96 protein-coding genes and 1 tRNA gene (1 of these 97 cut by a window edge) are annotated in these 112094 nt (G+C 69.9%); 81 read left to right on the top strand and 16 right to left on the bottom strand.

Annotated elements, in window-relative coordinates; genetic code table 11:
• Window positions 1-544 (bottom strand): antirestriction protein ArdA (locus BSP109_RS02350; protein ID WP_101599247.1); only part of this gene is annotated, 544 nt, incomplete at its 3' end.
• A gap of 215 nt (window positions 545-759) precedes the next feature.
• Between BSP109_RS02350 and BSP109_RS02345 the strand changes: the two genes are divergently transcribed.
• The 14 genes from BSP109_RS02345 to BSP109_RS02280 all read left to right on the top strand — a co-directional run bounded on the left by BSP109_RS02345 (window position 760) and on the right by BSP109_RS02280 (window position 17095).
• Entirely contained in the window at window positions 760-1353 is a 594-nt protein-coding gene (locus BSP109_RS02345) for a recombinase family protein (RefSeq protein ID WP_101599246.1), read from the top strand.
• Window positions 1350-2120, top strand: coding sequence for a hypothetical protein (locus tag BSP109_RS02340; RefSeq protein ID WP_101599245.1), 771 nt, complete (start codon window positions 1350-1352; stop codon window positions 2118-2120). The genes BSP109_RS02345 and BSP109_RS02340 overlap by 4 nt, the downstream gene beginning before the upstream one ends.
• Before the next feature lie 447 nt (window positions 2121-2567).
• Window positions 2568-4574: a threonine--tRNA ligase gene (gene thrS / locus BSP109_RS02335; protein WP_101599244.1), complete on the top strand. Its 2007-nt coding sequence runs from the start codon at window positions 2568-2570 to the stop codon at window positions 4572-4574.
• Window positions 4571-5179, top strand: a complete 609-nt coding sequence (locus BSP109_RS02330) for an HIT domain-containing protein (protein ID WP_087007202.1) — start codon at window positions 4571-4573, stop codon at window positions 5177-5179. Before thrS ends, BSP109_RS02330 begins: the two co-directional genes overlap by 4 nt.
• Entirely contained in the window at window positions 5172-7148 is a 1977-nt protein-coding gene (locus BSP109_RS17450; RefSeq protein ID WP_257944518.1) for a S9 family peptidase, read from the top strand. The genes BSP109_RS02330 and BSP109_RS17450 overlap by 8 nt, the downstream gene beginning before the upstream one ends.
• Complete coding sequence (gene pgsA, locus BSP109_RS02320) at window positions 7148-7768, top strand: phosphatidylinositol phosphate synthase (RefSeq protein WP_101599242.1); 621 nt, start codon at window positions 7148-7150, stop codon at window positions 7766-7768. The genes BSP109_RS17450 and pgsA overlap by 1 nt, the downstream gene beginning before the upstream one ends.
• A 52-nt stretch (window positions 7769-7820) precedes the next feature.
• Window positions 7821-8576: a YebC/PmpR family DNA-binding transcriptional regulator gene (locus BSP109_RS02315; protein WP_101599241.1), complete on the top strand. Its 756-nt coding sequence runs from the start codon at window positions 7821-7823 to the stop codon at window positions 8574-8576.
• 3 nt (window positions 8577-8579) lie between these two features.
• Entirely contained in the window at window positions 8580-9179 is a 600-nt protein-coding gene (gene ruvC / locus BSP109_RS02310) for a crossover junction endodeoxyribonuclease RuvC (RefSeq protein ID WP_087007210.1), read from the top strand.
• 85 nt (window positions 9180-9264) lie between these two features.
• A complete protein-coding gene (gene ruvA / locus BSP109_RS02305) occupies window positions 9265-9861 on the top strand; it encodes a Holliday junction branch migration protein RuvA (RefSeq protein ID WP_101599240.1) in 597 nt (198 codons plus the stop codon).
• Window positions 9858-10937: a Holliday junction branch migration DNA helicase RuvB gene (gene ruvB, locus BSP109_RS02300; protein WP_087007213.1), complete on the top strand. Its 1080-nt coding sequence runs from the start codon at window positions 9858-9860 to the stop codon at window positions 10935-10937. Before ruvA ends, ruvB begins: the two co-directional genes overlap by 4 nt.
• Before the next feature lie 77 nt (window positions 10938-11014).
• Entirely contained in the window at window positions 11015-11593 is a 579-nt protein-coding gene (yajC, locus tag BSP109_RS17445; RefSeq protein ID WP_257944517.1) for a preprotein translocase subunit YajC, read from the top strand.
• Window positions 11594-11626: 33 nt separating this feature from the next.
• Window positions 11627-13642 (top strand): protein translocase subunit SecD, encoded by a 2016-nt coding sequence (gene secD, locus BSP109_RS02290; protein WP_101599238.1) that lies wholly within the window; start codon window positions 11627-11629, stop codon window positions 13640-13642.
• A complete protein-coding gene (gene secF / locus BSP109_RS02285; protein ID WP_101599237.1) occupies window positions 13639-14673 on the top strand; it encodes a protein translocase subunit SecF in 1035 nt (344 codons plus the stop codon). Before secD ends, secF begins: the two co-directional genes overlap by 4 nt.
• Before the next feature lie 139 nt (window positions 14674-14812).
• Entirely contained in the window at window positions 14813-17095 is a 2283-nt protein-coding gene (locus tag BSP109_RS02280; protein WP_087007221.1) for a bifunctional (p)ppGpp synthetase/guanosine-3',5'-bis(diphosphate) 3'-pyrophosphohydrolase, read from the top strand.
• Here the strand turns inward: BSP109_RS02280 and BSP109_RS02275 are convergent.
• Both BSP109_RS02275 and BSP109_RS02270 read right to left on the bottom strand, forming a co-directional pair.
• Window positions 17077-17658, bottom strand: coding sequence for a hypothetical protein (locus BSP109_RS02275; protein WP_087007223.1), 582 nt, complete (start codon window positions 17656-17658; stop codon window positions 17077-17079). The two genes, BSP109_RS02280 and BSP109_RS02275, sit on opposite strands and share 19 nt — an antisense overlap.
• Window positions 17659-17827: 169 nt before the next feature.
• Window positions 17828-19213, bottom strand: a complete 1386-nt coding sequence (locus tag BSP109_RS02270) for a DUF349 domain-containing protein (protein WP_087007225.1) — start codon at window positions 19211-19213, stop codon at window positions 17828-17830.
• 133 nt (window positions 19214-19346) lie between these two features.
• Between BSP109_RS02270 and BSP109_RS02265 the strand changes: the two genes are divergently transcribed.
• Together BSP109_RS02265 and hisS are read left to right on the top strand one after the other, a co-directional pair.
• The gene (locus tag BSP109_RS02265; RefSeq protein WP_087007227.1) at window positions 19347-20018 is read left to right on the top strand and encodes an MBL fold metallo-hydrolase; all 672 of its coding nucleotides are present in this window, start codon (window positions 19347-19349) and stop codon (window positions 20016-20018) included.
• A gap of 79 nt (window positions 20019-20097) precedes the next feature.
• The gene (hisS, locus tag BSP109_RS02260; protein ID WP_087007228.1) at window positions 20098-21444 is read left to right on the top strand and encodes a histidine--tRNA ligase; all 1347 of its coding nucleotides are present in this window, start codon (window positions 20098-20100) and stop codon (window positions 21442-21444) included.
• Window positions 21445-21485: 41 nt separating this feature from the next.
• On the opposite strand, the gene BSP109_RS02255 is transcribed toward hisS, so the two are convergent.
• On the bottom strand, window positions 21486-21857 hold the full coding sequence (locus BSP109_RS02255; protein ID WP_087007230.1) for a helix-turn-helix transcriptional regulator: 372 nt from the start codon (window positions 21855-21857) through the stop codon (window positions 21486-21488).
• A gap of 89 nt (window positions 21858-21946) precedes the next feature.
• Here BSP109_RS02255 and aspS point away from each other — a divergent pair, with 89 nt between their 5' ends.
• The 47 genes from aspS to pyk all read left to right on the top strand — a co-directional run bounded on the left by aspS (window position 21947) and on the right by pyk (window position 74080).
• The gene (gene aspS, locus BSP109_RS02250) at window positions 21947-23725 is read left to right on the top strand and encodes an aspartate--tRNA ligase (protein ID WP_087007232.1); all 1779 of its coding nucleotides are present in this window, start codon (window positions 21947-21949) and stop codon (window positions 23723-23725) included.
• A 67-nt stretch (window positions 23726-23792) separates the two neighbouring features.
• Entirely contained in the window at window positions 23793-25109 is a 1317-nt protein-coding gene (locus tag BSP109_RS02245; RefSeq protein ID WP_256970308.1) for a replication-associated recombination protein A, read from the top strand.
• 208 nt (window positions 25110-25317) lie between these two features.
• Window positions 25318-25944, top strand: coding sequence for a 30S ribosomal protein S4 (gene rpsD / locus BSP109_RS02240; protein ID WP_087007236.1), 627 nt, complete (start codon window positions 25318-25320; stop codon window positions 25942-25944).
• A 142-nt stretch (window positions 25945-26086) separates the two neighbouring features.
• Window positions 26087-28741 (top strand): alanine--tRNA ligase, encoded by a 2655-nt coding sequence (gene alaS, locus BSP109_RS02235; RefSeq protein WP_087007239.1) that lies wholly within the window; start codon window positions 26087-26089, stop codon window positions 28739-28741.
• Window positions 28738-29202 carry a Holliday junction resolvase RuvX gene (ruvX, locus tag BSP109_RS02230; protein WP_087007241.1) on the top strand — a complete coding sequence of 155 codons (465 nt, stop codon included), beginning with the start codon at window positions 28738-28740 and terminating at the stop codon, window positions 29200-29202. Before alaS ends, ruvX begins: the two co-directional genes overlap by 4 nt.
• A gap of 12 nt (window positions 29203-29214) precedes the next feature.
• Window positions 29215-30357: an endolytic transglycosylase MltG gene (gene mltG, locus BSP109_RS02225; RefSeq protein ID WP_101599236.1), complete on the top strand. Its 1143-nt coding sequence runs from the start codon at window positions 29215-29217 to the stop codon at window positions 30355-30357.
• Window positions 30350-31219 carry a shikimate dehydrogenase gene (locus BSP109_RS02220; RefSeq protein WP_101599259.1) on the top strand — a complete coding sequence of 290 codons (870 nt, stop codon included), beginning with the start codon at window positions 30350-30352 and terminating at the stop codon, window positions 31217-31219. Before mltG ends, BSP109_RS02220 begins: the two co-directional genes overlap by 8 nt.
• Window positions 31219-31968: a prepilin peptidase gene (locus BSP109_RS02215; RefSeq protein ID WP_101599235.1), complete on the top strand. Its 750-nt coding sequence runs from the start codon at window positions 31219-31221 to the stop codon at window positions 31966-31968. Before BSP109_RS02220 ends, BSP109_RS02215 begins: the two co-directional genes overlap by 1 nt.
• 10 nt (window positions 31969-31978) lie before the next feature.
• A complete protein-coding gene (gene aroC / locus BSP109_RS02210; protein ID WP_087007249.1) occupies window positions 31979-33163 on the top strand; it encodes a chorismate synthase in 1185 nt (394 codons plus the stop codon).
• Window positions 33164-33176: 13 nt separating this feature from the next.
• Window positions 33177-33851 carry a shikimate kinase gene (locus BSP109_RS02205; RefSeq protein WP_101599234.1) on the top strand — a complete coding sequence of 225 codons (675 nt, stop codon included), beginning with the start codon at window positions 33177-33179 and terminating at the stop codon, window positions 33849-33851.
• On the top strand, window positions 33848-34966 hold the full coding sequence (aroB, locus tag BSP109_RS02200; RefSeq protein WP_087007254.1) for a 3-dehydroquinate synthase: 1119 nt from the start codon (window positions 33848-33850) through the stop codon (window positions 34964-34966). The genes BSP109_RS02205 and aroB overlap by 4 nt, the downstream gene beginning before the upstream one ends.
• Window positions 34967-35057: 91 nt before the next feature.
• The gene (efp, locus tag BSP109_RS02195; RefSeq protein ID WP_087007256.1) at window positions 35058-35621 is read left to right on the top strand and encodes an elongation factor P; all 564 of its coding nucleotides are present in this window, start codon (window positions 35058-35060) and stop codon (window positions 35619-35621) included.
• The gene (gene nusB / locus BSP109_RS02190; protein ID WP_087007258.1) at window positions 35618-36016 is read left to right on the top strand and encodes a transcription antitermination factor NusB; all 399 of its coding nucleotides are present in this window, start codon (window positions 35618-35620) and stop codon (window positions 36014-36016) included. The genes efp and nusB overlap by 4 nt, the downstream gene beginning before the upstream one ends.
• A gap of 54 nt (window positions 36017-36070) precedes the next feature.
• Entirely contained in the window at window positions 36071-36658 is a 588-nt protein-coding gene (gene pyrR, locus BSP109_RS02185; RefSeq protein ID WP_087007261.1) for a bifunctional pyr operon transcriptional regulator/uracil phosphoribosyltransferase PyrR, read from the top strand.
• Entirely contained in the window at window positions 36655-37650 is a 996-nt protein-coding gene (locus tag BSP109_RS02180) for an aspartate carbamoyltransferase catalytic subunit (RefSeq protein ID WP_101599233.1), read from the top strand. Before pyrR ends, BSP109_RS02180 begins: the two co-directional genes overlap by 4 nt.
• Before the next feature lie 26 nt (window positions 37651-37676).
• Complete coding sequence (locus BSP109_RS02175; protein ID WP_374700121.1) at window positions 37677-38960, top strand: dihydroorotase; 1284 nt, start codon at window positions 37677-37679, stop codon at window positions 38958-38960.
• A complete protein-coding gene (locus BSP109_RS02170; protein WP_101599231.1) occupies window positions 38948-39439 on the top strand; it encodes a hypothetical protein in 492 nt (163 codons plus the stop codon). The genes BSP109_RS02175 and BSP109_RS02170 overlap by 13 nt, the downstream gene beginning before the upstream one ends.
• 1 nt (window position 39440) lies before the next feature.
• Window positions 39441-40595 carry a glutamine-hydrolyzing carbamoyl-phosphate synthase small subunit gene (gene carA / locus BSP109_RS02165; protein WP_101599230.1) on the top strand — a complete coding sequence of 385 codons (1155 nt, stop codon included), beginning with the start codon at window positions 39441-39443 and terminating at the stop codon, window positions 40593-40595.
• 22 nt (window positions 40596-40617) lie between these two features.
• Entirely contained in the window at window positions 40618-43890 is a 3273-nt protein-coding gene (gene carB / locus BSP109_RS02160) for a carbamoyl-phosphate synthase large subunit (RefSeq protein ID WP_087007271.1), read from the top strand.
• The gene (pyrF, locus tag BSP109_RS02155) at window positions 43887-44735 is read left to right on the top strand and encodes an orotidine-5'-phosphate decarboxylase (RefSeq protein ID WP_101599229.1); all 849 of its coding nucleotides are present in this window, start codon (window positions 43887-43889) and stop codon (window positions 44733-44735) included. The genes carB and pyrF overlap by 4 nt, the downstream gene beginning before the upstream one ends.
• 57 nt (window positions 44736-44792) lie before the next feature.
• The gene (mihF, locus tag BSP109_RS02150; RefSeq protein WP_087007275.1) at window positions 44793-45107 is read left to right on the top strand and encodes an integration host factor, actinobacterial type; all 315 of its coding nucleotides are present in this window, start codon (window positions 44793-44795) and stop codon (window positions 45105-45107) included.
• Window positions 45104-45664, top strand: coding sequence for a guanylate kinase (gene gmk, locus BSP109_RS02145; RefSeq protein ID WP_087007277.1), 561 nt, complete (start codon window positions 45104-45106; stop codon window positions 45662-45664). The genes mihF and gmk overlap by 4 nt, the downstream gene beginning before the upstream one ends.
• A gap of 66 nt (window positions 45665-45730) precedes the next feature.
• Complete coding sequence (gene rpoZ, locus BSP109_RS02140; RefSeq protein WP_256970309.1) at window positions 45731-46108, top strand: DNA-directed RNA polymerase subunit omega; 378 nt, start codon at window positions 45731-45733, stop codon at window positions 46106-46108.
• Window positions 46105-47415, top strand: coding sequence for a phosphopantothenate--cysteine ligase family flavoprotein (locus BSP109_RS02135; RefSeq protein WP_101599228.1), 1311 nt, complete (start codon window positions 46105-46107; stop codon window positions 47413-47415). Before rpoZ ends, BSP109_RS02135 begins: the two co-directional genes overlap by 4 nt.
• Before the next feature lie 9 nt (window positions 47416-47424).
• A complete protein-coding gene (metK, locus tag BSP109_RS02130; protein ID WP_087007282.1) occupies window positions 47425-48627 on the top strand; it encodes a methionine adenosyltransferase in 1203 nt (400 codons plus the stop codon).
• On the top strand, window positions 48627-50690 hold the full coding sequence (locus tag BSP109_RS02125) for a primosomal protein N' (RefSeq protein ID WP_101599227.1): 2064 nt from the start codon (window positions 48627-48629) through the stop codon (window positions 50688-50690). The genes metK and BSP109_RS02125 overlap by 1 nt, the downstream gene beginning before the upstream one ends.
• 27 nt (window positions 50691-50717) lie before the next feature.
• Window positions 50718-51665, top strand: coding sequence for a methionyl-tRNA formyltransferase (locus BSP109_RS02120; RefSeq protein WP_087007286.1), 948 nt, complete (start codon window positions 50718-50720; stop codon window positions 51663-51665).
• Complete coding sequence (locus BSP109_RS02115) at window positions 51658-53187, top strand: RsmB/NOP family class I SAM-dependent RNA methyltransferase (protein ID WP_101599226.1); 1530 nt, start codon at window positions 51658-51660, stop codon at window positions 53185-53187. The genes BSP109_RS02120 and BSP109_RS02115 overlap by 8 nt, the downstream gene beginning before the upstream one ends.
• 9 nt (window positions 53188-53196) lie before the next feature.
• A complete protein-coding gene (gene rpe / locus BSP109_RS02110; protein ID WP_087007290.1) occupies window positions 53197-53862 on the top strand; it encodes a ribulose-phosphate 3-epimerase in 666 nt (221 codons plus the stop codon).
• A 3-nt stretch (window positions 53863-53865) separates the two neighbouring features.
• Entirely contained in the window at window positions 53866-54531 is a 666-nt protein-coding gene (locus BSP109_RS02105; protein WP_087007292.1) for a nicotinamide mononucleotide transporter family protein, read from the top strand.
• Window positions 54532-54563: 32 nt separating this feature from the next.
• Entirely contained in the window at window positions 54564-54827 is a 264-nt protein-coding gene (locus BSP109_RS02100; RefSeq protein WP_087007424.1) for a phosphoribosyl-ATP diphosphatase, read from the top strand.
• A gap of 57 nt (window positions 54828-54884) precedes the next feature.
• The gene (hisG, locus tag BSP109_RS02095) at window positions 54885-55733 is read left to right on the top strand and encodes an ATP phosphoribosyltransferase (protein WP_087007294.1); all 849 of its coding nucleotides are present in this window, start codon (window positions 54885-54887) and stop codon (window positions 55731-55733) included.
• 40 nt (window positions 55734-55773) lie between these two features.
• The gene (locus BSP109_RS02090) at window positions 55774-56187 is read left to right on the top strand and encodes a PH domain-containing protein (RefSeq protein ID WP_180959592.1); all 414 of its coding nucleotides are present in this window, start codon (window positions 55774-55776) and stop codon (window positions 56185-56187) included.
• Window positions 56184-57383: a CaiB/BaiF CoA-transferase family protein gene (locus BSP109_RS02085; protein ID WP_087007299.1), complete on the top strand. Its 1200-nt coding sequence runs from the start codon at window positions 56184-56186 to the stop codon at window positions 57381-57383. The genes BSP109_RS02090 and BSP109_RS02085 overlap by 4 nt, the downstream gene beginning before the upstream one ends.
• A 1-nt stretch (window position 57384) precedes the next feature.
• Window positions 57385-58887, top strand: coding sequence for a carboxyl transferase domain-containing protein (locus BSP109_RS02080; RefSeq protein ID WP_087007301.1), 1503 nt, complete (start codon window positions 57385-57387; stop codon window positions 58885-58887).
• Window positions 58884-59657: an imidazole glycerol phosphate synthase subunit HisF gene (hisF, locus tag BSP109_RS02075; RefSeq protein WP_087007302.1), complete on the top strand. Its 774-nt coding sequence runs from the start codon at window positions 58884-58886 to the stop codon at window positions 59655-59657. Before BSP109_RS02080 ends, hisF begins: the two co-directional genes overlap by 4 nt.
• 16 nt (window positions 59658-59673) lie before the next feature.
• Window positions 59674-60030 carry a phosphoribosyl-AMP cyclohydrolase gene (gene hisI / locus BSP109_RS02070; RefSeq protein ID WP_101599258.1) on the top strand — a complete coding sequence of 119 codons (357 nt, stop codon included), beginning with the start codon at window positions 59674-59676 and terminating at the stop codon, window positions 60028-60030.
• Entirely contained in the window at window positions 60027-61574 is a 1548-nt protein-coding gene (locus BSP109_RS02065) for an anthranilate synthase component I (RefSeq protein ID WP_087007304.1), read from the top strand. The genes hisI and BSP109_RS02065 overlap by 4 nt, the downstream gene beginning before the upstream one ends.
• Entirely contained in the window at window positions 61571-62062 is a 492-nt protein-coding gene (locus BSP109_RS02060; protein ID WP_087007306.1) for a Trp biosynthesis-associated membrane protein, read from the top strand. Before BSP109_RS02065 ends, BSP109_RS02060 begins: the two co-directional genes overlap by 4 nt.
• Before the next feature lie 122 nt (window positions 62063-62184).
• The gene (locus BSP109_RS02055) at window positions 62185-62445 is read left to right on the top strand and encodes an HGxxPAAW family protein (protein WP_101599224.1); all 261 of its coding nucleotides are present in this window, start codon (window positions 62185-62187) and stop codon (window positions 62443-62445) included.
• On the top strand, window positions 62442-63227 hold the full coding sequence (trpC, locus tag BSP109_RS02050; RefSeq protein ID WP_087007309.1) for an indole-3-glycerol phosphate synthase TrpC: 786 nt from the start codon (window positions 62442-62444) through the stop codon (window positions 63225-63227). Before BSP109_RS02055 ends, trpC begins: the two co-directional genes overlap by 4 nt.
• Window positions 63228-63273: 46 nt before the next feature.
• Entirely contained in the window at window positions 63274-64506 is a 1233-nt protein-coding gene (gene trpB / locus BSP109_RS02045; RefSeq protein ID WP_101599223.1) for a tryptophan synthase subunit beta, read from the top strand.
• Window positions 64503-65303, top strand: a complete 801-nt coding sequence (gene trpA, locus BSP109_RS02040) for a tryptophan synthase subunit alpha (RefSeq protein WP_101599222.1) — start codon at window positions 64503-64505, stop codon at window positions 65301-65303. Before trpB ends, trpA begins: the two co-directional genes overlap by 4 nt.
• Complete coding sequence (gene lgt, locus BSP109_RS02035; RefSeq protein ID WP_101599221.1) at window positions 65296-66369, top strand: prolipoprotein diacylglyceryl transferase; 1074 nt, start codon at window positions 65296-65298, stop codon at window positions 66367-66369. The genes trpA and lgt overlap by 8 nt, the downstream gene beginning before the upstream one ends.
• Window positions 66370-66474: 105 nt before the next feature.
• Complete coding sequence (gene gltB, locus BSP109_RS02030; protein ID WP_101599220.1) at window positions 66475-71103, top strand: glutamate synthase large subunit; 4629 nt, start codon at window positions 66475-66477, stop codon at window positions 71101-71103.
• A complete protein-coding gene (locus BSP109_RS02025) occupies window positions 71096-72550 on the top strand; it encodes a glutamate synthase subunit beta (protein WP_101599219.1) in 1455 nt (484 codons plus the stop codon). The genes gltB and BSP109_RS02025 overlap by 8 nt, the downstream gene beginning before the upstream one ends.
• A gap of 63 nt (window positions 72551-72613) precedes the next feature.
• Entirely contained in the window at window positions 72614-74080 is a 1467-nt protein-coding gene (gene pyk, locus BSP109_RS02020) for a pyruvate kinase (protein WP_101599218.1), read from the top strand.
• Between the two features lie 118 nt (window positions 74081-74198).
• On the opposite strand, the gene BSP109_RS02015 is transcribed toward pyk, so the two are convergent.
• Window positions 74199-74280, bottom strand: a tRNA-Leu gene (locus BSP109_RS02015).
• A 93-nt stretch (window positions 74281-74373) separates the two neighbouring features.
• Here BSP109_RS02015 and BSP109_RS02010 point away from each other — a divergent pair.
• Window positions 74374-75003, top strand: a complete 630-nt coding sequence (locus BSP109_RS02010) for an ANTAR domain-containing response regulator (protein WP_373270398.1) — start codon at window positions 74374-74376, stop codon at window positions 75001-75003.
• Between the two features lie 50 nt (window positions 75004-75053).
• Here the strand turns inward: BSP109_RS02010 and BSP109_RS02005 are convergent, their stop codons facing one another.
• Window positions 75054-75503, bottom strand: a complete 450-nt coding sequence (locus BSP109_RS02005; protein WP_087007319.1) for a PaaI family thioesterase — start codon at window positions 75501-75503, stop codon at window positions 75054-75056.
• Between the two features lie 92 nt (window positions 75504-75595).
• Between BSP109_RS02005 and polA the strand changes: the two genes are divergently transcribed.
• Complete coding sequence (gene polA / locus BSP109_RS02000) at window positions 75596-78247, top strand: DNA polymerase I (RefSeq protein ID WP_257944516.1); 2652 nt, start codon at window positions 75596-75598, stop codon at window positions 78245-78247.
• Between the two features lie 62 nt (window positions 78248-78309).
• Here the strand turns inward: polA and BSP109_RS01995 are convergent, their stop codons facing one another.
• On the bottom strand, window positions 78310-79146 hold the full coding sequence (locus tag BSP109_RS01995; RefSeq protein ID WP_087007321.1) for a class I SAM-dependent methyltransferase: 837 nt from the start codon (window positions 79144-79146) through the stop codon (window positions 78310-78312).
• 274 nt (window positions 79147-79420) lie between these two features.
• Between BSP109_RS01995 and rpsA the strand changes: the two genes are divergently transcribed.
• From rpsA to coaE, 3 genes are read left to right on the top strand one after another with little or no spacing between them, the layout of a single operon-like run.
• Window positions 79421-80902: a 30S ribosomal protein S1 gene (gene rpsA / locus BSP109_RS01990; RefSeq protein ID WP_101599217.1), complete on the top strand. Its 1482-nt coding sequence runs from the start codon at window positions 79421-79423 to the stop codon at window positions 80900-80902.
• Window positions 80903-80928: 26 nt separating this feature from the next.
• Entirely contained in the window at window positions 80929-82836 is a 1908-nt protein-coding gene (locus BSP109_RS01985; RefSeq protein ID WP_101599216.1) for a hypothetical protein, read from the top strand.
• 10 nt (window positions 82837-82846) lie between these two features.
• Window positions 82847-83803, top strand: a complete 957-nt coding sequence (coaE, locus tag BSP109_RS01980) for a dephospho-CoA kinase (RefSeq protein WP_101599215.1) — start codon at window positions 82847-82849, stop codon at window positions 83801-83803.
• Between the two features lie 58 nt (window positions 83804-83861).
• Here the strand turns inward: coaE and BSP109_RS01975 are convergent, their stop codons facing one another.
• Window positions 83862-84287 (bottom strand): OsmC family peroxiredoxin, encoded by a 426-nt coding sequence (locus BSP109_RS01975; protein ID WP_101599214.1) that lies wholly within the window; start codon window positions 84285-84287, stop codon window positions 83862-83864.
• Between the two features lie 136 nt (window positions 84288-84423).
• On the opposite strand from BSP109_RS01975, the gene uvrB reads away from it, so the two are divergent.
• Window positions 84424-86601: an excinuclease ABC subunit UvrB gene (uvrB, locus tag BSP109_RS01970; RefSeq protein WP_257944515.1), complete on the top strand. Its 2178-nt coding sequence runs from the start codon at window positions 84424-84426 to the stop codon at window positions 86599-86601.
• 162 nt (window positions 86602-86763) lie between these two features.
• Window positions 86764-87756, top strand: coding sequence for a TerC family protein (locus BSP109_RS01965; protein ID WP_101599212.1), 993 nt, complete (start codon window positions 86764-86766; stop codon window positions 87754-87756).
• An 84-nt stretch (window positions 87757-87840) separates the two neighbouring features.
• On the opposite strand, the gene BSP109_RS01960 is transcribed toward BSP109_RS01965, so the two are convergent.
• Window positions 87841-88128, bottom strand: a complete 288-nt coding sequence (locus BSP109_RS01960) for a YciI family protein (RefSeq protein WP_087007335.1) — start codon at window positions 88126-88128, stop codon at window positions 87841-87843.
• A 161-nt stretch (window positions 88129-88289) separates the two neighbouring features.
• On the opposite strand from BSP109_RS01960, the gene BSP109_RS01955 reads away from it, so the two are divergent.
• The 10 genes from BSP109_RS01955 (at window position 88290) to secG (ending at window position 101887) form a co-directional block, all read left to right on the top strand.
• Window positions 88290-90743 (top strand): DEAD/DEAH box helicase, encoded by a 2454-nt coding sequence (locus tag BSP109_RS01955; protein WP_374700120.1) that lies wholly within the window; start codon window positions 88290-88292, stop codon window positions 90741-90743.
• Between the two features lie 64 nt (window positions 90744-90807).
• On the top strand, window positions 90808-93693 hold the full coding sequence (gene uvrA, locus BSP109_RS01950) for an excinuclease ABC subunit UvrA (protein WP_219618492.1): 2886 nt from the start codon (window positions 90808-90810) through the stop codon (window positions 93691-93693).
• Window positions 93680-95560 (top strand): excinuclease ABC subunit UvrC, encoded by a 1881-nt coding sequence (gene uvrC / locus BSP109_RS01945; protein WP_219618491.1) that lies wholly within the window; start codon window positions 93680-93682, stop codon window positions 95558-95560. Before uvrA ends, uvrC begins: the two co-directional genes overlap by 14 nt.
• Complete coding sequence (rapZ, locus tag BSP109_RS01940; protein ID WP_101599209.1) at window positions 95550-96443, top strand: RNase adapter RapZ; 894 nt, start codon at window positions 95550-95552, stop codon at window positions 96441-96443. The genes uvrC and rapZ overlap by 11 nt, the downstream gene beginning before the upstream one ends.
• A gap of 6 nt (window positions 96444-96449) precedes the next feature.
• On the top strand, window positions 96450-97514 hold the full coding sequence (gene yvcK, locus BSP109_RS01935; RefSeq protein ID WP_087007343.1) for a uridine diphosphate-N-acetylglucosamine-binding protein YvcK: 1065 nt from the start codon (window positions 96450-96452) through the stop codon (window positions 97512-97514).
• Window positions 97515-97545: 31 nt separating this feature from the next.
• Window positions 97546-98529 (top strand): DNA-binding protein WhiA, encoded by a 984-nt coding sequence (whiA, locus tag BSP109_RS01930; RefSeq protein WP_087007345.1) that lies wholly within the window; start codon window positions 97546-97548, stop codon window positions 98527-98529.
• Window positions 98530-98543: 14 nt separating this feature from the next.
• A complete protein-coding gene (gene gap / locus BSP109_RS01925) occupies window positions 98544-99548 on the top strand; it encodes a type I glyceraldehyde-3-phosphate dehydrogenase (RefSeq protein ID WP_101599208.1) in 1005 nt (334 codons plus the stop codon).
• A 37-nt stretch (window positions 99549-99585) separates the two neighbouring features.
• Window positions 99586-100809, top strand: a complete 1224-nt coding sequence (gene pgk, locus BSP109_RS01920) for a phosphoglycerate kinase (protein ID WP_101599207.1) — start codon at window positions 99586-99588, stop codon at window positions 100807-100809.
• A 3-nt stretch (window positions 100810-100812) separates the two neighbouring features.
• Window positions 100813-101637 carry a triose-phosphate isomerase gene (gene tpiA, locus BSP109_RS01915; RefSeq protein WP_101599206.1) on the top strand — a complete coding sequence of 275 codons (825 nt, stop codon included), beginning with the start codon at window positions 100813-100815 and terminating at the stop codon, window positions 101635-101637.
• Window positions 101638-101644: 7 nt separating this feature from the next.
• Window positions 101645-101887, top strand: coding sequence for a preprotein translocase subunit SecG (gene secG, locus BSP109_RS01910; RefSeq protein ID WP_087007353.1), 243 nt, complete (start codon window positions 101645-101647; stop codon window positions 101885-101887).
• Window positions 101888-101971: 84 nt separating this feature from the next.
• Here secG and BSP109_RS01905 read toward each other — a convergent pair whose 3' ends face one another.
• Genes BSP109_RS01905 through tkt form a run of 3 tightly spaced genes read right to left on the bottom strand, consistent with a single transcriptional unit; the run spans window position 101972 to window position 107242 of the window.
• Window positions 101972-103987, bottom strand: a complete 2016-nt coding sequence (locus BSP109_RS01905) for a glucose-6-phosphate isomerase (RefSeq protein ID WP_101599205.1) — start codon at window positions 103985-103987, stop codon at window positions 101972-101974.
• 10 nt (window positions 103988-103997) lie between these two features.
• Window positions 103998-105152: a transaldolase gene (gene tal, locus BSP109_RS01900; RefSeq protein WP_101599204.1), complete on the bottom strand. Its 1155-nt coding sequence runs from the start codon at window positions 105150-105152 to the stop codon at window positions 103998-104000.
• Window positions 105152-107242 carry a transketolase gene (tkt, locus tag BSP109_RS01895; protein WP_101599203.1) on the bottom strand — a complete coding sequence of 697 codons (2091 nt, stop codon included), beginning with the start codon at window positions 107240-107242 and terminating at the stop codon, window positions 105152-105154. Before tkt ends, tal begins: the two co-directional genes overlap by 1 nt.
• A 169-nt stretch (window positions 107243-107411) precedes the next feature.
• Here tkt and BSP109_RS01890 point away from each other — a divergent pair, with 169 nt between their 5' ends.
• Complete coding sequence (locus BSP109_RS01890; protein WP_180959591.1) at window positions 107412-108404, top strand: heme o synthase; 993 nt, start codon at window positions 107412-107414, stop codon at window positions 108402-108404.
• A gap of 81 nt (window positions 108405-108485) precedes the next feature.
• On the opposite strand, the gene sfnG is transcribed toward BSP109_RS01890, so the two are convergent.
• The 4 genes from sfnG to BSP109_RS01870 all read right to left on the bottom strand — a co-directional run.
• Window positions 108486-109664 carry a dimethylsulfone monooxygenase SfnG gene (gene sfnG, locus BSP109_RS01885; protein ID WP_101599202.1) on the bottom strand — a complete coding sequence of 393 codons (1179 nt, stop codon included), beginning with the start codon at window positions 109662-109664 and terminating at the stop codon, window positions 108486-108488.
• 163 nt (window positions 109665-109827) lie between these two features.
• Window positions 109828-110778, bottom strand: coding sequence for a heme A synthase (locus BSP109_RS01880; RefSeq protein ID WP_101599201.1), 951 nt, complete (start codon window positions 110776-110778; stop codon window positions 109828-109830).
• Window positions 110779-110904: 126 nt separating this feature from the next.
• A complete protein-coding gene (locus BSP109_RS01875) occupies window positions 110905-111651 on the bottom strand; it encodes an ABC transporter permease (protein WP_257944514.1) in 747 nt (248 codons plus the stop codon).
• Window positions 111648-112094, bottom strand: partial view of an ABC transporter ATP-binding protein gene (locus BSP109_RS01870; protein WP_101599200.1) — the end only. Its footprint extends 480 nt past the window's final position; 447 of the gene's 927 nt are visible here — the last part of the coding sequence; the start codon falls outside the window, past its right edge; it ends in the stop codon at window positions 111648-111650. The genes BSP109_RS01875 and BSP109_RS01870 overlap by 4 nt, the downstream gene beginning before the upstream one ends.

Here is a 112094-nt window from a genome sequence, read left to right as displayed (position 1 = left end):
TACGGAAGACGAACACGCCCCCACTGGGGCTGTCGGCGGTGGTGTAGTCGTAGCCGAGGTCACGAGTCCACGAATCCCAGTTGAAGTAGCGCACTACCTCTTCAGGCACGTCGTGCAGTAGTCCGATGCCCTCGGCGAGTTCATGGGCGTAGAACGTGAAGGTCTCGTGCTCGCCGCAGTACCGCTCCTCGAAGTCGGGGATGCTGGGGAGGTCGGAGAAGCCCTCAGCGACGTAGGCGCCGGTCTCGACCCAGGCGCACAGCGCTGGCCGCAGGTGCTCGTCGACGGCGGCCAGGGCTTCAGCCCACTGGGCAGCGTCGTAGGGACTCATCTCGCCGCGGACTGGGATGTTCTCGTGGTCCATGACCCACATCTCCTCGCAGTCGGAGCGGAAGTGCGCAGCGCCTCCGTGCACGTCGGCCAGGGTGATCTCGTCCGCGCCCTCGGCGTCGAACCATTCGCCGACGAGCCGACCGTCGTTGTAGCAGTGCAGGCAGCCGATCCAGGCGCGGGGCGTCGTGTCGATGGTGGTCTCAGCGGTCATGGCAGCTCCTTCTCTCGTGTGACCGGTTCATCGCGGTCCTCGCGAGCGGCTCCGCCGATCGAATGCGTTCCGTTCAATAAACGGTCGTCTATTGAACGCTGGAGACGAGCCTGAGAATGACCCGAAGGACGTTGGCAGTCGTTCAAAAACCCGTTCAATAATGTGTAGTATCGAAGTGGGAAGTTGAACAGGTTTTCTGAACGAAAGGAGGAGGCGTGGCACTGGTCGGCCTCGTGCGCGTGAGTACGAAGAAGCAGGACGTGGCTCGGCAGCACGACGCGCTCGACCCGATCTGTGTCAAGGTCTTCGAGGAGAAGGTCTCCGGCAAGCTCGCGGTCGATCATCGGCCGGGACTCCGCGCGGCGCTCGACTACCTGCGCGACGACGACATGCTCACTGTGCAGGAGGTCGACCGTCTCGGCCGGAACCTGCTGGAGGGGCTCATCGTGCTCACCGAACTGTTCGAGCGCGGCACCGCTGTCAAGGTGTTGGAAGGCATCGCCGCCGGCGAACACACGGAGCGGTCACTGATCCTCGACTTGGCGCTCGCTCTGGCCGAAGACCGCCGCCGAGACATCGTTCGGAAGACTAGGAACGGCCTGGAGGCAGCGCGCAGGCGCGGGAACGTCGGCGGACGGCCCCGGGTGATCGACGAGGATCGTCGGACCGTGATCCTGGCACGGCGTGAGAAGGGCGAGTCCATCCGCGAGATCGCCAGGGCGACGGGCGTCTCGACGGGGACGGTGTGGAGCGTACTGAATGACGAGGCATCGAAGGGCCTCGGCGATGAAGAGGGGAAGCAAGCATGACGAAGAGGCGGAAGACGTCGACGGGGACCGGGAAGAACGTCCGGTTCTCCGTCCTGGAACAGCGCGGATGGAACGGCGACCTGCGCAGCCTCCACCTGCCCGCGCCGTCCGGATGGTTCGACATGGACGAGGTAGCGAGGATCGAGCGGACGGCCGCCTTCCAACACGACGCCGAGCGTGTGGCCGCTGGCAAGCGGCTGCTCCTGTCGCGCGCCGACCTGAAGGACCGCGGCTGGACTCCAGCCATGATCGCCTCGTTCATCGGCGAGCCGCACGTCGTTCTCAGCCTCAAGACGTCGGGCAAGAGCACGATGCACTTCTTCAGGGCAGAGATTGCCGAGGAGATCGAGGCCGGCGAGGAGTTCGCCGCCCGCATCGAGGATGCGAACCGTCGGTCCGAGGTAGGTAAGACCGTCGCGCAGCGTCGGGCCGCCGACGTTCTCGCCGCCGCACAGGCCAAAGCGGAGAGCCTCGAAGTTCGCCCGCCCGTCAATCGCGCCGAGCTAGAGAGACTCGCCGTCGCGCACCGCAACATGATCGCTGAAGAGCGCGGACGCGATTCGTCGACCTCCGGTGTCGACGACGAGACGCTCGATCGGTGGTGCGGGAACTATCTGCGACACGCGTGCTCGAACTACCACAGCATGCTGGCGCAGCTCGAGCGCGAGTTCGCCGGCGTTCCCGGCGTGCAGGAGATCTACGAAGCGGTCGTCCGCCCGAAGATCGACACGTGCGTCGACGAAGCAATGCGGGAGCTGGCGGCGTAGTAGATCCGAGCCTCCGAGCCTAGCGACCGCCCCTCCTGGGGCTACTAGGACAGCGTCTCGACAAACTCGTCGGACCGGTTTATCTGCTCTCTGGTGAGCCCGATCTCCGGGTCACAAACCCGTCACAAACAGCGGGCGACGCGGTGCGAAGAGACGCTACGAGACGTGACTCACGATGGACAGAACCGCATGAAACCGCGCGAGGCGATGTTGGATGGGAGAGCTTGACTGCCCTGACACGGAAGAGGTCACTGGTTCGATCCCAGTATCGCGCACAGACGAAGCCGGAGGACGCGGAAGCGACCTCCGGCTTCCTGCATTCACCGGCAGTCGATCAGGCGCTGCTCCTGCGCCACAGGTGGCGATCCACCGGTCCATCCGCGTTAGACTCGCACGTGGCGCGGGACCCGGTACGTCCCGCCACAGCACACATCGAAGGAGCAGACCGTGGCCCAGAGCATCACCCTCGAAGGACAGTCGCACGCGTTCGAGGAGGGGATGACGGCCGCGCAGCTGTTCGAGGGCCGCCGCGACGTCGTCGCAATCCGACTCAACGGAGCGCCCGCCGACCTCGATCGGGAGCTGGTCCCGGGCGATGACGTCGCCCCGATCACCCTCGAGGACCAGGACGGCCTCGACATCCTCCGGCACTCCGCGGGCCACGTCGTCGCGCAGGCGGTCCAGGAGCTGTTCCCCGGCGCCACACTGGGCATCGGGCCGTTCATCACCGACGGCTTCTACTTCGACTTCGGCAATGTGTCGCCCTTCACCCCGGACGATCTCAAGGCCATCGAGAAGCGGGCGAAGCAGATCATCAAGGAGGGGCAGACCTTCCACCGGGTGGTCGTGTCCGAGGAGGACGCGCTCGCACGGATGGCGTCCGAGCCGTTCAAGTCGGAGCTCATCACCACCCGCTTCACGACGGGAGGCGACGAGGAGTCGTCGGTGGAGGTCGCCGCCGGCGACCTCACCGTGTACGAGAACCGCAACCGTCGCGGGGAAGTCGTCTGGCAGGACCTCTGCCGGGGTCCGCACCTGCCCTCCACCAAGCAGATCGGACAGGGCTTCGCCGTCACCCGCGCCTCCGCCGCGTACTGGCGAGGCGACCAGGCCCGCGACTCGCTCCAGCGCGTCTACGGGACCGCCTGGGCGAGCAAGGACGACCTCCGCGCGCACCAGGAGCGCCTGGCGGAGGCGGAGCGCCGCGACCACCGCAGGCTGGGCGTGGAGCTCGACCTCTTCTCGTTCCCGGATGAGCTGGGCTCCGGACTCCCGGTGTTCCACCCCAAGGGCGGCGTCATCAAGCGGGAGATGGAGGACTACGTCCGCACCCGCCACATCGAAGCGGGCTTCGAGTACGTGGGCACCCCGCACATCTCGAAGGAGGAGCTGTTCCACACCTCCGGTCACCTGCCGTACTACGCGGACGGGATGTTCCCCCCGCTGGCGGTCGACGAGGTGCGCGACGCCGACGGCAAGATCGTCAAGCCGGGACACCCCTACCGCCTCAAGGCGATGAACTGCCCCATGCACAACCTGATCTTCAAGGCGCGGGGCAGGTCCTACCGTGAGCTGCCGCTGCGGCTGTTCGAGTTCGGCTCCGTCTACCGGAACGAGCCCTCCGGTGTCATCCACGGACTCACACGCGTGCGGGGCTTCGCGCAGGACGACTCCCACTCCTACGTCACGCAGGAGAGCGCCGCCGACGAGATCCGCCACCTGCTCCAGTTCATCCTCGAGCTGCTGCGCGACTTCGGGCTGGAGGACTTCTTCCTGGAGCTGTCGACTCGTGATGACGGGAAGAAGAAGGACAAGTTCATCGGTTCGGACGAGCAGTGGCAGACCGCGACGGCAGTGCTCGAGGAGGTCGGTCGGGAGACCGGCCTGGAGCTCGTCCCGGATCCGGGCGGCGCCGCGTACTACGGCCCGAAGATCTCCGTGCAGGCGCGCGACGCGATCGGCCGCACGTGGCAGATGTCGACCGTGCAGTACGACTTCAACCAGCCGGAGCGGTTCGACCTGGAGTACCAGGCATCGGACGGCACCCGGAAGCGCCCCGTCATGATCCACTCCGCGAAGTTCGGCTCGATCGAGCGCTTCATGGGCGTCCTCACGGAGCACTACGCGGGAGCGTTCCCGGCATGGCTCGCACCTGTGCAGGTGGTGGGAGTGCCCGTGGCAGACGCCTTCGTCCCCTACCTCGAGGAGATCCGGGGGCGGCTCGCGGCGCGCGGTGTGCGCGTCGAGATCGACGACTCGACGGATCGCATGCCGAAGAAGATCCGCACCGCGACCAAGCAGAAGGTGCCGTTCATCCTGATCGCCGGCGGTGAGGACCAGGAGGCGGGAGCCGTGTCCTTCCGCTTCCGCGACGGAACCCAGCGCAACGGGGTGCCGGTCGACGAGGCGATCGAGACGATCATGACCGCGATCGAGTCCAAGGCGCAGGTATGAGCGCCGGCGACGGAGCAGCGGTGCCCGGCGACGGCCGCGGGCACGGTCCCGGCGACGGTCCCGAACCGGAGGACGCCGCGGACTTCCCCCGGCAGACGGACGGCTTCGAGCGTCTCTGGACGCCCCACCGGATGGTGTACGTCGCGGGCCCCGAGAAGCCGAAGGACGACGGCGATGCCGACTGCCCGTTCTGCGCCGCGCCGGGTCGTGAGGACTCCGACGGACTGATCGCGGCGCGCGGCGAGCACGTCTTCGCCGTCCTCAACCTGTACCCGTACAACCCGGGGCACCTGCTCATCTGCCCCTACCGCCACGTCGCGGACTACACGGATCTGACGGCGGAGGAGACGCACGAGCTCGGCGCCTTCACGCAGGAGGCCATGCGGACGATCCGGCGCGTGTCCGGTCCGGCCGGCTTCAACCTCGGGATGAACCAGGGAGCCGTGGCGGGCGCGGGCATCGCGGCGCATCTGCATCAGCACGTGGTCCCGCGTTTCAGCGGGGATGCGAACTTCCTGCCGATCATCGCCCAGACGAAGGCTCTGCCGCAGGTGCACGACGAGGTCCGCAGGCTCGTGTCAGAGGCGTGGGGCGCGGATGCCTGACGCACGCGCACTCGTGAGCTCTCTGCACACGCTGGGCCGTCCCGTGCTCGAGGGGGAACAGGTCCGCTTCGAGGTGACGCGCCCGGATGCGGAGACCGACAGCTACACGACCCGCTTCCACGCGGCCGCCCTCGCGCCGGAGCACTCCGCTCCGCGCACGGTCCGGCGCGTGTCCTCCGCCTGGTCCGACCGCGCGTTCACGCGGGCCGGGCATGTCTCCGCCCACCTCAGCGCGCCGCGCGCCCACCCGGCGCAGCTGTGGGTGTCAGCGGCCGACGAGACGGGCCGCGCCGTGACCGATCTGCCGCTCGGTGCCACGGAGTTCGCGCTCACGCCCGACGGGGCGCAGGCGTACATCATCGCGCGCGACCCCGAGCCCGGGCGCTACGGGACCGATCCCGCCGTGAGCGCCGAGGCGGAGTCGCCCCGGCGGATCACGACGCTCACCTATCAGTCGAACGGCGTGGGATACGTCCTCGACCGGCCCGCGCGGCTCGTGCGCGTGCCGCTCAGCGGCGAGACCGCACCGGCACCTGCAGGTGAGATCCCGCTGCCCGACGTCCACGAGGTCCTCCGCCTCGACGGCGATGTGCGCGACGTGCGGGCGGAGCACGGCAGGGTGTCCGTCCTGGGCCCCGCCGAGGCCCCGGGCACCGTGGCCGACCTGCGGACGACCGTGTGGGTTGTCGAGGACGGGACACCGCGCGCAGTCCCCGTGGGCGATCTCAGCGTGCAGGCCCACGTCTGGATCGACGCGCACAGGATCGCGCTGCTCGCGTCCGATGTGGGCCCCGGCCACTCCGACTTCGTCGCGCAGGTGACGGGCCTCCACGTGCACGACACGCGCGATGGCTCCACGCTCCGCCTCACGCCGACCGACCAGGGGGAACTGGGCGGCGATCTGCGGATCGTGGGCAGTGAGGCGCTGTGCCTCATGACCGACGACGGCGCTGAGCGCCTCGTGGCGGTGGACCTCTCCGACGGGGTGGAGGCCGCGCAGCGGATCCGCGCGCTGACTCCGGAGACCTGGACGGTGACGGGATTCGACGCGACAGCCGACGGGACGGCGGTCGTCACCGCGGCCACCCCGCACAGCTGCGGCGAGGTCTTCCACCTCGACATGTCTGATCCGCAGTCTGCGCCGCTCCAGCTCACCGAGCTCGACTCGCGCGACTGGTACGCGGCCCATCCGGTCACGGCGGCGACGGCCGGGGGAGAGGTGCACGGGTGGTGCGCCATCCCGGCCGGACCGGGGCCCCACCCCGTGGTCCTCTCGATCCACGGCGGCCCGTTCGCGCAGTACACCGCCGCGGCCTTCGACGAGGTGCAGTCGCTGCTCGACGCGGGGGTCGCGGTCGTGTGGTCGAACCCGCGCGGCTCCGCCGGCCGCGGTCGCGCCTGGGGCGAAGCGGTGCGCGGCGACTTCGCATCGCCTGCAGCCGACGACGTGCTCGCCGTCCTCGACGCCGCACTGGCGGACCATCCCCGGCTCGACACCTCGCGCCTGGGGGTGCAGGGCGGGTCCTACGGCGGATATCTCACGGCGATGGTGATCGCACGCGACCACCGCTTCGCGGGTGCGATCGTCGAGAGGGGCTTCCTCGATCCGGTCGCTTTCGCCGGCACGAGCGACATCGGCGGGTTCTTCGGCCACGAGTACCTCGGCACGGACGCCGAGTCGGTGGCGGGGCAGTCGCCGCTCGCGCAGGTGGGGGACATCCGCACGCCGTGCCTGGTGGTCCACTCCGAGCAGGATCTGCGGTGCCCGCTCGAACAGGCCCAGCAGTTCTATGCGGGGCTGCTGCGCCACGGAGTGGAGGCGGAGATGCTCCTCTTCCCGGGAGAGGACCACGAGCTGTCCCGCAGCGGCCGACCGCTGCATCGCATCAGCCGCTTCGACGCGATCAACGAGTGGTGGCGCCGGCGCTTCGGCCTGCCGGCCGGCCACGGTCACGCGCAGGACGGCTGATGCTCAACTCGATCGCGCGCGCCGCCTTCACCCGGCTGTTCACCCCGCCGGCGCGCGGTCTGCTGCGCATCGGGCTGACACCGGACGCCGTCACCGTCATCGGGACGATCGGCGTGTGCGTCGGCGCACTCGTCGCGTATCCGCTCGGCCATCTCTTCTGGGGCACCGTCGTCATCACGGTGTTCGTGCTGGCCGACATGCTCGACGGGATCATGGCCAGGCTCTCCGGTGCCCAGTCGGCATGGGGCGCGTTCCTCGACTCGACGCTGGACCGCATCGCCGATTCCGCGGTGTTCGTCGGACTGGCCCTCTGGTTCTTCCTGGGCGCCGACGACCCGCTCACCGCGCTGCTGGCACTCGTGTGCCTGGTGACCGGGTCACTCGTGTCCTACGTCCGTGCACGGGGCGAGGCGCTGGGGGTGCGGGCCGCGGGCGGAATCGCGGAGCGCGCGGACCGGCTGCTCGTCACGCTGGTCGTGACGGGGATCGTGGGCCTGGGCGTGCCAGTCTTCGTGCTCACCCTTGCCTTGGGGGTCCTCAGCCTGCTGTGCATCGTCACGGTCGTGCAGCGGATGGCGGCAGTGCGGTCCCAGCTGGGGACGGCGCCGACTGTAGACTGACGTGTCACCAGACACGCAGCATGAGAGACGCATCAGATCCGGAGGAGAACACGTGGCAGGCCACTCCAAGTGGGCGACGACCAAGCACAAGAAGGCCGCGATCGACGCGAAGCGCGCCAAGCTCTTCGCCAAGATGATCAAGAACATCGAGGTGGCGGCACGCAACGGCGGCCCCGACCTCGAGGGCAATCCGACGCTGTTCGACGCGGTGCAGCGAGCGAAGAAGCTGTCTGTCCCCAACGACAACATCGATCGTGCGGTCAAGCGCGGCGGCGGCCTGGACGGCGGCGGCGTCGACTACGAGACGATCATGTACGAGGGCTACGGCGCGGGCGGCGTCGCGCTCCTCATCGAGTGCCTCACGGACAACCGCAACCGTGCGGCGTCCGACGTCCGGGTGGCGGTCACCCGTAACAACGGCTCGATGGGAGACCCCGGGTCCGTCGCCTACAACTTCAACCGCAAGGGCGTCGTCACAGTGCTGAAGGAGTCGGCGGACGAGGACGCGATCCTCGAGGCCACGCTCGATGCCGGAGCGGAAGAGGTCAAGGACGCGGGCGAGCAGTGGGAGATCATCTCCGAGGCCACCGACCTCGTCGCGGTCCGCACCGCGCTCCAGGACGCGGGCCTCGACTACGAGTCCGCGGAGGCCGCGTTCGTGCCGCATGTCGAGATGCCCGCGGACGCCGACGCTGCGCGCAAGGTGTTCGGCCTCATCGACGCGCTGGAGGACCTCGACGACGTGCAGAACGTGTACACGAACCTCGACGTGTCGGACGAGGTGCTCGCCGAACTCGACGAGGACTGATCCGTGCGCGTCCTGGGCGTCGACCCCGGGCTCACCCGGCTGGGGCTGGGCGTGGTCGAGTCGGGCCGACCCACCCGGCCGGAGCTCATCGCAGTGGGGGTGGTCCGCACACCGTCGGACGAGTCCGTCGACGTGCGGCTGGGCCGCATCGCGGAATCCTTCGACAGCTGGATCGATGAGCATCGTCCCGACGTCGTCGCGGTGGAGCGCGTCTTCGCGCGCTCCGACGTCTCCACGATCATCGGGACCGCGCAGGCCTCCGGGCTCACGATGGGTCTGGCCGCGCGGCGTGGGATCCCCGTCGCGATGCACACCCCGTCGGAGGTGAAGGCCGCTGTCACCGGCAGCGGACGCGCCGACAAGAAGCAGGTCACGCACATGGTGACCCGCATCCTCCGCCTGGACGCCCCGCCGAAGCCGGCGGACGCCGCGGACGCACTCGCACTCGCGATCACGCACCTGTGGCGCGGGGCGACCGCCGGAGCGTCGACGCCGGGGAAGAACAAGGACGTGCTGTCCCGCCGTGCCGCGGGCAGGCAGGGGTCCGGCCTCACGGCGGCCCAGGAGCAGTGGGCGCGGGCGCTGCGCGCGGCGGACTCGTGAACGCACTGCCGGGTCGCTAGACTGACAATCGCACACGTGTTCGATAGCAGTCCCGCATCGACTGCACCCCAGGAGGAGAGCGCCGTTGATCGCGTACCTGTCCGGCACCGCACGCTCCGCAGCAGCGGACTCAGTCATCATCGTGTCCGGAGGCGTCGGAAGACTCGTCACCGTCACGCCCGCCCATGCAGCGCGATTGCGCGACGGCATGGAGGTCGACCTCCACACGGAGCTCGTCGTCCGTGAGGACTCGCTCACCCTGTACGGCTTCGAGGCCGCAGACGAACGATCCGTGTTCCGCGTGCTCCTCACGGTCTCCGGAGTGGGCCCGAAGCTCGCGATGGCGGTGCTCGCCGTGCTCGGCGCCGACGGTCTGCGGTCTGCCGTCGCCTCCGAGGACCAGGCGGCGTTGACCACCGTTCCCGGGATCGGGAAGAAGGGCGCGGCGCGGATGCTCCTCGAACTCACCGGCAAGCTGCCCGCCGGCGGCATCGGACTGCCGGGAACCGCTGCGGCGCCGGCCGTCGCCCCGGGCGACCAGGTCGTGGACGCGCTCGTCGGACTGGGATGGAAGCAGACGCAGGCGGAGGAGGCGGTCTCACAGGCGCGTGAGGCGACGCCGGACGCCGCCGTCCCCGCACTGCTGCGCGATGCTCTGCGGACACTGGGCGGACGCCTGTGACGGACCACTCCTACGAAGTCGACTTCGACGACGACGGACCCACGGGCGCGGAGCAGGAACGGCTGACCCGCAGCGGAGCGGGCGACCCCGAACGCGCGGCGGAGGCCGCCCTGCGTCCGCGCGGACTGGACGACTTCGTCGGTCAGCCGCAGGTCCGCGAACAGCTCTCTCTCGTCCTCGATGCCGCTCTGGCGCGGGGCCGCGCCCCGGATCATGTGCTGCTGTCGGGCCCGCCCGGCCTCGGCAAGACGACGCTCGCGATGATCATCGCGCATGAGATCGACAAGCCGCTCCGGGTCACCTCGGGGCCGGCGATCCAGCATGCGGGCGACCTCGCGGCGATCCTCTCGTCCCTGGAGGAGGGGGAGGTGCTCTTCGTCGACGAGATCCACCGGATGTCGCGTGCGGCGGAGGAGATGCTCTACGTCGCGATGGAGGACTTCCGCGTCGACGTGATAGTCGGGAAGGGCCCGGGGGCCACCGCGATCCCGCTGGATCTGCCGTCCTTCACACTGGTCGGGGCGACGACCCGCTCGGGCCTCCTGCCCGCACCGCTGCGCGACCGCTTCGGCTTCACGGGCCACCTCGACTTCTACTCCACGGAGGACCTGCACCGGGTGCTGGTCCGGTCCGCGGGGAAGCTGGACATCGCCGCGGACTCCGCGGGCCTCCATGAGATCGCATCCCGTTCGCGCGGCACACCGCGCATCGCGAATCGCCTCCTGCGACGCGTGCGCGACTGGGCGCAGGTGCGGGGCGACGGCACGATCCACGAAGATGCCGCGCGCGCCGCGCTGCGCGTCTACGAGGTGGACGAACTGGGGCTCGATCGGCTCGACCGGTCCGTGCTCCAGGCCCTCTGCCATCGGTTCCGGGGAGGTCCCGTCGGCCTCAGCACCCTGGCCGTGTCCGTGGCAGAGGAGGCGGAGACCGTCGAAGAGGTCGCAGAGCCGTTCCTCGTCCGGGAGGGGCTCATCACCCGGACCCCGCGCGGGCGCATCGTGACGGATGCAGGCTGGCGCCACCTCGGCTACGAGCCGCCCGAAGCACCCGTGACGAGCAGTCGAGTGCCCTGATGTGAGAGACTCGTGCGGTCGCACTAGACTGGTATGCGGTCTTCTCGACACCTCTTACGAAAGGCGGCTCCCGCCCCATGGAAATGATCCTGATCCTCGGATTCGGCGCACTGCTCATCTTCTTCATGATGAACTCGCGCAAGAAGCAGCGCCAGCAGCAGGAGAAGCTGTCCTCCGGACTCGTCGCCGGCGCGCGGGTCATGACCACGTTCGGTGTGTTCGGCACGGTCGTCGACGTCCTGCCGGAGGAGAACAAGGTGATCATCGAGGCGGGCCCCGGCACTGTCCTCACCGTCCACCGCCAGGCCATCGGCCAGATCGACGAGCCCGTCGACGCGGGTCTGCACGGCGCCGGCGCGGCGGGCGCGGACTCCGACCGGGTCGATGCGGACCTCGGTGACACGCAGATCCCGGACGATCTCTCCTCCCTCACCCCCGCCGATGGCGACGCCGAGCGCGGCGCGGCGGCGGACCGCAGCGACGCAGAGGCCGATGCGGATGTCGACCGCCCGGATGTCGACTCTCAGGATGTCGACCGCCAGGCGGACGCGGACGGTGCGCGCGCAGATGCGGCCGACGACTCCTCACGCGAGACCCCCGACACCGATCATGCGGACGACGTCGACGACGTGGACTCCGACGGCGACCGCCGCTGATCCGCACACCCTCCCCCTCCCGAAAGCGATAACGTGGCCGCACCCTCGAACAAACCGCGCCCGGTCCTGTCCTTCGTCTGGCTGGGCGTCGTCACCGTGGCACTCATCGTGCTCATCGGCGCCGGCGCGATCTGGTCGAGCGCGACCTGGGCGCCCAAGCTCGCTCTCGACCTCGAGGGCGGCACGTCGATCATCCTGGAGCCCCAGGTCGACGAGGACACTGAGATCTCGCAGGAGCAGCTGGAGCAGGCCGTCGCCATCATCCGCCAGCGCGTCGACTCCACCGGCGTGTCGGAAGCGGAGATCACGACGCAGGGCGACCGCAACATCATCGTCAACCTCCCCGGCAATCCGGACGAGGAGACGCGCAACCTCGTGAGGTCGTCCGCGCAGCTCGCGTTCCGGCGCGTCGCGTTCGTCGGCGCACCCGAGGCCGTCGATCAGCAGCAGCAGGAGGAGCCCGCTCCGGAGGAGACGGAGGATCCCGCCGCTGACTTGAGCGATGAGGATCGTGAGCGACTCGAGGAGCTGCTGGGTGACGAGGGTGCTGCGGAGGGCAGTGCCGAGGACGTGCCCCAGGGCGGCGGCGCAGTCACTCCCGGAGCGCAGACGTCACCGCAGGCGGCGGCTGCCGCTGAGGAGGCCCCCGCTGAGGAGGCTCCGGCCGAAGGAGCCGCGACTGAGGAGGCTCCGGCCGACGGCGAAGCGGGCGGCACCGTTCCGCGCTTCGATCCGCAGGCCGACATGTCGTGGGCGGACGACGAGATCATGACGGAGTTCGCAGAGCTCGACTGCACGGACCCGGAGAATCGCACGGGCGGGACGACAGCCGACGCGGATGAGATGTTCGTGTCTTGCGCCCAGGACGGCAGCGCGAAGTACATCCTGGGACCCGTCGAACTGGACGGCTCCCACGTGGCCGACGCGGACTTCGGCTTCGAGACCTCCTCCACCGGCACCCAGACCAACCGCGTGGCGGTCACGCTCGAGTTCGACAGCGTCGGACGCGAGGTGTTCGGTCAGATCACCACTGCGATCACCGGCCAGCAGCAGCCGTACGACCAGTTCGCGATCGTGCTGGACGGCCTGGTCCTGTCCGCGCCGCAGTCGCAGACGCCTGTGACGGACGGCAACGCGCAGATCACCGGTGACTTCACCATGGAGGAGGGCGAGACACTCGCCAACCAGCTGAAGAACGGCGCACTGCCGATCAGCTTCCAGGTCCAGAGCGAGCAGCAGATCTCGCCGACCCTGGGCTCCGACTATCTGGCGAGCGGCATCCTGGCCGGACTGATCGGCCTGGGACTCGTCGTCGTGTACTCGCTCGTGCAGTACCGCGTGCTCGGCACGGTGACCGTCTCGAGCCTCGCGGTCGCGGGTGTGCTCACGTATCTGCTCCTGCTGCTGGTCACATGGCGGTACGGCTATCGCCTCTCCCTTGCGGGCGTGGCCGGCCTCATCGTCGGCATCGGCGCGGCGGCGGACTCGTTCATCGTGTACTTCGAGCGCATCAGGGACGAGCTGCGCAGCGGTCGCAAGCTGACGTCCGCGGTGGAGATCGGCTGGGACCGGGCGAAGCGGACGATCTTCGCGTCCAAGGCGGTGAACCTGCTCGCCGCGGTGATCCTCTACCTGCTCGCGGTCGGCAGCGTGCGCGGCTTCGCGTTCACCCTGGGCCTCACGGTGATCGTCGACCTGCTCGTGACCGTGCTGTTCACGCACCCGATGATGCAGCTCCTCGCACGGACCCGCTTCTTCGGCGACGGCCATCCGATGTCCGGCATGGATCCGCGCCAGCTGGGGGTCACCCAGGCCGCCTACCGCGGTGCGCTCAACATCGACCTCGATCGTGCGAAGCGCGAGGGGACGAAGAAGGGCTCCTTCAAGGAGGCCAAGCGCCGGCAGAAGGACGTCGACAGACGTGAGGAGAGGGCAGGCGCAGGTCTGAGCCTCGCGGAGAGGAAGGCCCGCGCGCAGCGAGACGCGGAGGAATCCGGCGACGCAGTGAGCGCGGTCGGAACCGACGAACAGACAGGAGACGCGCGATGAGGAAGTTCCTGTCGTGGGGCAACGACCTGCACAGCGGGCGCACGTCGATCCCCTTCGTGGGCAGGGCGAAGCTGTGGCTGACCATCGCCGCGGCCCTGGGACTCGTGTCCATCGCCATCCCGCTGATCTTCGGCTTCAACCTGGGCATCGCGTTCAAGGGCGGCTCGGAGTTCAAGGTCGACAACGTGTCCTCCTCGGAGACCCAGGTCGCCGAGCAGGCGGTCACGTCCGTCCTGGGCGATGTGGGAACGAATGTCGTCCCGACGTCGGACACGTCCGTGGACGTGACGACCGAGCAGCTGACCGACCCGCAGATGCAGGAGGTGCGCGACGCGCTCGTGAGCGCCTACTCCATCGATGCGGAGGACGTCACCTCGAACTTCGTCGGCCCGGAGTGGGGACAGGACGTCACGGACAAGATGATCCGTGCGCTCGTGATCTTCCTGGGTCTCGCGATGATCTTCATGGCGATCTACTTCCGGACGTGGAAGATGTCCCTGGCCGCGATCATCGGCCTCGTCGCCGTCATGGTGGTGACGGTCGGCATCTACTCCGCGACGGGCTTCGAGATCACGCCGGAGGCCATCATCGGCTTCCTCACGGTGCTGAGCTTCTCGCTCTATGACACGGTCGTGGTGTTCGACAAGATCAGGGAGAACACCAAGGACTTCGAGGACAACGTCCACATGAAGTTCTCCGAACTGGTGAACCTGGGCGTCAACCAGACCACCGTGCGCTCGATCAACACATCCGTCATCGCGGTGCTGCCGATCGCGGCGATCCTCTTCATCGGCGTGTTCCTCCTCGGTGCGGGCACGCTGACGGACATCTCTCTGTCCCTGTTCGTGGGCACGATCGTCGCCGCGCTGTCCACACTGTTCGTCGCCTCGCCCCTCTACGGACTGCTGCGCAGCCGTGAGCCCGCGGTGCGCGCGCAGGAGGCGGCGGTCGACGAGCGGCGCCGTGAGAAGAACCTGCCGGACCGCGCGCCCGTGCTGGGCGACGAGGTGCCCGTCAGCGCCGGACTCTGAGCGCCCGTCTCCGGGCAGGTCCCTCTCAGCAGCCGATGCTGACCGCCGATCGCTGAGCCTGTCTGACGGGTTCCGCGCGGATCTGCCCGTACCATGGGCTCACGGCGGGAACGGACCGCCGGACTGAAGGGAGGCCCGCGTGGCACACGTCGACGAGACCGCCGGTTCGAAGCGGCGCGGACTGGGTCGCCTCGCGTTCTGGACCGCTCGCGCCCAGCAGGACCCGGCGCGGCCCAAGGCGCTCGGCCCTCTCCTGCAGGCACTCGAGGTCAATCACCCGCGCAGTGACACGGGTCTCGTCCTGCGCGCGTATCGGGTGGCGGAGCGGGCGCACTCGGGCCAGTCCCGCAAGAGCGGCGATCCCTACATCACCCACCCCGTCGCGGTCGCGACGATCCTGGCGGAGATCGGGATGACGTCGACGACGCTGGCGGCAGCGCTGCTCCACGACACCGTGGAGGACACGGACTACTCGCTCGATCAGCTCCGGGAGGACTTCGGCGAAGAGATCGCCGTCATGGTCGACGGGGTGACCAAGCTCGACAAGATCGAATACGGCGAAGCCGCTCAGTCCGAGACGGTCCGGAAGATGATCGTCGCGATGAGCCGCGACATCCGCGTGCTCGTCATCAAGCTGTCCGACCGTCTGCACAATGCGCGGACCTGGAAGTACGTCCCGGCCTCCTCCAGTGGGAAGAAGGCCAAGGAGACGCTGGAGATCTTCGCCCCGCTCGCACACCGGCTGGGCATGAACACCATCAAGTGGGAGCTCGAGGACCTGTCCTTCCAGGTGCTCTACCCCAAGGTGTACGAGGAGATCGTCCGCCTCGTCGCAGAGCGCGCCCCCGAACGCGAGAAGTACCTCGGGATCGTCTCCAAGGAGCTCGGCGACGAACTCGTCGCGTCGAGCATCGACGGCTCGATCTCCGGACGTCCGAAGCACTACTACTCGATCTACCAGAAGATGGTGGTCCGCGGCCACGAGTTCGCGGACATCTACGACCTCGTGGGCGTGCGGGTCCTCGTGGAGACGGTGCGCGAGTGCTATGCGGTGCTCGGGATCGTCCACGCGCGCTGGTCGCCGGTGGCGGGCCGCTTCAAGGACTACATCGCGATGCCGAAGTTCAACATGTACCAGAGCCTGCACACGACCGTCATCGGACCGTACGGCCGCCCGGTCGAGATCCAAATCCGCACGCGCGAGATGCACCGGCGCGCGGAGTTCGGCGTGGCCGCCCACTGGAAGTACAAGGACCGGGGCGGCGCCAGGGTCGGCGGGCGCACGGCGACGGTGGGGGATACGGGCAGCGTCGACGACGTGGCCTGGCTGCGGCAGCTCCTCGACTGGCAGAAGGAGGTGTCCGACCCGGAGGAGTTCCTGGACGGTCTCCGCTACGAGGTGAACTCCCAGGAGGTCTACGCCTTCACACCGAAGGGCGACATCATGGCGCTGCCCGCAGGTTCCACGACGGTGGACTTCGCGTACGCGGTGCACACCGAGGTGGGCCACCGCACCATGGGGGCTCGTGTGAACGGCCGCCTCGTCGCGCTCGAATCGGAGCTGTCGAACGGCGACGTCGTCGAGGTCTTCACGTCGAAGGACGAGACCGCCGGTCCCAGTCGAGACTGGCTCTCCTTCGTGCAGTCGCCCCGTGCGCGCAGCAAGATCCGGCAGTGGTTCAGCAAGGAGCGCCGTGAGGAGGCGATCGAGAACGGTCGGCAGCAGCTGGCGCGAGCGATGCGTCGCCACCAGCTGTCCGCGGAACGGCTCATGTCCGCGGAAGGCCTCCTCAAGGTCGCGGAGGAGCTGCGGCTGGCAGACGTGTCCGCGGTCTACGCGGCGATCGGCAACGGCACGACGTCCGCAGCGCACGTCGTCGACCTGCTCGCGAAGGCCACGGGGGCGGAGGACGAGCAGCCCGTCGTACTCGGTCCCACGAACCGGACCGGGCGTTCGAGTGGACACCATTCGACGTCCGAGGGAGTGCGGGTCAAGGGGTCGGAGGGACTCCTCATCAAGCTCGCCCGCTGCTGCACACCGGTCCCCGGTGACTCGATCGTGGGATTCGTCACCCGCGGCGCCGGAGTCTCCGTCCACCGTGACGACTGCTCGAACCTCGAGCAGATGCGCACCCAGCCGGAGCGCTTCGTCGAGGTGGAGTGGACCGGTCGGACACGGGGCCTCTACCTCGTGAACATCCAGGTCGAGGCACTCGACCGATCCGGGCTGCTGTCCGACATCACCCGTGTGCTGTCCGAGCTCCACGTGAACATCCTGTCCGCCTCCGTCGCGACGTCGCGGGCGCGCGTGGCGCAGTCGCGCTTCGTCTTCGAGCTGGGCGACGGCACCCATCTGGACAACGTGCTGGCCGCGGTCCGGCGCATCGAGGGCGTCTTCGACGCCTACCGGGTGAGCGTCTGAGCGTCGGCGGCCCCTCGCCGGACTGCGGCGAAGGCGAGCGCACGAGTCCGCGCGATGAACGGCCGTCGCTCGATCGTCTCCAGCCACGCGAGGAATGCGTGGCGGTCCGCATCGGGCACACGGGCGAACGCCGCGCGGGCGGCGCGCAGCGGATCCGCGACCGTGGCCGTCGTGTCCCGGAGGAGGTCGAAGAGGGTCCGCTCCGGCGAGGTCACCCAGGTCCCTGACACATCCACCCGCTCGGACGGCGGCACGTCGCGTTCGTAGACGGTCCAGCCGACACCCGTCGCGCGCATGCGGCGCCGTGCGAGCGTCGTGTACTCATCGAGCGCGGGTGCCCGCCCCGTCGCGGATCCCCACCAGATCCAGTGCGCGGTCCTGTGGGAGAGCGCCAGGCTGGGCCGCGGGGGGTCTCCCAGGGCAGTCGTGCGCAGCAGGGGGTCGGCGACGGTCCCGCGGGGGATCCACACGTCGTGGGTGAGCCGTTGGAGCAGGCCGTCGTATTCGAGTGCGAGCAGCCCTGTGAGGGGGAGCGGCGCATCGAGACGGTGGAACCCGGTCATGGAGCCACTCTGGTGTCACGGGGCCGCTGCCGCAAGGGGATCGGCCGACCTGTGGATGACGGTCACCTCGCAGGTGCGTGGTGTGACCGTCAGTGGCACGGCCGCCCGTGGCGCGACCGGCAGCCGTCCGATCCCCACATACCGCCCAGGATCAGGGGGCAGAGCGGGATCAGGCGAGCTCGTCGGCGGTCTGCTGCAGCTGCGCGAACCAGGAGCGGCGGGCCTCCAGCGCTTCCTCGGCCTTCGCGATCTTCCGGGAGTCTCCGGTTCCGCGTGCCTTCTCCACGTCATCCTCGAGCTGTGCGATCGAATCCTCGAGCTGCGCCAGGACGCCGGACGTGCGAGCGCGCGTCTCCGGGTTCGTGCGCTCCCACTCGGACGCCTCGGCATCGGCGAGTGCCTTCTCCACCTCGCGGAGCCCGCCCTCGATCCGCGACAGGTCCGCACGGGGGACCCGTCCGGCGTCCTCCCAGCGGTCCTGGATGTCGCGCAGAGCGCTCTTCGTGGCGGCGATGTCCTTCACCGGCAGCAGGGCACGGGCCTCCTCGAGCAGTGCCTCCTTGACCGTGAGGTTGCCGCGGTACTCCTCATCGATGCGCGCGTTGTCGGCGGTGCGGGCGTCGAAGAAGACGTCCTGGGCGGCACGGAACCGCGCCCACAGGGCGTCGTCGTCGCGGCGGCCTGCACGCGGTGCCGCCTTCCACTCGTCCATGAGATCGCGGTACTTCGCAGCCGTTTCCCGCCAGTCCGTCGATCCGGAGAGCTCCTCAGCCCGGACGATCAGCTTCTCCTTGATCCGCTTGCCCTCGGAGGACCGCGCATCGAGCTGGGCGAAGTGCGCCTTCCGGCCGCGGTCGAAGGTGCTGCGCGCCGCGGAGAACCGTCCCCACAGCTCCTGGTCCTCAGCACGGGGGAGGCGCGGGTACCGGCTCTGGATGCTCTTCCACTCATCGAACAGCTCGCGCATCCGCGCCGCTGACTGCTTCCACTGCGTGCGCTCCGGATCCTGCGCGGCGACGGACTCCGCCTCTGCGACGATCTGCGTGCGCTTGGCGCGACCCTCGTCGAGTCGTTCGGCGCGCTCCGCACGCGCCTGCTCCTGCGCCGCATCGGTCTGCTCGATGAGTGCCGACAGCTGCGCCGTGAGCGCGGCCATGTCGCCCACGGCGGCCAGCTCCGGGACTTCGTCGAGGTGGGTGCGAGCCGAGGTGCGCACCTGCGCGGCGTCCGCGCCGGCGGCCAGACGCTGCTCGAGCAGATCAGCCTGGTCGACCGCATCGATGTAGCGGCCCGCGAAGTACTCGAGTGCCGCCTGGGGCTCCGCGTCCGGATACTGTCCCACCTCGCGTTCGCCGTCTGCGGTGAGGACGAACACCTTCAGCTCGTCGTCGACGCGGCCGTGGGCGGTCGCCGCGGCGACGGCCGCTGCCCGGTCGGCATCGCTGCGGATGGGGGCGGCGGCGGGTGCTGCTGCGGGACGTCGCGCGGGGCCTGGACCCGGGACCGGCCGGGGACCGGGGACGGGTGACGGCTGGTGCGGCGTGGGCTTGCTCATCGTGATCCTCGTGACTGACCTCCGGCCATGCGGCGGAGGGGTGCGGATGGGCCGCCGACACGGGTGCCGACGCTGACCGCACCAGCATATCCGCCGCACCGGCCGAAGACCGTGCCGGTCTAGACTCGTGTGCATGGAGATCACCGGAGTGCGCGCGCAGCTGCTCGACGTCAACTGCTATGCCGTGGCCGCGGGTGACGGCGCCGAGGGCTCGGCCTGCCTGCTCATCGACGCGGGGTACGACTGCGCCGACGACCTCGCAGACGTGCTGTCCGACCGCGGATGGCGGCCCGCAGCGATCCTGCTGACCCACGGTCACGCCGACCACGTGCTCGGCCTGCCGCACCTGCTGGAGCGCTTCGCAGTGCCCGTGCACCTGGGGCGTCCGGACCTTTACCGGCTGGACGATCCGGCCGGCGGCGTGTCAGCACAGTTCGCGCAGGCACTGGCACCGCTCGCCCAGGACTGGGTGAGGCCGGAGGTGCGTGCCGTGGACGACGGCGACGTGCTCGAGGCCGCGGGACTCACGATCACCGCGACGCTGGCGCCGGGGCACACCGAGGGCTCCATGCTGTACGCGATCGACGATCCGAGCCCGGCCGGTGACGGCCCCGCCTCCGTGCTCATGAGCGGCGATGTCCTCTTCGCCGGCAGCATCGGCCGCACGGATCTGCCCGGCGGCGACCCCGCGGCGATGCAGTCGTCCCTCGAGGCACTGCGCGACCGTCCCGACACACCGGTGCTGCCGGGCCACGGACCCGGGACCCGGCTGTCCCACGAACTCACGACGAACCCCTTTTTCTGAGGCGCTCGCAGCCTCTGACACACGCACTCTGACATCCGCAGGGGCGCTCGAGCGTCCCGCCCACCGACCAGGAGTACCCATGGCACGTGCCGCCAGACTGTCCGGCTTCCCCGAATGGCTGCCTTCCGACCGCATCGTCGAAGAGCGGGTCATCGACCTCCTCAAGCATGTCTTCGAGCTCAACGGGTTCGGCGCCATCCACACGCGGGCTATGGAGCCGATCAGCGCTCTTGCCAAGGAGGGCGAGATCGACAAGGAGGTGTTCGCGGTGTCGCGGCTCCACGGTGAGCAGCACGATGCGAAGAACCCCCTGGGACTCCACTTCGACCTCACCGTGCCGTTCGCACGCTACGTCGTCGAGCACGCGGGCCACCTGGCGTTCCCCTTCAAGCGCTACCAGATCCAGCCCGTGTGGCGCGGCGAGCGGCCGCAGGACGGCCGCTTCCGCGAGTTCATCCAGGCGGACATCGACGTGGTGGGGGAGGACTCCCTGCCCGACCACTTCGAGGTCGAGGTGCCCCTCGTCATGGCTGCCGCGTTCGACGCGCTGCGCGAGCTGGGCGTCCCGCCCGTGAGGATCCTCGCGAACGACCGCCGCCTGATCGAAGGGTTCGCACGAGGCGCGGGCCTGGACGACATCCCCGCCGTGCTGCGGAGCATCGACAAGCTCGACAAGATCGGCGAGGACGCCGTGGCCCGCCTGCTGGCCGAGCAGGCGGGAGCCGACACGCGGCAGCAGGAGCTCTGCCTGGCACTCGCACGGATCGAGAGTCCTGATGCGGGGTTCGCCGACGAGGTCGTCGCGCTCGGCGTGAGCCACCCCCTGCTGGATGAGGGGCTCGCGTCGCTGACCCGCATCCTCGAGGCCGCGCACCGTCGCGCCCCGGGGACCGTGTGGGCGCAGCTGAAGATCGCACGTGGGCTCGACTACTACACCGGCGCGGTGTACGAGACGCAGCTGGTCGGCCACGAGGACCTGGGGTCGGTGGCCTCCGGCGGTCGGTACGACGCGCTCGCGTCCAACGGCAAGCGGACCTACCCCGGGGTCGGGATGTCCGTGGGCGTCTCCCGCCTCATGTCCCGCCTGGTCGGAGCGGACCGCATGGTCGCCGCGAGCCGTCCCGTGCCCACCGCGGTGCTCGTGTCGGTCACGGATGAGGACCGGCGGGACGAGTCCGATCGGGTCGCCGAGGTCCTGCGGGCCCGCGGGATCCCCACGGACGTGGCACCGGCGGCGGCGAAGTTCGGCAAGCAGATCCGCTATGCGGATCGTCGGGGGATCCCGTTCGTCTGGTTCGTCGACGGCGAGACGGGGCACGAGGTGAAGGACATCCGCTCCGGCGAGCAGCAGACGGCCGACCCCGAGGTGTGGGCGCCCGCGGCGGAGGACCTGTGGCCGCGCGTCGAGCGGGTGTCAGCGGAGTGAGGTCGCAGCGGCGGTGACGCGACCTCAGAGGTGACAGGACCTCAGCGGCGCGTGCGGCGCTGGGGCCTGAGCTCCGCAGGGTCGGGCGCGAGCGAGCCGTCCGGTGCGATGTGCTCGAAGATCTCCTCGACCATCGCCACGACGTGGGGATCGTCGACCGTGTAGATGATGCGCCGGCCCTCTCTGCGGGAGCCCACCAGCCCTGCCAGGCGGAGCTTCGCCAGGTGCTGCGACACGGCCTGGACACTCACGTCCGCGAGGGTCGCGAGAGATGTCACATCGTGCTCAGCGTCCACGAGGATCCGCACGATGAGGAGCCGGGTCGACGAGGACAGCATGCGGAAAGTCTCCGCCGCGACTTCGACCTGCGCTGACGTGGGCAGCGAGTCCTCGTCCACCGCGTCCGTGTCCATGAGCGCCTCCTGGCTGTCCGTTCCGTGCTCTCCGCTGTGACTATCATGGACCTGCATCCCTCCCCAGACCTATCCGAGGAGTCCTCTTCGTGTTACGCACCCACTCGGCCGGAGCCCTCCGCGCCTCCGACGCCGGAACCACCGTCACTCTCGCAGGATGGGTGGACCGGCGTCGTGACCACGGCGGTGTGGCGTTCATCGACCTGCGCGACTCGACGGGCATCGTCCAGGTCGTCGTCCGCGAGCAGGTCGCGGACCAGCTCCGGAACGAGACCGTCGTGACGGTGAGCGGCACCGTGTCGGTCCGCCCCGCGGGCAACGAGAACACCGGCCTGCCGACAGGCGAGATCGAGGTCATCGACACGGACGTGACGATCCTGTCCCAGTCGGCTGCCCTGCCGTTCCAGGTCTCCGACCACGCGGAGGACGCCGGCCAGGTGGGGGAGGAGACGCGCCTGCGCCACCGGTACCTGGACCTGCGCCGCTCCGGCCCCGCGAAGACGATGCGACTGCGGTCGGACGTCAACAGGGCCGCGCGTGCGGTCCTCGACTCGCACTCGTTCGTCGAAGTCGAGACGCCGACCCTGACCCGCTCCACCCCCGAGGGCGCGCGCGACTTCCTGGTGCCGGCGCGCCTGCGCCCCGGCTCCTGGTACGCACTCCCGCAGTCACCGCAGCTCTTCAAGCAGCTGCTGCAGGTGGGCGGCATCGAGCGCTACTACCAGATCGCGCGCTGCTACCGCGACGAGGACTTCCGCGCGGATCGCCAGCCGGAGTTCACCCAGCTGGACATCGAGGCCTCGTTCGTCGAGCAGGACGACGTGATCCAGCTCGCGGAGGAGATCCTCAGCTCCCTGTGGAAGCTCATCGACGTCGACATCGCAGGGCCGATCCGCCGGATGACGTACCGCGAGGCGATGGCGCGCTACGGCTCCGACAAGCCCGATCTGCGCTTCGACATCGAGCTCGTCGAGCTGACGGAGTACTTCTCCGAGACGCCCTTCCGCGTGTTCCGCGCCCCCTACGTCGGCGCCGTCGTCTATCCCGGCGGCTCCACGCTGCCCCGTCGACAGCTCGACGGGTGGCAGGAGTGGGCGAAGCAGCGCGGTGCGAAGGGCCTCGCGTACGTCCTCGTGCAGCCCGACGGCGAGCTGACCGGACCGGTGGCCAAGAACCTGTCCGAGGAGGAGCGGGCCGGCCTCGCCGCGGCGGCGGGCGCTCAGCCGGGGGACGCGATCTTCTTCGCGGCCTCGGACGCGGCCTCGGCACGAGCGCTGCTGGGTGCAGCGCGCAAGGAGATCGCCGTGCGGGAGCACCTGTTCGACGAGGACGAGTGGTCCTTCGTCTGGATCGTCGACGCGCCGATGTTCGAACCCGCCGCGGATGCCGAGGCGGCCGGCGACGTGGCCGTCGGCAGCAGCGCCTGGACCGCCGTCCACCACGCCTTCACGTCTCCCAAGCCGGAGTTCCTTGAGACCTTCGATAAGGATCCCGGTGAAGCGCTGGCCTACGCATACGACATCGTGTGCAATGGCAACGAGATCGGCGGAGGGTCGATCCGCATCCACTCGCGCGACGTCCAGGAGCGCGTCTTCTCCGTCATGGGCATCAGCCCGGAGGACGCGTCGGAGAAGTTCGGCTTCCTCCTGGAGGCCTTCAAGTACGGGGCGCCGCCGCACGGAGGCATCGCGTTCGGATGGGACCGCATCGTCGCACTCCTGGCGGGTGCCGATTCGATCCGCGACGTCATCGCCTTCCCGAAGTCCGGCGGCGGCTACGACCCGCTCACGGATGCGCCCGCTCCGATCACCCCGCAGCAGCGCGCAGAGGCCGGCGTCGACCACGAGCCGGAGGACGAGGAGGACTGACCTGACTGCAGACCTCTTCAGCGACGCGCCTGACGCCGGGCGGGCACTGGACCCGCTCGCCGTCAGGATGCGTCCCCGCGCCCTCGACGAGGTGGTCGGCCAGGACCACCTCACGTTCCCCGGGTCGCCCCTGCGTCAACTGGTCGAGGCCGGCTCCGACGCGACCACCGGCCCGGCCTCGGTCATGCTGTGGGGTCCGCCCGGAGTCGGCAAGACGACACTGGCCCACGTCATCTCCCACGCGGAGGGGCGCAGCTTCGTCGAGCTGTCGGCCATCACCGCGGGCGTGCGGGACGTGCGCCAGGTCGTCGAGTCGGCGCGCCAGGAGCGGGAGCTCCACGGTCGGACGACCGTCCTCTTCCTCGATGAGATCCATCGGTTCACCAAGGCCCAGCAGGACGCTCTCCTGCCGGCGGTGGAGAACCGGCTCGTGGTGCTCGTCGCGGCGACGACGGAGAACCCCAGCTTCTCCGTCATCGCGCCGCTGCTGTCGCGCTCCCTCCTGCTGACGCTGCGGCCCCTCGACGACGCAGCGATCTCCGGGCTCCTGGAGCGGGCGATCGCCGACCCGCGCGGGCTGGCGGGCGAATTCTCGCTGACCGACGACGCGCGCGACATGATCGTGCGGGTCTCCGGTGCGGATGCGCGCCGCTCGCTCACGATCCTCGAGGCGGCGGCCGGGATCGCCCGCGCCCGCGCTGCGGCAGGGGAGGGGGAGCCGTCCGACGGCGGCCTCACGGTGACGGAGGACGACGTGTCGGAGGCCAGCGCGGAGGCCGTCATCCGCTACGACCGCGACGGTGATCAGCACTACGACGTGGTGTCGGCCTTCATCAAATCGATCAGGGGGTCCGATCCGGACGCCGCGCTGCACTACCTGGCGCGGATGATCGTGGCGGGGGAGGACCCGCGCTTCATCTGCCGCCGCGTGGTGATCTCCGCCTCGGAGGACATCGGCATGGCGGACCCGCACGCCCTCACAGTCGCGGTCTCCGCTCATCAGGCGGTGGAGCGGATCGGAATGCCGGAGGGCCGGATCCCGCTGGCCGAGGCAGTTGTCTACCTCGCGACCGCACCGAAGTCGAACGCGTCGTACAGGGCGCTCGACGCGGCGATCGCGGATGTGAAGCAGGGACGCGCCGGGCAGGTGCCGCTCCACCTGCGGGATGCGCACTATCCCGGAGCGAAGGCGCTGGGGCACGGCGAGGGATACCTCTACTCGCACGACTGGCCGTACGGCGTCTCGCCGCAGAGCTATCTTCCGGAGTCCCTCACGGGCAGCGTGTACTACCGCCCCACACCGAACGGCGCCGAAGCGCGCATGGCGGACCGGCTCGCGTCTCTCGAGGCGCTGCGTCGCGATGGCGGCAACCCGAAGGCGTGACTCTCAGGTGTGTTTCTGAGGCGTGACCTGCAGGCGTGAGCCGCGTGCTCCGCGCGTGCTAAGGTGGTGCGTTGCTGTGCCTCATCGAGAGGCGGTCGGGCGGAACCGGACTCGCGGATCCGCCCCTCTTTCCCGTACGGAGGGAAACAGCAGTCCGGCCCCCAGCGGGTCCACTGGCCCGGACGAACGTCACGAAGAAAGGCATTCCATGACTGCTCCCGCACGTCATCGTCGCCAGGTGCGCCTCTCGCGCGCACTCGGCATCCCGCTCACGCCGAAGGCTGAGAAGTACTTCGAGCGCCGCCCGTACCCCCCGGGCGAGCACGGCCGCGCACGCCGCCGCAACGACTCGGACTACTCGGTCCGCCTCAAGGAGAAGCAGCGTCTGCGCGCGCAGTACGGCATCCGCGAGGTCCAGATGCTGAACACGTACAAGGAGGCGAAGCGCCTCCCGGGTCTGACCGGTGAGAACCTCGTCGAGATGCTGGAGATGCGACTCGACGCACTCGTCCTGCGCTCCGGCTTCGCCCGGACGATCGCACAGGCTCGCCAGTTCGTCGTGCACCGCCACATCATGGTCGACGGACAGCTCGTGGACCGCCCGTCCTTCCGCGTGAAGGAGGGTCAGATGATCCACGTGAAGCCGCGTTCGGCTGAGACCGATCCGTTCCAGGTCGCCGCCGCAGGTGCGCACCGCGACGTGCTCCCCGCCGTCCCGGGCTACCTCAAGGTCGAGCTCGAGGCGCTGCAGTCGACGCTGCTGCGTCGCCCGAAGCGCGTCGAGGTCCCCGTGACCGCCGACGTCCAGCTGGTCGTCGAGCACTACTCGCGCTGATCGGTCCCCAGGGACCCTGAGCGCATGCGGGCCGCCGCACACCACACCGGTGTGCGGCGGCCCGTTCGTTCTCCCCCTCCACTATGCTGTGAGGCGGTTCGTCGACCAGCGGCGAGCGCTCGTACGAAAGGATGCCACCCGGATGAGGACTGCAGAGATCAGGAAGCGCTGGCTGACGTTCTTCGAGGAGAACGGCCACACCGTGGTCCCGTCCGCATCGGTCATCAGCAGCGATCCGTCGATCCTGTTCAACATCGCGGGTATGGTCCAGTTCATCCCGTACCTCACGGGCCGTGAGCCCGCTCCCTTCCCCCGGGCGACGAGCGTCCAGAAGTGCGTGCGCACCCAGGACATCGAAGAGGTCGGCAAGACGACCCGCCACGGCACGTTCTTCCAGATGAACGGCAACTTCTCCTTCGGCGACTACTTCAAGGCCGAGGCGATCCGCTTCGCGTGGCAGCTGCTGACGCACCCGGAGTCGGCCGGAGGACTCGGGTTCGATCCCGATCGCCTCTGGGCCACCGTCCACCGCGACGATGCGGAGACGGTCGACCTGTGGCTGGAGGAGACATCGGTCCCGCGCGAGCGCATCCAGTTCCGCGGCAGCGAGGACAACTTCTGGCACACCGGCCAGCCCGGCCCAGGCGGCTACTGCTCCGAGATCTACTACGACCGCGGCCCCGACTACGGATCCGAGGGGGGACCGGAGGCCGACGAGGACCGGTACATCGAGATCTGGAACCTCGTGTTCATGGAGTTCGAGCTGTCCGCCGTGCGGTCGAAGACCGACTTCGACATCAGGGGCGATCTGCCCGCCAAGAACATCGACACCGGCATGGGTCTGGAGCGCGTCGCGTTCCTCAAGCAGGGCGTCGAGAACATGTACGAGATCGACGAGGTGTTCCCCGTCATCAGTGCTGCGAGCCGCCTCTCAGGGCGGGAGTACGGTGCGCTCGAGGCCGACGACGTCCGCATGCGCGTCGTCGCCGACCACGTGCGCTCGGCGCTCGTCATCATCGGCGATGGCGTCCGGCCGGCCAATGAGGGCCGCGGCTACATCCTCCGCAGGCTCCTGCGCCGCGCTGTGCGCGCGATGCGTCTGCTCGGCGTGACGGAGCCCGTGCTGCCCCACCTGCTCCCGCTCTCGATGGAGGTCATGAAGGACTCCTACCCGGAGCTCGAGACGGACTTCGAGCGGATCTCGCGCGTCGCGTACGCGGAGGAGACCGCGTTCCTGCGGACCCTGGAGTCCGGCACCCAGCTGCTCGCCGGGGCGGTCGACCGGGTGGGCACAGGCGGCGACATCTCCGGGGACATCGCCTTCGCCCTCCACGACACGCACGGCTTCCCGATCGACCTGACTCTCGAGATGGCGGCCGAGCACGGCGTGTCCGTCGACGAAGCAGGCTTCCGCACCCTCATGCAGGAGCAGCGAGAGCGCGCCCGCGCGGACGCGAAGTCGAAGAAGGGCGGCGGTGCCGATCTGAGCGCGTACTCGCAGCTGCTGGACGAGGGCGCATCCGAATTCGTCGGCTACGACGCTCTCACGTCCGACGCGCGGATCCGCGGTCTCGTGTCCGAGGGGGGCGCCGTCGACCGCGCCGCCGCAGGCGACACCCTCGACCTGGTGCTCGACGTCACTCCCTTCTACGCGGAGGCGGGCGGACAGCGCGCTGACCGCGGGATCGTCCACGGCGACGGCTTCACCGCGCGCGTCCTGGACGTCCAGGCCCCCCTCAAGGGTCTCTCCGCACACCGGATCGAGGTCCTCGAGGGTGAGCTCACCCGCGGAGCCGACGTGTTCGCGGAGGTGGATCCGGACCACCGCTTCGCCGCGGCCCAGGCCCACTCCGCGACGCACCTCGTCCACTCCGCGCTGCGCACCGTGCTCGGACCGCACGCGGTCCAGGCGGGCTCGCTCAACCAGCCCGGCTACATGCGGTTCGACTACGCCTACCCCGACGCGCTCACCCCCGCCATGCGCGAGGAGATCGAGGACGCGGCGAACGTGGCCGTCCGCGATGACCTCGCGGTCAGCTACGAGTACCTTCCCCTCGAGGATGCGAAGCGCTCCGGCGCGCTCGCGCTGTTCGGGGAGAAGTACCCCTCCGTGGTGCGCGTCGTCGACATCGGCGGACCGTTCTCCCGGGAACTGTGCGGCGGCACCCACATCGGCCGCACCAGCCAGGTCGGACCGATCTCGCTGCTGTCGGAGGCATCGGTGGGCTCCGGCACCCGGCGCGTGGAGGCCTCGGTCGGTCTCGACGCGTTCCGCGGGCTCGCCCGCGAGCGGACCATCCTCCGATCGCTGTCGGAGATGCTGAAGGTGCCGGGAACGGATGTCCCCGGCCGTGTCGAGTCCCTGCTCGAGCGTCTCAAGGACGCCGAGCGCAGAATCGCGGAGATGGGTCGCGATCGCGTGCTCGCAGCCTCTGCGGAGGCGGTCGCGTCCGCGCGTGACGTGGCCGGTGTCCGTTACTCCGCGACGGACCTGGGCGACGTCGCGGACGCCGGCGACGTGCGCAGCTTCGTCACCGACGTGCGGAACCGGATCGAGGCGGACGCGGTGGTCGTCGCGGCGGCGGGCACGGTGGGCGGCAAGCCCAGCGTCGTCATCGCGGCGTCTGCGGGAGCCCAGGCGCGCGGACTGCGCGCCGGCGACCTCGTCAAGCGCGCGTGCGGCGAACTGGGCGGCGGTGGCGGCGGGAAGCCGGACCTCGCCCAGGGCGGCGGCCAGGACCCGACCCGCATCCCGCAGGCGCTCGATGCCGTCGCCGCGGCGATCACGGACGCATGACCGGCTTCCGGAGAGGCCGCAGGATCGCCCTGGACGTCGGCAGCGTGCGCGTGGGAGTCGCCTCGTGCGATCCCGACGGGATCCTCGCGACACCGCTCGAGGTCGTCCGGCGCGACGACGATGCGACTGCCGTGTCGCGGATCGCCGCGCTCGTCGCCGAGCAGTCCGCACTGGAGATCGTCGCCGGCCGTCCCCGCTCCCTCGACGGGAGCGACCGCGCCGCGGTCGGGGCGGCGGAGGATTTCCTCCGTGCGGTCGCCGCGGCCGTCGACGTCCCGATCCGACTGGTCGATGAGAGGTTCACCACTGTGCAGGCGCACGGTGTGCTGCAGTCTGCGGGGAGGAATTCCAGACAGCGTCGTGAGATCGTCGACGCAGTCGCGGCCGTCCTGATCCTGCAGGCCGCGCTCGATACCGAGAAGAGCGGCGGCAGCCCTGCGGGCACGCCCCTGGACGAGTAGGAGTACGCCCACATGCACGACGTGGACGACTTGGACATCGACGATCAGCTCACGCGGTCGGAGCTCAAGGCACGCAGGCGGAGACGGATGCTCAGGCGACGGCGGACGACGACCATCGTCGTCGCGGCGCTGCTGGTGCTCGGCATCGGCGGGATCGTCGCCGTGAGCGTCACCACCGGTGCGGTGCAGGAGGTGCTCGGCCGCTCCGACGACTACGAGGGCTCCGGCGGCGAACCCGTCGTCGTCGAGGTGCTGCCGGGCACCTCGACGACACAGATCGCCAACCAGCTCGTCGAGGAGGACGTCATCAAGTCCTCGCGCCCCTTCATCCGAGAGGCGGAGGAGCAGGAGGCGACCTTCCAGGCGCGGACCTATTCGCTGCGCTCGCAGATGAGCTCGGCCGCCGCGGTCGAAGCGATGGTGAACCCCGAATCGGCACCCCAGGTCGTGATCCCGGAGGGCCTCGCACTCGTGGACATCCAGGCCCGGATGGTCGAATCCGGGATGGCGGACGACGACGTGACGGCCGCGATCGAGGAGAAGACGCCGGCCGACTACGGCCTCGACGTCGACGCTCCGAGCCTGGAGGGCTACCTGTTCCCCGCGACCTACGACGTCCGACCGGGGGCGACGGCTGAGGAGGTGGTCCAGGAGATGGTAGATCGGACCGCGCACGAACTGGACGATGCGGGCATCGCCCTGGACGAGGCGCACGAGCTGCTCACCCTTGCGAGCCTCGTGGAGATCGAGTCGCCCGCAGACCCGGAGGTGCGCCGCCAGGTGGCGCGCGTCTTCCTCAATCGCACGGGCGACGATTCGGAGACGAACGGCCTCCTGCAATCGGATGCGACCATCGCCTACATCCACGGCGCGCGGGACGATCTCACGACGACGGCGGAGGAGCGCGAGGACGACAACCCGTACAACACGTACATGCACCCCGGTCTGCCGCCCGGACCGATCAACTCTCCCGGTCGTGAAGCGGTCGACGCCGCGATGGATCCGGCCGACGGGGACTGGCAGTTCTTCGTCGCGGTCGATCCGGACACGGGGGAGACCCGGTTCGCGGAGACCTATGACGAGCACCTCGAGAACGTCGAGGAATACCGGGAATGGCTGCGGAGCCGCAGCGATGGAGGGGCGTCCGATGGGTGAGTTCGCGGTCCTCGGATCGCCGATCGCCCACTCGCTCTCGCCCCAGCTGCACACCGCCGCCGCAGCCGCGATCGGCCTGACCGACTTCCGGTACGGCCGCATCGAGGTCCAGGAGGCGGGGCTGGAGGCCCTCCTCGACTCCCATCCCGCTCTCGCGGGGCTCTCCCTCACGATGCCCCTGAAGCGACGTCTCCTCGAGCTGGCGGGCGCACGCGGCTGGCAGGTGGACGCCGACGCGCTGGCGACGGGTGGCGGCAACACGCTCCTGCGCCCTCCGGAGGGTCCTGTCGATGTGCTCAACACCGACGTGGCCGGCATCGTCGAAGCGATCACGGAGGCGCTCGCAGAACGCGGCGCGGCGGCAGCGCCGTGGTCCGATGCGGCGGATGTCCTGGGCGCGGGGGCCACTGCAGGTTCCGCGCTCGTGGCCGCCGCTCGCCTCGGGATCGCCCACGTGCGCCTCTTCGTCCGCGACCGCACGCGGGCCGGTGACGCGCGCGGGGTCGCAGAATCGCTCGGGCTCACGGCGAGCGTCTGCGATCTGCCCGACTGGGTGCCGGGGGAGCGGGGCCTGACGCTGTCGACCCTGCCGGCGGGAGCGCTCGATGCCGATCGGCTGCCCTATCGTTCCAGCCTGGAGGGCCTCTTCTTCGACGTCGCCTACGCCGCGTCGGCGGCCCCCGTCCACCGCGCGCTCGCGGACCGCGGGGCGATCGTCGTGGACGGCGGTCGGATGCTGCTGCACCAGGCGGTCGAGCAGCACGTGCGGTTCGCCCGCCTCGCAGGTCTGGACGAGTCCCTCGCCGAGCAGGCGCGCCCGACGATCCGCGATGCGATGGACGCAGTGCTCCGGAGCCGCTGATGGCCGGTCTCGCGACGATCGCGGCCGCCGCGGTCGCAGCGGCGACGGTGGCCTGCCTCCTCGTCGCCAGGCTGCCGTGGTTCGTCGCGGACGAGGCGGGGATCCGTCTGCTGCGCCCCGGGGGCGGGCACCGCTGGTTCGACATCGTCCTCGTCGCTGCGGGGACGGCCCTGGCGATCATCGCCCCGGTCGCCGTGGGTCTCCTCACTCCCGTCGCCGAGGCCCCGGCCGGCTCTCAGCTGCTCCCCGCTCTCTGCCTGGGCGTCGCCGTGGGCGCCGCGGCGGGTGCGACACCGTTCCTCCTGTGGATCGATCTGCGCATCCGGAGGCTCCCGGACCGGATCGTGCTCCCGCTCATCGCGCTCACGGCGGCGTGTCTGATCGGCTCATGGGCTGCAGGGGCATCGGGGCCGGTGGTGGACGGCGGGCATCGTCCCCTCACCGCCGTCGTCCTCGGAGTGCTCAGCGGTCTCCTCGTGCTGCTCGTGTCCGTCATCGGCGGTCGCGGTCGCGGACTCGCGATCGGTCTGGGCGACGTGAAGCTCGCCGTGGTGCTGGGGTCGCTCACGGCCCTGGTGGGGACGGGTGCTGTGCTTGCGGCGTTCGTCGTCGCGCAGGTGTGCGCGCTGTGCGAGGCCCTCGTCAGGGTGGCTGTGCTGCGGCAGGGGATGGCGACGCGGATCGCCTACGGCCCACACCTGCTCCTCGGCATGTGGACCGGGCCATTGGTGTACGCCGCACTTCGGTAGACTCCGGAGAATGTTGCGTTGGCTTACTGCAGGCGAGTCCCATGGTGAGGAGCTCGTCGGAATCATCGAGGGCCTCCCCGCCCACATACCGATCACCCGGGACCAGGTGTCCGCGGCACTCGCGCGCAGGCGCCTGGGCTACGGCAGAGGTGCCCGCATGAAGTTCGAGGCGGACGAGATCCGGTTCCTCGGCGGCGTGCGCCACGGTCGCACGATGGGCGGTCCCGTCGCGATCGAGATCGGGAACACCGAATGGCCCAAGTGGGAACGGGTCATGAGTGCGGACCCCGTGGACCCCACAGAGCTCGAGGGGATGGCGCGTGCGGCGAAGCTCACGCGCCCCCGCCCGGGCCACGCGGACTTCGTCGGCATGCAGAAGTACGCATTCGACGAGTCCCGACCGGTCCTGGAGCGCGCCTCCGCCCGTGAGACGGCGACGCGGGTCGCGCTCGGCACCGTCGCCCAGGCGCTGCTGGCCGAGCTCGGCATCCGTCTGGTGTCCCACACCGTCGCGATCGGCCCGGTGGAGGGGGAGCGCGACGCTCCGACCCCCTCGGCCGATGACGTGGAGGCGCTCGACGCGGACCCGATGCGCTGCTTCGACCCCGAACTGTCCGCACGGATGGTGGCCGAGGTCGACGATGCGCGGCGCGCCGGCGACACGCTCGGCGGGGTCGTCGAGGTCGTCGCCGACGGGCTGCCGCCCGGCCTGGGCTCCTTCGTCCACGGCGATCGTCGTCTGGACTCCCGGCTCGCAGGGGCCCTCATGGGGATCCAGGCGATCAAGGGGGTGGAGCTGGGCGACGGTTTCGAGACCACGCGCCGTCGCGGGTCCGCGGCCCACGACGAGATGGTGCCGGCCCCCGGCGGCGTCCGCCGTCTGAGCGACCGGTCCGGCGGTGTCGAGGGCGGCATGTCGACGGGCGGACCGCTGCGCGTGCGCGCGGGGATGAAGCCCATCGCCACCGTCCCGCGCGCGCTGCAGACCGTCGACGTCGCCACCGGCGAAGCCTCGAGCGCGCACCATCAGCGCTCCGATGTGTGCGCCGTCCCGGCTGCGGGCGTGGTCGCCGAGGCGATGGTCGCCCTGGTGCTGGCGCAGGCGGTGCTGGAGAAGTTCGGCGGCGATTCCGTCGCGGAGGTGGATCGGAACATCCGCACCTACCGTGATGCGCTGCCGCTGAGCGCGGAATGAGGTGCGGTCAGTGATGGTGCCGGAGGAGGCTCCGCTTCCCCGCCCGGCCCCACCGCTCGACCCTGCTCCGGCCTCCGGCGCCCGGATCGTCCTGATCGGTCCCCCCGCGGCGGGGAAGTCGACCATCGGCCGGCTGCTGGGAGCCCGGCTCGGACTGCCGCTGTACGACACCGACGCCCAGATCGTCGCCGCCCACGGCGCGATCCCGGAGATCTTCGCGGCTCGGGGTGAGCCGCGGTTCCGGGAGATCGAGCGCGAGGTCGTCCGACGGACGCTGCGCCGGCTGCTCGGTGAGCCCGCGGTGGTCTCGCTGGGAGGCGGGGCGATCCTCAACAGCGGCACCCGCGCGCAGCTGCGGCACCCCGCGCTCAAGGTCATCGGGATCGAGATCGACGACGAGACCGCGGCACTGCGACTGGGCGGTTCGAGCCGTCCGCTGCTGGCGGGCGACGAGGATCCAGTGGCCCGGTGGCGGGCGATCGTCGACGAGCGCCGATCGCTCTACGACGAGATCGCGACCGCACAGGTGGCCGCCTCGCACGGACCTCCGTCGACGGTCGTCAACCGGATCGTCGATGTACTCACAGGATTGCAGCGGGCGGAGGAGTACGCCCGCTACCAGGACACCCCTCCGCACGAGGGAACCGAACCCGGCCCCGACGGGGCCCACAGGAGGACAGACGCATGACCGAACGCACCACCCTGGACATCACGGGGGAGACGTCCACCTCCATCGTGTTCGGCAGCGGACTCCTGGGAGAGCTCCCCGCACTGCTGGGCGGCCGCACGCACCGCGTGCTCGTCATCCATCCCCGCGCGCTGCGCACCACGGGAGAGGTCGTCCGCGACGAGCTCTCCGAGGCCGGGTTCGAAGCGGTCAGCGCGGAGATCCCCGATGCGGAGGAGGCGAAGCACCTGCAGGTGGCGGGCTTCTGCTGGCAGATCCTCGGACAGTCCGACTTCACGCGCACGGATGCGATCGTGAACGTGGGCGGCGGGGCGGTGACCGACGTCGGCGGCTTCGTCGCGGCCACCTGGCTGCGCGGCATCCAGTACATCAACATCCCGACGACCGTGCTCGGCATGATCGACGCGGCGGTGGGCGGCAAGACGGCGATCAACACCTCGGAGGGGAAGAACCTCGTCGGGGCCTTCCACTCGCCCTCAGCGGTCCTCATCGACACAGACACCCTGCAGACGCTTCCCGAGAACGAACTGTTCACGGGACTCGCGGAGGCGGTGAAGTGCGGCTTCATCGCGGACCCGGCGATCCTCGACCTCATCGAATCCCACCCGCGCGAGGAGCTCGCACGGCACGACTCCCCGGTCCTGCGCGAGGTGATCGAGCGGGCCGTGCGGGTGAAGGCGGCCGTCGTGTCCGAGGACTTCAAGGAGTCCGGACGCCGGGAGATCCTCAACTACGGCCACACCCTCGCCCACGCGATCGAGCGCAATGAGCGCTACCAGTGGCGCCACGGCGCCGCCGTGGGGGCGGGGATGGTGTTCGCCGCAGAGCTGTCCGCGATGCTGCGCAGCCTCGACTCCGCGGTCGTGGACCGTCATCGCAGCGTGCTCTCGAAGCTCGGCCTGCCTGTCGGGTACCGGGGCGACCGCTGGCCCCAGCTGCTCGAGACGATGCGCCGGGACAAGAAGGCCCGCGGGACGATCCTCCGCTTCGTCCTGCTCGACGACGTGGGCGCACCGGTCGTGACGGAGGTCCCCGACGACGCGATCCTCTTCTCCGCGTACCAGGAGATCGGCGAGCAGTCGCCGACCACCACACTGGGTCCCGTGTCGCTCTGACCGGTTCCCCGCACGGTGGGCCCCACCCGCCTTGCTACACTCGATCCGCGCACGCGCGCGGCCCACGCTCTCAACGCAAAGGACACGATCTGTGGCTACGACCAACGACCTGAAGAACGGCATGGTTCTCAACCTCGACGGACAGCTCTGGCAGGTCCAGGAGTTCCTCCATGTGAAGCCCGGCAAGGGCCCGGCGTTCGTGCGCACGAAGATCAAGAACGTGATGAGCGGCAAGACCATCGACAAGACGTTCAACGCGGGCACGAAGGTCGAGACCGCGAACGTCGACCGCCGCGACATGCAGTACCTGTACCACGACGGCACCGACTACGTCTTCATGGATTCGTCCGACTACGAGCAGGTCATGCTCTCGCCGCAGCTCGTGGGCGATGCGTCGAACTACATCCTCGAGAACCAGGAGCTCCAGGTCGCCTTCCACGACGGCACCCCGCTGTACGTCGAGCTCCCCGCGGCCGTCGAGATGACCATCACGCACACGGAGCCGGGTCTGCAGGGCGACCGCTCGTCCGGCGGCACCAAGCCCGCCACCGTGGAGACCGGGCTGGAGATCCAGGTCCCGCTGTTCCTCGACGAGGGCGTGAAGGTCCGCGTCGACACCCGCAACGGCGACTACCTGGGCCGCGTCAAGGAGTGAGCGCGCGCACCCGCGCCCGCCGTCGGGCGCTCGAACTGCTCTTCGAATCGGAGGCGCGCAGCATCGAGATCGGTGATCTCGTGCCGCTGCGCTCCAGCGATCCCGATTACCCCATGAAGGCGTACGCCGTGGAGATCGTCGAGGGCGTGGGCTCGCACCGCGACGAGATCGACGAGCTGATCCGCACCTTCGCGCGCGGCTGGACGCTCGAGCGGATGCCCGCGGTCGACCGTGCGATCCTCAGGCTCGCGTCGTGGGAGATCCTGCACAATGCGGACATCGACACACCCGTCGCGATCAGTGAGGCCCAGGCGCTCGCGCGGGACTTCTCCACCGAGGAATCGGCCGGCTACGTGTCCGGCGTCCTGTCCCGCATCGCCGGGCTAGACTCGTAGGGCGTCCACAGCGAATCCTTTAACGCCGTCCGGAGAGACGGGGAAGGAACACACATGAAGCAGCGAACCGTGCTCGATGGACCTGAGATCCATCGCGCGCTCACACGCATCGCGCACGAAGTGCTCGAAGCCAACAAGGGGCCGGAGGGCCTCGTGCTCCTGGGCATCCCGACACGGGGCGTGCCGCTGGCCGCACGCCTCGCAGAGGCGATCGCCCGTATCGAGCCGAGCGCGGACGCGTCCGCTCTCGCCGGGGCACTCGACATCACGATGCACCGCGATGATCTGCGATCGGGCCGCCTCCGGTCCGCAGAGCCCACACGCATCCCCGGCGGCACGATCGACGGACGGACGGTCGTCCTCGTCGACGACGTCCTGTTCTCCGGCCGCTCCGTCCGCGCTGCGCTCGACGCGGTCTCCGCGATCGGACGCCCGGAGGCGGTGCGGCTCGCCGTGCTCGTGGACCGCGGTCACCGGCGGCTGCCGATCCGCGCGGATCATGTCGGGAAGAACATCCCCAGTGCACTCGACGAACGGGTCGGCGTGCTCGTGCAGGAGATCGACGGTGCGGACGCCGTGACGATCACCGGCCCGGATCCGGACGGCGCAGCGGACGGATCCGCACAGGGGGAGTCACGATGAAGCACCTGCTCTCCACCGCCGACCTCTCGCGCACCGAGGCGATCGACCTGCTCGACACCGCTGAGGAGATGAGCCTCGTCTCCACCCAGGAGGTGAAGAAGCTGCCGGTGCTGCGCGGCCTCACGGTGGTCAACCTCTTCTTCGAGGATTCGACCCGGACCCGGATCTCCTTCGAGGCCGCTGCGAAGCGGCTGTCGGCCGACGTCATCACCTTCTCCGCGAAGGGCTCGTCCGTGTCCAAGGGCGAAAGCCTGCAGGACACGGCTCAGACGCTCTCCGCGATGGGCGCGGACGGCGTCGTCATCCGCCACAGCGGCTCCGGCGCCCCGCACAGGCTCGCCACCTCAGGATGGATCGACGCACCCGTCGTGAACGCGGGGGACGGGACGCACGAGCACCCCACGCAGGCGCTCCTGGACGCGTTCACGCTCCGCAGGGTGCTCGCCGGACTGCCGGCATCGGGCCCGGCGGACGGCGCCCGGGGACTGGGACTGGACGGTGCGGTCGTGGGCATCGTCGGAGACATCCTCCACTCGCGCGTCGCACGCTCCAACGTGCACCTGCTCACGACCCTGGGCGCGCGGGTCGTGCTCATCGCGCCTCCGACCCTGCTGCCCATCGGGGCGGACAGCTGGGACTGCGACATCGCCTACGACCTCGACGAGGCCATCGCAGAGCACTCCTTCGACGCGCTCATGATGCTGCGCGTGCAGCAGGAGCGCATGCAGCAGGCGTTCTTCCCCACCGCACGGGAGTACGCGCGCCGCTGGGGACTCACGGACCTCCGCGCCCGCGCGCTCCCGTCGCACTGCGCGATCATGCATCCGGGCCCCATGAACCGCGGGTTCGAGATCGGCGCGGCGGCCGCCGACTCCCCACGGGCGGTCGTGCTGGACCAGGTCGCGAACGGCGTGAGCGTGCGCATGAGCGTGCTCTACCGCCTCCTCACAGGACAGTCGGCCGCCACGGGCGGTCGGGAAGGACAGTCGTGAACTCCACACTCATCCGTGCAGCGCGGATGCCGGACGGCACCCGCGCCGACATCGCGATCGTCGACGGCGTCTTCGCCGACCCCGCCGATGCGGCGTCCCCCTCCACGGTGGTCGACGCCGACGGGCTGCTCGCGCTGCCCGGCCTCGTCGACATGCACACGCACCTGCGGGAGCCCGGGCGGGAGGACGCGGAGACCATCCTCACCGGTTCCCGCGCCGCGGCGGCGGGCGGCTACACCGCCGTGCATGCCATGGCCAACACCTCGCCCGTCGCAGACACGGCCGGGGTCGTCGAGCAGGTCCACCGGCTGGGCCGCGCCGCGGGCTTCACCCAGGTCGTCCCCGTCGGCGCGGTCACCGTCGGACTCGCAGGCTCGACGCTCGCCGAGCTCGGTGCCATGGCGGACTCCGAGGCCCGTGTGCGGATGTTCTCCGATGACGGGCACTGCGTCTGGGATCCCGTCGTCATGCGCCGGGCCCTGGAGTACGTGAAGGCGTTCGACGGGATCATCGCGCAGCACGCGCAGGAGCCGCGGCTCACGGAGGGCGCGCAGATGAACGAGGGGGCCGTCAGCGCGCAGCTCGGACTTCCTGGCTGGCCTGCGGTGGCGGAGGAATCCATCATCGCCCGCGACGTCCTGCTCGCGGAGCACGTGGGCTCGCGCCTGCACGTCTGCCACGTCTCGACCGCCGGCAGCGTCGAACTCATCCGCTGGGCGAAGGCCCGCGGCATCCGGGTCACGGCGGAGGTGACGCCGCACCACCTGCTCCTCACGGATGAGGAGGTGCGCAGCTACGACCCCGTCTTCAAGGTGAATCCTCCGCTGCGCACGGATGAGGACGTCCGCGCACTGCGCGCCGCACTGGCGGACGGCACGATCGACGTGGTCGGCACCGACCACGCACCGCACCCGGCAGAGCACAAGTGCGTGGAATGGACCGCCGCGGCCATGGGGATGGTGGGGATGGAGACCGCGCTGCCCGTCGTCGCCCACGCGATGGCGGACCATGACTTCTCCGCAGCCGACCTCGCCCGCGTCATGAGTGCCCGCCCGGCGCAGATCGCAGGTCTCGCGCACCACGGCTCGCTGGAGATCGGCACCGGAGCCAACCTGGTCCTCGTCGACCCCGACGCGGCGCACACCGTGGATCCGGACGCGCACGCGACGATGGGGCGGAACAACCCGTTCCGGGGGCGGACCCTGGGCACGCGCATCGTGGACACCTTCCTCTTCGGCCGGCGCGTCTACGCGTCCGGGGCCCTCGGCACACCTCTCGAGTTCGCGGAAGCAGGGCCATGGAACGACTGATCCCAGCGGCCGCACTCCTGCTCGTCGTCATCGTCGTCTTCCTCCTCATGCGACGGGGCTGGAAGCAGAGGACCGCCTCGCAGGCGGGCGTGCCCGTGCCCGCGCGTCCGCTCGAGGGGACCCCCGTCATCCACGGACCGGTCGACGGCATGTACGTCGCGACCACCGCGGCCGGGGACCCGTACGATCGCATCGCGGTCCACGGTCTGGGCCTGCGCACCGCCGCAGACGTCGTCGTGACCGATGCGGGCATCGTCATCGACCGTGCCGGGACCGGCGACTTCCTGATCCCCTGGGCCGACGTCACCGGCGTCCGCAGCTCGCAGGGGATGATCGGCAAGTTCGTCGAGCCGGACGGCCTCGTGGTCATCGGCTGGACGCTGGGCGGCATAGCCCTCGAATCCGGCTTCCGCACCCGGGCCGCCGCCACCCGCACGCCACTCATCACTTCCATCCGCCGCCAGATCGAGGAGGACTGACATGTCCCTGCTCTCACGTCCACCCGCGGTCCTCGTCCTCGAGGACGGCCGCACCTTCCGGGGCCGCGCATACGGCGCGTCGGGCCGAACCGTCGGCGAAGCGGTCTTCGCCACCGGCATGACCGGCTACCAGGAGACGCTCACCGACCCGTCCTACTACGGACAGATCGTCGTCCAGACCTCTCCCCACATCGGGAACACCGGAGTCAACGACGAGGACGACGAGTCGAACGGCTACTGGGTGAGCGGATACGTCGTCCGCGAGGCCTCCCGACGCGTGTCGAACTGGCGCGCGACGGAGAGCCTGGAGGACCGGCTGCGCCGCCGCGGCATCGTCGGCATCAGCGGTGTCGACACCCGTGCCCTCACACGCCACCTGCGCGATCGGGGAGCGATGCGCGCAGGTATCTTCTCCGGTGACGAGCTCCAGCTGGACGCAGCGGCGCAGCTGGTCGCGGTGCGTGACACGCCGCCCATGGCCGGATCGCGCCTCGTCGACCGGGTCACGACCGCCCAGGCGTACACCGTGCCGGCAGTGGGGGAGAAGCGGCTGACCGTCGTCGCCTACGACCTCGGCATCAAGTCGGCGACGCCCGAGCTGCTCGCAGCACGGGGCATCGAGGTGCGGGTCGTGCCCGCCTCCACCCCGTTCGAGGACGTCGAGGCGATGGATCCCGACGGCGTGTTCTTCTCCAACGGACCCGGCGACCCCGCAGCCTCCGATCACGAGGTCGACGTCATCCGCCAAGTGCTCGGCGCGGGGATCCCGTTCTTCGGCATCTGCTTCGGCAATCAGCTGCTGGGCCGAGCACTGGGCTTCGGGACGTTCAAGCTCGCCTTCGGCCACCGGGGTGCGAACCAGCCGGTGCTGGACGTCGCCACGGGGAAGGTCGAGATCACGTGCCAGAACCACGGGTTCGCGGTCGACGCTCCCATCGGCGATCCGGTCACCGCGCCGCAGGAGTCCTTCGGCCGCGTCCAGGTCAGTCACATCGCACTCAACGACCGTGTCGTCGAGGGCCTGCAATGCCTCGACATCCCGGCGTTCTCCGTCCAGTTCCACCCCGAATCCGCCGCCGGTCCCCATGATTCGCAGGGTCTGTTCGACCGCTTCGCGGACATGATGACCGGCCGCCGGACCGCTACCCGCGCCTGAGACGCACAAGGAGACCCGAGAAGTGCCCATCAGAGACGACCTCACATCAGTACTCGTCATCGGCTCAGGACCCATCGTCATCGGTCAGGCCTGCGAGTTCGACTACTCCGGGACGCAGGCCTGCCGCGTCCTCCGCGACGAGGGACTCCGCGTCATCCTCGTGAATTCCAACCCCGCGACGATCATGACCGATCCGGAGATCGCCGACGCCACCTACGTCGAGCCGATCGATCCCGACGTCATCGAGTCGATCATCGTGAAGGAGAGGCCCGACGCCCTCCTGCCGACCCTGGGCGGGCAGACCGCGCTCAACGCCGCGATCGCACTCCACGACTCGGGTGTCCTCGAGAAGTACGGCGTCGAGCTCATCGGCGCCGACGTCGAGGCGATCCAGCGCGGTGAGGACCGCCAGAAGTTCAAGGACGTCGTCGAATCCGTCGGCGGCGAGTCCGCGCGCTCGCTGATCTGCACGTCCATGGACGAGGTCATCGCGGGTGCGGAGGTCCTCGGCTATCCGCTCGTGGTCCGCCCGTCCTTCACGATGGGCGGACTGGGATCGGGCCTCGCCCACGACGAGGAGGACCTCCGGCGGATCGCGGGCGACGGACTGCACGACTCCATCACCAACGAGGTGCTGCTCGAGGAGAGCATCCTCGGCTGGAAGGAGTACGAGCTCGAGCTCATGCGCGACCGCAACGACAATGTGGTGGTCATCTGCTCGATCGAGAACGTCGACCCGGTCGGGGTGCACACCGGCGACTCGATCACCGTGGCCCCGTCGCTGACCCTCACGGACCGCGAGTACCAGCGGATGCGGGACATCGGCATCGCCGTCATCCGCGAGGTCGGAGTCGAGACCGGCGGCTGCAACATCCAGTACGCGGTCGACCCCGCCACAGGTCGGATCATCGTCATCGAGATGAATCCGCGCGTCTCCCGGTCGTCCGCCCTGGCCTCCAAGGCGACCGGCTTCCCGATCGCGAAGATCGCCGCGAAGCTCGCCGTGGGGTACACGCTGGACGAGATCCCCAACGACATCACCGAAGTGACTCCGGCCTCGTTCGAACCGGCACTCGACTACGTAGTCGTGAAGATCCCGCGCTTCGCGTTCGAGAAGTTCCCCGCAGCGGATCCCACCCTGACGACGACCATGAAGAGCGTCGGCGAGGTCATGGCACTGGGCCGCACCTTCGGACAGGCGCTGCTCAAGGCCATGCGGTCGCTCGAGCAGTCCGATGCGGAGTTCGACTTCTCGTCCCGCGTCGACCTGTCCGATGCGCAGGTGCGCGACGACCTCACGGCGAAGCTCGCCCACCCCACGGCGGACCGCATCCACTCCGTGCGCCTCGCCCTGGCCTCGGGGATGTCCATCGACGACGTGTTCGCGGCCAGCTGGATCGACCCGTGGTACCTCGACCAGATCCTCCAGCTCCAGGAGGTCGCCGACGAGGTCGCCGGCGCGGACGCGCTCACCCAGGAGCTCCTGGTGCTGGCCAAGGAGACCGGATTCTCCGATCACCAGATCGCCGTGCTGCGCTCCCTGGACGAGACGGTCGTCCGCGGCGTGCGCCACGCCCTGGCCGTGCGCCCGGTCTACAAGACGGTCGATACGTGCGCCGGTGAGTTCGAGGCCCGCACCCCGTACCACTACTCGACGTACGAGGAGGAGTCCGAGGTGCTGCCCCGCGAGCGCGAGGCGGTCATCATCCTGGGCTCCGGACCCAACCGGATCGGCCAGGGGATCGAGTTCGACTACTCGTGCGTCCACGCGACGATGGCCCTGGGCGAGGCCGGCTATGAGACGGTCATGGTCAACTGCAACCCGGAGACCGTCTCGACGGACTACGACACGGCCGACCGCCTGTACTTCGAGCCCCTCACGTTCGAGGACGTCATGGAGGTCTACGCCGCGGAATCCGCCGCGGGCCCCGTTGCAGGAGTGGTGTGCACCCTGGGCGGACAGACGCCGCTGGGACTGGCCGCCGATCTCAAGGCCGCGGGCGTGCCGGTGCTCGGCACGCAGCCCGAGGCCATCGATCTGGCCGAGGACCGCGGAGAGTTCGGACAGGTGCTCGCCGCTGCGGGCCTGCAGGCACCGCAGCACGGCACGGCCACGACGTACGCCGAGGCGGTGGAGATCGCGGACCGCATCGGATACCCCGTGCTGGTGCGCCCCTCCTACGTGCTCGGCGGCCGGGGCATGCAGATCGTCTACGACGCGGAGCAGCTCCTCGGCTACATGGAGACCGCGACGGAGGTGTCGACCGACAGGCCGGTGCTCGTCGACCGCTTCCTCGAGGACGCCATCGAGATCGACGTCGACGCGCTGTACGACGGCCATGAGGTCTTCATCGGCGGCATCATGGAGCACATCGAGGAGGCTGGGATCCACTCCGGCGACTCCGCGTGCGTCCTGCCTCCGCTGACCCTGGGCGAGGCGGTGCTCGAGCGCGTCCGCACGGCGACGGCCGGAATCGCCGAGGGCACCGGTGTGCGCGGCCTGCTGAACATCCAGTTCGCACTCGCGGCGGACGTGCTCTACGTGATCGAGGCGAACCCGCGCGCGTCGCGGACAGTGCCCTTCATCTCGAAGGGGACCGGCACGCAGCTCGCGAAGGCCGCAGCGCTCGTCGCGGTCGGCCGGACGATCGCCGACATGCGCGGAGGCCTGCTGCCGTCCGAGGGCGATGGCTCGCGCCTGCCCCTGGACCACCCCATCGCCGTCAAGGAGGCGGTCCTCCCGTTCCGCCGGTTCCGCACGGTCGACGGACGGTCGATCGATTCGATCCTCGGTCCGGAGATGCGCTCGACGGGAGAGGTCATGGGAGTCGACCGGGACTTCCCGCGCGCGTTCGCCAAGGCGATGCTCGGCGCATCCACCGCGCTGCCCACGTCGGGCACGGTGTTCGTGTCAGTCGCGGATCGGGACAAGCGCGCGCTGATCCTGCCGGTGAAGCTGCTCACGGACATGGGCTTCACGATCGTCGCGACGTCGGGCACCGCTGCGGTCCTGGCACGGTACGGCATCGCGGCGGAGACCGTCCGCAAGCACTTCGAGACCGCGGGCGACGAGAAGTCGGCGCTCGATCGGATCGTGGAGCGCGAGTTCGACCTCGTGGTCAACGTGCCGGGCGGGCGGCAGGAGCGTGCGGACGGCTACGAGATCCGCGCTGCGGCCACCGTGTCGAACACCCCGCTCCTCACGACGGCCGACGAGCTGTCCGCGGCGGTGTCCGCGATCGAATCGCTCCAGTCGGAGACGATGGACGTCCGCTCCCTGCAGGACTGGGCGTGACATCGGCTCCTGAGCGGCTGCGCGCCGCTCTCGCCGCGAGCCCGCTCTGCGTGGGGATCGACCCCCACGCGGGCGAGCTCGCGGCGTGGGGCCTCGAGGACACGGCCGCGGGTGCCCGCGTGTTCGCCGACCGGATCCTCACCGCGGTCGCCGACTCCCCGGCTCGGATCGTGAAGCCGCAGGTCGCCCTCTTCGAGCGGTTCGGCTCTGCGGGCATCGCAGTCCTCGAAGAGATCCTGGCCGCGGCGAGGAGCGCCGGACTGTTCTCCATCGCGGATGCGAAGCGCGGAGACATCGGCTCGACGATGTCCGGGTACGCCGCCGCGTGGGTGCGGCAGGCCTCGCCGCTGCGGGCGGACGCTGTGACCGTCTCGCCCTACCTGGGCTTCGGCTCGCTCACCCCGGTGCTCGACCTGCTCGAGGCCGAGGACGCGATCGCGTTCGTCCTGGCGCTGACGTCGAACCCGTCCGGTCCGGACGTCCAGCACGCCCGCGGCGCGGACGGAGAGTCCGTGGGCGGCGCGATCCTGCGGCACGCGGCGGAGGCATCGGCGACACGCCCGGGGCGCATCGGAGCCGTCGTCGGCGCGACGATCGGCTCTGCCGCGGCAGACCTCGGCATCGACCTCGGCTCCTTCCCGGGACCCATCCTCACCCCCGGGTACGGCGCGCAGGGGGCAGGGACCGCGGACCTGCTCGAGCTGTTCGGCCCGCACGCCCGCGGTCACCGCCTCCTGGTGAACGCGTCACGCGGCGTGAGCTCCGCCGGGCCGTCGCCCGAGGCCCTGACCGGGAGGATCGCAGAACTCACAGGTGAACTCCTGGGCGGCCTCGGCGTAGACTGAGCCGACGAGAGCTTCCAGGTGGGAGCTCACCGGACCCCCGGACGAGGAGACACTGCCGTGGCACTTCCGCAGCTGACCCCGCAGGAGAGGGAAGCCGCCCTCGACAAGGCGTTCGCAGCCAGACAGGCGCGCGCTGAAGTCAAGGCGGCCCTGAAGAACGGTGAGACGACGCTCGCCGCAGTGCTCGAGAGAGCCGCGGCAGACGAATCGCTCCGCAAGATGAAGGTCCACGACCTCCTGCGCTCCCTTCCGGGCGTGGGCGACCGTCGTGCCACAGCACTCATGGAGGAGTTCGGCATCGCAGCCTCACGTCGCATCAAGGGGCTGGGTGTGCACCAGCGCGCCGCTCTGCTGGACCGCTTCGCCGGATGAGCCGCCTCACCGTCCTCGCGGGTCCGACCGCCGTCGGCAAGGGCACAGTGAGTGCGCGCATCCGCGAGGCGTTCCCGGACGTCTGGTTCTCCGTGTCGGCGACGACGCGCGCTCCGCGCCCGGGGGAGGTGGACGGCGTGCACTACCGGTTCCTCAGCGACGAGCAGTTCGACCGGATGATCGCGGACGGAGAGCTGCTCGAGTATGCGGTCGTCCACGGGCGCAACCGCTACGGCACGCCGCGCGGTCCCGTCGACGAGCAGATCGCGGCCGGGGGATCGCCGCTCCTCGAGATCGACCTCCAGGGTGCTCGGCAGGTGCGCGAGGCGATGCCCGATGCGCTGTTCGTGTTCCTCGCTCCGCCCAGCTGGGACGAGCTGGTGCGCCGCCTCGTCGGTCGGGGCACGGAATCGGGTGAGGAGCAGGAGCGCAGGCTCGCGACCGCGAAGAGGGAACTCGCCGCCGAATCGGAGTTCGACGTCACCATCGTCAACCACGATGTGCACGCCGCAGCGGCGGAGCTAGTAGACTTGATGGGAGTCTCCCGACCCGCCTAGGGTCGGCACACCCATTCACCGCACGGCCCGATGGTCGTGCGCGCATCCGAACCAGAGGGAGAATCTGTGGCACACACACCCGAGGGAATCACGTTCCCGCCGATCGACGACCTGCTCGCCGTGACGGATTCGAAGTATGAGCTCGTCGTCCAGAGCTCGCGCCGTGCCCGCCAGATCAATTCGTACTACGCACAGCTGCAGGAGGGCCTGCTCGAGAACGTGGGGCCGCTCGTCACGCCTGAGGCGAACGAGAAGTCGCTGTCGATCGCGCTGCGCGAGATCCACGAGGGCAAGCTCATCATGCGTGAGCCCACGGAGGCCGACTTCGCTCCGGTGACGGACATCGAGTACCCGCACAACTTCGCCTACGACGAGGCATTCGGCGCAGACGCGTTCACCTCGCCGATCTCCGAGGAGCCCGCACCGGAGGCCGGCACCGAATGAGGATCGTCCTCGGTGTGACCGGGGGCATCGCGGCCTACAAGGCCGCACACGTGCTCCGGGGCCTGCGCGAGCGCGGCCACGCCGTGCGCGTCGTGCCGACGGAGGCCGCGCTGAGATTCGTGGGCGCTCCCACCTGGGAGGCGCTCAGCGGCGAACCCGTCTCCACGACCGTGTTCGAGGGCGTGGAGAACGTGGAGCACGTGCGCATCGGGCACGAGGCGGACCTGGTCGTCGTAGCACCGGCGACTGCGGACCTGCTGGCCCGCGCCCGTGCCGGCATGGCCGACGACCTCCTCACCGCCACCCTCCTCACAGCCACGTGCCCCGTGGTCGTCGCGCCCGCGATGCACACCGAGATGTGGTTCAACGCCGCGACGGTCGACAACGTCGCGACGCTGCGCGCCCGCGGCTGGACCGTCATCGAGCCGGCGTCCGGCCGCCTCACGGGTGCGGACACGGGCCCCGGTCGCCTGCCGGAGCCCGACGACATCATCCAGGCGGCGCTCGCGGCGACCGGTCGTTCGGCAGCACCCGACTCAGCCGACGCCTCCACGGTCACTCCAGTTGCTCCCGCCGATGACTCCCGGGCAGACGAGTCCCGGGCAGACGGCGCACTGTCCGGCGCCTCGGTCATCGTGAGCGCAGGCGGAACGCGCGAACCCCTGGACCCCGTGCGCTTCCTGGGCAACCGCTCCTCCGGGAAGCAGGGGGCGGCTCTGGCGGCCGCAGCCGCGACTGCGGGCGCCCGCGTCACCCTCATCGCCGCGAACGTCGACTCCGATGTGCTCGCCTCGCTCCCCGCCGGCGTCGACATCGAGCATGTGAGCACCACGGCCGAACTCGAGGCGGCGTGCACGGCCCACGCGTCGAGTGCCGATGTGATCGTCATGGCCGCGGCCGTGTCCGACTACCGGCCCGCCGCCGCAGCCCAGCACAAGATGAAGAAGACCGGCGACGACCTCACGATCGCGCTGGTCGAGAATCCCGACATCCTCCGCGGGCTCGTCGAGCTCCGCGATGCGGGACGCACACGCACGGGCCAGCTGCTCGTCGGCTTCGCGGCGGAGACCGGTTCGCATGACACCTCCGCGGAGTCGCTCGCCCAGGCGAAGCTGCTCCGGAAGGGCTGCGACCTCCTTGTCTTCAACGACGTCTCGGGCGACCGCGCGTTCGGCCACGACGACAACGCCGTGGTCGTCTACCGCGCAGGTGCCGACGGTGCGGAGGAAGTGGCACGCAGCGAGGGCTCCAAGGCCCACGTGTCGAACGATGTCATCGCCGCAGTCGCGGCCGAACGCAGTCGATAGGATCAACAGGTGACTTCTCCTCAACTCCGCCACTTCACGTCCGAATCCGTCACCGAGGGCCATCCCGACAAGATCTGCGACCAGATCAGCGATGCGGTCCTCGACGAGCTCCTCCGGCAGGACCCGACCTCGAAGGTCGCCGTGGAGACGCTCGTGACGACGGGACTCGTCCACGTCGCGGGGGAGGTGACCTCATCCGCGTACGCGGATGTGGCGAACATCGTGCGGGACACGATCACCGGCATCGGCTACGACTCCTCCGACAAGGGCTTCGACGGCCACAGCTGCGGGGTCTCCGTGTCGATCGGCGCGCAGTCGTCGGACATCAGCGCAGGGATCACCACCTCGTTCGAGCGCCGGTCGGGTGCGTCCGACGACACCGACCACGGCACGTCCCTGGGCGCCGGCGACCAGGGCCTCATGTTCGGATACGCGGATGACTCCACCGACGTGCTGATGCCGCTGCCCATCCACCTCGCGCACCGCCTCTCGGAGCAGCTCGCCCAGGTCCGCAAGCAGGGTGTGCTGCCCCATCTGCGCCCCGACGGCAAGACACAGGTCACGATCGGCTACGACGGCGAATCGGCGGTGTCCCTGGAAGCCGTGGTGGTCTCCACCCAGCACTCGCGCGACTACACGCACGCCCAGCTGAGTGCGGACATGCACGAAGCGGTTATCGAGCCCGTGCTCGCCGACTTCTCGCTCGACAGCTCCGGGACGGAGTACTTCATCAACCCGGCCGGCGACTTCGTGATCGGCGGCCCGATGGGGGACGCGGGGCTCACGGGACGCAAGATCATCGTCGACACGTACGGCGGGTTCGCCCGTCACGGCGGCGGCGCGTTCTCCGGCAAGGACCCGTCGAAGGTCGACCGCTCCGCTGCGTACGCGATGCGCTGGGTGGCGAAGAACGTCGTCGCCGCAGGCCTCGCGAAGCGCGCAGAGGTCCAGGTCGCCTACGCGATCGGCCGCAGCGAACCGGTGGGCCTCTACGTGGAGACCTTCGGCACGGAGCAGGCGGATCCGGTGAAGATCGCGTCCGCGATCCGCGAGGTGTTCCCGCTGCGCCCCGCAGAGATCATCCGTGAACTGGATCTCATCCGTCCCATCTACTCGCAGACTGCGACGTACGGGCACTTCGGCCGCACGGGCGACGCGTTCACGTGGGAGCGCACCGACAAGGCGGAGGCCCTCGCGGCGCTCGTCGGCTGATGGACTCCCAGCCGTCGCTCCTGGGCGACGGAGAGCTCGCGGCGAGCGGCACGGGCATCAGGCTGCGAGGCGGTCTGACTCCCGCTGCGGCGCAGCCCGTCGCCCGCGTCATGCTCGAGACCGCGGTCCCGCACCTCGCACGCACCTTCGACTACGGCGTGACCCAGACGCAGGACGCCGAGGCGGTCCCCGGTGTCCGTGTCCGCGTGCGGTTCTCGGGCCGTCTCGTCTCCGGATTCCTCCTGTCCCGTGCGGAGGACACGGACGTGGCGGGGGAGATCGCACCGCTCGAGCGCGTGGTCTCACCGCTGCCGGTCGCCGACGAGCGGCTCATGCCGCTGGTCCGCGAGGTGGCCGACCGCTGGGCGGGAACCGTCCCGGACGTCCTGCGGCTCGCGGTGCCGCCCCGCCATGCTGCGGGCGAGCGCTCGGCCCTCACAGCAGTGACCCGGCATCATGCGGAGGCTCCTCCCGTGCCGGGACCCGACGAGTTTCCCGCACCGTCCGGTGCGCCCGCGTCGTATGAGGCCTTCCTCGCGGCGCTCACGGAGTGGCTGAGCCCGGCAGACGACGGCGAGGACGGCCCTCGCGCCGCGTACGCACTGACGCCCGGGGGAGAACCGGGCACCGGGTGGATCAGCGCGGGCCTGCGGGCGGCGGCGATCACGATCGCGGCCGGCCGGTCGGTCCTCTGGCTGGTGCCGGACCACCGCGAGCTCAGCGCGCTCACCGCGCGGCTCGGCCCGCTGGCCCCGCACACCGTGCGGCTGTCGGCGGATCAGGGTCCGCAGGCTCGCTGGTCCGCGTGGGTCCGCGCCCACGGCGGTGCGGCCCGGTTGGTGATCGGCACGCGGGCCGCCGCGTTCGCACCGCTTGACGACCTGGGGCTCGTGCTCCTCATGGACGACGGCAGCGACCACTTCGCCGAGCAGCGGGCGCCCTACCCCCATGCCCGCGAGGTCTGCCTCGTCCGAGTCCGGCAGACGGGCGCGGCCCTTCTCCTGCTCGACCACGCGCGCACCGTGGAAGTGCAGCGGCTGGTCGAGACCGGCTGGGTCGGATCGATCGACATGGCCCGCGAGGACCGCAGGGCCACGGCCCCGCTCGTCCTGCTGCCCCACGCGAACGGCGCCTACGAGCGCATGCCCCCGGAGGCGTTCGAGGTGCTGCGCGGCGCACTCGGCCGCAGCCGGCGCGAGACCGCGCACGGTCCCGTGCTGGTCCAGGTGCCGCGCGCCGGATACCTCCCCGTCGTCGCATGCGCACGGTGCGGTGACCTCCTGGACTGCCCGCGCTGCGGTCGGAGGCTGTCCGCGGCGGGGGCCGCAGGACCCTTCGCGTGCGCGGGCTGCGGACTGCGTGAGGAGCGGTGCCCGTGCCAGCGGTGCGGTGCGACCCGTGTCCGCGCGGTCGTCCGCGGTCTCGAGCGCACCGTCGAGGAACTGCAGCGCGCATTCGCCGAGGTGCCTGTCATCCGCTCCGGCGGCGAGGACATCGTGGGGTCGGTCGGCCCGGAGCAGGCCATCGTCGTCGCGACGACGGGGGCGGAGCCCTATGCGGAGGGAGGCTACGCGGCGGCCGTGCTGCTCGATTCGCTCTGGCCGGGACCCGGCCTCGACGGAGTGGGGAAGGCGATCGCCCGCCGGCTGAGGGCCCTCGCACTGGTCCGCGCATCCGCTGACGGCGGCCGCGCTCTGGTGCTCGATGACACGGACGTCGTCGTCCGGGTGCTCCAGACCTTCGACCCGGTCCGCTTCGCGCACGGCGAGCTCACGGACCGGCGGGCCACGCGACTGCCGCCCGTCGTGCGCACTCTGCGTCTCAGCGGTGCGCGCCGCGACGTCCTGGACGTGCTCGGCCGCCTGACCGCCGAGCTCGGAGAGGGCTTCCTCACGCCGCTCTTCGGTAACGACGGCGAGGACGACGTGCACACGCGGCTCCTGGCCTTCGAACTGACCGACTCGACCGCGGTCTCCGCAGCGCTGCGGGCGATCGCCGCGCACCGGTCCGCGTCGGGAGCGGCAGTGGTCAGGCACGTGTTGGACCCGCTCAGCGCGCTCTGAGGCCGCCGCGGCCCTAGACTGTCGGGCGTGAGAATCGTCTTCGCCGGCACCCCGCCCGCCGCAGTCCCGTCCTTGGAGGCCCTGCACGCCGATCACGACATCGTGAGCGTGCTGACACGGCCGGACGCCCCCGTCGGGCGCAAACGCGTCCTGACGCCCAGCCCCGTCAAGCGCCGCGCCCTGGAGCTGGGACTGCCGGTCCTGGAGGCGGCCCGCCTGCGCGGAGACGTGCTGGGACAGCTCGAAGCGCTCGACGCGGACGCGGTCGCAGTCGTCGCGTTCGGTGCGATCGCGGGCCCCCGCGCCCTGGCGACGTCGCGGCTGGGATGGTTCAACCTGCACTTCTCGCTGCTGCCCGAGTACCGCGGTGCGGCCCCCGTGCAGCGCGCGCTCATGGACGGGCGAACGCACTCCGGGCTCACCGTCTTCCGGATCGATGAGGGGATGGACACCGGGCCCGTGCTGCTGCAGCGCACGCTCGACCTGCCTGCCGCCGATGCCGGCGCGGTGCTCGCCTCCTACGCTCGCGAGGGCGCCGGGCTGCTCGCCGAGGCGTTCTCGCTGCTGGCCTCGGGTGACTGCGCACTGACCGACCAGGTCGGCGAGCCGAGCCACGCGGCGAAGATCGACCCGGAGGAGGCGCGCCTCGACCTCACCCGCCCCGCCGCCGAGGTCCTGGCCCGGTTCCGGGGCGTGTCTCCGTCCCCGGGCGCCTGGGCGACCATCGGGGGCCAGCGGACGAAGCTCGCGGGGCTGTCCGAGGCCGGGCCCGACGACGCAGTGCCCGGGCCGGGTCGTATCGCGGCGGTCCACGACGGGGTGGTCCTGGGAACGGGGGACGGCGCCGTGCGGGTCGCCGGCATCCAGCCCTTCGGCAAGCCGATGATGGACGCCGCGGACTTCCTGCGCGGCCGGCCGGACGCGGCGTTCGACATCCTCGACGACGATGAGCAGAGCGGAGAGAACGATGAGTGAGCGCAGGGGCGGGAGGCAGGGCGGGCCCGACCGACACGGCAGCAGCGACCGGCAGGGCAGGAGCCCGCGGCAGGGCAGGAATCCGCAGCAGCGGGGATCCGGGGGAGGGCCTCGGGCGCGGGATGCCGTGCGGCAGTCCGCCCGGGACGTGGCCCTGAGCGTGCTGACGGAGGTCGATGAGGCGGACGCGTACGCGAACCTCCTGCTGCCCGCGCGCCTGCGGGACGCGGGGCTGGACGCGCGGGATGCGTCGCTGGCGACCGAACTGACCTACGGGACCCTGCGCGGCCTCGGCCTCTACGACGCGGTCGCGGAAGCGGCTGCGGACCGGCATCCGGCGGATCTGGACCCGCGCACCGCCTCGGCCGTGCGCATGGGCGTCCACCAGCTGCTGAACATGCGGGTGGCCGACCACGCGGCGGTCTCCGAGACCGTGGAGGCCCTGCGCAGGGCGGGCGGCGGACGCTCCAGCGGTCTGGTCAACGCCGTGCTGCGGAGGGTCTCCGCGCACGACGCGGACACCTGGATCGAGGAGCTCACCGCAGGCCGCGGAGCGGACGAGGCGCTCGCGCTGCGGACCTCGCACCCCGCGTGGATCGTGCGCGCCCTGCGGATGGCGCTGCGCGGCCACGGACGCGGGGGAGACGGGCTGGAGGCGGCACTGCGGGACGTGCTCGATGCGGACAACGCTCCGGCGAAGGTCAGCCTCGCCGCGCTGCCCGGGCTCGCGGACCGGGACGACCTCGCCGCTGCCGAGGACGCGCAGCTGACGCCAGCGGACCTCTCGCCGATCGGACTGGTGCTCGAGACCGGCGACCCGCGGGACGTCCCCGGCGTCGCGGACGCGCACGTGCGGGTCCAGGACCAGGGCTCGCAGCTCGTCGCGCTCGCGCTCACAGCGGCGGACACCGCTGCGAATCCGAGCTGGCTCGACCTCTGCGCGGGACCGGGCGGCAAGACCGCGGTGCTGGGTGCCGTCGCGGCAGGACGGAACGGCCGCGTGCATGCGGTCGATTCCTCCGAGCATCGGACGCGGCTCGTACGCGAGTCCACCGCCGGCAGCCCCGGCACCGTGGAGGCGGTCCACGCGGACGGCAGGACGGTCGGCCGCGACCAGGCGGGGATGTTCTCCGGCGTGCTGGTCGACGTGCCCTGCACGGGCCTCGGCGCCCTGCGCCGTCGCCCGGAGGCCCGGTGGCGCAGACGACCCGACGACGTGGCCGCCCTGGCACCCCTCCAGACGGAGCTGCTTCACTCCGCCATCGCGGCGGCGCGGCCGGGCGGGATCATCGCGTACTCGACCTGCTCACCGCACTGGGCGGAGACCGCCGGCATCGTCGACGACGTGCTCCCAGGCGGCGAGGTGGAGCTGCTCGATGCACCGGCGGTGCTGGCGGAGCTCACCGGTCGCCCTGCGGAGACCTTCGCATCGGCGGCGCGCGGCGACGGGCGCTTCGCCCAGCTGTGGCCCGATGTCCACGGCACGGATGCCATGTTCCTGGCCCTGCTGGTGCGGCGCTAAGGTGGGCGCGTGGGCATACACATCAATCCGAGCATCCTCTCCGCCGACTTCGCCGACCTGGCCGGTGAACTGAGCCGCATCAGCAGTGCGGACATGGCGCACGTCGACGTCATGGACAACCACTTCGTGCCGAACCTCACGTTCGGCCCCCCGGTCGTCGAGCGCATCCGGGCCGTGTCGCCGATACCGATCGACGCGCACCTCATGATCGAGGACCCGGACACCTGGGCCCCCGTGTACGCGGAGATCGGGTGCGAGTCCGTGACCTTCCACGCCGAGGCCGCCGCCGCACCCGTGCGACTGGCCCGCGAACTGCGCCGGCTGGGCGCGCGCGCCAGCATCGCCGTGCGGCCCGGGACCCCGATCGAGCCGCTCATCGACCTCCTCCCCGAATTCGACCAGGTGCTCGTCATGACCGTCGAGCCCGGATTCGGCGGTCAGAAGTTCCTCGACGTCTGCCTGCCGAAGATCCGCCGGATGCGGAAGGCGATCAGCGCAGCCGGGCTGGACATCAAGCTGCAGGTCGACGGCGGCGTGTCCGCCTCGACGGTCGAGCGGGTCGTCGAGGCGGGGGCGAACGTGCTCGTCGCAGGCTCCGCCGTCTACGGCGCGGACGACGCGGACGCGGCGATTCGCTCACTGCGGACCGCGGCCGAAGCGGCCCGGCGGGACTGACGCGTGGGCTTCCTCGACCTCCTCAACACGCCGGTCTTCACGCTCGCGGGCGTCCCGGTCCCGTGGTCGGACCTCATCGGCAACATCTGCGCGATCGCGACGGTGTTCCTCGCGCTGCGCCGGTCGATCCTGTCCTGGCCCGTCCAGATCGTCGGGTCGATCCTCCTGCTGAGCGCGAGCATCGGCGCGGGCCTGGGCGGCAACGCGTCCCGCCAGGTCGTCATCATCGCCGCTGCGATCTGGGGCTGGACCCGCTGGCGGCAGGCGAAGCAGGAGTCCGGCGAGATCAAGGTCCGCTGGGGCACGTGGAAGGAGCGCATCGCGCTGCTCGGATTCCTCGCCGTCGGCACGGCCGTCTTCGGGACGGTGCTCGCGTGGGGCGGCTGGTCGTGGAACCCGTACCCCGACGCCTACATCTTCGTGGGATCGCTTGCGGCGATGGCCGCACAGGGCCGCGCGATCGTGGAGTTCTGGTTCGTGTGGCTGCTCGTCGACCTGGTCGGCATCCCGCTCGCGATCATGGGCGGACTGGTCTTCTCCGGGGCCGTCTATTTCGTCTTCCTCATCATGGTCGTCGTGGGCATCATCGACTGGAGCAGGCGCTCGCGGCAGCGGATCGCCTCACCCACCGACTTCTCGCCCGACGTCTCACGTCCGGACCCCGTATGACCGCGGGAACGGGACTGGACTACCCTGAACCTGTGAAGGACTTCGAGACCCTGTTCGCGGAACTGACCCAGAAGGCACAGACACGTCCGGCCGGTTCGTCCACCGTGGCGGAACTGGACGCGGGCATCCATCAGATCGGGAAGAAGATCGTGGAGGAGGCGGCCGAGGTGTGGATGGCCGCCGAATACCAGAGCGATGACGAACTCGCAGAGGAGATCTCGCAGGCGATCTACCACCTGCAGGTCATGATGATCGCCCGTGGACTCGCGCCGAGCGACGTCTACCGACATCTCTGAGCGGTCGCTACGCACCCACCCATCGCCGGTCATCCCACTCCCAGGAGCCCCATACCCATGCTTCGCATCGCGGTGCCCAACAAGGGCACGCTCTCCGAATCCGCCACCACCATGCTGCGCGAGGCGGGCTACCAGCTGCGCACGAACTCGAAGACGCTGGTCAGCCGCGACGACACGAACGGCATCGAGTTCTTCTACCTGCGTCCCCGCGACATCGCCGTGTACATCGGTGAGGGGATCCTGGACCTCGGTGTGACGGGGCGCGACCTCCTCCTCGAGTCGGAGGCCGGGGCGCTCGAGATCCTGCCGCTGGGATTCGGCCGCTCGCGGTTCCACTACGCGAGTACTGCCGGGACGTTCACGGATGTCGCGGACCTCGCCGGTCGCCGCATCGCCACGAGCTACCCCGTCCTCGTGGGGAAGGACCTCGAGGCACGCGGGATCGACGCACGGACCGTCAGCCTGGACGGCGCCGTCGAGGTGTCGATCGAGCTGGGCGTGGCTGACGCCATCGCAGACGTCGTCGAGACGGGCACCACGCTGCGCCAGGCCGGCCTCGAGACGTTCGGGGAGCCCCTCATGCGCTCCGAGGGGGTCCTCGTCGCACCGCAGGACCGCCCGCACCTGTCGGAGGCCGCCGCGGTCGTCGTCCGCCGGCTGGAGAGCGTCATGGTGGCCCGCAGCTACGTGATGCTGGACTACGACGTGCCCGTGGAGAAGCTCTCGGACGCTGTGGCGGTGACCCCGGGCTTCGAGAGCCCGACCGTCTCACCCATGCGGGACCCCGAATGGGTCGCCGTGCGGGCGATGGTGTCCGCGGACTCCCAGCACACGGTGATGGACCAGCTGTACACGGCCGGAGCCCGCGCGATCCTGGTGACGAATATTGCAGCCTGCCGCGTCTGACCCCGACGAGGTCGTCTTCCGCCCGCGGATGCTCCGCGCGGTGGGCCTGATCCTCGCTCCTGCGATCGTCGCGTCCTTCACCGCGCTGTCGATCGCACTCACCGTCATGGAGTGGCCGGGCTGGCAGCCGGAGATCGACACCATCTGGATGGTGGGCCTCGGCGTCGTGTTCGGCCTCGTGCTGCTGCGCTTCGCCTCGATCTGCGCGAAGGCGGGCCCCGACGGACTCTTCGTCCGCAACATCGTCGCCTCGCAGCGCTACGAGTGGAGCCAGATCATCAGCGTCTCGTACTCCGAGGCCCTGGGCGACTCGTGGGCCACTCTCAGCCTCTCCGACGGCACCACGTCCGCGGTCATGGCGATCCAGGCGGCGGACGGGCCGCGCGCCCAGGAGGCGACAGACCGATTGCGTATCCTCGTAGACGAGCACACCCCACCCGGAGGCACCACGTGAACATCCCCCACACCCCCCGCAGCGCAGGCCCACTCGCGGGAAGCGTCGTCGTCGACCTGTCCCGCGCGCTGGCAGGCCCCCACGCCGGGCAGATGCTCGGCGACCTGGGCGCGCGCGTCATCAAGGTCGAGAACCCCGGATCCGGTGACGACTCCCGCAGCTGGGGTCCTCCCTTCGCAGGGCCCGACGACGACCCGCAGTCCACCTACTACCTCTCGTGCAACCGGAACAAGGAGTCGATCGCGCTCGACCTCAAGAGCGACGACGGTGCTCAGACCCTGCGCAGCCTCATCTCCCGCGCGGACGTGCTCATCGAGAACTTCCGCTCCGGCGTGCTCGACCGCCTGGGCTTCTCCACCGCCGCGATGACGGAGCTCAACCCCCGCCTCGTGGTCCTGTCGATCACCGGGTTCGGCCATGACGGACCCGAGGCGACCCGGGCGGGCTACGACCAGATCGCCCAGGGCGAGGGCGGCCTCATGTCGCTCACGGGATCCGGGCCGGACGACATGCAGAGGGTCGGCGTGCCGATCGCGGACCTGCTCGCAGGCATCCACGGCGCCTACGGCGTGCTCGCAGCACTGCTGGAGCGCGAGCGCACGGGCCGCGGGAAGGTCGTCCGCACCTCGCTCATCGCGGGGATGGTCGGCGTCCACGCGTTCCAGGGCACCCGCGCCACCATCGGCGGCATGGAGCCGCTGCCCGGCGGCAACCACCACGCCACACTCGCACCGTACGGACTCTTCGAGTGCCGGGACGGGGCAGTGCAGATCTCCGTGGGCAACGAGAAGATGTGGCTTCGCTTCTGCGAGGAGTTCGGCATCGACTCCGCGGATCCCCGCTTCGCGACCAACGGCGACCGCTTCGCGAACCGTGACGCGCTCATCGCCGCCATCGAGGACGCGTTCTCCGCGTACACGCCGGAACCGCTGCTGCAGAAGCTCTCCGACGCCGGCATCCCCGCAGGCGTCGTGCGGACGCTCCCGGAGGTCTACGCATGGGAGCAGGCGCTGTCGCAGGGCCTCAAGATCTCTGCGGCCCACCCGACGATCGGTGACATCGACCTGCCGGGACCGCCACTGCGGTTCTTCGACGCGGATGCGTCCGGCGAGACGGAGACGACGGTGACCGAGCACCTGGCTCCGCCGCGCCTCTCCGAGCAGGAGGCGACCATCCGCGAGTGGCTGGAGGGCTGAGATGGCGAAGCGACTGAGTGCACGCGAGCTCATCGAACGGGTCGTCGACGCCGGCAGCTTCTCATCCTGGGACACGACGCCCCTGGTCCCGGCCGGCGGCATCGGCGAATCCTATGAGGCGGAGCTCGCGGCCGCCCGGGAGAAGTCCGGGGTCGACGAGGCCGTCATCACCGGCGAGGGCCTCATCCACGGACGCCGCGTCGCGATCGTCGCGTGCGAGTTCCGGTTCCTCGCCGGGTCGATCGGCGTCGCGGCCGCCCACCGACTGGTCGAGGCGCTCGAGCGCGCGACGCTCGAGGGCCTTCCGGTGCTCGCCGGACCCTCGTCGGGGGGCACCCGGATGCAGGAGGGGACCGTCGCGTTCCTCTCCATGGTGAAGATCACCGCAGCCGTCGTCGCGCACAAGGCGGCCGGGCTGCCCTTCCTCGTCTACCTCCGCCACCCCACGACCGGCGGCGTCTTCGCCTCGTGGGGCTCGCTGGGGCACGTGACGGTGGCCGAACCGGATTCCCTCATCGGGTTCCTGGGGCCGCGGGTCTTCGAGCAGATCTACGACCGCGAATTCCCCGCCGGGGTGCAGTCGGGGGAGAACCTCCAGCGCCACGGCATCATCGACGCGGTGCTGGGGCCGGACCGCATCCACGACACGGTGGCACGGGTCCTCGACGTCCTCATGGGCGCCCGCGAGATCCCGGAGCGCGTCCCGGACCCCGATTCGCGCCCCTCGGACGTCGACGAGCGCTCGGCCTGGGACGTCATCACGGCCTCCCGCAGGCCGGAGCGCCCGGGTGTCCGGGACCTGCTGCGCCACGGCGCGACCCACGTGCTCCCCCTGCGCGGCACGGGTCAGGGGGAGAAGGACCCCGGTCTGCTGCTCGCGATCGCGAAGTTCGGCACCGCGCCCTGCATCGTGCTCGGACAGGACCGCTACCGCCAGGACTCCCGCGAGCCCATGGGTCCCGCAGCGCTCCGTGAGGCGCGCCGCGGGATGCGGCTGTCGGAGGAGCTCGGACTGCCGCTGGTCACGATCATCGACACACCGGGCGCCGCGCTGTCCAAGGAGGCGGAGGAAGGCGGGCTCGCGGGAGAGATCGCCCGCAGCCTCGCAGACCTGATCGCACTGAAGTCTCCCAGCGTCTCCGTCATCATGGGCGAGGGCTCCGGCGGAGGCGCGCTCGCGCTGATCCCCGCCGATCGGGTCCTGTCGGCCCAGAACGGGTGGCTCTCCCCGCTGCCGCCCGAAGGCGCGTCCGCGATCGTGCACCGCGACACGGACCACGCCCCGGAGATGGCGCAGGCGCAGCGCGTCCAGTCGGCACAGCTGATGGCCGGAGGAATCGTCGACCGCGTCATCGCGGAGCCCGTCGATGCGTCGGACGACCCGTCGAGCTTCATCGCAGAGCTGTCGGCGACTCTGGAGCACGAGATCATCGAGCTCATGCGCACTCCCGCATACCTGCGGGAGGGAGCGCGCGTGGCTCGCTACAGGAAGTTGGGTCTGTGAGCACAGCCGTCCGCGTCATCCCGTGCCTCGACGTCGACGCCGGGCGCGTCGTCAAGGGCGTGAACTTCGCCGATCTGCGCGATGCGGGCGATCCCGTCGAACTCGCCCACCGCTACGACGCGCAGGGCGCCGATGAGCTCACGTTCCTCGACGTCACCGCGACGACGGGGGACCGCTCGACGACCCACGACATGGTCACCCGTTGCGCTGAGCAGCTCTTCATCCCACTCACCGTGGGCGGTGGTGTGCGGTCCGTCGAGGACGTCGACCGACTTCTGCGCAGCGGTGCGGACAAAGTGGGGGTCAACAGCGCCGCCGTCGCGCGCCCGGACCTGATCGGCGAGATCGCCAAGCGGTTCGGCAGCCAGGTCCTCGTCCTGTCCGTGGACGCCCGGCGCGTGCCCGAGGGCCAGGCCCCGACCGCCTCGGGCTATGAGGTCACCACCCACGGCGGTCGACGCGGCACAGGTGTCTGCGCGGTCGCCTGGGCCGCGCGGGCCGCGGAGTCCGGTGCCGGCGAGATCCTTCTCAACAGCATCGACGCGGACGGGACGAAGGCGGGCTTCGACCTGCCCATGCTGCGCGATGTGCGGGCGGCCGTGAGCGTCCCGCTCATCGCCTCCGGCGGTGCCGGCGCCCCCGAGCACTTCCCGCCCGCCGTGGACGCCGGAGCGGACGCCGTGCTCGCCGCGAGCATCCTGCACTTCGGTGACACGACGATCGGAGCGATCAAGGAGGAGCTGGCCCGTGCCGGACACGAAGTGCGCTGAGAACGCAGCCGAGGACATCACCGCGGCCACCGCTGCGACCCCCGCTGCGACCCCCGCTGCGACCGATCTCGTCTTCGACGAGCGGGGACTGCTGCCCGTCGTGGTCCAGGAGGCCGCGACGAAGGACGTCCTCATGCTCGCCTGGGCGAACGCCGAGGCCGTCGACCGCACGCTCACCACCGGACGGGCGACGTACTGGTCGCGCTCCCGCGGTCAGCTGTGGGTGAAGGGCGAGACGTCCGGCAACACCCAGCGGGTGGTCTCCGTGGCGACGGACTGCGACGGGGACACCCTCCTCTACACGGTCGAGCAGACCGGACCCGCATGCCACACTGGCACACAGACCTGCTTCAGCGGACGGGAGCTGTCATGAGGCTCACACCGACCCGCGAGGAGTTCCGCGCTCGCGGCTCCCACCACCGGATCGTCCCCGTGCACACGACCGTGCTGGCGGACACGGAGACGCCGCTGACCCTCTACCGCCGACTCGCAGAGGGGCGGCCGGGCGGCTTCCTCCTCGAATCGGCGTCGCAGGACAGGTGGAGCAGGTACTCGTTCGTGGGGCGCGGTCCGATCGCGACGCTGACGGAGGTCGAGGGCGAGGCGGTCTGGCTGGGCACACCGCCCGCGGGGCTGCCGACGGGAGGAGATCCCCACGCCGCCCTGGCGGAGGCCCTGCGCGTGCTTGCGACGGGTCCGCACGACAGCGGTCTGCCGCCGATGGTGTCCTCGTTCGTCGGCTACCTGGGATGGGACTCCGTGCGACGGTTCGAGGACCTCGGTCCCGGTCCGCTGCCCGAGCACCCGGTGCCGGAGCTCAGCATGTCCATCCCCGGCGACGTCGCGATCCTGGACCACTTCACGTCCCGTCTCACGCTCGTGGCGAACGCCGTGAACGTCGACGGCCGTCCCGACGGGATCGACGCCGCGTACGACACGGCCGTCGCCCGCATCGAGGCGATGCTGGACGACCTGTCCGCTCCGCTCGTCCCGTCTCTCGCAGTCCACGACGCTCCGGAGCCGGAGGTGAAGGCGCGCACCCATCCGGACGACTACCTGGAGGCCGTCGCCGCGGCGAAGCGGGACATCGTCGACGGCGAGATCTTCCAGGTCGTGCTCGGCCAGCGCTTCGACGCGCAGATCGACGCCTCCGCCACGGACGTCTACCGCATGCTGCGGGCGTCGAACCCCAGCCCGTACATGTACCTCCTCGATGTGCCGGTGGCCGAGGGGGCGCCGCTCACGATCATCGGATCGTCCCCCGAGGCCCTCGTGACGGTCTCCGACGGGACCATCACGACGCATCCGATCGCGGGCACCCGACCGCGCGGCGCCACCCCGGACGAGGATCGTGCACTCGCCGCCGAACTGCTCGCGGACCAGAAGGAGCGCGCCGAGCACCTCATGCTCGTCGACCTCGCCCGCAACGACGTGTCGAAGGTCAGTGCCCCGGGCTCCGTGGACGTCGTCGAGTTCATGGAGATCGAGCTGTACAGCCACGTCATGCACATCGTGTCGACCGTGACCGGCCATCTGCGCGAGGGCGCGGACGGACTCGACGTCCTGCGGGCGACGTTCCCCGCGGGGACGCTCTCCGGTGCACCGAAGCCGCGTGCGCTGCAGATCATCGACCGACTGGAGCCGACGGCCCGCGGCGTCTACGGGGGAGTGGTCGGGTACCTGTCCTTCACCGGCGACCTCGACGTCGCGATCGCGATCCGCACGGGGATCCTGCGCGACGGGCTCCTCACCGTGTCCGCCGGTGCCGGGATCGTGGCCGATTCCGACCCGCAGGCGGAGCTCGACGAATGCCACAGGAAGGCCGCTGCGGTCCTGCGGGCGGCCGCCGCAGCCCACACGCTCCGTTCGCCGGTCGACGCGACCGCGGCGGGGGACGGAGCGGAGGGATCCGCGTGACGAAGGGCAGAGCGGTCATCATCCTCCTGATCCTCGCGGGCGCCGTGTGGATCCTCGCCACCCGTCCCTGGGGCATCGACCCCGCCGGCGGCGGCACGGGTCCGTCCGGGGTCGCGGAGGTCGGCGGGGAGGAGGGCGCGTCCCATCCGCTCCTCACGGCGAGCGCGGCCGTCCTGGCCGTCGCCGCCCTGCTGCTCGCAATGCTCGGTCGGATCGGACGCATCGTCGTGTGCGTCCTCATCGGCGCCGTGGGCGTGGGAGTGGTGCTCACGGCGGTCTCCTCGCAGGCTCCGCCCGCCACGCTCATCCCGACGATCGCAGCGGGCGTCGGAGTGCTGGTCGCCGCAGTGTGGTCCGCCGTCGCGAGCCTCGGCTGGCAGGTCTCCGGCCGCTACGACCGCCAGACGCACACCGCCGCTCCGCACGCGGATGAGGACGACCCCGCAGCAGCATGGGACGCCCTGTCGCGGGGCGAGGACCCGAGCTGAGGGTCGCGTCGCGACATGCGATAATGCACCCGTAGGATCCGCAGGATCCCGAAACCCCAGCGGTGGACCCACACCGCGAACCCAGAGCCGGGCGGGCCCGCCCCCGCCAGATGAGGAGTGACATGTCCCAGGCAGTCCGCACCGGAGCCCCCGACCTCGACCGCGACGCGATCGACTACGAGAAGATCAAGGACCCCGGCCACGGCAACACGCCGGCGGCCTGGACCGGTGTGTTCCTCATGCTGCTCGGAGGCGTCATCCTCGCGGTCGGCTTCGTCATGGTCGTGGACGTCATCATCTACGCGGGCATCGGGGTCTTCGTCGCGGGTCCGATCATCGGTCTGATCATGCGCGCAGCCGGGAAGGGCAAGCCGCGTTCGTGACGGTCCTCGACGACATCATCGCGGGAGTCCGCGAGGACCTCGGACCACGCCGACGGGAGCGGTCCCTGCACGACGTCCGCGCAGCGGCCGCTGACGCCGCACCGGCGCGCCCCTTCCCGCCGGAGTCCGGCTTCGGCCTCATCTGCGAGGTGAAGCGCTCGTCGCCGTCGAAGGGCGCACTCGCGGACATCGCCGATCCCGCCGCCCTGGCCACCGCCTATGCCGGGGGCGGGGCCGCCGCGATCAGCGTGCTGACGGAGCGACGTCGGTTCGGCGGCTCACTCGCAGACCTCGACGCAGTGCGCGCTGCGGTGGACATCCCCGTGCTGCGCAAGGACTTCATGGTCGACGAGTACCAGTTCTACGAAGCGCGCGCCCACGGTGCGGACATCGTCCTCCTCATCGTCGCCGCGCTCGATGACGCGCAGCTGCAGGACCAGCTGGCGCTGGCCTCCGAGCTGGGCATGGCGGCGCTCGTGGAGACCCACACGGTCGACGAGCTCGAACGCGCGAGTGCGGTCGGCGCGAGCCTCGTGGGTGTCAACACCCGCAATCTCAAGGACCTGAGCGTCGACCCCGCGCGGTTCGCCGCGCTCGCACCGCACGCCCCGTCGGGCGCCGTGCTCGTCGCTGAGTCGGGCGTGAGCGATGCGGAGACCGTCGCCCAGTACGCACGCGCCGGCGCTCACCTGGGACTCGTCGGCGAGGCGCTCGTCATCGGCGGCGACCCCCAGTCCGCAGTCGCCGCATTCACCGAAGCAGGGCGGGCAGCGCGTCCGTGAGACGCGCGTGAGCGCCCGACCGCACCACGCCACGAGGAGCGACCACATGATCGAGCAGTTCTCCCGTCCCGACTCCGACCTTCCGCAGGGGCCGCGATTCGGCGAGTTCGGAGGGCGGTACATCCCCGAAGCACTCGTCCCCGCGTGCGAGGAGATCGAGGAGGCGTTCGGAAAGGCGGTCCTGGACGAGGAGTTCCGGGCCGAGTACCGCCGGCTGCTCGACGAGTACGTCGGCCGGCCCAGTCTGCTGAGCGAGGCCGCGCGGTTCTCCGAGCACGCGGGCGGTGCCCGCATCCTGCTCAAGCGCGAGGACCTCAACCACACCGGCAGCCACAAGATCAACAACGCGCTGGGCCAGGCGCTGCTCGCCAAGAGGCTGGGCAAGACCCGTCTCATCGCGGAGACCGGCGCGGGTCAGCACGGCGTCGCCACCGCGACCGCCGCCGCCCTCATGGGCATGGAGTGCCGGATCTACATGGGGGCCGTCGACGTGGAGCGCCAGGCTCTCAACGTCGCCCGGATGAACCTGCTGGGTGCTGAGGTGACCGCCGTGGACGCGGGATCCCGCACCCTCAAGGACGCGATCAACGAGACGTTCCGCGACTGGGTCGCATCCGTGGAGAGCACCCACTACGTGTTCGGCACGGTCGCCGGCCCGCACCCGTTCCCCGTCCTGGTGCGCGAGTTCCAGCGCATCATCGGGCTGGAGGCGCGCGGACAGGTGATCGAGCGGACCGGAGGTCTGCCGGACGCCGTCGTCGCCTGCGTGGGCGGGGGATCCAACGCCATCGGCGCATTCCACGCCTTCATCCCGGACGAGGGCGTGCGGCTCGTCGGCTGTGAAGCCGCAGGCGACGGCATCGAGACGCCCCGTCATGCCGCGACCCTGACGAAGGGCTCCGTCGGAGTCCTCCACGGTGCGAAGTCGTACCAGCTGCAGGACGAGGACGGTCAGACGCAGGAGAGCCACTCGATCTCCGCTGGGCTGGACTACTCCGGGGTGGGTCCCGAGCACGCATGGCTGCACGCGAGCGGGCGAGGGGAGTACCGGCCCGTCACCGACGCGCAGGCGATGGATGCGTTCCGGCTGCTCTGCCGCACCGAGGGGATCATCCCCGCCATCGAGAGCTCGCACGCGCTCGCAGGCGCCCTCGAACTGGGTCGCGAGCTCGGACCGGATGCGACGATCCTCGTCTGCCTGTCCGGCCGCGGCGACAAGGACGTGACGACCGCCGGACGCTGGTTCGGCTACCTGGATTCGGAGGGAGAGACGGCATGAGCACCACGACGCGAGAGGACCGCGGCAGCGCGGCGGCATTGGCCGCGTGCAGATCGGAGGGACGCTCTGCTCTGATCGGCTACCTCCCCGTGGGCTATCCGGACGTTCCCGGTTCGGTCGACGCGGTCCGCGCGCTGGTGGCGGGCGGCGCGGACATGGTCGAGATCGGGATGCCGTACACGGATCCGGGACTCGACGGTCCGGTCATCGAAGCAGCCAGCGTGAAGGCCCTGAGCGGCGGCGTCCGCGTGCGTGACGTGTTCACCGCGGTGCAGGCCGCAGCGGATGCGGGGGCCACACCCGTCGTCATGAGCTACTGGAACCTCATCCTGCAGTACGGCGTCGACGCCTATGCGCGCGACCTCGCTGCGGCCGGCGGAGTCGGCATCGTGACTCCGGATCTGATCCCGGACGAGGCCGACGAGTGGATCGCCGCCGCGGAGGCCCACGACCTCGACCGGATCTTCCTCGTGGCACCGTCCTCCTCCCCGGATCGGATCTCGGCCGTCGTCGAGGCGAGTCGCGGGTTCATCTACGCCGCCTCGACGATGGGCGTGACCGGCACGCGTGCGGAGGTCGGCGGGAAGGCCGAGGGCCTCGTCGCAGACACGCGTGCCGCCGGCGCGCGGAACGTATGCGTGGGCCTCGGCGTCTCGACGCGCGAGCACGCAGCGGAGGTCGCCTCCTACGCCGACGGTGTGATCGTCGGGTCAGCATTCGTCCGGGCGCTGAGCCAGGGCGGACCGGCAGCCGTCGCCCGTGCGGCAGAGCAGTTCGCGGAGGGCGTGCGTGACTGATCTCCTCGCCTCCATCCCGTCACCCGCCTGGAGCGGGTTCGACATCGGGCCGCTGCGCATCCACGCCTACGCACTGTGCATCCTCGTGGGCATCGTGCTGGCACTCTGGCTCACGAACCGTCGATGGCAGGCACGGGGCGGTACCGAGGACGACCTCTGGACGATCGCCATCTGGGCGATCCCGTCCGGAATCATCGGTGGTCGCATCTACCACGTCTTCTCCACCCCGGCGCCCTACTTCGGGCCGGGCGGCGACCCGGTGGCGGCCCTCTACATCTGGAACGGCGGCCTCGGCATCTGGGGGGCCGTCGCGCTGGGTGTGCTCGTGGTCCTCTTCGTGTGTCGCAGGCACGGGTTCCGATTCACGTCGTTCCTCGACGCGGCCGCGCCCGGCCTCATCCTCGCCCAGGCTGCTGGGCGGTGGGGCAACTGGTTCAACCAGGAGCTGTTCGGCGCACCCACCGATCTGCCGTGGGGCCTCGAGATCGACCGGGCCAGCCCGACCTGGCCGGATCCCTCACTCCCGGCGGACACACTGTTCCACCCGACCTTCCTCTACGAATCGCTGTGGAACGTGGTGGGCTGCTTCGTGCTGCTGTGGGCCGGACGCCGGTTCTCGCTGTGGCGCGGCCAGGTCTTCTTCCTCTACCTCGCCTACTACACGCTGGGACGCGTGTGGATCGAGGCACTGCGAATCGACGATGCGGAGCACATCCTCGGTCTGCGCCTCAACGTGTGGACCTCGATCGTGATCTTCCTCCTGGGCGCGGTGCTGCTCGTCGTATCGCGGATGCGGCACGGAGGCGGTACGGACACCGCATACACTCGCGGGGCGCAGGATCCCCCGCGCACGGACGGACCGACCGACCCGGCTGAGGCGGCGGAGACGGACCAGCCTGCGGCGACGGCCGGGGACGCGGAGGCGGACGAGGACGGCGAGGGCCCGCCGCGCCGGCGTGGATTCGGGTTCTTCGGGGCCGTCACCTCGGCGATCTCCATCGTCCCGCAGCTGCCGGGCCGTCCGGATCGCGAGACGGGCAGTGACCGGCGGGACTCCGGGCTGTAGTATCCTCTGCTTGTGATCACCCTCACGGTGAGGGGGTTCACACGCAGCACCGACAGCGCCGTTGGCTGCGGCCCTTTCCGCACGACCCGGAAGGACGGTGCTCGCATGAGTCGATCCGTCGCGCTGCCCCACTCCGCACGCCCTGCGCCCTCGGCGCTGGCTGATCCGACCGACGAGCACGACGCCTGCGGGCTCGCGTTCGTCGCCCGCCACCGCGGACCGGCCGACCACCGCGTCGTCGAACAGGCGCTGACCGCCCTGCGCAACATGGAGCACCGCGGGGGCGTCGGCGGGGACGAGGGCACAGGAGACGGCGCGGGCATCACCGTGCAGATGCCGCACGACTTCCTCGTGGAGCGGACGGGACTGCTCCTTCCCGCACCCGGTGGCTATGCGGTGGGTACGGCGTTCCTCGATCCCCTCGATCCTGCCGCGGGACGTGCGCTCGTCGAGGAGCTGGCTGCCCAGGAAGGCACCGCGGTGCTCAGCTGGCGGGACGTGCCCGTGGATCCGAGCGTGCTCGGGGCCTCCGCGCGCACGGTGATGCCGCACATCGCGCAGGTCGTGCTCGTCCCGGATCCGGCCCACCCGCTGCGCGTCGAGAACGACGGCCGCACCGATCCGTGGGCACTCGACCGTCGCGCCTTCGCGGTCCGCCGTCGGGCCGAGCACGCAGGGGTGTACTTCCCGTCGCTGTCCACGCGCACCCTCGTCTACAAGGGCATGGTGAGCACGGCGCAGCTGGCTCCGTTCTACCCGGATCTCACAGACCCGGCGTTCATGACCCGCCTGGCGATCGTCCATTCCCGCTTCTCCACGAACACCTTCCCCTCGTGGCCTCTGGCCCAGCCGTTCCGCATGCTCGCCCACAACGGAGAGATCAACACGGTGCGCGGCAACCGGAACTGGATGCGGGCACGGGAATCGGTGCTCGCCTCCCCGCTGCTCGCGTCGCCCGGGGGCACCGGAGACAATGCCGACCTCGCACGGCTCCTGCCGATCATCAACCCCGCCCTGTCGGATTCGGGCTCGCTCGACGAGGTCCTCGAGCTGCTCGTCATGGCCGGTCGCCCGCTGCCGCACGCGATGGCGGTGCTCATCCCGGAGGCGTGGGAGAAGGACCCCACCGTCTCCGAGCAGAGGCAGGCGTTCTACCGCTACCATGCGCTGCTCATGGAGGCCTGGGACGGACCGGCCTGCGTGTCCTTCACCGACGGTGAGCGGATCGGCGCGGTGCTGGACCGCAACGGGCTGCGACCCGCCCGCTACGCGCTGACGGACGACACGGTCGTCCTCGCGAGTGAGGCCGGCGTCATCGACCTGCCGGCGGACGAGGTCGTCGCCCGCGGTCGTGTCCAACCGGGTCGGATGTTCCTCGTCGACATGGTCGAGGGCCGCGTCGTGTCCGACACGGAGACGAAGGCCGCACTCGCCTCGGCCGCGCCGTACGACGAATGGCTCACCGACACCACGGTCGCGATCCGCGATCTGCCCGAGCGGGAGTCGGTGCAGTACCCGCACAGCTCGGTCGAGCGGCGGCAGCGGACCTTCGGGTACACGGACGAGGAGCTGCGCGTGCTCATCGGCCCGATGGCGGAGGCGGGCACAGAGCCGCTGGGAGCCATGGGCACGGACACGCCGATCGCCGCGTTCGCGGAGCGTCCCCGCCTGCTCTTCGACTACTTCGCCCAGAGCTTCGCGCAGGTGACGAACCCGCCGCTCGATGCGATCCGCGAGGAGCTGGTCACGAGCGTTGCCGTGGGCATCGGGAGCGAGGGCAACCTGCTGGCCGACGGCCCGCAGGACCTGTTCCAGGTCGACCTCCCGTACCCGGTCATCGACAATGTCCAGCTTGCGAAGTTCGTCCACCTGTCGGGTGACCGCGCGGGGTCCGGCGACGCGCCGGCCACGATCGTCCTGCGGGGCCTGTACCGGCCCGGTGGCGGGGACGCGCTCGGGGACCGCCTGCGGGAGCTCTGCGCGGAGGCGAGCGCGGCGGTGGCCGACGGAGCACGCTTCCTCGTCCTCTCCGACCGCGATTCCCACGCCGACCTCGCCCCGATCCCGACCCTCCTGCTGACCTCGGCGATCCACCACCATCTCATCCGGGAGCGCTCGCGGACCGCGGTGTCGCTGCTCGTCGAGGGCGGCGACGTCCGCGAGGTCCACCACATCGCGACGCTCATCGGCTTCGGTGCCTCCGCCGTGAACCCCTACCTCGCGATGGAGACGGCGGCGCTCATGGTGCGCGAAGGACGGATCGTCGGCCCCGACGAGGACACGGCGGTCCGCAATGTCCTGCGGTCGCTGGGCCGGGGTCTGCTCAAGGTGATGTCGAAGATGGGCATCTCGACCGTCCACTCGTACCACGCGGCGCAGACCTTCGAGGCGCTCGGCCTCGCCGACGACCTCATCGACGACTACTTCACGGGTACGCGAGCGCGGCTGGGAGGGATCGGCCTCGACGGGCTCGCGGCGGAGGTGGAGGCCCGCCACCGGTCGGCCTATCCGCACGACGGCAATCCTGCGGCGCACCGCTCACTCGAGGTCGGCGGGGAGTACTCCTGGCGACGCGAGGGCCCGCCCCACCTCTTCGACCCGGAGACCGTGTTCAAGCTCCAGCACTCGACCCGCACGCGGCGGTTCGACGTCTTCCGCGAGTACACGGGACGCGTCAACGAGCAGGCGAGCGAACTCCTCACCCTGCGGGGACTGCTCGATCTCGTGCCGCACCCCGACGGTCCGCTCCCGCTCGAGGAGGTCGAATCCGCCGCCTCCGTCATCCGGCGGTTCTCCACCGGCGCCATGAGCTACGGGTCACTCTCGCAGGAGGCCCACGAGACCCTCGCGATCGCGATGAACCGGATCGGCGGGAAGTCGAACACGGGCGAAGGCGGGGAGGACGTCGAGCGACTGCTCGACCCTGCACGGCGGTCTGCGATCAAGCAGGTGGCCTCCGGTCGCTTCGGCGTGACGAGCCTCTACCTCACGGAGGCCGATGACATCCAGATCAAGATGGCGCAGGGCGCGAAGCCCGGCGAGGGCGGACAGCTCCCGCCGTCGAAGGTGTACCCGTGGATCGCACGGACGCGGCACGCGACCGCCGGTGTCGGCCTCATCTCACCGCCGCCGCACCACGACATCTACTCGATCGAGGATCTCGCCCAGCTCATCCACGACCTCAAGCGCGCCAACCCCGGCGCCCGGGTGCATGTGAAGCTCGTCGCCTCGTCCGGTGTCGGGACCGTCGCCTCCGGCGTCGCGAAGGCGCAGGCGGACGTCGTGCTGATCTCCGGCCATGACGGCGGGACGGGCGCGAGCCCTCTGAACTCCCTCAAGCACGCGGGCGTGCCGTGGGAGCTGGGCCTCGCGGAGGCCCAGCAGACCCTCGTGCAGTCCGGCCTGCGCGGCCGGGTCTCCGTCCAGGTCGACGGCCAGCTCAAGACGGGCAGGGACGTCGTCATCGCGGCGCTGCTGGGCGCGGAGGAGTTCGGCTTCGCCACCGCACCGCTCGTCGTGAGCGGCTGCATCATGATGCGCGTGTGCCACCAGGACACGTGCCCCGTGGGCGTCGCGACGCAGAACCCGGAGCTGCGCAGCCGTTTCACCGGGCGCCCCGAATTCGTCGAGACGTTCTTCGAGTACATCGCCGAAGAGGTCCGCGAACTGCTGGCGGAGCTCGGCTTCCGCTCCCTCGACGAGGCGATCGGTCGCGTCGAGCATCTGGACCGCACACGCGCTGTGCGCCACTGGAAGGCCGACGGTCTCGACATCGCGGACGTTCTCGCGCAGCCGCGCACGGCGACGGGCGAGGTCGCCGATGTCCGCACCCGGACCGTCGGGCAGGACCATCGCCTCGACGAGCACTTCGACGCCTCGCTCATCGCCGAGGCCGCCGGCGCCGTCCGCGCCCGCACACCGATCGTGCTCGAGCGGCGGGTCACGAACGTCGATCGCTCGGTCGGCACGATGCTCGGCCACCGGGCGACGGTCGAGCACGGAGCCGACCCTCTCGACGCGGACACGGTCGCTGTGCGGCTGACCGGCAGTGCCGGCCAGTCGCTGGGCGCGTTCCTGCCGCAGGGCATCTCGCTGTCGCTGACGGGAGAGGCGAACGACTATGTGGGCAAGGGGCTGTCCGGCGGCACGATCGCCCTGCGCCCGGCTCCGACCGTCGACTACCGGCCGGAGGACCACGTCATCGCCGGCAACGTGATCGGCTACGGCGCAACGTCCGGGAAGCTGTTCCTCAACGGCCAGGTGGGGGAGAGGTTCCTGGTGCGGAACTCCGGCGCCGCCGCGGTGGTCGAGGGGATCGGGGACCACGGCCTCGAATACATGACCGGAGGCACCGCGGTCGTCCTCGGCCCCGTGGGACGCAACTTCGCCGCAGGCATGTCCGGCGGCACCGCCTACCTGCTCGACTTCAACCCGGCGCGCATCAACGTCGCGGACCGGGAGGCCGGACGCTTCCACCTCCGCGGCCTCTCGGGCGAGGACACGCGGGAGCTGCACGCGCTGCTGCTGACCCACATCGAGCGCACCGGCTCGCCCCTGGCCGCTTCGCTCGTCGCCCGCCTGGACCGCGGTGAGGACGTGTTCGGCCGCTTCACGAAGCTCGTGCCGGTCGACTACCTCTCCGTCCTCGCCCTGCGCGCGCGCTGCGAGGAGGACGGCACCGACCCCGATGGTTCCGACGCATGGAACACGATCCTGGAGACCACTCATGGCTGACCCCCGCGGATTCCTCACCGTCACCGAGCGGGAGCTCCCGCCCTCGCGTCCCGTCCCCATCCGCCTCCTCGACTTCCATGAGGTGCAGGAACGGCAGGACGAATCCGCATTCATCCGGCAGGCGGGCCGCTGCATGGACTGCGGCGTGCCGTTCTGCCATCAGGGCTGCCCCCTGGGCAACCTCATCCCGGAGTTCAACGATGCGATGTGGCGTGGGCAGACCGCACGGGCGAGCGAGCTGCTGCACGCGACGAACAACTTCCCGGAGTTCACCGGTCGGGCATGTCCCGCGCCGTGCGAGTCCGCCTGCGTGCTGGGGATCTCCCAGCCGGCCGTCACGATCAAGAACGTCGAGCTGACGATAGTCGACCGCGCCTTCGAGCAGGGCCTCGTGGTCCCGCAGCCGCCCGAGCGGATGTCGGGCCGCACCGTCGCCGTCGTGGGGACCGGACCCGCCGGGCTCGCGTGCGCCCAGCAGCTCACCCGCGCGGGCCACTCCGTCATCGTGTATGAGCGGGAGGACCGGATCGGCGGACTGCTCCGCTACGGGATCCCGGACTTCAAGCTGGAGAAGCACCACATCGATCGCCGCCTCGAGCAGATGCGTCGCGAGGGCACTCGCTTCCGCACCGGCGTGGCAGTGGGCGAGGACCTCCCGTGGGAGACCCTGCGCGCACGCGTCGACGCAGTCGTGGTCTGCACGGGCGCGACGCTGCCGCGCGAGCTCTCCGTCCCAGGACGCGAACTGTCCGGCGTGCACTGGGCGATGGACTACCTCGTGCCGGCGAACCGTCGGCAGGCCGGAGACGCGGACATCGAGGGCTTCATCGACGCGGCGGGACTGCACGTCGTGGTGATCGGCGGCGGTGACACCGGCTCCGACTGCGTCGGCACCGCGCTGCGCCAGGGCGCGGCGTCGGTCACGACCCTCGCGATCGGGCAGAAGCCCCCGGTCTCGCGACCGGACCACCAGCCGTGGCCGACGGATCCTCGTGTCTTCGAGGTGTCGACGAGCCACGAGGAGGGTGGGGAGCGCCGGTTCCTCGCCTCGACCGTGTCAGCGGTCGACGACGGGGACGGGAACGTGGTCGCGCTGCGCGTTGCCCGCACCGCGCACACCGCCGCAGGTCGGGTGCCTCAGCCGGGCACCGAGGAGGACCTGCCGGCGGACCTCGTCCTCATCGCGATGGGCTTCACCGGTCCGGAACAGGAGGGGCTCTCCGCGTGGGGGCTCGACGTCGACGGGGGACCGGTGAGCCGTGACGACGACTACTCCACCGCGCTTCCGGGAGTGTTCGTCGCCGGCGACGCCGGCCGCGGCCAGTCGCTCATCGTCTGGGCGATCGCCGAGGGACGAGCGGCCGCTGCCGCTGTCGATGCGGACCTCATGGGCGAGACCTCCCTGCCGAGACCCGTCGCCGCGACCGACGTCGCCATGACCGCGTGACCGGCCGCGATCCGACGACTCCGCGCAGGTGGGAGGGGCCGTGGTTCGACTAGGCTGACCGGTATGAGGCATGCCAAGATCGTTGCGACACTCGGACCTGCACAGACATCCTACGAAGACATGCGCGCGCTCCTCGACGAGGGGATGAATGTCGCGCGCTTCAACATGAGCCACGGCTCCCACGCAGACCACGAACAGAGGTTGGAGTGGCTGCGTCGGGCGTCGGAGGACGCTGCCCGTCCCGTCGCCGTCCTCGTCGACCTGCAGGGCCCGAAGATCCGCGTCGGCACATTCGCCGGCGGTCGGAAGCCGACCCTGGTCGCAGGTGCGCGGTTCACCATCACGACCCGCCCGATCGACGGCACGGACGAGATCGTGGGCACGTCCTACGCGGGTCTGCCCGGCGACGTCCAGCCGGGTGACCCGCTCCTCGTCGATGATGGACGCATCCAGCTGCGCGCCCGCGAGGTGACGGAGACGGACATCATCACGGAGGTGGAGATCCCCGGCCGGATCTCCGATCACAAGGGGATCAACCTCCCCGGCGTGGCCGTCTCCGTGCCCGCGATGACGGAGAAGGACCTCGAGGATCTCCGCTGGGGCCTGCGCGCGGGCGCGGACTGGGTCGCACTGAGCTTCGTCCGCGGACCGGAGGACGTGCTCGACGTGCGCCGGATCATGGACGAGGAGGGCATCAGAGCCCCCGTCATGGCGAAGCTCGAGAAGCCGCAGGCCGTCGATCGCCTGCGCGACATCGTGGCAGCTTTCGACGGGATCATGGTCGCGCGCGGTGACCTGGGCGTCGAGCTGCCGCTGGAGCACGTGCCGATCGTGCAGAAGCGGGCGATCGAGATCGCGCGTCGCCAGGCGAAGCCAGTCATCGTCGCCACCCAGATGCTCGAATCGATGATCGAGGCACCTCGGCCCACTCGGGCGGAGGCCAGCGACTGTGCGAACGCCGTGCTCGACGGAGCAGACGCCCTCATGCTGTCGGGGGAGTCGTCGGTGGGCGCGTATTGGCTGGACTCGGTGCGCACCATGGCACGGATCATCGAATCGACGGAGCGCGAGGGGCTCGAGCGGATCCCTTCACTGGGCAGCACGCCCCACACCCGCGGTGGCGCGATCACTGCCGCGGCTGCTCAGATCGCAGAGCAGCTGAACATCGACCTGCTGTGCACGTTCACGCAGTCGGGTGACTCCGTGCGGCGGATGTCGCGACTGCGCCAGCGCCGCCCGATCATCGCCTTCACCCCGGACCCCAAGGTGCGGAATCAGATGGAGCTCAGCTGGGGGGTCCGCAGCCACCTCGTGCGCTCCGTGCACCACACGGACCAGATGGCCCGCCAGGTCGACAAGGTGCTCCTGAGCTTCGGCGAGGGCGAGGACGGCCAGCTCTGCATCATCGTCGCAGGATCCCCTCCCGGGATCGTCGGATCGACGAATGCGCTGCGGGTGCACGTGCTCGGCGACGCTCTGCGGGGCACGGCGGCGGCCTATCGCGACGAGGTCGACGACGAAGGGGTCTGAGGAGCGCGCCTCCGGACCACCGGAGCGCGCCACGACCATGGAAGAGGCGGTCGGCCCCCTCCTGCGGGTTGTGTGCCGACCGCCTCTTCGTGCGCGACGCCGAACGCGGCGTCCCGGGTGCCGGATGAGGGACTCGAACCCTCACGCCCGAAGGCGGCGCATTTTGAGTGCGCTGCGTCTACCGATTCCGCCAATCCGGCCCACGTGAAGTGTAGACGACCTTCACTCTCTTCGTGCGTCCTGCGCACCCTCCGGACCCACCGATCGTGCTCCTCCGCGCGACCGGCGGTACGATGGGGCGCGTGACCGATAACGAAGAGACCCCCAGCACCGAACAGGGACCCGTCCGGCGCGTCGTCGTGGCGGAGGACGAGGCCGTCATCCGGCTCGACATCGTGGAGATGCTCCGCGAAGTCGGCTACGACGTGGTCGGTGAGGCCGCGGACGGCGAATCAGCGATCCGCCTCGCGGAGGAGCTGCGTCCCGACCTCGTGGTGATGGACATCAAGATGCCCGTGCTCGACGGCATCTCCGCCGCAGAGCGGATCGCGAAGGCGCGGATCGCGCCCGTCGTCCTCCTGACCGCCTTCTCGCAGAAGGAGCTCGTCGAGCGCGCGCGCGACGCCGGTGCGATGGCGTACGTCGTGAAGCCCTTCAGCGCGAACGACCTGCTGCCGGCACTCGAGATCGCGCTGTCCCGCCACGCGGAGATCACGGCCCTCGAATCTGAGATCTCCGATCTCACGGATCGGTTCGAGACCCGCAAGCTCGTCGAGCGTGCGAAGGGCCTCCTCATCTCGTCGATGGGGCTCACGGAGCCGGAGGCGTTCCGCTGGATCCAGAAGACGTCGATGGACCGCCGGCTCACCATGCGCGAAGTCGCGGAGACGGTGCTCAACCAGATCGGCTCGGCGAAGAAGTGAGCACGGGCGGCGCAGCGCGCCGCCCGGTCCTCAGGACGGACACAGGTCCCTCAGGACGAACCCAGAACCATATTGGAGATGCGGACGATCGACAGGAGTCGGTCGTCCGCATCAGTCATCCTCACCTCGTGGTTGAACAGGCGCCGGCCGCCGTGCAGCACCTGGGCCCGGGCGTAGACGGTCCCGGACGTGATCGATCTGAGATGGGTCGCATTAAGGTCGACGCCGACCACCGGGGCGCCTGACCGCACTGCCGCGTGCATCGACGCGAGCGTCTCCGCGATGACCACGTACCCGCCGCCGTGGAAGAGGCCCGCCGGCTGGAGATTGCCCGCGACGGGGCAGGTTCCCTCGATCCAGTCCCAGCCGAGCCGTGCGACCTCGATCCCCATCCGTGCCACGAGGGTGTCGGACGGGATCTCCCACGCGTCGACGAGGCGCGCGTACTCCGCTTCCTCCATATCCGGTGACAGGGCGGGGAAGGTGGGGCTCTGACTCATCGTGTCTCCTGGTGGGCATGTCTGGTGGGTGTTCTCGGACGCTCGCACGTCCGGTCCCACTCTAGCGATCCGGTGCCCGGTACCCTGGGATCGTGAGCACACCGACCAGCCCCCAGACCGATCCATCGATCCTCCTCATCGACGGGCATTCGATGGCCTACCGGGCGTATCACGCCCTGCCGCCGGAGAAGTTCTCGACGGCGACGGGGCAGACGACGAACGCGGTGTTCGGGTTCGTCTCCATGCTGCTGACGGCTCTCGATGCAGAGGCTCCGACTCACATCGTCGTCGCGTTCGACCGCGGGCGACCCCAGTTCCGCCTTGATCAGCACCCCGGCTACAAGGCGGGCAGAGCGAAGACCCCGCCGGACTTCCACGGCCAGGTGGAGCTCATCGAGGACGTGCTCGCAGCGCTGCGCATCCCCGTGGTCGGGCTCGAGGCCGTCGAGGCCGATGACGTGCTCGCGACGCTCGCCCGTCTTGCGGAGGAGGGGGGCGTCGAGGCGCGGATCGCCTCCGGTGACAAGGATGCGTTCCAGCTCGTGCGCCCGGGGGTCACGGTCCTCTACCCGCGCAAGGGCATGACCGACCTCGTGCGCATGACCCCCGAGGCCGTGGAGGAGAAGTACGGAGTCACTCCCGCCCAGTACCGCGGTCACGCCGCGCTCGTGGGCGAGAAGGCGGACAACCTGCCGGGCGTGCCCGGGGTCGGCCCCAAGACCGCGGCGAAGTGGCTCACGACGTACGGGGACCTCGACGGGATCCTCGAGAACGCCGATGACATCAAGGGCAAGGCGGGGGAGAACCTGCGCGCCCATGTCGACGACGTCGCCCGCAACTACCGGCTGAACCGGCTGCTCGATGACGTGGAGCTGCCGCTGGGCATCGCCGACGCCGTCCGTCGCGAGCCGGACCGCGAGGCGCTGGGCACGCTGTTCGACCAGCTCGAGTTCGCGGTGCTGGGTCGCCGGGTCGAGGCGGTGCTCGGTGCCGGTGAGGGCACCGACGTCGCCGCAGCCGAGGTCCCGGAGCCCGTCCGGGTCGACTCCGGCTCCCTGCGGCACGAGCTGGACGCCGTGCGTGCGACGGACTGGGTCGCCGTCGCGACGGACGCCGCGTACGTGCTGGGCCAGGGGACTGTCGACCATCTGGCGCTGGCCGCGGGCGACCGGGTGTCGATCATCGACCTCACCGACCTCGATGCGCCGGCGACCGACGCGCTGTCAGCGTTCCTCACCGACCATCCGCGGCTCGTGGCGCACGACGCCAAGCCCCAGCTCAAGGCGCTGTGGGATGCGGGGTTCACCGGTGCGCACGCGGACTGGGACACCCAGCTGGCCGGGTACCTCATCGAGCCGGACAAGCGCAGCCACGACCTCGGCGACCTCGCCTCGACCCACCTCGGCGGAGCACTGCCCGACGCACCGGACGATGCGCCGGCAGCGGACGTCGCCGCACGGGCCTGGGCCATCGCGCAGCTGCGTCCCGTCCTCGCCGAACAGCTCGACGCGCACGGGGCGACGGGGATCATGGAGCAGATCGAGGTCCCGGTGCTCGACATCCTCGCGCGCATGGAGACGCGGGGGATCGCAGTCGATCGCGACCGCCTCGGTGCATTGGGCGGCGAGTTCCGCGAGCAGGCGGACGCCAGCGCTCAGGCCGCGTACGCGGCGATCGGGCACGAGGTGAATCTGGGATCGCCCAAGCAGCTGCAGGAAGTCCTGTTCGACGAACTGGACATGCCGAAGACGAAGAAGACGAAGACCGGCTACACGACGGACGCCGCGGCGCTCGCGGACCTGTTCGCGCGGACCGAGCACCCGTTCCTCCAGCACCTGCTGGCGCATCGCGATCGGACCAAGCTCAGCCAGACCGTCGTGGGGCTGGAGAAGACGCTCGCGGACGACGGACGCATCCACACGACCTACCTGCAGACGGTCGCCGCGACGGGGCGGCTGTCCTCGAAGGACCCGAACCTGCAGAACATCCCGGTGCGCACGGAGGCGGGCCGGCGGATCCGCGAGGTGTTCGTGCCCGGAGCGGGGGCCGACGCGCTCCTGACCGCCGACTACTCGCAGATCGAGATGCGCATCATGGCCCATCTGTCCGGCGACCCCTCTCTCATCAGCGCGTTCCTCGCGGGGGAGGACCTCCACGCCTTCGTCGGTGCCCAGGTGTTCGGCGTTCAGACGGCGGACGTGACGCCGGAGATGCGGGCGAAGGTCAAGGCGATGTCCTACGGTCTGGTCTACGGCCTCTCCGCCTACGGACTCGCACAGCAGCTCGCGATCGGAGTGGACGAGGCGCGCGGGCTGATGGACGGGTACTTCGCACGGTTCGGCGCGGTGCGCGACTACCTGTCGACCGTCGTGGAGGAAGCGCGCTCGCGCGGCTACACGGAGACCATGGACGGGCGCAGACGATACCTGCCCGCACTGCAGTCGGACCGTCGGCAGATGCGTGAGATGGCGGAGCGCGCAGCCCTCAACGCACCCATCCAGGGCAGTGCCGCAGACATCATGAAGACGGCGATGATCCGCGTGGACGGCGCGATGCGGGAGGCGGACCTCGGAAGCCGCGCGCTCCTGCAGGTCCATGACGAGATCATCGTCGAACTGATGCCGGACGAGCACGAGGCGGTCACGGACATCGTGCGTCGTGAGATGGCCGGCGCGGCGTCGCTCACCGTCCCCCTGGACGTGAATGTGGGCATCGGCTCCAGCTGGCAGGACGCGGCGCACTGAGGGAAGTCCCGGGCTGCTCTGCTCAGCTCTGCACGGAGCAGAGCTGAGCAGCCCTGCGGGGCTCAGGCGCGCAGGCGGGTGGAGAAGATGGTGGTGCCGGGCATGAGCCGTCCGCGCAGCGGGGACCAGCCGCCCCACGACAGCTCGTTGTCGTCGGGCCATTCCGGCTCCGTGAGTCCCGTGAGCTCGAAGCCCGCGTCGACCAGCAGGCGCACCCAGTCGCCCATCGTCCGGTGGTGCTCCGCGTAGACCGGCTGACCGCTGCCGTCGACCTCGACGTAGGGGGTGCGGTCGAAGTACGAGTACTCGACGGTCAGACCGGCCTCACCGGGGACGTCGGGGAACATCCACCGCAGGGGGTGGGTGACGGAGAACGCCCAGAGGCCGCCAGGACGGAGCACGCGCGCCGCCTCTGCCAGCACGGACTCCGCGTCCTTGACGAAGGGAAGCGCCCCGTAGGAGGAGAACGCGATGTCGAAGCTGCCCGATGGGAAGGGCAGCGACCGCGCGTCGGCCTGCAGGAAGGTGGGCGGCACCGCGTCGTCCGCCAGGGGCTGCTCCCGCTGGAGGCGCGAGGCCTGCTCGAGCATTCCGGACGACAGATCCACGCCGGTCGCCAGCGCGCCGTGCTCCGCCAGCCACCGCGAGCACTGGCCGGCACCGCAGCCGACCTCGAGGACCTGCTGCTTCACGACGTCGCCGAGCAGGCGCACATCGTCCTCGCGCACGCCCTCCGGGCACCAGATGAACTCCGAGGCGCCCAGGAAGCTGCCGTGCTCCGCGAGGTAGTCCTCTGCGGATCCGTCCCAGTAGGACCGGTTCGCCCGGACGGACTCCTCTTCGCCGATCGCCAGATAGCCGCCGCTGATGATCTCCGGCGAATACTCTCCCTCGCTCACATGCACTCCCTGCTGGTCGAGTTCGGAAGCGTGCCCGGTCGATGCCGATCCGGTGCTGTCTCCGATGCTGGTCGGATGGGATGAGCACGTGCGCTGACACCCCTCGTGGTGCTAGCATATTGGACTGTATGCACTTCGCGCACAGAAACCACGCACCGCAGCCACGCTGCGGGTGGAGTTCGGGGTGCTGCGCACACACAATACCCATCACGAGACCGTGTCCCCGTTCCCCCGGGATCGCGGGCCACATTCCATCTACGGAGTCCCTTACCTAATGACCACCACCACGCCTGGCTCGGCGCAGCAGAAGCAGGTTGCCGTCAACGATATCGGCACCTCGGAAGACTTCCTCGCCGCCATCGACGAAACCATCAAGTACTTCAACGACGGCGACATCGTTGAAGGCACCGTCGTCAAGGTCGACCGCGACGAGGTGCTCGTCGACATCGGATACAAGACCGAAGGCGTCATCCTCTCCCGCGAGCTGTCGATCAAGCACGACGTCGAGCCCTCCGAGGTCGTCGAGGTCGGCGACGCGCTCGAAGCCCTCGTCCTCACCAAGGAAGACAAGGACGGACGGCTGATGCTGTCCAAGAAGCGCGCTCAGTACGAGCGCGCCTGGGGCGACATCGAGCGGATCAAGGACGAGGACGGAGTCGTCACCGGCACCGTCATCGAGGTCGTCAAGGGCGGTCTCATCGTCGACATCGGACTGCGCGGCTTCCTGCCGGCGTCCCTCGTCGAGATGCGCCGTGTGCGCGACCTCGCTCCGTACATCGGCCAGGAGGTCGAGGCGAAGATCATCGAGCTCGACAAGAACCGCAACAACGTCGTCCTGTCGCGCCGCGCATGGCTCGAGCAGACGCAGTCCGCGGTCCGCCACGACTTCCTGCAGACCCTCCAGAAGGGCCAGGTCCGTCCGGGCGTCGTCTCCTCGATCGTCAACTTCGGTGCCTTCGTGGACCTCGGCGGCGTGGACGGCCTCGTCCACGTGTCCGAACTGTCCTGGAAGCACATCGAGCACCCCTCCGAGGTCGTCGCCGTGGGCGACGAGGTCACGGTCGAGGTCCTGGACGTCGACATGGACCGCGAGCGCGTCTCGCTGTCGCTCAAGGCGACGCAGGAGGATCCGTGGCAGCACTTCGCACGGACCCACGTCATCGGTCAGATCGTGCCCGGCAAGGTCACGAAGCTGGTTCCGTTCGGCGCGTTCGTGCGCGTCGAGGACGGCATCGAGGGCCTCGTGCACATCTCCGAGCTCGCAGTGCGCCACATCGACCTGCCCGAGCAGGTCGTGGGCGTCGACGAGACGATCTACGTCAAGGTCATCGACATCGACCTGGACCGCCGCCGCATCTCGCTCTCGCTCAAGCAGGCGAACGAGGGCGTGGACCCGGAGGCCGAGGAGTTCCTCGACCCCGCGCTCTACGGCATGCTCCAGGAGTACGACGAGGACGGGAACTACAAGTACCCGGAGGGCTTCGACCCGGAGACCAACGAATGGCTCGAGGGCTACGAGACCCAGCGCGAAGAGTGGGAGCAGCAGTACGCTTCGGCTCAGGCGCACTGGGAAGAGCACAAGAAGCAGGTCGCGAAGGCCATCTCGGCCGACGCGGACGCCGCTGCCTCGACGTCCGTCAGCTCGGAGCCCACTCCGGCTGCGAACTACGCCAGCGAAGCACCGGTCACCGATGCCGGTACCCTCGCCAGCGACGAAGCGCTCGCTGCTCTGCGTGAGAAGCTCGCCGGCAGCTGAGCTGCCGGACGACTGACTCATCGACTTTGAGCAGAACGCAGGAGAACTCCCGGACCACGGTCCGGGAGTTCTCTCCGTCTCAGGCCCGCACGACTCCGCTGCTGCGTGAGCGCCTGCGGCCGTGGCTGATCTTCGCCGCGGTCCTCATCGCACTCGCGCTCCTCACGTTCCGCGGCCTGCTCGCGGAGCCCGGGGGCCGCGTATATGCGGAGAACGATGACACGTCGCTCTTCGTGTGGTGGTTCGCGAACGGTGCGGACGCCGTCGCGTCCCTGTTCGGCGCAGGCTCCGGCGCCAGCGGATTCCTCTACACCGTCCAGATGAATTGGCCCGATGGGGTCAACGGCGCATGGAACACCGGCGCGCTCGGCCTCACGGTGCCGCTGGCCCCGATCACCTGGCTGTGGGGCCCCGTCGTCGCCTACAACGTGGCGATCATCGCCTCACCCGTGGCCGCATCGCTCGCGGCGGCGCTGTTCCTCACACGCTTCGCAGATCGCCTCCCCGCGTTCATCGGCGCTGCGCTCTACGGCTTCTCCCCGTACCTGATCGCACAGGCCGGGGGACACCTCAACCTCAGCTTCGCGGTCCTCCCTCCGCTGGTCGCGGCGTTCCTCTGGCAGGCGGCGGTCGGTCCCGGCGGAGGAGCCGCCCGCGCACGGGTCGCCGCGCTCGTGCCCTGGGGCGTGCTGCTGGGCGGAGCGATCGGCTGGCAGTTCTACATGTCCAGCGAGCTCCTCGCAGGGACTTTCCTCGCAGCGCTCACAGGTGTGCTCGCGATCGCCGCAGTGCTCCGTCGCAGGATCCTGCCCCGCCTCGTGCCGACCCTCGCCGCGAGCGGGGCGGCGGTCGTCACCGCCCTCCTGCTGGCGTCTCCTCTCCTCATGACGATGGCGAACGCACCGAACCGGCCGGACGGCGCGATCCGTCCCCACGGCGTCTGGAACAACGACCTCGCCGACCTCGTCGTTCCTCCCCTGTTCGCTCCGGGCCACGGCCTGGTCCCGGACATCCCCCGCGTGCTGCACATCGATCCGGCGGAGATCGGCGGATACGTGTCCGTCGCGTGGCTCGTCGTCGCGGTCTGGGCCGTCGTCCGGCACCGCCGCAGCGCGCGTCATGGGGGCCTCGTGCGCGTGCTCGCGGTCACCGTGGTCCTCATGTGGCTGCTGTCGATGGGGTCGCCGCTGCGGGTCTTCGGAGCCGAGGTGCCGACCCCGGGCCCGTTCCGCGTCATCGAGCACATACCCGTCCTCATGAACATCCTCCCGATGCGCCTGGCGGTGCACGTGGTGCTGTGCCTGAGTGCGCTGACCGCAGTGCTGCTGCACCATGCGCTGCGGGACGCGCACAGGCGCCGCGCGGCTGGTGAGCGCATCCGCGGTGCCGCGAGTCTGGGTCCCTTCGCCGCAGTGCTCCTGACCTGCGTGCTGATCGCTCCCGTCGCGGTCCCCACCCGCGACATCACCGTGCCGCGCTTCTTCACATCGGATGCGGTCACCGACACGATCCCCGCCGGAGCGGTGGTGAAGGCACTGCCCACCCCACGGGCGGTCGCAGAGGCGGACTACGCGCAGTCCATGGTGTGGCAGGCGGTGACGGGGATGCACTATCGGGAGACCGGCGGCTACTTCATCGGCGGCACCGACAGCCACGCGGTGACGTACCAGGCGCTGCTCGATCCGCTGGATCAGCTCCTGCGCGACGAGGAGCAGACCGCGGTCCGGGACTTCGACGAGGGCCGGACCGCCGAGGCCGTCCGCGGCATCCGCGCGGGCGGCACCGATTTCGTCCTCATCCCCGTCGATCCGCCTCTGCTGCACTGGCCCGCGGACGAACTCGCGGGCCTGCTCGCGCAGACGCCGGGTGCACGAGCGGAACTCGTCGCAGACGTCTGGGTCGTCGACCTCCGGGGGATCGACGACGCGTCGTAGGCTTGAGCCCATGACGGACTCTCAGCGCGCGCTCGGCCCCCTGCTCATCGGACTGACAGGGGGGATCGGCGCCGGAAAATCAACGGTGGCCTCCCTCTTCCGGTCCCGCGGTGCGGCGGTGGTGGATGCCGACGCGATCGCCCGCGAGGTCGTGGAGCCCGGAGAACCCGCTCTCCTTGCGCTCACGGGGGAGTTCGGAGACGGGATCCTCACGGAGGCGGGCGAGCTGGATCGGGCGGCGCTGGCCACGGCGGCCTTCGCCTCGGCGGATCGCACCGCGGCCCTGAACGCGATCATGCATCCGGCGATCGGTGACCGGACGCACGCGCGCATGGCCGAACTGGCCGACCACGGCGTCGTCGTCCACGACGTCCCGCTCCTCGTGGAGAACGGGATGACCGCGCGCTATCACCTGAGCGTCCTCGTCGACGTGTCGGAGGACATCCGCCTCGAGCGCCTCACGACGAGCCGGGGGCTCGACCGCGAGGACGCGCTGCGGCGCATCCGTGCACAGGCCGCTGACGAGCAGCGTCGCCGCGCCTGCGACGCGATCCTCGACAACTCGACCACCGAGCAGCAGCTCGAGGCGCGGTTCAGCACACTGTGGGAGGAGCGGATCGAACCGTTCCGCCGCCATCGTGCGGCGGGAACTCCCGCACAGCCGTCTGAGCTCGCGGCGGGGGAGACGTCCTCGGAGGCGCAGGAGGCGGCGGGGGCGCGCCTGGTCGCCCGGATCGAACGCGCCGCGTCCGCTGCCGGGATGACGTGCACGGCCACCCATGAGCCCGGGCCCCAGGGCGTGGAGATCGCTCTCTCGGTGGTGGACGGAGACACCGCGTCCCGCGTGCGCAGCGTTCTCGCCGATGTGGGGTTCGCACCCGTCGCGGAGGATGCAGCGCCGCACGCAGCGACGGAGCGGTACGCACACACCGATCCGGGGCGCCCGGCGTTCGTCTCCGTCAGCTGAGGTCGCTCCGGCTGAGGTCCGGCTGAGCCCTCCCCAGCCGGACCTCTCCAGCCCGACCTCAGCGCAGCGAGGCGGTGAGGTCGATCGAGACGCCCTTGAGGGCGCGGGAGACGGGGCAGTCCTTCTTCGCCTTCTGTGCGGCAGTGCGGAAGTCCTCCTCGGACAGGCCCGGTACGGCACCGACGGCGTACAGATGGATACCGGTGATCCCGTTCGCGGGGGAGAAGCTGACATCCGCGCCGGTCGAGAGCTCTTCGGGAGGCGTTCCCTGCTGCGTGAGGGCGTTCGACAGCGCCATGGAGAAGCATGCGGAGTGAGCGGCACCGATCAGCTCCTCCGGCGTCGTCGCGCCGTTGGCGCCCTCTGCCCGCGCGGCCCACGTCACGCCGAGCGTGCCGGAGCCGGAGCTGTCCAGCGAGACGGATCCCGAGCCCTCGGGAAGCGTGCCGCGCCAGACCGTGTGCGCCTTCGAGACCGTGTCCATCGATTCCTCCTCATGAGTGGGTATGTCGTACCTCTCACGAGTCTAGGCCGATCTCACGAGTCTGGGCCGACCAGCGGTCGCTGCGGACGAGCGGAGTCCTCTCCCCGTGTCCGTGTGGCGCGCTATCGTGAACCGTATGACTGCGCAGCCACCCGACTCACGCCCCCAGGACGCTCCGCAGAGGCCCGTCCCGCGGGTGGGGCACCGTCCGGAGATCGTCCGCTCCGTCGCACCGTTCGACGTGGTGTCCGACTATCAGCCCTCCGGTGATCAGCCCGCTGCCATCGCGGACATGACGGAGAGGCTGGATCGGGGGGAGAAGGACGTCGTGCTGCTGGGTGCGACCGGCACGGGCAAGTCCGCGACGACCGCTTGGCTGATCGAGCGCATCCAGCGCCCCACGCTGATCATGGCCCACAACAAGACGCTCGCAGCGCAGCTCGCGAACGAGTTCCGCCAGCTGCTGCCGAACAACGCCGTCGAATACTTCGTCTCCTACTACGACTACTACCAGCCGGAGGCGTACGTCCCGCAGACGGACACCTTCATCGAGAAGGACTCGTCGATCAACGACGAAGTGGAGCGGCTGCGGCACTCGGCCACCAACTCCCTGCTCACCCGGCGCGACGTGGTCGTCGTGTCGACCGTCAGCTGCATCTACGGCCTGGGCACCCCGGAGGAGTACGTCGACCGCATGGTGTCGCTGAAGATTGGCGATGAACTCGATCGTGACGAACTGCTGAAGCGGTTCGTCTCGATGCAGTACTCGCGCAACGACATGGCGTTCACCCGGGGCACCTTCCGGGTGCGCGGCGACACGGTGGAGATCATCCCGCAGTACGAGGAGCTGGCGCTGCGCATCGAGTTCTTCGGCGATGAGATCGAGGCCCTCTACACCCTCCACCCGCTCACGGGCGAGATCGTGCGGCAGGAGGAGGTCGTCCACATCTTCCCGGCCAGCCACTACGTCGCCGGCGAAGAGCGGATGGGCCGTGCCATCACGGACATCGAGCAGGAGCTCGCGGACCGCCTCCAGGAGCTGGAGGGGCAGAACAAGCTGATCGAGGCCCAGCGGCTGCAGATGCGCACCACGTACGACCTCGAGATGATGCGGTCGATGGGCTTCACCTCCGGCATCGAGAACTACTCGCGGCACATCGACGGGCGCGCCGGCGGCACGGCGCCCAACTGCCTGCTCGACTACTTCCCGGAGGACTTCCTCCTGGTGATCGACGAATCCCATGCGACGATCCCGCAGATCGGCGGGATGTACGAGGGGGACATGTCGCGCAAGCGCACCCTCGTGGACCACGGGTTCCGGCTGCCCAGTGCGATGGACAACCGGCCGCTGAAGTTCAACGAGTTCCTCGAGCGGATCGGCCAGACCGTGTACCTCTCCGCGACCCCCGGCCCCTTCGAGCTGGAGCGCGCGAACGGCTACGTCGAGCAGATCATCCGTCCGACCGGACTCATCGACCCGAAGGTGACGGTGAAGCCCACCCGCGGGCAGATCGACGACCTGCTGGAGCAGATCCGGGTGCGCGTCGAGCGGAACGAGCGCGTGCTCGTCACGACTCTGACGAAGAAGATGGCTGAGGACCTCACGGACTACCTCCTCGAGCACGACGTGCGCGTCGAATACCTGCACTCCGATGTCGACACCCTCCGCAGGGTGGAGCTGCTCAGTGAGCTGCGGGCAGGCGACTTCGACGTGCTCGTCGGCATCAACCTCCTCCGTGAGGGCCTCGACCTCCCGGAGGTCTCCCTCGTGTCGATCCTGGACGCGGACAAGGAGGGCTTCCTGCGGTCCGCGACCTCACTCATCCAGACGATCGGACGCGCCGCGCGCAACCTGCACGGCGAAGTCCACATGTACGCGGACACGATCACACGGTCGATGCGGCAGGCGATCGATGAGACGGACCGACGGCGCGAGGTCCAGCGGAAGCACAACGAGGAGCACGGCATCGACCCGCAGCCGCTGGTGAAGAAGCTGTCCGACATCACGGAGCGCCTCCGCCGGGAGGACGCGGACACCCGCGAGATCCTCTCAGAATTCGACTACGGCAAGGGCAAGCGGGGCTTCAACGCGACGATCACGGACGAGCAGCGCGCCGCCTTCGAACGCAGCAAGTCCGACGGAGCCCCGCTGGCGCCGCCCGCGGAGGATCTGGTCGAGCTCATCGCCTCGCTGACCGACCAGATGCACGCCGCGGCGGCGGACCTGCAGTTCGAGCTCGCGGCGCGGCTGCGCGACGAACTGGGCGACCTCAAACGCGAACTGCGGCAGATGAAGGAGGCGGGCCACGCGTGAGACGTGTACGATGAGGCGTCGTTGAAGGGGAGTATCCCTCGCTCATCCACGTTCGTCATCACGATCGCAGCACGGCGCGATCCGGATGTGGAGCGGCCCGAACCGGGACCGTGGGAGAGACTTTCGACCGCATGATGCGCACCACTCCTCTGAAAGGCCCCCATGCAAGAGTTCTTCCAGGATCCCTATCACGTGTTCGAGGTCGTCTCGAGCGTCGTGCTCGTGCTGATCCTCGTCGCGGACCTCCTCCTCGTCGTCAAACGGCCGCACACGCCCTCCATGAAGGAGGCCTCTCTCTGGGTCGCCTTCTACGTGGCACTCGCGCTCGTCTTCGCCGGGATCCTCTTCGCGATGGGCGACGCGCAGCGCGGCGGTGAGTTCCTCGCCGGCTGGTTGACGGAGTACAGCCTCAGCATCGACAACCTGTTCGTCTTCGTCATCATCATGACCGGCTTCGCGGTGCCCAAGAAGTACCAGCAGCAGGTGCTCATGGTGGGCATCATCCTGGCGCTGATCTTCCGCGGCATCTTCATCCTCGCCGGCGCCGCGATCATCGAGAGCTTCATCGAGGTCTTCTTCATCTTCGGCGTCTTCCTCCTGTGGACCGCGTGGAAGCAGGCCTTCAGCGGTGACGACGACGAAGACGCGGAGAACGGCTTCATCCGCTTCCTCCGCAAGCGCATCAACATCGCCGACGAATACCACGACAACAAGCTGCGCGTGACGATCGACGGGAAGAAGTTCTGGACCCCGATGCTCATCGTGTTCGTCGCGATCGGCACGACCGACATCATGTTCGCGCTCGATTCGATCCCCGCGATCTTCGGCATCACCCAGGACACCTTCCTCGTGTTCACGGCGAACGTGTTCGCGCTCATGGGCCTGCGCCAGCTCTACTTCCTGCTGGGTGGTCTGCTCGACAAGCTGCCCTACCTCCACTACGGCATCGCCGCGATCCTCGCGTTCATCGGCGTGAAGCTGTTCCTCCACGCCCTCCACGAGACGGACTGGCTGCCGGACGCCTTCACGTCGCAGGTGCCCGTCATCAACACGTGGATGTCGCTGGGCTTCATCGTCACAGCGATGCTGGTCGCCACGATCGCCAGCCTCATCGCGATGCGGCGCAACGAGGAGGCGTCCCTGCGCAGGGACTGACCTCCCCTCCCCAGACGCTGAGGCGCCGGTCACCCTCGTGGGTGACCGGCGCCTCGGCGTGCGTGCCCAGCGGCACGAGGAGCGTCAGGCCTCGAACGGCCCGAACACCGGCGTCCACGACCGCACGAGCGTCTCCGCGATGACGCCCGCGTCGTGGTAGGGATCCTGCGCCAGCAGCTGACTGATCTGGTCCTTCGACTCGCCCCGCATGATCAGGAGGCCCCCGGGCGTGAGCTCGTCCTCGAGCGGACCGGAGGCGAGCAGGGTGCCCGCCTCCAGCTGCGCTGCCTGCCACTCGCGGTGTGCGGGACGGATGCTCATCCGGGTGTCCGTGTCAGGACCGTACGTGTAGGTGACGGCGAAGACTGCCATGGCTCTCCTGTGTGTCGAGGTGGGACTGGTGGGATACTCGTAGCGGTGCGTGTGAGCGCATCGTGATCCGAGACTAACCCCGAAGACCCTCCAGGAGCCCCTCCGTGTCCCGACTCCCGCACATACCCGACGACTTCGCGGACGCCGACACCGTGTGGGACATGTTCGAAGCCCATACGAGGGAGCAGGGCCTGACGCTGTACCCGGCGCAGGAGGAGGCGATCCTCTCCGTCCTGGCCGGCGAGAACACGATCGTCGCCACACCGACCGGTTCGGGGAAGTCCATGGTCGCGCTCGCGGCGCTCTACTACGCGGTGTCCACCGGGCGCACCGCGTACTACACGGCTCCGCTCAAGGCACTGGTGAGCGAGAAGTTCTTCTCCCTCGTCGAGGCGCTGGGCCGGGAGAACGTCGGCATGGTGACGGGCGACAGCTCTGTGAACGCGGATGCCCCCGTCATCTGCGCGACGGCGGAGATCCTGGCCAACCACGCGCTGCGCGAAGGTGCCAATCTCGACGTCGCACTGGTCGTCATGGACGAGTTCCACTACTTCGGCGACCCCCAGCGCGGGTGGGCATGGCAGGTGCCGCTGCTCGAGATGCCGCAGTCGCAGTTCGTGCTCATGTCCGCGACGCTGGGCGACACGACGGAGATCCAGCAGCGGCTCACCGACCTCACGGGCCGCGACACCGCGTACGTCGGTTCGGCGGAGCGCCCCGTCCCGCTCGAGTACGACTACTCCCGGACGGCGCTGTTGGAGAAGCTCGCACAGCTCGTGGCCGAGGACCGCGCACCGGTCTATGTCGTGTCCTTCGTCCAGGCCCGCACGATCGAGCTCGCGCAGTCCATCGTCGCCGCCAATCTCACGACGCGCGCCCAGCGGGATCTGATCGCCGAGGAGGTCCGGGGCTTCCGCTTCGGCAAGGGCTTCGGAGTCACGCTGCGCCGCCTGGTGCTCGCCGGCGTCGGCGTGCACCACGCGGGCATGCTGCCGCGGTACCGCAGGCTGGTCGAGCACCTCACGCTCAAGGGACTGCTGAGCGTCGTCTGCGGGACGGACACCCTGGGAGTGGGCATCAACGTGCCGATCCGCACGGTGCTGCTCACCTCGCTCACGAAGTTCGACGGCCGCCGCGTGCGGCAGCTGCAGGTCCGGGAGTTCCAGCAGATCTCCGGGCGGGCGGGACGCGCGGGCTTCGACGCGGTCGGCTACGTCGTCGTCCAGGCGCCGGAGCACGAGATCGAGAACGCCATCGCGGTCGCCAAGGCCGGTGACGACCCGAAGAAGCGGAAGAAGCTCAAGCGCAAGCAGGCGCCGGAGGGCTTCGTCGGCTGGTCGGAGCAGACGTTCGAGAACCTCATCCACGGCACGCCGGAGCAGCTGCGCTCGCACATGCGCATCACGCACTCGACGATCGTGAACCTGCTGGCGCGCCCGCGCGCCGGGATCGACACGATCAGGGACTTCCTCGAGCGCACGCACGAGACGCGGGATCGGAAGCTCGACCTCATGCTCCGCGCACTGCGGGTGGGGCGCAGCCTCATCGCCGGAGGGGTCGTCGAGCGCGTCGACGGCGGCGAGGGACGGAGCGAGTACCGGTTGAGCGAGGACCTCGGTCCCGACTTCGCGCTGAATCAGCCGCTCAGTCCCTTCGCGCTGGCCGCTCTGGATCTCTTCGACTCGGAGTCCGAGACGTGGGCCATGGACGCGCTGAGCGTCATCGAGGCGACGACGCAGATCCAGCACCACATCATCCGCGGGCAGCTGGACCGGGTGAAGGGCGACGAGCTCGCCGCACTCAAGGCGGACGGGGTCGAGTACACGGAGCGCATGGCCATCCTCGATGAGCTCGACGTGCCGCGGCCCAACGGCGAGGTCCTCGAAGCGGCGTTCGAGTCCTACGCGGAGGCCGCGCCGTGGGTGCGGGAGATCGGCATCGAGCCGAAGGCGATCGTCGCCGACATGATCGAGCAGTCGATGAACTTCTCGCAGTTCGTCGCCTACTACGGGATCAGCCGGGTGGAGGGGGGTCTGCTCCGCTACCTCCTCGACGTGTGGCGGGCACTGGTGCAGACCGTCCCGGTCGACCGGCGGGGCGAGGAGCTGGACGCGATCATCGAATGGCTGGGTGATCTGGTCGTCCGGGTCGATTCCAGCCTCGTCGAGGAGTGGGCGAAGCTCACGGAACCGGGGGAGGAGCTCCCGGACGTCGCGCTGAATGCGCTGGAGAGGACATTCACCTCCGATACCCGCCGCTTCACCGCCGCGGTGCGCAACGCACTCTTCCACCGCGTCCTCCTGGCGGAGCGCGCGGCCTATCGGGAGCTCGGTGCGCTCGACGCCGAATCGGGGTGGGGCACCCGCGAGTGGGAGGACGCGATCGAATCCTTCTACGACGAGTACGGAGAGCTGGGGATCGACGCGAACGCACGGTCCGCCGCGATGGTGAGGATCACGGAATCGGGACGCACCTGGTCCGTGCAGCAGACCCTCGCAGATCCGGACGGAGACCGCGATTGGGCGATCCGCGCGACCGTCGACCTCGACGCCAGCGACGAGGCGGGCGAGGCCGTGGTGCGGATCGACGGGGTGGGTCCGCTCACAGAGGCGTGAGCGTGTCCGTCCCGGTGACTAGAGTGGGGGCGTGACTCCGCAGAACTCCGTGAAGAAGACCACCGTGGCCCCGGCGCACACGTCGTCCCTCGACGACGATGCCCCGGTCATCCGCGTCGAGGGCGCTCGTGCCCACAACCTCAAGGACGCGTCGGTCACCATCCCGCGCGACTCGATGGTGGTGTTCACCGGGCTGAGCGGTTCCGGCAAGTCGTCCCTGGCGTTCGACACGATCTTCGCGGAGGGCCAGCGCAGGTACGTCGAATCCCTGTCCGCCTACGCGCGGCAGTTCCTGGGGCAGGTCGACAAGCCGGACGTCGACTTCATCGAGGGGCTGTCCCCGGCGGTCTCGATCGATCAGAAGTCGACATCGAAGAATCCGCGCTCGACCGTCGGCACGATCACGGAGGTCCATGACTTCCTCCGTCTCCTCTGGGCGCGCATCGGCGTCCCGCACTGCCCGACCTGCGGGGAGGTGATCGAGAAGCAGAGCCCCCAGCAGATCGTCGACCGCCTCCTCGAACTGCCCGAGCGCACCAAGCTGGTGGTGCTCGCACCGCTCGTCCGCGACCGGAAGGGCGAGTTCAAGGACCTCTTCCCGAAGCTCCTGGCCCAGGGGTACTCGCGGGCGATGGTCGACGGGGAGCAGATCCGCCTGGACGACCCGCCGGAGCTGAAGAAGCAGTACAAGCACTCGATCTCCGTGATCGTCGACCGCATCGTCGTCCGCGATGGCATCCGGCAGCGGCTGGCCGACTCCGTGGAGACGGGCCTGGCCCTCTCGGAGGGTCGGATCGACGTCGACCTCGTCGACGAAGGCACAGTGCGCACCTATTCGGAGAACCTCCGGTGCCCCAACGACCACCCCCTGGTCCTCGACGAGATCGAACCGCGCACCTTCTCGTTCAATTCTCCGTTCGGCGCCTGCCCGGCATGCGACGGGATCGGCACCAAGCTGAGCGTCGACGAATCGCTCGTCATCCCGGACGAGGACCTCTCGCTCACAGAGGGCGCGATCGCCCCGTGGGCCACCGGCAAGACGACGGCGCAGTACTTCCTGCGGATCGTCAAGGGGCTCGGCGATGAGCTGGGCTTCGACATGACGACTCCCTGGAAGGACCTGTCCTCATCCGCCCGCACCGCTCTGCTCGAGGGGAAGGACTACAAGGTCCAGGTCCGGTACCGGAACCGGTTCGGCCGGGAGCGCAAGTACTCGACGGGCTTCGAGGGCGTCTTCCAGTACATCCTCCGCAAGCACGAGGAGACGGAATCGGATGCCTCGCGCGAACGCTATGAGGCGTACATGCGGGAGATCCCGTGCGCCGTGTGCGCAGGCGCGCGGCTGCGGCCGGAGGTGCTCGCGGTGACGGTGGGCGACCGCTCGATCGCACAGGTCTCCGCCCTGCCCATCGATGAGGCGGCCGTGTTCCTCGACGGGCTCACCCTGTCGGAGCGCGACGCCGCCATCGCGGCGCAGGTCATGAAGGAGATCAGTGCTCGCCTCCGGTTCCTGCTCGATGTGGGCCTGGACTACCTGAGCCTCGACCGGACCGCCGGCACCCTGTCCGGCGGCGAAGCGCAGCGGATCCGGCTCGCGACGCAGATCGGATCGGGGCTCGTGGGGGTCCTCTACGTCCTCGACGAACCCAGCATCGGTCTGCACCAGAGGGACAACCGTCGCCTCATCGGGACGCTCGCGAAGCTGCGCGACCTCGGGAACACCCTCATCGTCGTCGAGCACGACGAGGAGACGATCGAATCCGCGGACTGGATGGTCGACATCGGTCCGCGCGCCGGTGAGCACGGCGGCGAGATCGTGTACTCGGGACCGGTCGCGGGCATCGTCGACGCGCCGCGGTCCATCACCGGCGACTACCTCTCCGGCCGCTCATTCATCCCGCTGCCGGCGGCGCGGCGCCCCGTGGACCCGGATCGTGTCGTCACCGTGGAACGGGCCCGGGAGAACAACCTCAAGGACGTGACGGTCGACTTCCCGCTGGGCGTATTCACCGCCATCACCGGCGTGTCCGGATCGGGCAAGTCCACCCTGGTCAACGACATCCTCTACACGGAGCTCGCGAACAGGCTCAACAAGGCTCGCCGGGTGCCCGGTCGACACAAGCGGATCACGGGTCTGGAGAACCTGGACAAGGTCATCCACGTCGACCAGTCGCCGATCGGACGCACACCGCGGTCCAACCCCGCCACCTACACCGGGGTGTTCGACCATGTCCGCAGGCTCTTCTCCGAGACAGAGGTCTCCCGTGTCCGCGGCTACCAGCCGGGCCGGTTCTCCTTCAACGTGAAGGGCGGCCGCTGCGAGAACTGCAAGGGCGACGGCACGATCAAGATCGAGATGAACTTCCTGCCGGACGTCTACGTCCCGTGCGAGGTCTGCGAAGGGGCCCGCTACAACCGGGAGACCCTCGAAGCCACGTTCAAGGGCAGGTCGATCGCAGAGGTCCTCGACATGCCGATCGACGAGGCCGCGGAGTTCTTCGAGGCGGTTCCGGCGATCTCCCGCCATCTGCGGACCCTCGTGGAGGTGGGGCTCGGCTACGTGCGCCTCGGACAGCCGGCGACGACGCTGTCCGGCGGTGAGGCGCAGCGCGTCAAGCTGGCCTCCGAACTGCAGAAGCGCACCCGCGGGCGCACCGTCTACGTCCTCGACGAGCCGACGACCGGCCTCCACTTCGAGGACATCTCCCGGCTGCTGGCCGTGCTCCAGGGTCTCGTGGACAAGGGCAACACGGTCCTCGTCATCGAGCACAACCTCGACGTCATCGGATCGGCGGACCATGTCATCGACATGGGTCCGGAGGGCGGCCGCGGCGGCGGCAGCGTGGTCGCTGAGGGCACGCCGGAGCAGGTCGCGCAGCAGGCGGACAGCCACACGGGCCAGTACATCGCGGAGCTGCTGCGCAGGAGGAGCGTCGGTGGACCCCAGTGAGTACCGGCCCGCGTCGGGGGAGATCCCGACACAGGCGGGGGTCTACCGCTTCCGCGACGAGGACCGACGGGTCCTCTACGTCGGGAAGGCGAAGAACCTCCGGCAGCGCCTGAACTCGTACTTCGCGGATCCGGCCGGACTGCACCCGCGCACGTTCCGCATGGTCCATTCCGCGTCGTCGGTCGAATGGACGGTCGTCACGACGGAGGTCGAGGCCCTCCAGCTCGAATGGACGTGGATCCGCGAGTTCTCCCCGCGGTTCAACGTCATGTTCCGCGACGACAAGTCGTACCCCTATCTGGCGATCACGACCCAGGACCGTGTCCCGCGGGTCTACGTGACACGGGGAAAACGCAGGAAGGGCGTCACCTACTTCGGCCCCTTCGGCCAGGCCTGGGCGATCCGCGAATCCCTCGATCAGCTGCTGCGCGTGTTCCCGGTCCGCACGTGCACCTCGGGCGTCTTCAAGCGCGCGGAGCGCAGCGGCAGGCCCTGCCTGCTGGGCTACATCGGGAAGTGCTCGGCCCCCTGCGTCGGCCGGGTGAGCGAAGACGAGCACCGCGACCTGATCCGCGGCATCACCGACTTCATGTCCGGTTCGACGGGCACGATGATCTCGTCCCGGAAGAAGGAGATGGCGGCTGCGGCCGCGGACCTCGACTACGAGCAGGCGGCACGGCTGAGGGACCAGATCCAGGCGCTGGAGACGGTGCTGGCGAAGAACGCCGTCGTCCTGTCCATGAATGTGGACTGCGACATCTTCGCCCTCCATCTGGACGAGCTCGAAGCGGCCGTCCAGGTGTTCCACGTGCGCGGCGGCCGGATCCGCGGTGAGCGCGGCTGGATCGTCGAGCGCCTCGAGGGCACGACCCGCGGGGAACTCACTTCCGACTACCTCCGTCAGGCCTACGGCGACGTGGATCCCAGAGCCGTCCCGCCCGAAGTGCTCGTCGATGTCGGTCCGGACGATCCCGGGTCGATGGAGGCATGGCTGCGAGAGCGGCGCGGCGGCAGTCGCGTGACGCTGAGAGTCCCGGAACGTGGTGAGAAGAAGGCTCTGCTCGACACCGTCCGGCAGAACGCAGAGCAGTCGCTGGTGCTGCACCGCACACGGAGGGCGTCGGATCTCACGACCCGCAGTGAGGCGCTGCGGGAGGTCCACGAGGTGCTCGGACTCGATGAGCCGCCGCTGCGGATCGAGTGCATCGACAACTCCCACACACAGGGGCAGGACGTCGTCGGCTCCCTGATCGTCTTCGAGGACGGGCTGCCGAAGAAGCGCGACTACCGGCACTTCTCCGTGCGCGGAGAGGCGGCGCGCGACGACACGTCGGCGATGTACGACGTCGTGTCCCGACGCTTCTCCCGCTATCTCGAGAGCCTGGCCTCCGACGAACCGGACGAGCGCTTCGGTTACCGTCCGTCTCTGCTGCTGGTCGACGGAGGCCCGCCCCAGGTGTCCGCGGCACGCAGGGCGCTGGACGACCTGGGGCTCGCAGGAATCGCGGTCGCGGGCCTCGCGAAGAGGCTCGAGGAGGTCTGGCTGCCGGGCGACGACTACCCGACGGTGTTCCCCCGCAGCTCCGAAGGGCTCTACCTGCTGCAGCGGATCCGCGACGAGGCGCACCGCTTCGCGATCTCCTACCATCGGAAGAAGCGGGCCGCGACTGCCAAGGCATCTGCACTCGATGCGATCCCAGGACTCGGGCCCGCCCGGCGGAAGGCTCTCCTCAAGCAGTTCGGGTCGGTCGCACGGATCCGCAAGGCCTCTGTGGAGGACCTCCAGCAGGCCGAGGGTGTCGGCGCAGCTCTGGCGGCTACGATTCACGAAGGACTGAAGGAAGGGGCTGCACAGGATGACAGCTGACACCGCCGCTCGGGGGCACCAACCCGAAGTCGTCCTCGTGACCGGGATGTCCGGCGCAGGCAAGACGACGGCCGCGCGCGTCCTCGAGGACCTCGACTGGTTCGTCGTCGACAACCTGCCGGCCCAGATGATCCCTGCGCTGCTCGAGCTCGTCGGTCGTGCCGAGGGGGCACTGCCCAGAGTCGCGATCGTCACGGACATCCGGGGCCGCGGCACGCAGAGGACCGACCTGGCGGCGGCGGTCGATGAGTACCTCCACCAGGGCGTCGCCCTGCGGGTCCTCTTCCTCGATGCCGGTGACGACATGCTGGTGCGCCGGTACGAATCCGTCCGCCGCCCTCATCCCATCCAGGGCGAGGGCACGCTGCTCGACGGGATCTCCGCGGAACGCGCGGTCCTGGAGAACCTGCGCCACCGGGCGGACGTCGTCATCGACACCTCCGACCTCAACGTCCACGAACTGGCCCGCGAGGTGCGCAGCGCCTTCGCGGAGAACGGCGGCGATGCACTGCGCATCACCGTTCTGAGCTTCGGGTTCAAGTACGGGATCCCCAAGGACGCGGATCATGTGGCGGACGTGCGGTTCCTGCCGAACCCCCACTGGGTCCCGCACCTGCGCCCGTTCAACGGCACGGATTCCGAAGTGGCGGACTACGTCTTCCAGAAGCCGAACGCCTCCGCATTCCTCGATGACTACACCCGCGCGCTGGCGACCGCGGTCGCCGGGTACCTGGACGAGGGACGTGCCTTCGCGACCGTCGCACTGGGCTGCACGGGCGGCAAGCACCGCTCCGTCGCGATGTCAGAAGAGCTCGCCCGCCGCCTGCGCCAGGCGACGGGCGTGCGGGTCTCGGTCCGGCATCGGGACCTCGGCAGTGAGTGAGGGATCATGAGCGCACACGGAGCACCTGACATGGGGCGGGCCCCCAGTACCGAAGAGCTGCCGCTGCTGCTGGGCGGCGTCTTCGGCCGCAAGCACGACGAGCACGGGCGCAGGGACGAGCCGCGCATCGTGAGCTTCGGCGGCGGTCACGGCCTCTACGCGGCGCTGCGCGCCTTCCGCCTCATCACGGAGAACCTCACCGCGGTGGTGACGGTCGCAGACGACGGCGGGTCATCGGGCCGGCTCCGCAGTGAACTGGGCGGTCTGCCGCCGGGAGATCTGCGGATGGCGCTCGCGGCGCTCTGCGACGACGGGGAGTGGGGACGCGTCTGGCGCGACGTGATCCAGCACCGCTTCACGTCTGCCGGTTCTCTCGAGGGGCATGCTGTGGGGAACCTCCTCATCGCGGCGCTGTGGCAGATCCACGACGACCATGTGGTCGGACTCGACTGGATCGCCCGACTGCTGCGCGCCCACGGCAGGGTCCTGCCCATGTCGTCGCTGCCGCTGACGATCGAGGCGGACGTCCAGTCCGCTCCGAACGAACCGACGACGGTCATCCGCGGTCAGTCCGTCCTGGCGGCGACGCCCGGCAGAGTGACCGAGGTGCGACTGGACCCCGGCTCCCCGCCGGCCCGCAGCGAGACGATCGCGGCCGTCCAGCAGGCCGACGTCCTCAACCTGGGGCCCGGCTCGTGGTACACATCGGTTATGCCGCACCTCCTGGTGCCGGATCTGGCCCGGGCGATCTGCGAATCGGACGCGCTGCGCACGCTCACGCTGAATCTGGGTGCCGCACCGGGGGAGACGGCGGATCTGTCCCTGGTCGATCACCTGCAGTCCCTGCACAACCATGCACCGGAGCTCAGACTCGACTACGTCCTCGTCGATGCGGTGGCCGCGGCGGGCGAGCCCGCGCTCGTCGACATCGCCGCGTCGCTGTTCGGGGCGACGGTGCGCACCCATCCGCTCACCTCACGGCGGCCCCGCCAGCACGACAGCCTCAAGCTGGCGGCCTGCTACCGTGACATGCTGCTGGACTCCGGGCTGCTCGCGGAGGAGCAGTGGTGACGGACGACAGAACGAAGGAGGCGGAGTGCCCATGGCACTGACCGCGCAGGTCAAGGACGAGGTCGCTCGGTTCGATGTGATGCGGGTGTCCGCCCGGAAGGCGGAGGTGTCGGCGATGCTCAGGTTCGCCGGGGCCCTGCACCTGTCGGGCGGATCCATCCTCATCGAGGCGGAGCTGGACACCGCCGCCGCCGCTCGGCGACTCCGCGGGGAGATCCACGATCTCTTCGGGCACGCATCGGAGATCATCGCGATCACGGGCAGCGGCCTGCGGCGGGGGAGCAGGTACATGGTCCGCGTGACCGCCAACGGCGCCGCACTCGCGCGGCAGGCGGGCCTGCTCGACGCCCGGGGCCGCCCCGTGCGCGGACTCCCGTCGACCATCGTCAACGGCGCGGTGGCCGACTGCGAGGCCGCGTGGCGGGGCGCCTTCCTCGCGCACGGATCCCTCACGGAACCGGGTCGCTCTGCGGCACTGGAGATCACCTGCCCCGGTCCGGAGGCGGCGCTCGCACTGGTGGGAGCCGCTCGTCGCCTCTCCATCACGGCGAAGGCGCGCGAGGTGCGCGGCACCGATCGCGTCGTCATCCGCGACGGCGACGCGATCGCGGCACTGCTGACCCGGATGGGTGCCCACGATGCTGTGCTGGTCTGGGAGGAGCGCCGCATGCGCCGCGAGGTGCGGGCGACCGCGAACCGCCTGGCGAACTTCGACGATGCGAACCTGCGCCGGTCGGCACGCGCCGCGGTGGCCGCCGGGGCGCGCGTCGAACGGGCGCTGGAGATCCTCGGCGACGACGTGGCAGAGCACCTCCGCTATGCGGGGACGCTGCGGCTCACCCACAAGCAGGCTTCTCTCGAGGAGCTCGGCCAGCTCGCGGATCCCGTCATGACGAAGGACGCGGTCGCCGGTCGCATCCGACGACTCCTCGCGACCGCGGACAAGCGGGCGGAGGAGATAGGCATCCCCGGCACGGACGCGCACCTCACATCGGAGATGCTCGAAGAGGAATGAGAGGAGCTCCACCCATGACCACTCGCATCGGCATCAACGGCTTCGGACGCATCGGACGGTCCTTCCTGCGCCAGTCACTGGCCGCGGACGGCGTCGACGTCGTCGCGGTGAACGATCTCACCGACAACGGATCACTCGCCCACCTGCTGAAGTACGACTCCGTCTGGGGCCGGATCGGCGCGGAGGTGACGCACGACGACAGCTCCCTCATCGTCGACGGCCGCAGCATCCGCGCGACGGACCACTCCGTCCCCGCAGACATCCCGTGGGCCGAATACGGCGTCGACATCGTCATCGAGGCGACCGGTCGCTTCAAGACCGCTGATCAGGCCCGGGGCCACCTGGAGGCGGGCGCGAAGTCCGTCATCCTCTCCTCGCCCGGCAAGGGGATCGACGGGATGTTCGTGATGGGCGTCAACCACACGGACTTCGACCCGGCCCAGCACACGATCATCTCGAACGCCTCGTGCACGACGAACTGCCTCGCACCGGTCGCGAAGGTACTGCATGAGGGCGTCGGCATCCGGTCGGGCCTCATGACCACGGTGCACGCGTACACGGGCGACCAGCGGCTGGTCGACGGCAACCACAAGGACCCCCGCCGTGCGCGGGCCGCTGCGGTCAATGTCGTCCCGACCACGACCGGCGCCGCCGCCGCGGTGGGCCGGGTCCTGCCGGAGCTCGACGGACGCCTCAGCGGCATCGCCGTCCGCGTGCCGGTCCCGACAGGCTCGCTCGTGGACCTCGTCTTCACCCCGGAACGGGCGACCGATGTCGCCGAGGTGAACGCGCTGCTGCGCGACGCCGCGGCAGGCGAGCTCGCCGGGATCCTGGCCTACACCGAGGACCCCATCGTCTCCTCCGACATCGTCATGGACGACCACTCGGCGGTCGTCGACGGCCTGCTCACGGAGCAGGTGGGCGACCAGATCAAGGTGATCGCCTGGTACGACAACGAATGGGGCTACTCGCACCGTCTGCTCGACCTCGCCGCGTACATCGGCACAGAGCTCTCCTGAGGCCGTCCAGGCCCGCGTCCAGCCCGAAAGGAACCCCATGCTGACCCTCACTCCCTCCGTCGACGTCGCGAGCCGGCGCGTGCTCGTGCGCAGCGACCTCAACGTCCCCCTGGCGGACGGCGCCATCGCGGACCGCGGTCGGATCACGGCGTCGGCCCCGACCATCCGCTCGCTCGCCGAGGCCGGGGCCCGCGTGATCGTCGTCGCCCACCTGGGAAGGCCGAAGGGCGCACCGGTGGCCGAGCTGACGCTCGCTCCCGTCGCCGAGGCCCTGGCCGAGGAGATCGGACGGCCCGTCGCCTTCGCGTCGGACACGGTGGGGGAGTCGGCCCGGGCTTCGGTGGATGCACTCGCCGACGGCGACGTCGTCCTGCTGGAGAACCTGCGGTTCAACGCGGGGGAGACGGCGAAGGACGATGCGGAGCGCGGAGCGTTCGCCCGGCAGCTCGCACAGTTCGCGGATCTCTTCGTGTCGGATGGGTTCGGCGTAGTCCACCGCAAGCAGGCGAGCGTCTTCGATGTGGCGCGCCTCGTCCCGGCCTACGCGGGCGGACTCGTGGCCGCTGAGGTGGAGGTCTCACGCAGGCTGCTGGAGGACCCGGCCCGCCCGTATGCCGTGGTGCTGGGCGGATCGAAGGTCTCGGACAAGCTGGGCGTGATCGACAGCCTGCTGGACCGTGCCGACCTGCTGGCGATCGGCGGCGGGATGGTGTTCACGTTCCTCAAGGCGCAGGGCCATGCGATCGGGGCGAGTCTCGTGGAGGAGGACCAGCTCGACACGGTGCGGGGATACCTGGCCAAGGCCGCGGAGAAGGGCGTGGAGATCCTCCTGCCCCAGGACATCGTCATGGCGGCCTCGTTCGACCGCGACGCGGACCACTGGACGGTCGAGGTCGACGCGCTCGAATCGACGCCCGCCGGAGCGGCCGCACTCGGACTGGACATCGGACCGCGCGCGGCCGCCGCCTATGCGGAGCGGATCCGTTCCGCGCAGACGGTGTTCTGGAACGGCCCCATGGGCGTCTTCGAGTTCCCCGCGTTCGCCGCAGGCACGAAGGCGGTGGCTGAAGCACTCACGAGCGCACGCGGCGGTCGCGCGGACGGCAGGCTGACCGTGGTCGGCGGCGGCGATTCCGCCGCCGCGGTCCGCGCACTCGGCTTCGCGGACGTTGACTTCGGACACATCTCGACCGGCGGGGGCGCCTCGCTCGAATTCCTCGAGGGGCGCACCCTCCCCGGCCTCGACGTCCTGGAGGGATGACTCATGGCACAGGCACAGGCACAGACACCAGCGCAGGCACAGGCGCAGCGCACTCCGCTCATCGCGGGGAACTGGAAGATGAACCTCGACCACTTCGAGGCACTGACACTCGTGCAGAAGCTCGCCTGGGCACTGCGGGACGCGAAGGTGGATCTCAGCGCCATCGACGTCGCGCTGCTGCCCCCCTTCACGGACATCCGCTCCGTCCAGACCCTGGTGCAGGGCGAGAAGATGGATCTGGCCTACGGCTCCCAGGACCTCTCACAGCACGACGCGGGCGCGTACACCGGAGACGTCTCCGGTGCGTTCCTCACACGACTCGGCTGCCAGTACGCCCTCGTCGGGCACAGCGAACGGCGGGAGCACCACGCCGAGGACGACGCGCAGGTGCGCGCGAAGCTCACCGCAGCCCTGCGGCACGGCCTGACTCCCATCCTCTGCGTGGGCGAAGCGCTCGACGTGCGCCGGGCCGGGGACCACATCAGCCACGTCCTGGCACAGGTGGATGCCGCACTCGACGGCTCCTCGGCAGATGACCTGGCAGGACTCGTCATCGCCTACGAACCCGTGTGGGCCATCGGCACGGGAGAGACCGCCGGCCCGGCCGAGGCGCAGGAGATGGCCGCTGCCATCCGCGCGCGCGTCGTCGAGACGCACGGTACGACATGCGGCGATTCGACACGAATCCTGTACGGCGGCAGCGTCAAGACGGACAACGCCGCCGCGATCGTGTCAGCCGACGACGTCGACGGAGCACTCGTCGGGGGAGCCAGTCTCGACCCGACGGGATTCGCTGACCTCATCGCCGCAGTACACCGAGTAGACTGAGGTCATTATGGAGATCCTCAACTGGACGCTGATCGCGCTCCTCACCCTCACCAGTGCCTTCCTGATCCTTCTCATCCTCATGCACAAGGGGAAGGGCGGAGGCATGTCGGACATGTTCGGCGGCGGTATGAGCTCGTCGCTCGGTTCGTCGGGTGTCGCAGAGCGGAACCTCAATCGGTTCACCACGCTGGTGGCGATCGTCTGGGTGGCGAGCATCATCCTTCTCGGCGTCGTCGTCCGCTTCACCTGAACCAGCACCGCACACGGAAGGCCCGGAGGATTTCTCCTCCGGGCCTTCGTCGTCTGCAGAGACGTCGTCATCTGCGGAGCAGCGTCAGCGGGCGCGCTCGTCCGTATCGGTTCCCGTGACGGTGTCCGCTGCTTCGTCCGTCTCCGCTGAGACCTCCGATTCGACGGGGGCGTCCGATTCAGCATGGGCGTCCGGTTCAGCGATGCTGTCGACCTCGCCGACCGGATCAGCCTCATCGATGGCGTCTGCTTCATCGGCGGCGTCCGCTTCATCGACGGCGTCCACGTCGTCGGCTGCGTCCACCGTGTCGACGGGATCCGCTCCTTCGTCTCCGGCTTCCGAGGGCTCTTCGGCCGCAGCGACCTCGTCCTCGGGCCGGCGCGGTGCCGCATCGGGCAGCGATTCGATCGCGGCGAGCAGATGCGCCACGCCGGCCTGGCGGTCCGTGAGCGTCAGATGGACGACGCGGCGGCCGAGGTCCGCGAGCACCTGCGCATCGCCGTCGGCCTGAGCGGTCTGCAGTCGGGCGAAGTCGAAGCCGGCCTCGGGCACGTCGACCGTCGGTCCGGAGTCAGGATCAGCGGAGATGAAGAGGAACGTCCCATCAGGACGCCCGCCTTTGTGGAACTGGCCCGTCGAGTGGAGGTACCGAGGCCCCCATCCGAAGGTGACGGTTCCACCCGACTTCCGGGCGAGCAGTTCGCGCAGCGAGGCCGCGGCCTCATCGTGCTCGGCACTCAGGAACGCCTGCACGGCGAGGTAGCCGTCCTCGTCGTCCGGGGACGGGAAGAGGCCGGCGACGGTCGAGGCGAGAGACTGCCCGGCATCGCCGGCACCCGCAGGTTCGTCTGCATCGGAGTCCGTCGCTGTGCGCCCCGGGGCGTCCTCACCGGCGGACACCGGTGCGCTCTCCAGCGCCCGGACGATGACGGGACCATCGACGAGGGTCGGTGCGGCCTCGTCGTCGTCCTGCGCTGACGCATCGGACTGCAGCAGGGCGCGTGCACGCTCCTTGGCATCCTCCACATCCGGCTGGTTGAAGGGATCGACGCCGATGCCCGCGCACAGCAGCGCGGTCGCGGTCTCCCACACCAGCAGCTGAGAGCCCAGCGGGGCCTCGTAGGAGACGGCCACACCGGAGATCGGCTGATGCGTCCCGATCGCCGGTCCGAGGTACCCGAGCGCGGTGGCCGCGTGCGCGTCCTCGAAGCCGGGCGCCTCCACGGATCCGCACGCGACGGGAAGCATGCCCACCCCGTCCTTGCCGGACGACTCAGCGATCAGCTGCTCGAGCCAGCCCGGGAGCCCGGCGAGGGAATCGTCGGTCGCGGCCATCGCCAGGGTGCGCACGCCGCGAGCGTGCGCGGCCGTCAGCAGCGCACCGATGCGCAGAGCAGGATTGTCCGGATCGTCCGTGCGCACTGCGTCTGCGACCGCGGCGGCCTCGTCGACGACCTGCTGGACGTCCGCTCCTGCGAGCCCGGCGGGGACCAGCCCGAACGCGGCGAGTGCGCTGTAGCGCCCCCCGACGCTGGGATCCGTGAGGAAGACGCGGCGCCATCCCTCCTCCAGCGCCTGCTCGGCCATGGGGGTGTCGGGGTCCGTCACCGCGATCAGTCGGCCGCGGGGCTCGATGCCCGCGGCCAGCAGGGCCTGGGCGAACGCCGAGGCCGCGCAGACCGTCTCGATCGTCGTGCCGGACTTCGTGGCGACGACCATGGCCGACCGCTCGAGGTCCCCGCCATCGCTGAGCGCGGAGATGGCCAGCGGGTCCGTGCTGTCGAGGACGACCAGGTCCGCATCGTGTGCTCGTGCGATGACTTCTGCGCCCAGGGACGAACCGCCCATCCCCGCGAGGATGATGCGGTCGACGCCGTCCTCAGCGAGCTCGGCGCGCAGGGTGTCGATCTGCTCGATGAGTCCGGCGGCGCGCGTGTGCAGGTCGGTCCAGCCCAGACGCGTCGCGGCGAGCTCTGCGGCCTCCGGGCCCCAGACCGTCGCATCGCGCTGCGCGATGCGGGAGGCGAGGCGCAGGTCCACCATGCGGGTCAGCTCCGCCTCGAACACGTCGGGGGCCGGGAATCCGATGTCTGTGGTCATCACTGCTCCTTCACTCGTCGGAGCGGCCCGAGGCTGTGCCGCTCGCGTCTGTCCCGTCCGCACCCGCGAGCCGACCGGCCACTGTGGCGACCAGCTCGTCCCAGCTCGCGGAGAACTTCTCGAGGCCCTCGCGCTCCAGCTTGTCCATCACGTCGGCGTAATCGATGCCGAGCCCGGAGAGCGAGTCGAAGTGCGCGTCGGCCGCGACATAGGTGCCGGGCATCGAGTCACCGCCGACGGTGCCGTGGTCGGCGAACGCGTCGAGGGTCTTCTCCGGCATCGTGTTCACGGTGTCCGGCGTCACGAGCCCGGTCACGTACATCGTGTCCGGGTAGGAGGGATCCTTCGTCCCCGTCGAGGCCCAGAGCAGCCGCTGTGCGCGGGCGCCTGCGGCCTCGAGGACTCGGAAGCGCTCCGAGTCGAACACCTGCGAGCGCACGCGGTGAGTGAGTCGGCAGTTGGCCAGTCCCGCCTCGCCCCGCAGGCCGGATGCCTGCTCCGTGCCGATCGCAGCGAGACGGGCATCGACCTCCGCGTCGATCCGGGACACGAAGACGGAGGCGACGGAGTGCAGGGTCGAGAGGTCGACTCCGGCCTCGCGGGCCCGCTCGAGTCCGGAGAGGTAGGCCTCGACGACCTTCCGGTACTGGTCGAGGCTGAAGATCAGCGTGACGTTGACGCTGATCCCGCGCTCCAGGACACGAGGGATGGCGAAGACGCCTTCTTCAGTCGCGGGGATCTTGATCATGACGTTGGGACGGTCCACGGCCGAGGCGAGACGGCTGGCCGCCTCGATCGTTCCCTCGCCGTCGTGGGCCAGGGACGGGGACACCTCGAGGGAGACGCGCCCGTCGGCGCCCTCTGTGCGCTGCCAGACGGGCTCGAGCAGATCACAGGCCGCACGGACGTCGGCCACGGTCAGCGCGTCGATCGCCTCCTCGGGGGAGACCCCGGCCCGTGCCAGTTCGTCCGTCTGCTCCGTGTACGCGGCGTCGGAGGCGATCGCGGATGCGAAGATCGTCGGGTTCGTCGTGACTCCGACGATCGAGCGCGTCTCGACCAGTTCGGCCAGCGACCCCGATTCGAGGCGCGTGCGCGACAGGTCGTCGAGCCACACGGAGACGCCGGCGGCGCTCAGTTCTGCGAGCGGTGCGTTCTGCTGCATCATGCCTTCCCGGAGACGGCGGCCAGTGTGTCGCGGGCGGCGCCGGCGACGGCCTCGGCGGTGAACCCGAACTTCTCGAAGAGGAGCGCTCCGGCGGCGGACGCGCCGTAGTGCTCGAGCGAGACGGCACGCCCGTGCGTGCCGAGCCAGCGGTGCCAGCTCTGGGCGATGCCCGCCTCGACGCTCACGCGTGCGCGCACCGATGACGGCAGGACCTCTTCCCGGTACTCCGGCGTCTCCTGCTCGAACCACTCCATGCAGGGGACGGACACGACGCGGGCGCGGGTGCCCTCCGCTGCGAGTGCCTCGCGTGCTGCGAGTGCCAGCTGCACCTCGGAGCCCGAGGCCATGAGGATGACGTCCGGCTCGCCCTCACTGTCCGCGAGCACGTACGCACCGCGGCGCGCACCGTCGGCATCCGCGACTGCGGTCCGGTCGAGGACCGGCAGGCCCTGGCGCGTGAGGACCAGGCCGGAGGGGCCGTCGGCGCGCTCGAGGACGCGCAGCCAGCAGACGGCCGTCTCCGTCGCGTCGGCGGGCCGGACCACGTCCAGTCCGGGGATCGCACGGAGTGCGCTCACGTGCTCGACCGGCTGGTGGGTGGGACCGTCCTCGCCGACGCCGATGGAGTCGTGCGTCCACACGAAGATGTTGGGCAGCTGTTGCAGCGCCGCGAGGCGCACAGCGGGTCGCTGGTAGTCGCTGAAGACCAGGAACGTGCCGTTGTAGGGACGGGTCGGACCGTGCAGCGCGATGCCGTTGCAGACGAGCCCCGCAGCGAACTCGCGGACTCCGAAGTGGAGGTTCCGGCCGTAGGGGTTGCCCGGGAACATCGTCGAGGAGCGCTCAACGGGCAGGAACGACGGCTCGCCCTTCACGAGGGTGTTGTTCGATCCCGCGAGGTCGGCCGAACCGCCCCACAGCTCCGGCATGAGAGGCGCGATCGCGTTCAGGACGGTGCCGGAGGCCGCGCGGGTCGCGATCGAGGCACCGGCCTCGAAGGCGGGCAGCGCGTCTGCCAGTCCGTCCGGGAGGTCGCCGGACTGCAGACGGTCGAACAACTGGGCGCGCTCGGGGTGAGCCGCGCGCCAGGCCTCGAACCGGGTGGTCCAGTCGGCGTGCGCGGCGGCTCCGCGGTCGCCCACCGCGCGTGTGTGCGCGAGCACCTCATCCTCGACGATGAAGCTGTTCTCCGGGTCGAACCCGAGCAGCTCCTTCGTCGCCGCCACTTCGTCCGCTCCGAGTGCGGCGCCGTGCGCTGCCCCGGTGTTCTGCACGTTCGGTGCAGGCCAGCCGATGATCGTGGACAGGCGGATGAAGGAGGGACGCGGATCGGACTTCGCGGCCTCGAACGCGTCGTGGAGGGCATCGACGTCCTCGCGGTACTCCGCACCGCCGTGCGTGAAGTCCACATGCTGCACGTGCCAGCCGTATGCCGCGTACCGGGCCTCGGGGTCCTCGGTGAAGGCGATGGAGGTGTCGTCCTCGATCGAGATCCGGTTGTCGTCCCACAGCACGACGAGGTTCCCCAGCTGCTGGGTGCCGGCCAGTGACGACGCCTCGCCGGAGACTCCCTCCTGCAGGTCGCCGTCACCGGCGATGACCACGACGCGGTGGTCGAAGACGGATTCGCCGGCAGGTGCCTCAGGATCGAACAGACCGCGCTCACGGCGCTGCGCCATGGCCATCCCGACCGCCGAGGCCAGGCCGGACCCCAGGGGACCGGTGGTGATCTCGACTCCTGCGGTGTGGCCGACCTCGGGGTGGCCCGGGGTGAGTGAGCCCCACGTGCGGAGAGCCTTCAGGTCATCGAGCTCCAGTCCGGTGCCCGACAGGAAGAGCTGGATGTACTGGGTGAGGCTCGAGTGCCCCGCGGACAGCACGAAGCGGTCGCGGCCGACCCAGGCCGGATCGGCCGGATCGTGGACCAGGCCCTGCTGGTAGAGGTAGTACGCGGCGGGGGCGAGGCTCATGGCCGTCCCGGGATGCCCGTTCCCGACCTTCTCCACCGCGTCCACGGCGAGGAGTCGTGCGGTGTCGACGGCCCGGCTGTCGAGAGAGGACCACGTGAGGCTGCTCGTGCTGGTCATGCGCGCGATTCGTTCCTTCAGGAAGGCTGCTTGCCCGCCCACGTCGGGAGGGCACTGACGGGCCTCACTCTACCGGGACGCGCCGGTTGTGCAGTGCATGTGCAGAACTCTTCTACGAGGGATAGAATCAATCAGACGACCCCACCACCAGGAAGGCGCAGCCGACACCGTGTCTCTCCCTCATCGCCCCGCGCACAACCACTCCGCAGAAGAGAAGCCTCTGCAGCGGACGATCGACGAACGGCGCGCAGGAGCGCGCGGCACAGGGTCGCTGGGTGACACCATCCGCGCCTACGTCGCGCTCACCAAGCCGCGCGTCATCGAACTGCTCCTCGTCACGACCGCACCCGTCATGTTCCTCGCGGAGCGCGGCCTGCCGAACCTCTGGCTCGTCGTCGCGACGCTGATCGGCGGAGCGGCGGCAGCGGCCTCGGCCTCCGTCTTCAACTGCATCGCAGACCGCGACATCGACGCGAAGATGCGACGCACGGAGAACCGTCCGCTCGTGACCGGTGAGATCACACCGCGCGCCGCGACCATCTTCGCCTTCGCGCTGGGCTTCGGCTCGATCTTCTGGCTGGGCGGCTTCACGAACTGGGTCGCAGCCGGCCTCACTGCCATCGCGATCCTCCTGTACGCCGTGTTCTACACGCTCGTCCTCAAGCGTCGCACGACCCAGAACATCGTCTGGGGTGGAGCCGCGGGCTGCATGCCCGTGCTCATCGGCTGGTCCGCCGTCACCGGCTCGCTCAGCTGGGAGCCGCTGCTGCTGTTCCTGGTCGTCTTCTTCTGGACGCCGCCGCACTACTGGCCGCTGGCCATCAAGTACAAGGCGGACTACGAAGCGGCGGATGTGCCGATGCTGCCGAACAAGGTCCCGCCGACGAACGTCGCCAAGCAGATGATCTGGTACACGGTCGCGATGCTGGCAGCGTCGTTCGCGCTCATCGCCGTCGCGCCGATGGGCCCGGTGTACATCATCGCCTCCGTCGCGGCTGGGGCCTGGTTCCTCTGGGAGTGCATCGCCTTCATCAAGCGCGCGAAGGCCGGGCTGTCCGGTACACGACTGCGTGCGATGCGCGTCTTCCACGGATCGATCACCTACCTGTCCGTGCTCTTCCTCGCAGTGGCGATCGACCCGTTCCTCAACCCCTGGGCCTGATGAGAACGTCCCCGCGGGGACGCGAAGTCCGAGATCTCGGACTCTGCGTCCCCGCGGGGACGTTTCTCTGTGGCGGGCAGCTCAGGCGGCTGTGGCCTCCGCGGCGTCGTCGGAGCGGAGCTCGACACCGTTCTCGCGGGCGAGCCGCGCTTCGCGCTCACGGACGCGGGGGATGATCTCCTCGCCGAACGTCGTGAGCTCCTCCTGGAAGTGGAGGTACGCCGTCAGGAGCAGATTCACTCCCTGCTTCTTGTACTCGATGATCCTGTCGGCGATCTCGTCGAACGTGCCGATCAGACCGGTCTTGAAACCGTCGTTGTACTGCACGAGGTCTTCGAAGGACGAATCCGCCCACATTCCCTTCTTGTCCCCGGTCGACGCCCCCGCGTGCTGGACGGACCGCTGGAAGCCCTCCACCGCGGGGCGGTGAGCGTTGCCGACGATGTCTCGCAGCTGCTCGACCGCCTCGTCGTGCGTGTCGCGAGCGATCACGAACCCGTTGATGCCGAACCGCGGTGCGACCGGGGCGCTCCGCTCACCGGACTGGGAAGCCGCGATCACGCCTGCGACGTTATCGGCGTAGTCCTCGAGCGTGCGACCGTTCGAGAAGTACCAGTCCGCCACGCGACCGGCGGTCGCCTGTGCCGCCGATGAGTTGCCGCCGAAGAAGACGTCCGGGTGTGCGCGCCCCGGCACGTCGACTGGTCCGGGTTTGAGACTCACTCCGTCGATCGAGTAGTAGCGACCGTGCTGGGAGTAGTCCTCCTGCGTCCAGATGCCTCGCAGCGCTCGGATGAACTCGTCCGTGCGGACGTAGCGCTCATCGTGTTCGAGCCAGGGGAGGCCGAACCCTGTGAACTCGTCCTTCAGCCAGCCGGACACCACGTTGACGGCTGCGCGTCCGCCTGACAGCTGGTCAGCGGTGTTGATGAACTTCGCGAGCACCCCGGGATGCCACATGCCCGGGTGGACGGCAGAGATGACCTTGAGCCTCTCCGTCGCGAGCAGGAGAGCGAGCGAGAAGCTCGTGGCCTCATGCTGTTCCGACGCGCCATAGCTGGCCTGGTAGCGCGTCTGCGTGAGCGCGTACTCGAACCCCAGCCGCTCCGCGGTGCGGGCGAGCGTCCGGTTGTAGTCGATGCCCCAGTCCGTGCGCTGTTCGACGGTGGAGATGACGAGGCCGCCGGAGACGTTCGGCACCCAGTACGCGAACTTCAGCGGTGACGCCAGATCCGCGACGGGGGAGATCGGTGCTGACATGGTGTTCCCTTCGGTCGGTGCATGGGACGCGAGCCGGGGGCTCGCGCGTCAAGCATCCACGGAAGGGATGGTTCAGCACTGCATGTTCGTCATATTCCGGACTCCCGACGTCATAGGGAGACGCACGGGGTCATCGGGTCCTGCCGCAGGTGATCCGGACAGCTCAGGCCGCAGAGGAGGACGGCCTGCGGAGTTCGCCGTCCGCAGCCGGCGTCGCGGGTCCCGCCTGCTGGGGCGGCCGCTGGTAGTGCGCGTCGACCAGCCAGGCGGCCGCAGCCAGGACTGCGCACACTCCGACGATGTGCAGTGCCACCAGGACCTCGGGCACACCGGTGAAGAACTGCACGTACCCGATGAGGCCCTGGGCCACGACCACGAGCGCAAGAGCGATGACCGGGCGGCGGAGCGCCCGAGCGTGGGGCCGGCCTTGCCGCACGGCCCGCTGCGTGAGGACGATCATCACGAGGGTCACAGCCACGAGCGCCCAGACCGGGGCGGCGTGCAGGCGGGCCATCAGCAGCGTGTCCAGGCCGTTGCGCGCGCTCAGCTCGTCGCCGGCGTGCGGCCCCGCACCGGTGACGAGCACGCCCAGGAGGACGGTGATCCAGGTGAGGACGAACGCCGTCCACGCGAGGCCGCGCGTCGGCCGCGATCCGACAGGGTGCGAGGGACCGCCCGAATCGTAGGTGCGGCGGACGAACAGGACCGACACGACGACGGCGGCGGCGGACGGCACGAAATGTCCCGCCACCACCCAGGGGTTGAGGCCGGTGAGGACGGTGACGCCGCCGATCACGGCCTGGACGGGCACGATGGCGGTGAGCCCCACGGCGAACCACACGAGGTCGGGCCGGGTGCGGAACCTGCGGAGCAGGAGGAGGATGGTCACGACTCCGAGCACTCCCAGGCTGACGCCCAGGAGCCGGTTGCCGAATTCGATCGCGGAGTGCATCGTGAGCTCGCCGTGCGGGGTGAGCGAGTCCGCCGTGCACCGCGGCCAGGTGGGGCAGCCCAGGCCGGAGCCGGTGAGTCGCACCAGGGCGCCGGTGAGGATGATGAGCGATTGGGCGCTGAGCATCATCCAGGCCAGGATGCGGTCGATTCTCGACGTCACGGGCGTGTGTCCTCACTCGGGTCGTGTAGACGGGCGGTCAGCATTCTACTGGGAGCACTCGGGCAGGTGCGCCTCGGGAGCAGGCGGTGGGACTGCGGATCTCAGTTCCGCCGGAACCAGCGGGTCTCAGTCGAAGGAGAACCAGCGCCGCGCGGCCAGGGTGCCGAGCACCGCCCACACCACCAGGATCCCCAGTGACGGCCACGCGATCGCGCCGTCCACGACGGAGGCGCGCAGAGCCGTGCCGAGTGCTCCCGGTGGGAGGAACTCCATCACCTGTCCCCACAGACCCTCCCGGTGGAAGAGCAGGCCGCCGACCGAGGCCATGAGGACCCAGAGCAGGTTCGCGACGGCGAGCGTGGCCTCCGGCCGCAGCGTGCCGGCCATGAGGACGCCCCAGGACACGAGGGCCGCGGCGCCCGCCAACAGCGAGAGGATCATGCCGGGCCAGCTCAGCGTGCTGAAGGACAGTCCCAGAGCGGCGGCGACGGCGAGCAGCAGCGTCGACTGGACGACGAGTACGCAGAGCACGGCGCCGAGCTTGCCCCAGATGACACCCGCGGCACCGAGCGGAGTGGTGGCGAGCTGCCGGAGCACTCCGTACCGCCGGTCGAACGCGGTCTGGATCCCCTGTCCCGCGAACGCGATCGAGGCGACGGCAACGCCCAGCACGCCGGCGCCCGCGTACTGCACCTCGGAGACCGCCGCCGGCAGGTCCGTGAGCGACGACAGCACCGCGGTGCGGCCCAGTCCGAACAGGATGATGAGAGGCAGGATGATGGCGAGCAGCAGCTGCTCGCCGTTGCGGAGCACCGCGAGCGTCTCGAAGCGCGTCTGCGCCATGACGCGGCGCAGCGAGTCTGTTGCCGTCACCGGAGGCTCCTCCCCGTCAGCTCGAGGAACACGTCGCCGAGCGACTTGCCGCGGTAGTCGAAGGAGCGCACGTCGAGCGCGTGGTCCGCCAGCACGCCGGTGACCCGGTGGAGATCCGATGCCGCGGGGCGTGCGTCCAGCGTGATGACGTTCCCCTCGACATGGACGGTCCCCTCCGCTGCGAGTGCGATGAGTGCGGACTCCGGTGGATCACCGTCCAGGACGATCCGGGCGGTCTTCCCGGGAGCATCGCCCGCCTCCGTCCCCGTCAGCCCGGGCACGGTGCCGTGCGCGATCACGCGGCCGTGATCGATGACCGTCACGAAGTCCGCGAGCCGTTCCGCGTCGGCCATGTCGTGGGTGGTCAGGACGATCGCGGCACCTGCTGCGCGCAGGTCCTGCACGACCTCGTCCACGGCGATGCGCGCCTGCGGATCGAGCCC

It is taken from the genome of Brevibacterium sp. Mu109, assembly GCF_900169375.1.
Classification (GTDB): Bacteria; Actinomycetota; Actinomycetes; order Actinomycetales; family Brevibacteriaceae; genus Brevibacterium; species Brevibacterium yomogidense_A.
The sequence above is the reverse complement of the archived record's forward strand: the minus strand, read 5'-3'. Positions and strand labels throughout refer to the sequence as shown.

Coding starts and splice junctions, on each gene's coding strand:
- BSP109_RS02340 (WP_101599245.1), top strand. CDS start 1,350: ATGACGAAGAGGCGGAAGACGTCGACGGGGACCGGGAAGAACGTCCGG.
- BSP109_RS02330 (WP_087007202.1), top strand. CDS start 4,571: ATGAGCGCCGGCGACGGAGCAGCGGTGCCCGGCGACGGCCGCGGGCAC.
- BSP109_RS17450 (WP_257944518.1), top strand. CDS start 5,172: ATGCCTGACGCACGCGCACTCGTGAGCTCTCTGCACACGCTGGGCCGT.
- pgsA (WP_101599242.1), top strand. CDS start 7,148: ATGCTCAACTCGATCGCGCGCGCCGCCTTCACCCGGCTGTTCACCCCG.
- yajC (WP_257944517.1), top strand. CDS start 11,015: ATGGAAATGATCCTGATCCTCGGATTCGGCGCACTGCTCATCTTCTTC.
- secF (WP_101599237.1), top strand. CDS start 13,639: ATGAGGAAGTTCCTGTCGTGGGGCAACGACCTGCACAGCGGGCGCACG.
- BSP109_RS02275 (WP_087007223.1), bottom strand. CDS start 17,658: ATGACCGGGTTCCACCGTCTCGATGCGCCGCTCCCCCTCACAGGGCTG.
- BSP109_RS02270 (WP_087007225.1), bottom strand. CDS start 19,213: ATGAGCAAGCCCACGCCGCACCAGCCGTCACCCGTCCCCGGTCCCCGG.
- BSP109_RS02265 (WP_087007227.1), top strand. CDS start 19,347: ATGGAGATCACCGGAGTGCGCGCGCAGCTGCTCGACGTCAACTGCTAT.
- hisS (WP_087007228.1), top strand. CDS start 20,098: ATGGCACGTGCCGCCAGACTGTCCGGCTTCCCCGAATGGCTGCCTTCC.
- BSP109_RS02255 (WP_087007230.1), bottom strand. CDS start 21,857: ATGGACACGGACGCGGTGGACGAGGACTCGCTGCCCACGTCAGCGCAG.
- BSP109_RS02245 (WP_256970308.1), top strand. CDS start 23,793: ATGCGTCCCCGCGCCCTCGACGAGGTGGTCGGCCAGGACCACCTCACG.
- rpsD (WP_087007236.1), top strand. CDS start 25,318: ATGACTGCTCCCGCACGTCATCGTCGCCAGGTGCGCCTCTCGCGCGCA.
- alaS (WP_087007239.1), top strand. CDS start 26,087: ATGAGGACTGCAGAGATCAGGAAGCGCTGGCTGACGTTCTTCGAGGAG.
- ruvX (WP_087007241.1), top strand. CDS start 28,738: ATGACCGGCTTCCGGAGAGGCCGCAGGATCGCCCTGGACGTCGGCAGC.
- mltG (WP_101599236.1), top strand. CDS start 29,215: ATGCACGACGTGGACGACTTGGACATCGACGATCAGCTCACGCGGTCG.
- BSP109_RS02220 (WP_101599259.1), top strand. CDS start 30,350: ATGGGTGAGTTCGCGGTCCTCGGATCGCCGATCGCCCACTCGCTCTCG.
- BSP109_RS02215 (WP_101599235.1), top strand. CDS start 31,219: ATGGCCGGTCTCGCGACGATCGCGGCCGCCGCGGTCGCAGCGGCGACG.
- aroC (WP_087007249.1), top strand. CDS start 31,979: ATGTTGCGTTGGCTTACTGCAGGCGAGTCCCATGGTGAGGAGCTCGTC.
- BSP109_RS02205 (WP_101599234.1), top strand. CDS start 33,177: ATGGTGCCGGAGGAGGCTCCGCTTCCCCGCCCGGCCCCACCGCTCGAC.
- aroB (WP_087007254.1), top strand. CDS start 33,848: ATGACCGAACGCACCACCCTGGACATCACGGGGGAGACGTCCACCTCC.
- pyrR (WP_087007261.1), top strand. CDS start 36,071: ATGAAGCAGCGAACCGTGCTCGATGGACCTGAGATCCATCGCGCGCTC.
- BSP109_RS02180 (WP_101599233.1), top strand. CDS start 36,655: ATGAAGCACCTGCTCTCCACCGCCGACCTCTCGCGCACCGAGGCGATC.
- BSP109_RS02175 (WP_374700121.1), top strand. CDS start 37,677: ATGCCGGACGGCACCCGCGCCGACATCGCGATCGTCGACGGCGTCTTC.
- BSP109_RS02170 (WP_101599231.1), top strand. CDS start 38,948: ATGGAACGACTGATCCCAGCGGCCGCACTCCTGCTCGTCGTCATCGTC.
- carA (WP_101599230.1), top strand. CDS start 39,441: ATGTCCCTGCTCTCACGTCCACCCGCGGTCCTCGTCCTCGAGGACGGC.
- gmk (WP_087007277.1), top strand. CDS start 45,104: ATGAGCCGCCTCACCGTCCTCGCGGGTCCGACCGCCGTCGGCAAGGGC.
- BSP109_RS02135 (WP_101599228.1), top strand. CDS start 46,105: ATGAGGATCGTCCTCGGTGTGACCGGGGGCATCGCGGCCTACAAGGCC.
- BSP109_RS02125 (WP_101599227.1), top strand. CDS start 48,627: ATGGACTCCCAGCCGTCGCTCCTGGGCGACGGAGAGCTCGCGGCGAGC.
- BSP109_RS02115 (WP_101599226.1), top strand. CDS start 51,658: ATGAGTGAGCGCAGGGGCGGGAGGCAGGGCGGGCCCGACCGACACGGC.
- hisG (WP_087007294.1), top strand. CDS start 54,885: ATGCTTCGCATCGCGGTGCCCAACAAGGGCACGCTCTCCGAATCCGCC.
- BSP109_RS02080 (WP_087007301.1), top strand. CDS start 57,385: ATGGCGAAGCGACTGAGTGCACGCGAGCTCATCGAACGGGTCGTCGAC.
- BSP109_RS02065 (WP_087007304.1), top strand. CDS start 60,027: ATGAGGCTCACACCGACCCGCGAGGAGTTCCGCGCTCGCGGCTCCCAC.
- BSP109_RS02055 (WP_101599224.1), top strand. CDS start 62,185: ATGTCCCAGGCAGTCCGCACCGGAGCCCCCGACCTCGACCGCGACGCG.
- trpB (WP_101599223.1), top strand. CDS start 63,274: ATGATCGAGCAGTTCTCCCGTCCCGACTCCGACCTTCCGCAGGGGCCG.
- trpA (WP_101599222.1), top strand. CDS start 64,503: ATGAGCACCACGACGCGAGAGGACCGCGGCAGCGCGGCGGCATTGGCC.
- gltB (WP_101599220.1), top strand. CDS start 66,475: ATGAGTCGATCCGTCGCGCTGCCCCACTCCGCACGCCCTGCGCCCTCG.
- BSP109_RS02025 (WP_101599219.1), top strand. CDS start 71,096: ATGGCTGACCCCCGCGGATTCCTCACCGTCACCGAGCGGGAGCTCCCG.
- pyk (WP_101599218.1), top strand. CDS start 72,614: ATGAGGCATGCCAAGATCGTTGCGACACTCGGACCTGCACAGACATCC.
- BSP109_RS02010 (WP_373270398.1), top strand. CDS start 74,374: ATGGGGCGCGTGACCGATAACGAAGAGACCCCCAGCACCGAACAGGGA.
- BSP109_RS02005 (WP_087007319.1), bottom strand. CDS start 75,503: ATGAGTCAGAGCCCCACCTTCCCCGCCCTGTCACCGGATATGGAGGAA.
- rpsA (WP_101599217.1), top strand. CDS start 79,421: ATGACCACCACCACGCCTGGCTCGGCGCAGCAGAAGCAGGTTGCCGTC.
- coaE (WP_101599215.1), top strand. CDS start 82,847: ATGACGGACTCTCAGCGCGCGCTCGGCCCCCTGCTCATCGGACTGACA.
- BSP109_RS01975 (WP_101599214.1), bottom strand. CDS start 84,287: ATGGACACGGTCTCGAAGGCGCACACGGTCTGGCGCGGCACGCTTCCC.
- uvrB (WP_257944515.1), top strand. CDS start 84,424: ATGACTGCGCAGCCACCCGACTCACGCCCCCAGGACGCTCCGCAGAGG.
- BSP109_RS01965 (WP_101599212.1), top strand. CDS start 86,764: ATGCAAGAGTTCTTCCAGGATCCCTATCACGTGTTCGAGGTCGTCTCG.
- BSP109_RS01960 (WP_087007335.1), bottom strand. CDS start 88,128: ATGGCAGTCTTCGCCGTCACCTACACGTACGGTCCTGACACGGACACC.
- BSP109_RS01955 (WP_374700120.1), top strand. CDS start 88,290: ATGTTCGAAGCCCATACGAGGGAGCAGGGCCTGACGCTGTACCCGGCG.
- rapZ (WP_101599209.1), top strand. CDS start 95,550: ATGACAGCTGACACCGCCGCTCGGGGGCACCAACCCGAAGTCGTCCTC.
- yvcK (WP_087007343.1), top strand. CDS start 96,450: ATGAGCGCACACGGAGCACCTGACATGGGGCGGGCCCCCAGTACCGAA.
- whiA (WP_087007345.1), top strand. CDS start 97,546: ATGGCACTGACCGCGCAGGTCAAGGACGAGGTCGCTCGGTTCGATGTG.
- gap (WP_101599208.1), top strand. CDS start 98,544: ATGACCACTCGCATCGGCATCAACGGCTTCGGACGCATCGGACGGTCC.
- pgk (WP_101599207.1), top strand. CDS start 99,586: ATGCTGACCCTCACTCCCTCCGTCGACGTCGCGAGCCGGCGCGTGCTC.
- tpiA (WP_101599206.1), top strand. CDS start 100,813: ATGGCACAGGCACAGGCACAGACACCAGCGCAGGCACAGGCGCAGCGC.
- secG (WP_087007353.1), top strand. CDS start 101,645: ATGGAGATCCTCAACTGGACGCTGATCGCGCTCCTCACCCTCACCAGT.
- BSP109_RS01905 (WP_101599205.1), bottom strand. CDS start 103,987: ATGACCACAGACATCGGATTCCCGGCCCCCGACGTGTTCGAGGCGGAG.
- tal (WP_101599204.1), bottom strand. CDS start 105,152: ATGCAGCAGAACGCACCGCTCGCAGAACTGAGCGCCGCCGGCGTCTCC.
- tkt (WP_101599203.1), bottom strand. CDS start 107,242: ATGACCAGCACGAGCAGCCTCACGTGGTCCTCTCTCGACAGCCGGGCC.
- sfnG (WP_101599202.1), bottom strand. CDS start 109,664: ATGTCAGCACCGATCTCCCCCGTCGCGGATCTGGCGTCACCGCTGAAG.